Genomic DNA, 115,343 nt, shown 5'->3' on the forward strand with positions numbered 1-115,343 from the left:
GTGGGGGCCCACCAAAACCCCGTGGGGGGGGGCCCCCCCCCCCCGCCCCCCCCCCCCCCCCCCCCCCGCCCCCGGGGGGGGGGCCCCCCCCCCCCCCCCGGGCCCCCCCCCCACGGCTGTCCGAGGCCGGAGGCGGCGGAGCGACCGACCGGTGCTCTCCTCGAGTCGTGCGGCTAGCGAGGGCGGCGGAACAGGGCCGTCCACAGGAACCCCTGGCCGAACAGCGGGGAGTCGGCCGGCTCCTGCCGCATGGCGCGCAGTTCGATCTCCTCCAGATCGGAGAAGATCCGACGCAGTGACTCGGGGGTGTAGGCAAGGCCGCCGTGCAGCCCGGGCTCGCGGTAGAAGGCCGCGTCGGGGAGCTCGGAGCCCATGCGTCCCGCGGCGAAGCAGGTGAGCGCGAAGTACCCGCCGGGCGCCAGTACACGCTCCAGCAGTGCGAGGTGACTGACGCGGCGGTGCGGTGGCAGGTGGTGGAAGCAGCCGGAGTCGTGGACCAGGTCGTACGGGCCACCCAGCCCGCTCGTGCCGTCGGCCGTCAGGGTGAAGGCGTCCCCGCAGTGGAACCGGACGCCTCCCGCCCGGGCGCCGGCTGCCTCGGGATCCGATCCCGCATCCCGCGCGCGCTCCTCGGCCCAGGCGATCGCGGCGGGCGAGAGATCGACGGCGTCCACGTCGAAGCCGTGCGCGGCGAGGTACAACGCGTTACGGCCGGGCCCGCACCCCAGGTCGAGGGCCCGCCCCGGCGCGATCAGACCGCGCTGCAGGTAGGACGCCAGGTTCTCGTCCGGCTTCGCAGTGAAGAACGGCACCGGTCTGTCCCGTTCGGCATAGAAGCCGTCCCACCAGGCGGCCGCGCCTTCCGTCCATCGGTCGGCCGCCGGCGTGAACAGCCCGTCCAGGAGTCGTAGCACGTCTTCCACCGTGCGGATGCCCCGGTCCATCCGGCCCCCTTTCCCGATGCCCGGAACCTAGCGGCGGGGGCCGCTGGACACCAGGCCGCAGGGGCCGCTGCGAGGGCACCGGCGGGCGGCTGAGCGGGCGACGGAGGGGAGGTGCGGGCACCTCCCCGACGGCCGGCCGGCAGCCCTTCGGATCCCCACAGCGCACCGGCAGGCAGCCTTCCGCGACCGAGCCGGGGGCACTTTTTCGACTTTCCCCCGCTCGTCCGAGAGCCTCCGAGCGGCCGAGGGACCGGTTCAGTCCGGTGTCGCGGCCGGTGCCTCGCGACCGGCCTGGGCCGCATCCGGCTGCGCGGCCGGGCGGCGGCGCCGGCGCAGCAGCAGGCGTCTCGCCGGGCGCTCCACCGTCTCGTACAGGAGCCAGGACAGCCCGAGCGACACCGCGAAGGCGGTCGTGGTGACGGCGATCCCGGCCAGCAGTCCGAAGTGCGGCTTGGTCCCGAGCAACTGGGTGGCGGACCGCAGCACCAGCAGATGGATCATGTAGAAGGCGAACGACAACTCGCCGAGCCGCACCAGCCGCCGGCGCCGCCACAGCGAGGGAAACCCCTGCACGTCCGCGACGGCTGCGGCCGGGATCAGTAGCGTGAACCCGGTGATGGTGCACACGTTGGCGGAGTATCCGGGCGCGACCTGCGGGACGAGGAAGTAGCCGATGATCGCGAGGGCGAGTGAGGCCTCCAGACCGGGCCCGCGCCACCGGCCGAGCAGCACCAGCCGCGCGGTGACCGCGCCGAGGACGAACTCGGGCAGCCGGGCCGCGGGGAACGAGTACAGCGCGTACGTCCACCAGTGGTGGGCGTCCGCCCGGGCCAGCACCAGGACCGCCACTACCGACAGACCGCCCAGCACGGTCGAGCCGCGCGCGCCGAGCCGGCGCAGCAGCAGGATCAGCAGCGGGAAGGAGGCGTAGAAGAACGCCTCGCAGGCGAGGGACCAGCTGACCGGGTTCAGCGTCTGCCACCAGGGGCGCCACCAGGAGTGGAGCAGCAGCACATTGGACAGCGCCTGTTTCGGTGTCGGTCTCGGCTGGTTCGCCAGCGTGTACGCCATGCCCAGGGCGAGGACCGCGGTGACCAGGTGCACCGGGTAGACGCGCGCGATGCGCCGTCTCCAGAAGGCGAGCGCGCGGTCGCCGGGCCGGGCCGACCAGGTCAGTACAAAGCCGGACAGCACGAAGAAGAACGACACACCGGTGGCACCGGCACTGAATCCCCAGGAAACGAGGCGGCCACCGGTGCCTCCGAAGTAGCCGAAGTTGTTCACGTGGAGTCCGAACACCAGCAGTGCCGCCATCCAGCGCAGCCCCGTGAGGGACGGGAGCGAGGGCATGGCGGCGGCTGGGGAGTCCCTGGCGGTCATGTCGCCGGGACGGGTCGGCGTCGTCCGGAACGTCCGGGTCGTCGCCGTTGTCATCGAATCACCTGCCGCAGAGGGTTGGCGTGGAGCATGAAGGGGTACCTTGCCCGTTTACCCCAAGTCCATCACGCCACATGGCAAACATCACACTCGCTGCCGAACGACAGAGCTCTGCGTATGCCACGGACGCCTGGGCCGGGTGCACCCGCACGAGTGACGCCCCACGTACCGCCTTGATCAGCCCGCGGCCAGTTCCTTCGTGATCCGCTCCAGCATGAACGCCGAGGACTCCCGGGCCCGCTCCTCCCAGGCGAACACACAGGCCGTGGCCACGCCGTCGAACCTCAGCTCCCGCAGGGTGCCGAAGAACGCCTCCCCTTCCACCTCGCCCTGGCCGATGTCCAGGTGCTGGTGGATCCGGGCCGGGGTGCCGGGCGGACCCATCTGATGCCGATCGGCCTGACGACCGTGCGCCAGGACGCCCGCCTGATGGCCGAGCACGCGGTCCGCTTCGCCGTACAGCGCCTGGAGGACCCGGAACTGGAGCCCAGGGAGGCTGAGTTGGGCCCGAAGCTGGTCGTGCGGGGGACAAGCGGCCCGCCACCGGCCTGAATCCGGTGACTTGGGCGGTCAAGCCGCCTGCGCGGCAAGGGCCTCGACGAGCTGATCCCGCGTCATCTTCGACCGGCCCGGTACGCCCGCGGCGCTCGCCCGCTCGTACAGCTCCGCCTTGGACAGGGCACCCAGGTCCTCCTTCTTGCCGACGGCCTGCTTCTTGCCGGTGGCCGGTTTTCCGCCGCCCGTGCGGCCCCGGGACCGGCCCTGCTCGACGCTCCGGCTGAGCACCTCCATCAGGTCGATGACGTTGGTGGCCTCCGGCGGCTCCGGTTCGCCGACGACCTCCTCGCCCTTGCGCTTCGCGGCGACGAGCTTCTTGACGCGTTCCTCGTAGGTGTCGTGATAGTCGGTGGGGTCCCAGTCGATGGTGAGGGCGTCGATCAGCTGCTGGGCCGTCCGCAGCTCCTTGCTGTCGCTCTTCGTGCGCCGCTGAGGCAGTTCGGGCACCACGTCGGCGGGATCACGCACCTCGTCGGCCCAGTGCAGGGTGTGCAGCACGAGAACGCCGGGCTGCGCGCGCAACGCGGTCAGATACTCCTTGCCGCGCATGGTGAGCGTGGCGATCCCGGCCTTGTCCGCGCGATCCAGCGCCGCCCGCCTCAGCTCGTACACCTTCACGTACTCCTTGCCACGCGGGCCGACGTAGTACGTGCGGGCGAAGTACACCGGCTCGACCTGGCGCAGGTCGACGAACCCGGCCAGGTCGATCACCTTCGACCGCCTGGGCGCGATCTCCTCCAGCTCCTCCGGTTCCACGACGACGTACTCGCCCTCGTCGATCTCGTAGCCCTTGACGATCTTGTCGGTGTCGACCTCCTTGCCGGTGCGCTCGTTGACCCGCTTGTTGCGGATCCGGTCCGCGGTGCCGCGCTGAAGCTGGTGGAAGTGCACGGTGTGGTCCTCGGTGGCGGTGTACAGCCCCACGGGCAGGGTGACCAGCCCGAAGGTCAGGACACCGGTCCAGATGGGTCTCGCCATGGCCCTTCGCCTCCTCTGATGGGTGGGCCGTCCGTTCCGTCGTGGTGCTGTCCGGTCACCGCCGGTGCGCCCCGCCCGGGGACGCTCGCTCGACCCGGCCGTCAGCCAGTCGCTCGGCCCGGGCCGCGGTCGTCTCGGCGTGGCGCCGGGCCTCCCGTACGGCGCGGTCGGCCTCCCGGACCCGGTCCCGCGCCTCCTGCTCGCCGGCACGGGAACGGCGCTGCTCCTCCTCGGCGTCGCGCAGCCGCACGCGCAGCTCACGCGCCCGCTCCTCCGCCGCGGCCACCCGGTCGCGGGCCTTCTCCGCCTCCCGTCCGGCGGCCTCGGCCTCCGTCTCGCGGGCACGCAGGTCCCGCTCCGCGTCCCGGGCGGCTCTACGGGCCTCGTTGAGACGGCGGCGGTGTGCCAGTTCGTCCTCGGGCTCCTTCGCCCTGCCCCGCTTCCTCTCCGCTCCGCGTCCGCCGGGCTCCCCGCCCTGAGCACGCTTCTTCGCCCTGGTCGCCGCGGGGGCGGCAGGACGGCGGTCGAGGACGCCCTCGTCCGCCTCGGGAAACCCGAACGTGGCGCTGAGCGGCTTCACGAGCCGCCCCGCGGCCCACTCGCGGGCGGCCTCCGGATCGGCGAGAGCGGCGTGCAGGGTCTCCTTGACCTCTCGTTGGACCCCCTCGCCCACGGGACGCCCGGCCTCCGGATCGGCGAGAGCGGCGTGCAGGGTCTCCTCGACCTCTCGTTGGACCCCCTCGCCCACGGGACGCCCGGCCTCCGCCGCCAGCCGCCGCGCCTGCCGCCCGAGCCCGCCGATCACCTCGCCCTGCCGGCGGACGAGCCTGCGCAGCTGCGGACCGTCCAGTTCGCGGTGTGCCCGGCGCAGTTCCTCGCCGAGCTCCAGCAGCGGCTGGACCTCCTCCGGCTGTCGGCGCACGAGCAGATTGCCGACCCATGCGGCCAGACTCGGGCGCCGCAACGCGCCGATCTCCTTGGCGAGGGCCTGATCACCGGCCTTGCGGGCGTCCAGGGCGCGGCGGTCACGGGCGGCGACGAACTCCTCCGGCCGCAGCCCGTAGAGCTCGTCGGCGACGGTGTCCAGGTCCACCGGCGTCCCTCTCGACGGCAACTGGTGACGTGGTTCGAGTTTCTCGGTCCAGGGTGCTTATGTGCTATATAGGGGGTTTCATCCGGGTTAGTGATCATTTCAAACTCTTCGGCCTCGCTGCGTAGACCGGCGGCGGGCTGCGCCACCACGGGGTCGTGTACACCGTGGGCGCGGGGGAGACCCCGGGTACGGCGTTCAGCGCGACGCGGATGCCATCTGGCCGAGACCGGCCGGTTCGCGGAGCGGCTGCGCCGGCGCGGGGCGGCCGTGGAGCTCGTGTGGGCTGCGAGTTCCGGCTGCCCGTGCCCGGGATCCGCCATCGGTGGTGGGGCAGGCCGCCGGCCGTCGCGAGCTACGCCATCACCAAGACCATCAGGGACCGCCCGGACGACCCCGGCTCCGGCCGGCACTGGGAGCCCAAGGAGGCCCTTCCACGCCGGCGGATGTACGGCGCGGCTTGCGCGGATTCCGGCTCACCCGTTCGGAGGACCGTCCGGCTTGGCGCGCCGTCGTCGCTGATTCCGGGCCACATGATGCGGGCATGCTCCCGACCTGCCCCACGCCCCGCCCAACGGCGCGCCCGCCGCGCAGGGCGGCGTCGGGTGCGTGTGGGGCGGGGTCATGCGAAGGCAAAGGTGAGCGCAGATGCCCGGGCGGGCGCCGAGGCGGACGCGGAGGTGAACGGCGGCCGCCGGGACGCGACCAAAATTGCATCGCTCGTTTTCTTGAATCACTCGTGTTTATGAGGGTAGGTTCGCCCTCATGACCGCCTCCCCGACCCCGACCACCGCCGAGGAGCTCCGCGGTGCCGGCCTGCGCGTGACGGCAGCCCGCGTCGCGCTGCTGGAGACCGTCCGGGCGGGCGACCACCTCGGCGTCGAGGCGATCGCCTCCGGGGTACGCGACCGCGTGGGCCATATCTCCCTGCAGGCCGTCTACGAGGCCCTTCACGCCCTCACCACGGCGGGTCTGGTCCGCCGTATCGAGCCGGCCGGTCACCCGGCCCGGTACGAGGGACGCGTGGGGGACAACCACCACCACATCGTGTGCCGGTCCTGCGGTGCCGTCGTCGACGTCGACTGCGCGGTCGGCGACGCGCCCTGCCTGACCGCATCCGACGACCGCGGCTTCGCCATCGACGAGGCCGAGGTCGTCTACTGGGGCATCTGCCCCGACTGCTCCACCGGCCGCAGTTCCTGAGCACCGAGTTCCGCACAGTTCGGAAGGATTGCCATGACTGAGAACCACGACGCGATCGTCACAGACGCGAAGGCGGAGGGGGCGAGCGGCGGCTGCCCCGTCGCCCATGACCGGGCCCTGCATCCCACCCAGGGCGGTGGCAACCGCCAGTGGTGGCCGGAGCGGCTCAACCTGAAGATCCTTGCCAAGAACCCGCCGGTGACGAACCCGCTGGGCGAGGAGTTCGATTACGCCGAGGCGTTCAAGAGCCTCGACCTTCCCGCCGTGAAGCGGGACATCGCCGAGGTGCTCACCACCTCCCAGGACTGGTGGCCCGCCGACTTCGGCCACTACGGCCCGCTGATCATCCGTATGGCCTGGCACAGCGCGGGCACCTACCGCGTCAGCGACGGCCGCGGCGGCGCCGGCGCCGGCCAGCAGCGGTTCGCCCCGCTGAACAGCTGGCCGGACAACGTCAACCTGGACAAGGCCCGCCGCCTGCTGTGGCCGGTGAAGAAGAAGTACGGCCAGAAGATCTCCTGGGCCGACCTGATGATCCTCGCCGGCAACGTGGCGCTGGAGACCATGGGCTTCGACACCTTCGGCTTCGGCGGCGGTCGCGCGGACGTCTGGGAGCCGGAGGAGGACGTCTACTGGGGTCCCGAGACCACCTGGCTGGACGACAAGCGCTACACCGGCGACCGTGAGCTGGAGAACCCGCTCGGCGCCGTACAGATGGGCCTCATCTACGTCAACCCCGAGGGCCCGAACGGCAACCCGGACCCGCTGGCCGCGGCCCGCGACATCCGTGAGACCTTCCGCCGCATGGCCATGAACGACGAGGAGACCGTCGCCCTCATCGCCGGTGGCCACACCTTCGGCAAGACCCACGGCGCCGGCCCCGCCGACGCGGTCGGTGCCGACCCCGAGGCCGCCGGCTTCGAGGAGCAGGGACTCGGCTGGAAGAGCACCTACGGCACCGGCAAGGGCGCGGACGCCATCACCTCCGGCCTCGAAGTGACCTGGACCGCCACGCCGACCCAGTGGGACAACGGCTTCTTCGACATCCTCTTCGGCTACGAGTGGGAACTGACCGAGTCCCCGGCCGGCGCCAAGCAGTGGGTGGCCAAGGACGCCGAGGCGATCGTCCCCGACCCGCAGGACCCGTCGAAGAAGCGCCTGCCCACCATGCTCACCACCGACCTGTCGCTGCGCTTCGACCCGATCTACGAGCCGATCTCCCGCCGGTTCCACGAGAACCCGCAGGAGTTCGCCGACGCCTTCGCCCGCGCCTGGTACAAGCTCACCCACCGTGACATGGGCCCGAAGTCGCTGTACCTCGGCCCGGAGGTCCCGGAGGAGACCCTGATCTGGCAGGACCCGCTGCCGCAGCGCGAGGGCGAGCTGATCGACGACGCCGACATCGCGGCCCTGAAGACCAAGCTGCTCGATTCCGGTCTGTCCGTCGCGCAGCTGGTCACCACCGCCTGGGCGTCCGCCTCCACCTTCCGTGGCAGCGACAAGCGCGGCGGTGCCAACGGCGCCCGCATCCGGCTGCAGCCGCAGCGCGGCTGGGAGGTCAACGAGCCCGACGAGCTGGCCCAGGTGCTGCGCACCCTCGAGGGCGTCCAGCAGAACTTCAACGCCTCCTCCGGCGCCAAGAAGGTCTCCCTGGCCGACCTGATCGTCCTCGGTGGTGTCGCCGCGGTCGAGAAGGCTGCCAAGGAAGGCGGCTTCGAGGTGCGGGTGCCCTTCACCCCGGGCCGTGTGGACGCGACCGAGGAGCACACCGACGCCGAGTCCTTCGAGGCGCTGGAGCCGACCGCGGACGGCTTCCGCAACTACCTCGGCAAGGGCAACCGCCTGCCGGCCGAGTACCTGCTGCTCGACAGGGCGAACCTGCTGACCCTCAGCGCCCCCGAGATGACGGTGCTCGTCGGTGGTCTGCGCGTCCTCGGCGCCAACCACCAGCAGTCCCAGCTCGGCGTCCTCACCAAGACGCCCGGCGTCCTCACCAACGACTTCTTCGTCAACCTGCTCGACATGGGCACGACCTGGAAGTCGACCTCCGAGGACCAGACCACGTTCGAGGGCCGTGACGCCGTCACGGGCGAGCTGAAGTGGGCCGGCAGCCGTGCCGACCTGGTCTTCGGCTCCAACTCCGAGCTGCGCGCCCTCGCCGAGGTCTACGCCTCCGACGACGCGAAGGAGAAGTTCGTGACGGACTTCGTCGCCGCGTGGGACAAGGTCATGAACCTGGACCGGTTCGACCTGGTCTGAGTACGACTGTGAGGGCGTCCGGCCCGGTCCGCGCGGGCCGGGCCGGACGCCCTCGTCGTGCGAGCGGAGGCCGGTCCCGCTGCCACCGGAAAGTCACAGGAGATCCACAACCGTCACAGACGGGCCACAGCGGAAACCCGGAGCCTCCCGGCTCTGTCTCCCCCGGCGAGCACCGGCACGGAGCCGGTCGAACCAGGCACACCGGAATCGGGGGACCTCATGCACCACCGCAACACCATCCGCCTCGCCGCGTCGGCGACGGCCGTGATCGCCGCCGCACTGACACTGACGGCCTGCGGGCCGGGCGACGGCGACGGGTCGGCGAAGGCCTCCTCCCCGACCCCGGCCTCCGCCAGCCCCTCCCGCACCACCCCCGCCACCGCGAGCCCCGCCGGCACGGCGCCGTCGGCCTCGGGTGCCTCCGGCGGCGGCACGACGACGGCCTCGGGCACCCCGGCCTCTCCGGCGTCCGCCACCTCGGCCGGTACGGCGCCGGCGTGCTCGGTGTCGGCCGTGCAGGCGAAGGCCTACCAGGCGGCCAACCGTCCGGACGGCACCGGCACGGGCGCGGCGATAGTCGAGTTCACCAACGTCTCCGGGCACGCGTGCGTCCTGCGGGGGCACCCGTCGGTGGCCGGAGCGGGCAACGGTTCCCCCGAGCACAACCTCCCCCTGAAGGTGACCCCCACGGGCACCGCCTTCCCCGTACGCCTTGCGCCGGGCGGCAGGGCGTGGGTGAAGCTGACCTTCCACCAGGTCCAGGGCGAGGGCGACGGCTACTGCAAGTCCGGAGCGAAGCCCGCCGTCTTCCCGACACTCGTGGTCGGTCTGCCCGGCGCCGGCGCGCACCAAGTCGCCCTGACCGACGGCGAGTTCGCCGAGTGCGACAACACCGTCACCGCGACCGCGGTCTCGGCGGCGAAGCCTTCCTGACCGGCGGGTGACGAGTGGGGCGGCCGGGGCGCAGACGCCGGCCCGGACCGCCCACCGTCAGGCACCGAGGAGGGGCAGCGCCCCGCACGGGGCGCGGGGAACTGCGCGGGCAACCACGACGTACCCGCGGACGCCCGACGACCGAAGGCGCTGCCGCGAACGGCCCCTTCACCCCCGCAGCGCTTCGAAAGCCTCCCGCCCCGCAACCCCGATCGCAAGGTCGATGTCCGGAGCGAGCCCCGCCCGACGTCCGGCAATCGTGAGCGCCGCCATGGCCACCCGGTGGCCGGACTCCGCCTCCACCACACCTATCTCGTGCCGCAGATGCAGAAACGTCCCGGTCTTGCCGCTCCACCGCAGCGAGTCCGCCCGCAGTTCGCTCGCCAGCCGGTGCGTGAAGACCTGCAGGCCCATCAGCCGGCGCAGCTCCGCCGTAGCCGCCGACGTGGAGACCTCGTCGCACCACACCCGTTGCAGCAGCTCGACGAGCGCCGCGGCCGACCCGGAGTTGGCGTACGCCGGATCCAGGGTCGCGATGGTGTGCCGGCCGGACCGCTCGTCCCGGAGGGCCAGTTCCAGCGCGAGCGAGAAGTCGTTGCCGGCGGCACCGGCGGCGCACTCGTACATGTGGTTCATCCGGTGCCGCATCCGGATCTCCCCGCACCCCCAGGCGCGCAGCCGCTCGTCCACCTCCGCCACCGGCACCAGGTCGAGCAGGGCGTCCGCCGCGGCGTTGTCGCTCACCGACAGCATGAGCAGGAGCAGATCGCCGACGGCCACGCCGGCCGGGTACCGGAACGCCGCGAGCCCGGTGGGACCGACGCTGCTGCGCGCCGGATCGACCGTCACCGGTTGCGCCGGATCGAGCTCGCCGTTCGCGATCCGGTCCAGCACGACGAGTGCGACGGGGACCTTCACGACCGACGCGAGCGGCATCGACTCATCGACGCCGAAGCCGAGTTGCTCACCGGTGTCGAGGTTCCGGGCGAGGAAGGAACCGTGCACGCCGAGGGCGGCCCAGTCCGCGGCAATCGCCTCGGCGACGTCCAACAGGGCGCCGTCGTCCCCGACGTATACCGGGCGGTGCACCGGCAGCGCGCTCATCCGCGGGCCGCCAGCCGTGCCGATGCCTCCGCGGCGCCGCTCCCGGAGGGTGCCGAGCCGGAAGCGCGGGTGACGGCCCCCACGGCCGACGCCAGCAGCGGGGCCAGCCAGTCCGGCACATCCGCCGAGCCGTTCCGGACATGGCCCGCGTTCACGTCGTACCCCCGGTGCAGTGACCGGTCGCCCAGCGGCGTCCAGCGTGCCCCGTGCTGCCGGGCCAAGGGCTCGGCGCACAGCAGCAACGCCCGCCCGGCCAGGGTCTCGGCCAGTGCGGTGGCCGCGGGCCCGGCCGGCCGGAACCGGTCCGGAGGCAGCCCGGCCCGGGCCACGGCGCGCTCCAGACGGTCCTCGTAGGACGGCACCTGGTCCTCCGGCAGGGTCAACACCGGCAGGCGAGCGGCGCGTTCGGCGCCACGACCGCGGCGGGGCCGCAGATCCTCCAGGTGGACGGCGCGCCGCCCGCCTCCGTACTCCGGGCCCCCTCCGTCCGCCACCCCCGGCTCCGGCGCCGACGCCAGGCCCAGCGGCACCCGGAAGGTGCCCCGCTCCGGCGGAACCCGCACGAGCGCGTAGGAGAGCGAGCCGTCGGCCAGTCCGGAAGCCCTTTCCCCGGGCGGCAGTTCCCGCATGCCGAAGGTGATCCCGCGCCCGGCGCCGGCGCGGATCACGCGTGCCAGCGCCGCCGGGGCGCAGTGCGCGGGCACCCCGACGGCTCGCACGCGTGCCCGTCCGGCCGTACCGGCGACCTGCCGCAGCCGCTGGGCCCGGTCCAGCACGTCACGCGCGTACGGCAGGAGCAGCGCGCCCAGCTCCGTGATCGTGATCTGGCGCCGTGAACGGTCGAACAGCGGCCCGCCGAAGTGCTCCTCCAGTGTCTTGATACGGCGGCTGAGCAGCGGCTGGGCGATGTCCAGCCGGTCCGCAGCGCGGGAGAAGCTCCGCTCGTCGGCCGTCGCGACATACGCCTCGAGATGCGCGAGGAGATCCACCCTGCACTCATATCAATAAGGCATCCGAGGCGTCCACGCTGATCGCCGAGCCGGGGCGCGCAAGCAGCGGTGTCTGGGGATTCCGGCCGTGGCCGTCGGGTGGTGCAGGCGTCCTCGAAGCTGGTGCCGGAGCCGGGCTTCAAGGCGGTCTTGCACTGTGCGCGTTCTTGAAGGCCTCTTGTCCTCATGGCGGGCGGTGATGTGACCGCAGGCCCGTGTCGCGGGCGCATGATGACCTATTTGATCGCATCCTTCGGAATCTTGCCCGTGTGTGATCAAGGCTCTTACGCTGGCTGTCAATACGTTTACCTCGACCACGCACGGAGAGGTTGCGCCACGGGGATGTCTCTCGAACCGGCCAGGGAAGCAATCGGAATCGACGCTCGCTACTCGTGGAAAATTCCACTCGACAGATCACGTGCTTCTCGGCTGCCCTTCCAGTCGGTGTGGTACATCGCGCTTCCGCTGACTTCGGCGCATCGCGGAAGTCATTCCGGGGGAGGTGCGCAGATTGCCGGGGCGGGCGGTCAGGAGAAATATCTCAACGAGGGAACCGTCTATCCTCATTCCTCGCTCGTGGAAATGGTCACGTATCATGAACTTTGCTTCCCCGATGTGCCGTGGCGCTATATCGACATGAGCCACATCGGATGGGAGGTGATACGTGAGCAGATCCGCGAGAACCCGCCGGACGTGGCGGCCTTCTCCGTCTACACTGCCACCGCTCCCTGGGCGTTCATCGTCGCGGCCGAGATCAAGCGGGTGAATCCCGACGCGGTCATCGTCTTCGGGAACGACCATGCGGCCATCCTGTACGAGGAGGTGCTCACCGGCCGGTACGGGAGCCGTCTCGTCGACTTCGTGGGCACCGGGAACAACGGGCCGTTCACGATGATGGGCCTGCTGTACGCGCTGAGCGGGGAACTGGAGGAGGAACGGGTACCGTCCTTGGCCTATCGGCGGGGCGGGGCCGTAGTCCATCAGAGCGCCCCCACCTATCCACTGAACCGTCGTCGGCTGCCGGACTACTCCCTGATCGCCGATCAACTGGTGGAGCACTACGACAAGGCGTTCAAAACCTGGTACGCGGGCCACTACGACCTCCAGCGCATGATCACGATGGCCATCGACGGCGGTTGTCACTGGGGGGAGTCGCCGCGGCGTCGGTGCAAGCACTGCTCGATCCAGGGGTTGACGCCGAAGACGGCCGCGATCGGGACAATCGTTTCCGCCCTGGAGCACGCTGTCGGATCCCTCGGGGCCAACGTGTATGCCGCCGGCGACTCCACCCTGGGATTCTCTCGAGGCCAGTGGCAGGGCCAATTCTCCCTGCTCGACGACCTGGCAGAGGCCTGCGCCGCCTCCCCGGTGCTGAGGGACCGGCGATTCATGCTCGCCTACGGTCTTGTCTACGAGTTCCTGCAGTCGGCGAAGCTCTGCCAGGGATTCGTCCGTACCTGGAACGTCGGACTCGAGGCGTTCGACCCGAAATTGCTCAAGGAGAACTCGAAGGGCATCAACAAGGGGCCCGATCGCATCTACGAGGCACTGGAGCTCGCTCGTGACCTCGACTACCGGCTGTATGTGTCCGGAATCCTCGGACTGCCGGGGACGGACACCGCCAAACTGCGTTCCGAAGTCGACAACTGGCTGGCTCTGGCCGAGCAGTACCAGGACATCATCACCACCGTGTCCGTCGCCGCTCCGGCCGTCGTTCCCGGTTCCCGGATGTACTGGGAGGCCTACAACTCCCGTCCTGAGGTGCGTTCCTGGCACGGAGAGATCCTGCCGTCCAGGAAGCTGACCGATCTGTATCTGCGCAGCAACACGGAGGTACGGCTCCCTGACGTCGAAGCGGCGCTGACGGACCTGGGCCGAGGCGTCATCCGGATGGGTGAGGCGGGCAGTGGGATGAAGTTCGGCGGCTACATGCTCGGCGGCACGGATCAGGAAGAGCGACAGGAACAGGATCTCCTCGACGCCCTGTGCCGACAGTTGTGAGCCGAATCGTGGCCTTAGAAGTCGTCTCATTTGGTGAGTCTGCGGTAGCAGATGAGGCTGCAGGCGATGGCGGTGAAGGCGAGGAAGTGTTCGGCCTTGCGCTCGTAGCGGCGGTGCAGGCGGCGGCAGCCGGCGAGCCAGGACATCGTGCGCTCGATCGTCCAGCGGTGCCGGCCCAGTCGGGTGGAGGACTCGATGCCTCTGCGGGCGATGCGGTGCCGGATGCCTCGCCCGCGGAGCCATCGACGCAGGTCGTCGTAGTCGTACCCCTTGTCCGCATGCAGCTTGGCGGGCCGTCGTCGGCGTGGCCCACGGCGGGAGCGGATCGGCGGGATGCCGCGAACGAGTGGCTTGAGTGCCTGGCTGTCGTGCAGGTTCGCGCCGGAGATGCCGATGGAGAGGGGTAAACCGGTCCGTTCGGCGATCAAGTGGATCTTCGAGCCGTACTTGCCCCGGTCCACAGGATTCGGACCTGTCAGATCCCCCTTTTCAGGGCCCGCATGTTCACCGAGTCGATCGCACACCGGGACCAGTCCAACTCGCCACGGGAGCCGAGCTCGTCGAGGACCAGGCGGTGGAGCTTGGCCCACACCCTGGCTTTCGTCCACTCGGAGAAACGCCGGTGGCCGGTCGCCCCCGACGGCCCGAACGACGCTGACGGCAACTGCTGCCACGTGCAGCCTGACGTGGCCACGAACACGATCGCAGCCAACACCTCCCGGTCACCATGCCGACGCCGTCCATCACCCTGAGGTCGCGAGGGAGCCTCAGGCACCACTCGCTGGAACAGCTCCCACAACTCGTCCGGCACCAGCCGCTCAACGATCCCCACCACGACCGACAGCCTACCGAGCCAGCCAAATGAGATGACGTCTTGAGAGAGGTGGCCCATGCAGTTACCCGATGGCGGCATTCAGCACGCCGTCTGCCTTCTCCGACCGACCCTGCTCATAGCCGCCACGGGCGCGACCTGCAGCCCTCGTCCCTCCCTGCGCCGCAGTCTGCTGGAACTGCTGGCCATCTCGGCTCGGCAGCCGGTGGCGACCGGCGTCATCGTCGAGGAACTCTGGGGAGGTGCGTCACCGCTCCAACCGGAACAGGCGGTGCAGGCGCACGTTGGCCGGCTGCGCAAGACCCTCACGCGTCTCGGATGGAGTCCGACGGAGCTGCAGGTGTGCACAGTGGGGGGTGGATACATGCTGGACGTCTCGCCTTCGTGGGTGGACGCCCTGCACTTCGAGCGGCTGGTGCGCGAGGCCACGGCGCTGTGCTCCACCCGCATCGAACCGGCGATCCGGGTCCTGGACCAGGCCCTGGCGATCTGGCAGGGGCAGCCGTTCGGCGGCGCCGTAGACGGTGAGTGCCATCGCCTGGCTGCACAGTCCTGGGAGGAACTGCGCACGCTGGCCCTGCGCACCTGGGCGGAGGCCCAGCTGCGCGGGGACCGTCCGCAGGCCGTCGTGGCCCGGCTGCACCCCGAGGTGCTGGCCGGTTCGGCGGACGAGGGGCTGAACATGATCCTGATCACGGCCCTGTGCCGGATGGGCCGCAGGGTGGACGCCATGGAGATCTACCGGTCCCTGAGGAACCGGCTCGTGCGCGACTACGGCATCGAACCCTCCCCTGAACTGCAGTCCCTGTACCAGCGCATCCTTCTCGACGAGGCGGATACCCGCCTCCGGCTCGAGCTGCCCTACACGACTACTGCGCGCTGATCCGCTCGCAGATCTCGGCCACCATCTCCGACACGGTGGCGTAGAGGTCGAACTCGGCGGCCCTGATCTCCACTCCGAGTTCGCGGCGCAGCATCTGGCTGAAGTCCACGACGCTCAGCGAGTCGACGCCCAGATCCAGCAGCAGTGCTTCGGGGTCGACCGGTCCCTCGACCTCCAGCTCACGCAGCCATGCGTCGACGAGTTCCTCGATGCTTTTCCTGGTGCGCGTGTTCGCGTCCATGACCCTCCTTGACCCTCCCTGTCGTCAACTCCGTGGGGCGGAGGCCCGACGGACCGCCCTCACCATTCCCGTCAGCGTGGTGCCACCGCCGATCTCGCGGAAGCGCGGCTCGGGCATGTCCAGCAGTGCCCGCAATGTGCTGTGCCAGAGCACCGGCTGCGTCAGATGCCGTACCAGCAACTCTGGCAGCCCCTGCCGGTCGTGGGGGCGAGTCGTCACATTGGACGGCACCACGATCGCCGGCTCGGCCCAGGGCAGACCGGCCGCGGCGGGTGTGAACTCCCGTGCCGCCGGGGCCATGAGGGGGGTATGGAACGCACCGCTCACACGCAGCGGCCGTGCCCCACACACCCGGCTCGTGGTCAAAGTGCCAGCCAGGCCTCGCAGTTGAGGCACGGGACCGCCCACCACCAACTGCCGCGGTCCGTTGACCACCGCCAGAGTCACGTCCCGATGGCGTTCCGGATCCAGCAGCGCGCGCAGACCGTCCCAGCCGAGCCCCAGGACCGCCAGCATGCCGCCTCCGGTGACCGCGGCCATGGCCTCGGCACGGCGGCGCACCAGTCGTGGCCCCTCGGTGAACTCCATCGCTCCGGCGCGTTCCAGGGCGTTGTTCTCACCGAGGCTGTGGCCGCAGACCACATCGGGCGGTGGTGCCCCGGCGGCCAGCGTCGCCCGCCAGGCCACGGAGCCCACGACGTACAGGGCCGGCTGCGCGTAGCGGGTGTCGTCCAGCTGCTCGCGCGGTCCGTTCGCGCACAGGTCACGCACGGAACAGCCGAGGACGGTGTCGGCTGCGGCCACCAGTTCCGGCGCGGCGTCCCACCAGTCCGCACCCATGCCGACGCGCTGGCTTCCCTGCCCGGGGAACATCCAGATCTCGGTCATGCGTCCTCCGGTGACGGGCGCACCAGATCCATCAGCCGGCGCACGTCCGGGCTGGCCAACCGCTCCATGAGAACGGCCTGTGCCCGCTCTGCCAGTCCGGGTGGCCAGGGGAACGCCTCGCGCCGATAGGCCTTCAGCGCGCGCACGGCTTCGGGCCGGCACCCCCGCAGGGAGCGCAGGGCGTCCGGCAGCAGCCCGGCGGCGTCGGTGCCCACCAGATCGGCCAGCCCCCACTCGGCACCGCGGGCCGAGTCGACCTGAAGGGTGGTGAGCGCCATGGCGCAGGCACGGTGCTCGCCGATCCGCCGTGCGATGAACGGCAGGGCCATCGCCGGGACGAGCCCCAGCAGCGCCTCGGTGCAGCGCCAGCAGGCCCGGGGGCCGGCGAGGACCAGATCGCAGGCCGAGGCCAGGGCCACGCCGCCGCCGACGGCGGGCCCGTCGAGCACCGCGCATGTCACTACGGCGCAGCCGGTGAGGCGCTCGAAGAGGTACCACGGGGAGGTCACCCGACGGCTCAGCCACCGCTCGTCGGCGGCGGTGCCGAGCGGCAGTCCCGAACAGAAGGTGTCCGAGGCCGAGCTGAGCACCAGGGCCCGGCATCCAGGCGTCGCCTCGGCGCGGTTGACGGCCCGGTGCAGCAGGCGGACCAGCTGCGCGTCCAGAACGTTGGGATCGCGGCCGTGGCGGCCGATGCGTGCTTCGAGATAGCCGGGGCGCTCCGTGATCCGCAGCCCCGAGGCCTCTGTCGTCACGCCGGTCACCGGGGAAATCCGTCCGTCCACGTGTACTGCCGGCGGTAGTTGTGCACCGCGGTCAGCACCAGCCGGGGCGCACCCGCCTTCTCCACGTGTCGCAGGACCGGTTCCGCGGCCTCCAGATCGACGTCCGCGTCGCGGACACCGGCCGGCACATCGGTGCCGGCGAGTCGCGCGTACTGGGCGAAGGTCAGCGGGCAGCGGCTGTCCAGAGCCTCCCGGACGCGCCCCTCGGCCACGCGGTCCACGGCGCCGGGTGCGAGGTCGCAGCCGTAGAACTCGGCGGAGCATCCGGACCCGTAGGAGAACACCCCTGCGGTGGCCGCCTCGCGGCTGCCGCTGTGTGCCACGGCGCTGATCAGGCACAGCAGGGACGTACCGGTGTACATGTTGCCGGTGCGGCGCACATACACGAGCGACGGTTCGACCCGGCGCTCGAAGTCGGCCTGGATCTGCGCCGGTGTCTGTCCCACGACGTCGCGGCTCAGGGTGCGGTGCGCACCCTTGACCATGGCCGCGAACGGAGTGTGCATGGCCAGCAGGTCGAAATCCCGCACGAAGTCCGCGCCCGGCACCCTGGCCGAGTAGTCCTGCCAGCAGCAGCGCAGGCACTCGAGGTAGCTCAGCAGGGACAGGTCCGGGTCGATCACCTCCTGCGCGTACGAGGGCCGGAGCGTGTCGGACACGTCGTCGCTGTGCAGCCCGCTCAGCCCGGGGCGCAAGGCAGCGATGCGAGGCTCGGCCGACACCAGCACCGCCACACCGCCGACACCCGTGACGGCCTCCGGCAGACTGTGCAGGGGATGGTGGCCGACGTCCCCGGTGACGACCAGGGCACGGGCGTCAGGCCGGGGACTCGTCGCCACCACGGCGGCGGCCAACTGAACGGCGGCGGTTCCCGAGTAGCAGGCCTGTTTGACCTCCAGGGTGCGACAGGCGCTGGGCAGGCCCAGCAGGCGGTGCACGGCTCCGGCGAGCGACTTGCTCAGGTCGAGGCCGCACTCGGTGGCGAACACCAGGAGCTCGATGGTGTCCCGCTCGCTCGGCGTCAGCTGTTCCAGGACCCGGCGTCCGGCGGTCGCGCCGAACACCACGGGGTCGTCACATGGAAGTGCCACCCCCCGCGCCTCCATGCCCAATGCGCGCACCCGGCGATCGTGTGCCGCGTCGCCCCGGCACAACTCGTCCACCGCGACCACGGCCGCACCGCAGTCGACGCCGATCGCGTCGATGCCGACCGTCCGGATCCCCTCCGCGCGCCTCACCATGGCGAGCCGACCTCTCCTGCCGCGGCCCGGGCGCGGGCCAGCACGAGCGAGCAGCTGATGCCGCAGAACGCATAGCTGGAGCTGACGGCCACCGCGAGGTCGGCCTGGACGGTGTCCCGGGGGGCGAAGGTGAGTCCTTCCGTGCAGGGCCGGGTGAGGTGGGGGTTGCCGTGGCAGAAGCCGTCCCGCAACTGGATCGCCGTGGCGATGAGTTCCAGCAGACCCGAGGCACCGAAACAGTGGCCCGTGAGCGCCTTCGTGGAGTTGACCAGCGGGCGAGTGCCGAAGAGCTCGGCGAGGGAGCGCCCTTCTATTTCGTCGCCGAGGCGGGTACCTGCAGCGTGAGCGTTGACGTAGTCGACGTCGCACGCGTCGACACCGGCTCGTTCCAGGGCCCTGCGCAGCGCGCTCGTCTGCCCCTCGGACAGCGGGTCGGCGGCCCGCCTGCCGTCCAGCGCCTGGCCGTGGCCGAGGAGCAGCGCAAGAGGGTCGCATCCGCGCCGTGTTGCGTCCTCGACGGGTTCCAGCAGCACGGCCGCAGCGCCCTGACCGGGGACGAAACCACTGCGGTCGAGGTCGAACGGGCGGCACAGGGTTCGAGGATCGCGGTGCGGCACGGCCCCCGCGAGTGCCCCGGCCTGCCGCAGCGCTGCCAGCTCCACGGCCGAGTGATCCGTGGCGGGCGCCACCACCAAGCAGCGCGCCACCTCCCCGGAGGCCACCAGACGGGCCGCCTGGAGCACGGCCAGCGCGCCGCCGGCCGCCGACGCACCCAGCACCCAGCCTTCGCCCACGGCGCCCGTGACCTGGCTGACGGTACCCACGACGTCGACGTCCATGTGAGTCAGCGCGTACGACGGCGCCACATGGCCTCGCTCGGCGAACCGCGCCGCGGTCTCCGCCTGATGCCGTGGGGAGAGGTTGCCGCCGGCCACGATCACCGCGCAGCCCTGCAGGTCCTCGCGGGTCAGGCCCGCGTCGTTCACGGCTGCGGCGGCGACGCACGCCGCGGTGACGGCGGGCAGCGTCCCACGTGCCGTGACGGCGGGCAGTCGCTCCCGCAATCCAGGTGCCCCGTCGAGGTGGTCGCGTGCCCACGCGGACGGTTCGAAGCCATGGAGCGCGGCGACGGCTCCGGCGCCGGCCTGCCGGTACGCGGATCCCTCCGGGGGAGCGGTGATGGCCGACTGAGTGTCGGTGAGCACCTTGGTGTAGTCGTCGAGACTGCCCGCCTGACCGGTCAGGACGGCGCCCGAGGTCAGGGACAGCGGTATGGCGGTCCGCGCGTGGTGTGCCGTCATGCGCGTTCCCTGCACTGCTCCAGTAGGGTCGCGAGGGCACCCAGGTTCTGCGCGGCGGCCAGCCTCTCCGCGGGGGCCCGCACGCCCAGCTGGTGCATCGCCTGGGCCACGATGTCGGCCCGATCCAGCGAGGAGGCACCCAGCTGGCGCAGTGAGGTCTGCGGCGTCACCGTGTCCCTCGACGTCTCCGGCAGCACCTCCAGGACGGCCTTCCGCAGGACCGCGAACGCCTCCGCGGGCGGTTGTCCGGCCTCCCCGTCCGTCTGGCTCGCCAGGTAGGCGGCGAAGCGGGCCGGGGTCGAGTGTTCGCGCAGGAGTGCCTCGTCGTCGGACCTGTCCAGCCGGCTGTTGAGCACGGCGATGAACTCCACCCGGAGGATCGAGTCCATGCCGAGGTCGGCGAACGTGGTGTGGTCCGTCGCCGGCTCGACCTCGGCCATCAGCACCTCGGCGAGGCATTCACGGACGACGGAGAGGTACGGGGACGTCGCCCCCGCCTCGTCCGCATCGGTAGTCAACTGCACGTAATGGGCCGCCAGTCGGCGGGGCGTGGGGTGCTCGTTCAGCTCGGCGGCCCGGACCTGCTGGTCGAACACACCGTTGAGCGATTCCAGCAGTTCGACGGCGAGGATGCTGTCGAGGCCCTGGTCGACGAGCGGGACGTCGGGGTCGACCTCCTCCGGAGCGACGAAGAGCACCTTGGCCGCGCTGTCCACAACCGTGTGGAGCGCCTTCCGGTCGTCAGCGTCGCCGTTGTTTGGCAGGGACACGATGTTTCCTCTCATTGGGAGCCGTCGTCCGGCGGAGGGGCATCCTTGAGCTCGGGTTCGCCGGGTATCCAGAAGCGGTGGCGATCGAAGGGGCACGTCACCAGGGCGGCACGGGTCCGCGCCGGCGGATGGTCCGACGGCCATGCCGACGTGGCGCCGGAGAGCCATTCCGCCATGGCCGGGGACGGCGCGGGGTGCGGTTGCGCAGGGCCGAGCAGCGCCGGGTGCGGTCGGCTCTCGGCGAGGGCTTCGAAGGCCTCCCGTGCCTCCTTCACGTTCTGCGCGAGCACCACGGCGCGTCGGTCCAGATGGCGCCGGCCGGCCCCGAGCGCCGCTGCGACCTCGGGCAGTGTCGCCCCGCGGTCGGGCAGTTGGCGCGCCAGCAGGGCAGCCGTTCGGCGCAGGGTACGGTCGCCGGTCGCGGACAGCGGAAGAGCCACCGGGGCCACCTCGACGGCTTCCCGGCCCGTCTCCACGCCGTCCGGTTCCCACGACTCGACCACGACGTGGGCGACGGAGCCGCTGATACCGAAGGCGTTCACACCGGCCAGCCGCCGTCGACCGGTGGCCGGCCATTCCACCGGGCGGTCCGCCAGTGCCACGTTCGACTCGGCGAGCTCGATCCCGGGATTGATCTCCCGCAGTCCGGGGATGGGGAACACCCGGCCACCGCGCAAGGTCAGCACCGCCTTGATCAGGCCGATACAGCCCGCCGCCGCTTCCAGATGGCCGACGTTGGCCTTCGCTGAACCGACCCACACCCGGTCCTGCGCATCGTCGCCGGCCGAGGACGAAGCACCGCGCTCTGCGCCGGTCACCCGGCACAAGGCGGCGATCTCCAGCGGATCCCCGGAAGGTGTCGCGGTGCCATGGGCCTCCAGGTACCCCATCGCGCGGGGGCTGAGCCCGCTGTCGCGCCACGCGCGGGAGATGACCGCCGTCTGCGCGGACAGGCTGGGCGAGGTCATGGTCCTGGCGCGTCCTCCGTGCCGTACCGCGGCGCCCCGGATCACCGCCAGGACCGGGTCGCCGTCGCGTCGGGCGTCCGCCAGGCGCCGCAGGACGACCACCGCCCCGCCCTCGCCGCGGACATAGCCGTCCGCGTCGGCGCTGAACGGAACGCAGCGACCGCGAGGCGAGAGCATGCCCGACTGGAGGTAGGCGGCCTCGTTCAGCGCGGCACAGAGGATGTTGGCCGAGCCCGCGATCGCGGTGTCACAGGCCCCGGCGCGCAGTTCGGACACCGCGAGCGCGACCGCCGTCAGACCGCCGGCGCACGCCGTGTCCACCGTGATGCTCGGGCCGCGCAGATCGAAGTGCTGCGAGATGCGGTTCGCGTTGAACGAGAGCAGGTTGCCCACGCCGGTGTACCCGTCCCGTATGCCGGCCGCCGCGACCCGCTCCCGGAAGTCGTACCCGCCCGCCGCGACATAGACGCCGGTGTCGCCGCCGGCCAGCCGGTCCGGCGCGATCGCCGCGTGTTCCAGCGCCTGCCAGGTCAGTTCGAGCAGCAGGCGCTGGGCCGGATCCATGGCCATCGCCATACGGTTGCGGATGCCGAAGAACGCCGCGTCGAACTCGTCGATCCGGTGCAGCAGGGCGGCCCGCAGAAGGGGCTTGTCGGTCATCTTCAGCGCCGAGACGTCCAGCTCGGGAAACCGGTCCGCGGGGACCGGCCCGAACCGGACCTCGCCCCGGTCGAGCAGGGCGGCGAACTCGAGGAGGTCGTCGGCTCCGGAGACCCGGCACGCCATCCCCACCAGGGCAATGGGCTCACCGGCCTGGCGGTCGGCCTCCTCGGCGGGCCCGTCTGGCTCGCGGAACGTGGTCAACACACAGTCCCTTCCCGATCGTCGAGGGGCCGGACCGGCCGCTCTGCTCCCGGCAGGCGGCTCGGCAACGAGTATCGGGGCGGGCCACCGACACCTTGCCGACACAACGCCGACGCCGTACCGGGCGCCCGTGTCCGCAGTCGATCTTGTCGTCACTGTGTCGGCGCTCTCCGCAAGACTGTGATCGGACCGGGTGATCCGGATGCCCGGCGGTCCGGCGCGGTGAAGGGGGAAGCCGTATGTCCGTCGCTCCGACCAGCAGCGACTCTCCCGTCCGTGTGACGGTGGGCTGGCCCGTCGCGCGCGTGCGCATCTGCGACCGGGCCGAGCGGAACCGCATCACCCCCCGGCTGTGCGCCGAGCTCCCGGCGGCCCTGCGTGAGGCGGCGGCACATCCCGCCACGCGGGCCGTCCTGTTGAGCGGAGAACCCGAGGTGTTCTGCGCCGGCGGCACGCAGGACGAACTGCTGGGCTTCCACCAGGGGCGGTCCGTCCTCGAGGCGGAGGAGTGCATCACCGCGCCGCTGAACTGCCCCGTCCCCGTCGTGGCGGCGATCCGCGGCCACGCGATCGGCGGCGGGCTGCTGCTCGGGCTCTACGCGGACCTCGCGGTGCTGTCGGAGCGGTCCGTGTACGCCGCCAACTTCATGGCCTACGGCTTCACTCCCGGAGTGGGAGCCACGGCTCTGCTCCCGGCACGGTTCGGTGCGGTGCTCGGCACCGAGATGCTGCTCACCGGCCGCTCCTTCCGCGGGGCGGAGCTGCGCCGACGGGGCGTGCCCTACCAGGTCGTGGCGCACGACCTCGTGGAGAGTGCGGCGCGCGAGCTGGCCGTGCGCACCGCCCGGGCGCCGCTGCCGAGCCTGCGCCTGCTCAAGCAGCATCTGAGCACGCGGCTCCGCAGTGCGACGGACGAGGTGCTCGGCCCCGAACTGCGGATGCAGGCGGTCACCTTCGCGCTACCGGAGGTCGCCGCCCGCATCACACAGGCCTACCGGCCACCTGACTGAGCCGTCACCGGCCCGGCCGGCCTCCCCGGCAATGGCCGACCCCATGCCCGGCCCCCAGCCGCACAGGAGCTGCCCATGAAGGCGGTCTACGCCGAGCGACCCCGCCCCGACGACCCGCTGGCCGCGCTGCGCTTCGGCGAGCGCCCCGAGCCCGAACTGCCCGACGGGGACTGGGCGGTGGTCGAGGTCCGGGCGGCCGGCCTCAACCACCACGACCTGTGGACCCTGCGCGGATCGGGTCTGCCGTCCCACAAGTACCCGCTGACCCTCGGGGTGGAGTGCGCCGGAACGGACGACACCGGCCGTGACGTCATCGTGCACGGCATGGTCTACGGCCGTGAGTTCCTGGAGTGCCCTGTGCGCGATCCGGCCTGGACGATGCTCGGCGAGGGCCGGCCGGGGACCTTCGCGGAGCGGGTCGCCGTGCCCCGGCACACGCTGATCGCCAAGCCGCCCCAGCTGAGCTTCGCCGAGGCGGGCGCGATCACCGGCACCTGGCTGACGGCGTACCGGATGCTGTTCACCCGAGGCGCGCTGCTCCCCGGCCAGACGGTGCTGGTGCAGGGCAGCGGGGGAGGCCTGTCCACCGCTCTGATCCAGCTGGGACGGGCGGCCGGACTCCGCATGTGGGCCACGTCCCGTACCCGGTGGAAGCGTGATCTCGCGCGGGAACTGGGCGCGGACCGGGTGTTCGTCCCGGGCGCGCCGCTGCCCGAGCCGGTGGACGCGGTGATGGAGAGTGTGGGCCAGGACACCTGGGCGCACAGCCTGCGTTCGGTGCGGGCAGGTGGCTGCGTCGTGGTGGCGGGGGCGACGACCGGGGCCCTGCCGCCGGCGCACCTGACCCGGATCTTCTGGAACGAACTGCGGGTGCTCGGCGTCATGTGCGGAACCATGGCGGAATTGCGCAGCCTGCTGTCGTTCATGGTGGCCCACGACCTGCGGCCCCACATATACCGGGAATTTCCCGCCGAGTGCGGCGCCGAAGGATTCCGCCTGCTGGCCGAGGGCGACGTCGGCGGAAAGATCGTTCTGAATTGGTGAAATCGACTGGAGTCGTGTACGGAGGATCGCACGTGAGTACAGGGGCGCCCCCGAAGGGCATTTCGGAGATCACGCTGAGCCTGGTGATCAGCGAGTTGGAGGACCCGTCCCGTGAGGAGGTGTCCGCCACGGATGTCGCGCAGAGCACGGGGATGAGCACCGTCACGGCCCGCCGCTATCTGCGCTTCCTCGCGTCCGTCGGCAGGGCCGAGGTGTCCTGCCGCTACGGCAAGGTCGGGGCGCCCGAGCGGTTGTACCGCCGGTGTGGCGCCTGAACGGGGGGCGCGAGGTGGTCGCGGTGGTCAGTGGTGTCGGTGCCGCACGGCCGGCCCGGGTGATCCGCAACTCCCACTTCGCGCATCTCGGCATCTCCGACCAGTGGATCACGAGCCGGACGGGAATCGAGGAACGGCGCTGGCTCGGGCCGGGCGAAGGACTGACCGGGCTGGCGGTCGAGGCGAGCACCCTCGCGCTCGTCGACGCGGACTGCGCGCCGGAGGACATCGATCTGGTCATCGCGGCGACCGCCACCTCCGACCGGGTGTCGCCCGGCCTGGCACCCGAGCTGGCGTGCGGTCTCGGTCTGCGGGACGTGCCCGCAGTCGATCTCAACGCCGCGTGCACCGGCTTCCTGTACGCGCTGGACCAGGCGGTGGCGCAGATCGACTCCGGCCGGCGACGGTGCGTGCTGGTGTGCGGTGCCGACGCGGCCTCGCGGATCATCGACCCGGACGACCGGTTCACCGCCCCGCTGTTCGGGGACGCGGCCGGTGCGGTGGTCGTCAGGGCGGCTGATGCCGAGCGCTGCTGTGCCACTTGCGCTCCCGCCGTCGTGCTCGGCGCCGACGGCTCGCTGGGCGACATCCTGTACGTCGACAGGGAGCGGCACACCGTGCACATGGAGGGCGCCGAAGTCTACGAGCGGGCCGTCGACGCCATGGCCGACAGCGCGCGCCGGGTCTGCGCGCTCCGGGGAGCGGCGCTGGAGGACATCGACCTGTTCGTGCCGCACCAGGCCAACGCGCGCATCATCAAGTCCGTGCTCCGCCAGCTGGAGTTCCCCGCGGAGCGCACCGTGGTGTACGTCGGAGCGTTCGGCAACACGTCGGCGTCCTCCATCCCGCTGTCGCTGCACCGTGCGCAGCTGGACGGGCGGCTGCCGCGGGGCACCCGGGTGGGCATGGCCGCCTTCGGGGCCGGGCTGACCTGGGCCGCCGCCCTGCTCGACTGGAAAGGGTGCCGGCACACGCCGCCGGGTCAGGCGCCGTAACGCCGTTGGCGCGCCGCGTAGGCCCGAAGGGCGCGCAGAAAGTCGACGCGCCGGAACGCCGGCCAGTAGACGTCGCAGAAGTACAGCTCCGCGTACGCCGTCTGCCACAGCAGGAACCCGGACAGTCGCTGCTCGCCGCTCGTACGGATGACCAGGTCCGGGTCGGGCTGGCCGCTCGTGTACAGATGCGCGGCGATGCCGTCGGCGGTGAGCTTGTCGGACAGCTCCGCAACAGGAGTGCCAGCCGTGACCTCGGCGTCGATCCAGGCACGGAAGGCGTCGATCAGTTCCTGCCTGCCGCCGTAGCCGATGGCGACCGTGAGATGGTGGTCGGTGTCGTAGCCGCTGGTGGTCTCCTCGGCCGACTTGAGGGTGCGCGCCGTGGAGTCGCGGATCAGGTCCAGGTTGCCCGCGATGTGCATGCGCCACAGGCTGGACGGCTGTGTGAGGTGTTCCTCGACGACCCGCTCGATCACGCCCATGAGGAAGTCCATTTCGGACGACGAGCGGTTGCTGAGGTTCTCGGTCGAGGCGGCGAAGATGGTCACATGCTTGATTCCCGCCGCGGCGCACCAGCTGAGGACCTCTTCGACGTGCTCGGCGCCGTGCTGATGGCCGAGGCTCGTGTTCCCCAGGCCCGCCCGGCGCGCCCATCGTCGGTTTCCGTCCATGATGATGGCGACATGGCGGGGCATTGACCTTTTCATCAACTGGTGCTGAAGTCGGCTTTCGTAGAGCCGATAGAGCAGTCGACGCATGAGCTTCACCTTACACCGTCAGTTTCCGTGGAATTCCGGCCAGTTTCCCGAGTTCCGCGCGTTCAGTCCGCGTTGCACATCTTCGGTCATGAGTCCCCGGACGAAATAGTCGTGTTCCAGTCGCAGATGATCCGCCAGCGACAGCGAGCCCTGACCCACCAGGCGCTTGGCGGTGCGCACGGAGTGTGGAGCCGACCGCGCCAGGGCCCGCGCCCGGCGCAGTGCCACGGACATCAGGTCGTCGGGTGGGACCACGGCTGAGACCAGGCCGAGCCGGAGCGCGGCGGCGGCGCGCAGCACCGGCTGCTCCAGCAGCAGGGGCAGCGCGTGCGACGGGCCGACGACGCGTGGCAGAAACCAGGACATCGCACCGTCCGTAGAACATCCCAGCATGCCGTACGCGAAATGGAAGACGGTCTTCTCCGAGGCGATTCGCATGTCGCAGGCCAGCGCCAGGGAGAACCCGGCGCCGGCCGCCTGACCGTTCACCGCCGCGATCACCGGACATTCCAGCGTGGCCAGGCCGAGGACGACCTCGGCCAGGGCCCGTACGGGTGCGAGTGCCGGCTCGTCGGGCCGGCCGTCACCAGCACGGACGTCTCCGGCCAGTCGCTCCAGTTCGTCGAGCGAGCCGCCGAGGCAGAAGTCTCGTCCGGCGCCGGTGAGCACCACCACGCGCACCCCGGGGTCGTCGCGCAGCCCGGACACGGCGGTCGCCAGCTCGTGCAGCACGGCGTGGGTCAGCGCGTTCCCGGACTCCGGCCGGTCCAGCGAGAGCAGGGCGACTCCCTCGGACACCTCCACACGGACCGCGGGGCCGTCCCCCGCCGTCCCGTCCGGTTGCGAGGCACCCGCCGTGGGATCCGGAAGCCCCACGCGGGTCATGCGGTCTCTGAGCCGGTCATCGCCTCGACCAGGCTCCTGGGCCGCAGATCCGTCCAGTGCCGCTCCACATAGTCCAGACAGTCCTGCCGGGAGGCCTCCGGGTGGGCGACGCGCCACCCGTCCGGCACCGCTGTGAAGGAGGGCCACAGGGAGTGCTGTCCCTCGTCGTTGACGAGGACGAGGTAGCTGCCGTCGGGGTCGTCGAAGGGATTGGTCATGTCTGTCCTTCCGTCGTGCGCGAGCCGTTCGCGGGTGTCAGCGAGACGGGCAGGGACTCCAGTCCGCCGATGAGGTTGGACCTCATCCGGCGGACCGGACCGGCCAGTTCCGCTCGTTCGACCCGGCGTGTCAGCTCGTCGAACATGATGGTGAGCTCGGTGGCGGCCAAGGTGGCGCCGATGCAGTGGTGCGGCCCGTGGGCGAACGTCAGATGCCTGTTGGGCGAGCGGGTGATGTCGAAGGTGTCGGGGTCGGCGAAGACGCGTTCGTCCCGATTGGCCGAGGCCAGCCACAGGGTGATGCGGTCACCGGCACGGATGTGTTCGCCGCCGATCTCCGTGTCCTGCGTCGCCGTGCGCAGCAGGTGCATCGCCGGCGAGGTGTGGCGCAGCACTTCCTGCACGGCACCGGGCAGCAGCTCCGGCCGTTCCCGCAGCAGCGTCCACTGGTCCGGGTTCTGGATGAAGGCGAGGAGACCACCCAGCGTGGCGTGTCTGGTCGTCTCGTTGCCCCCGGAGATCAGGCCGTTGCAGTTCAGGACCACTTCCGTGCTGGTCAGCGGCTCACCGTCGATCGTCCCGTGCACCAGGGCGCTGATGATGTCGTCCTTGGGGGAGCGGCGCCGCTCGCGCATCAACTCGTCGTAGTACTGGAACAGTTCCGTGTGCGCCACTGCGGCGGCGGCCGCGTCGGTGGCACCGGCACGGTCGCCCACGCCGAAGGCGGTCATCGTCCGGCTCAGCATGAAGTCCCAGTCCGCGCGCGGCACGCCCAGCAGATCGCAGATGACCGACAGCGGCAGCCGCGCCGCGACCTCGGTGAACTCGCAGACCTCGCTCGCCAGCGCGTCCCGAAGAAGGCCGGTCACCGTGGTGCGCATGTTCCGCTCCAGCCTGCGGACCGTGCGCGGGGTGAACGCGCTGCTCATGATGCGCCGGATCTTGCCGTGCCGCGGCGGGTCGGAGATCACCATCATCTTGCCCGCACCGGCGGCCGTCGCCGTCTCGTCCGCGTCGAGGCGCATGCCGCCCGTGGAGGAGAAGACGGCCGGCTGGGACAGCACCCGCGCAACGAGTTCGTACGAGAGCACCGCCCAGAACGGTGCGTCCCCGGCACGGACGACCCGGCACACCGGACGCTCGGCGCGCAGGCGGCGCCACACTGCGAATGCCTCTCCGCTCTCGTACAGCAAGGGGTCGGAGAGATCGGGGACTTCGGCCGCCGTGGCGGCATCGGACCGCATCAGCGCACCCTCCCTCGTCCATGTCGGTCCACGACGGTCTCGGCGCCCGCACCCGGCCCGGTCCGTTCCCGGTCGGCGCCCGGTGCCCGCCCGCCTGCCGGGCGGACGGCGGACTCGATCAGGTCCATGACGGTCGGCAGCTGGTCGAAGAGGTAGAAGTGCCCGCCGGGGAGGACCCGGACGTCGCAGGCACCGCCGGTCAGATCGCCCCAGCGGTCGAGCAGCCCGGGCTCGACACCCGGGTCGTCCGCGCCGCCGAGGACGGTGACGTCGGCCGTGAGAGGGGGCATCTCCTCGTATCCGTAGCTCTCGCACAGGGCGAAGTCGGCACGCAGCACGGGCAGCAGCAGCTCCAGGAGGGACGGATTGGCGAGCACGTCCTCCGGCGTGCCCTGCAGCCTGCTGATGTGGTCGACCAGCCCCTCGTCGGACAGTGCGTGCACCCGCGTGGGCCGGTACAGGTGCGGGGCCGTCTGCCCCGACACCAGCAGCCGCACGGGCGGCTGCCCCAGACGGGTCAGCAGGCAGGCAACTTCGTAGGCCACGAGCGCGCCCATGCTGTGCCCGAAGAGTGCGTACGGCCCCTCGCCGGCCCGTTCCGCGACCGGGCCGGCCAGCCGCTGCGCCAGCCGCTTCAGGGATGTCTCCGGGGGCTCGGACAGCCGCGGTGGCCGTCCGGGGTACTGCACCGGAACCACGTCGATGCGCGGATCGAGCAGCGTGCTCCATTCCCGGAAGACGATGGGGCCCGCCCCCGCGTGCGGCAGACAGAACAGTGACACGTCCGCGGTGCCGGCGGACCCGTCCCGGCAGGGGGTGGCGAACCACCAGGCGGAGCCGCCGGCCACCGGCGAGCCGTGGGCCTCCGGACCGTTCATCAGCGCCGCGCCACGAAGAGACGGCCGGTGGGGAACCCGAGTTCCACGGTCTCCACCTGGGAGAAACCCGCGTCCCGCAGCTTCGCCTCCCACTCGGCCACGGACAGCAGCCTTCGACCCATGAACTGCCGGTGGTAGTAGGTGACGATCGCGCTGAACCGTCGCTCGCGGTCGTTGCGCAGGTACGGCACCGCGTCCGTGATCGCCATGATGCCGCCCGGCTGCAGCGCCTCCCGGCAGTTGGCGAGCACCTTGTCGGCCACCGCCTCCTCCTCGGGCATCATGTCGTGGAAGACGAAGCCCGCGTGGATCACGTCGGCTCCCTCCACCGGTCCGGGATCCTCGGCGATCGACTGGATGGACCGTTCGACCACCGTGATCCGCTCGGCCATGCCGGCGATGCGGACCGCCTCACGGGCCGCCTCGCAGGCGTCGCCGCTGAGGTCCAGACCGACGCCGGTGGCGTCCGGGAACCTCTCCAGCGTCTCTATCAGCAGCCGGCAGGTACCGGCTCCGAGGTCCGCGATCCGCTGGGGTTTGGCATTGAAGATCACTTCGAGTGCCGCGGGATAGAAGGCGAGCGACCCCATCCACTGCGAGCTGACGGCGACCTGCCGGCCGTCACGCGCGTAGGTCTCGCCGGCCGCGACCGGATCCGTGAGGAACTCCCGGGCGTGCTCGATGAACGGACGGTTGGCGTTCATGGTCCAGGAGACGTATCCCGCCCGGTGCAGGGTGACGTCGAAGTCCGGCACCACCCGGAAGACCGAACCGCCGGCCGGGGCCGGCTCGATGAGACCGGCGGACTCCAGGGCTTCCAGGTACCGTCCGGCTCCGTCCTCGGGGAGGTCCGCCCGCGCGGCCACCTCGGCGCTGTCGAACGTCCGCCCGGGTGCGATCACGTCCAGCACGCCGAGCCGGTCGCCCATCTCCAGCAGCGCCGCGGCGGCGGCTATGTCCGGGGCGGCTCCGCTGTGTTCGACCTCGGTCGAGAGCCGGCGTCCTGCCTCGTGGGTGTCGTGGGTGACGGTCATGCGTGGGCTCCTTTCTGCCGTACCGGCCGGAAGCGCCACCAGGTGGGCAGCTCGGCTTCCCCGGACAGTACGTTCAGGGTGATTTCGGGTTCGGTGAGGATCCGCCGCAGCAGGGCCTGGCAGATCTCGCCCAGGGCGTGCACGTCCTCGGTGCTCAGGACATCGGGCCGGTGCACGAACCTCAGCGTCAGGTTGCGATCTCGTTCCTGGAGGAACACGGTCATCGCCCGCTTGGAGATCACTGCCCGGCGGTCGATCCGCTCCACGCGGACGCCGGGCAGGTCCCAGCGCACCGCCGCGGAGTTGTCCGTGCAGAACAGCACGTCCGGATAAAGGTCCTCGTCGCCGTCCGGTCCGCGGTCACCGGCCAGGGCACGCACCACGTGGTCGAACGGCAGGGCCTGATGGTCGTACGCGGACAGCACATGGGCACGGATCCCGGCGAGCAGCTGCGTGAACGGCCGATCCTCGTGCACGGTCTCGCGCAGCACGATGATGTTCCGCAGATACCCGACCATGTCCTCGTACTCGGTGCGACCGCGGTTGGCCATGGCCGATCCGAGGGCGATGTCGCTCTCCCCCGTGTAGAGGTGCACGAGGAGGTACATCACGGCCAGCAGCACGAGGTAGGGCGTGCAGCCGTGCTCCAGGGCGAACTGCCGTGTCCCATCGGACAGCGGTTGCGGGAGGGTGAGGTTGTAGGCGTCCCCGCACGGTCCGTCGGCGGGCACGGCCCGGGCGGACGGAGTCAGCCGCAGAGGCCGGTGGCCGCGCAGGTCGCCCAGCCAGTACGACAGATCCTGCCGGGCCTGCTCGCCCGTGAACCAGGCGTACTGGCGGTCCACGAACTCGCCGTACTGGGCCACGGGCGCAGGCAGTTCGACCGGCCCGCCGGCGACGCGCCCGCGGTAGAGCGCGCCGATCTCCCGCAGGACGACGCCGCTGGAGTAGCCGTCGGTGACGATGTGGTGCATCGTCAGGGCCAACAGCCGCTCCGTGTCACCGTACCGGGCCAGCGCGGCGCGCAGGAGCGGTGGGTCCGTGAGGTCGAAGGGCCGCTGGCAGTGCTCCTCGGCCAGGTCCAGGGCCTGCTCGTACGGGGACGCCGCCCGGCGCACGTCGAACAGGCCGAGCACACGGCGAGGCGGGTCCACGACGAAACGGCGCGGACCCTCGGCGGTGGAGCGGAATCCGGTGCGGAGGGACTCGTGGCGGGCCACCACGGTCTCCACCGCGTCCTGCAGGGCGGCCTCGTCCACGTCGCCGGTCAGCCGTAAGAGCCCGGCCACCAGGAAGTCCTGCCGGCCCGGCTGCTGTTGTTCCAGGCGCCACAGCCGCTCCTGCGTGGGATACGGCAGCCCGTTGCCGGCCATCACGCCTCGTCCCGGGCATGGGCGGTGAGCAGCAGACCTATCTCGCGTGCCAGCCCCGCGACCGTCGGATGTTCGAACAGGACCCGGAGCGGGATGCTGACGTCGAACTCGTCGCGGAGCCGGTTGACGACCTTGCCGGCGAGCAGGGAGTGCCCCCCGAGCCTGAAGAAGTCGTCCGTGGGGACGATCTCGTCCACCCCGAGCACCTCGCCCCACACCTGGGCGACGGCCAGTTCCAGCGGTGAACCCTCGGCCGGGGACCGGGGCGTGCCCCGCTCTGGCGCCGGCAGCGCGGCACGGTCCAGCTTCCCGTTGGGATTGAGCGGGAACCGGTCGAGCACGACCACCCGCGCCGGGACCATGTAGCCGGGCAGGACCTCGGCGACCCGACGCCGGACGTCCGTACCGGCACAGTCGCCGCCCGGCTCGGGGACGACGTAGCCGACCAGCCGTCGTTCACCCGGAACGTCCTCCCGGACCACCGCCGCCGCACCGGACACCCCGGGCACGGCGGCCAGCGCGGCTTCCACCTCGGCGAGCTCGATCCGGAAACCGCGGAGTTTCACCTGGTGGTCGACCCGGCCCACGAAGTCCAGCTGCCCGTCGGGACGCCAGGACACCAGGTCGCCGGTGCGGTACATCCGGGCCCCGCGCGTGGCCGTGAACGGATCGGCGACGAAGCGCTCCGCGGTCAGTGCCGGCCGGTTGGCGTATCCCCGGGCGACGCCGTCCCCGGCAAGGTACAGCTCGCCGGGAACGCCGGGAGGCACCGGACACAGCCAGGCGTCCAGGACGTACAGACCGATGCCGGGGCGGGGCGAGCCGATCGGCGGGGCGGTGGTGCCGGCGAGCGGCCCCGCCCAACTCGTGATGACCGATCCCTCGGTCGGCCCGTAGAGGTTGACCATGCGGCGGCCGGCGGACCAGTCCCGTACGAGGGACCCGGGCACGCGTTCACCGGCGACCACCAGGGTCAGGCCGCTCGGCAGGTCCCCGGCGGGCACGGCGGCGAGCACCGACGGCGGCATGGTGACATGGGTGATGCCGAACCGTCGCACGGTGTCGCCCAGCGTCTGGTCGGGTACCAGGTCGCGGGGCTCGGCGAGCACGAGGCGGCAGCCCGAGAGCAGGGACATGCAGATCTCCAGCAGGAACGCGTCGAAGCTGGTGGATCCGAACTGCAGCACCCGGCTGTCCTCGGTCAGGTCGAAGAGCGCGCGTTGGGCGCTCACGAGATCGGCCGTCCCCTGGTGCGTGAGCAGCACACCCTTGGGCCTGCCGGTGGATCCGGAGGTGAACAGCAGGCACGCGGCGCCGAGCAGGTCCAGCGTTCCGCCGCGCTCCGCGTCGTCCAGGCCGTGGGGCGCGGCACGCGCCACTTCGGCGGCTACCGGCGCCGCGTCCAGGCAGAGGACCTCGGCGGCGGAGGCGTCGAGCAGGCTCCGGTGCGCCTCGGTGGTGACGGCGACGGTCGGCTCGCCGTCCTGGAGCATGGCGCGGATGCGTGCCGCCGGGTAGTCCACGTCGACGGGCAGATACGCGGCCCCGGTCTTCAGGACGGCCAGCACCGCGGTGACCAGCTGCCGGGAGCGGGGCAGGGCGAGGGCCACCCGCCGCTCCGGGCCGACTCCCCGGGAGAGCAGCACCCGGGCCAGGCGGTTGGCGTCCGCGTCCAGTTCGGCGAAGGTCCGCAGCTCTCCGTGGCCCTGCACCGCCACCGTGTCCGGGTGACGCAGCACCTCGCGCTCGAAGAGGACGGGCAGCGGGCTCCGGTCGAGGGTGACCGGATCACGACGGCCCAGCGTCTGCAACGTGTGCCGGCGCTCGGCATCGGTGAGCAGGTCGATCTCGCCCACGGGACGGCCGGGATCGGCGGTGACCGCGTCCAGCACGACGAGGTACAGCCGCACCAGGCGCTCGGCCGACGCGGCGTCGAACAGGTCGGCCGCGTATTCGACGAATCCCTCGACGCCGTCGCAGACGCCGTCCTCGGACACGGATTCGCGCAGGCTCACGGTGAGGTCGAACTTCGCGAAGCCTATGGGGATCTCGTCGCCCTCGGCCTCCCGCCCGTCCAGGCGCAGCCGCAGATCCGACCGAGGGGTGTTGCGCAGCATCAGCAACACCTGGAACAGCGGATGCCGGGCCGGCGACCGGGGCGGGTTGAGGACCTCCACGAGCCGGTCGAAGGGCAGGTCCTGGTGATCGAGTGCCGCCAGATCGGTCTCCCTGACCCGCGCCAGCAGCTCGCGGAAGTCCGGGTTGCCCGCCACGTCGGTGCGCAGGACGAGCGTGTTGATGAAGAACCCGACCAGATCGTCCCAGGCGTCGTCGGTCCGGCCCGCCACCCCGGTGCCCACCGGGATGTCCTCGCCGGCCCCGAGCTTCATCAGCAGGACGGCCAGCGCGGCCTGCAGGGCCATGAACAGCGTTGCGCCGGCCTCGGTGGCCGTGGCCCGCAGACGGCCGTGCAAATCCGGCGGAATGCGCACCGGCACGGTGCCGCCGAGATGACTCGCCACGGCGGGCCTGGGCCGGTCGGTGGGCAGTGGCAACTCGACGGGCAGACCGGCGAGCTGCTCGGTCCAGTACGCCGTCTGACGGGACAACAGGGCATTGCCCTGTGCTCCGCCGGCGAGGAACCGCTGCTGCCACAGCGCGTAGTCGCGGTACTGGACGGGCAGCGGCGCCCAGCGCGGAGCCCTGCCGGCGCGCCGCGCGGCGTAGGCCCGTTCGAGATCACGTCCGAAGGGGGCGAAGGACCAGCCGTCGCCCGCGATGTGATGCAGCACGACCAGCAGCCGGTAGCCGCTCGGCGTGCGCAGCAGCCGGGCCCGCAGGGGGGTGTCCTGCGTGAGGTCGAAGGGCCGGCGCGCGGCCTGCACCAGCACCCTGCCCGCGTCCTCGTCCCGCACGTCCAGGACCGGCACGTCGGGACGGGAGCTGTCCGGGTCGAGAACGACCTGGTGCACGCCGTCGGGCGTCTGCGGGAAGACCGTCCGGAGGATCTCGTGACGTTCGACCACGTCGCCCAGCGCGGCGGTCAGGGCCGCCACGTCGGTCGTGGGGTCGAGGGCGACGACGTAGGGGATGTTGTACACGGACCGGGGGATGTCCGACTGGTTCAGGAACCACAGCCGGCGCTGGGGCAGGGACAGTGGGACACCGCCGGTACCGGTGCCCGCGGAGGGGCCGGCCCCGGTGCGGTCGGCCGCGGCCAGCCGTTCGGCCAGCAGTTCCGGGGTGGCGAGGTCGAAGACTTCCCGGACGGACACCTCGGCGCCGGTGGCGGCACGGATGCGGGCCGCGAGCTTGACCGCGGACAGGGAGTGCCCCCCGAGGGCGAAGAAGTCGTCCGTCGCACCGACTTGCGCCACCCCGAGGACGTCGCCGAACAGCCGGCACAGCGTGGCCTCCTGCGGGGAGCGCGGAGCCCGGCCGCCGCCCAGCGCGGGCAGCCGCTCGGGCACCGTCAGCGCTGCCCGGTCGATCTTCCCGTTCGGTGTGGTGGGGAGCCTGTCGAGCAGCACGAACAGGGAGGGGACCATGAAGCGGGGCAACACCCGCGACACATGGTCGCGCAGCACCGCTGCCGTGGGGCGCCGCTCCGGCACCGTCTCCACGTACGCCACCAGCTGACGGTCGCCCGGTTCGTCCTCCCGCACCACGACGATCACCTGCCGTACGCCCAGATGAGCGGCGATCGCCGCCTGGACCTCGCCCAGCTCGACCCGGAAGCCCCGCAGTTTGACCTGGTGGTCGATGCGGCCGATGAACTCCAGTGCGCCGTCGGCCCGTTGACGCACCAAATCACCGGTGCGGTACATACGCTCGCCCGGGCCGCCGAACGGGTCGGCGACGAACCGTTCCGCGGTGAGTCGCGGTTGCCCCAGATAGCCGCGTGCCAGGTTCTCTCCCGCGATGTACAGCTCGCCCACCACACCGCGTGGCACCGGCCGCAGACCGGAGTCGAGCACGCGCAGCCTCGCACCGGCGAACGGGGTGCCGATCGGCACCGGGCCGGGCGCCGTCGCGGCCGCGGGAGGGATGCGGTGGTCCACACAGCCGCAGGTGGCCTCGGAGGGCCCGTAGTGGTTGATGACGGTGACTCCGGGATGCCGCAGGCGCCATTCCCGCAGCAGTTCCCCCACGAGCGGCTCGCCCGCGACGATGAATTCCTGGGTCGGGGAACACAGATCGGGCAGGGTGTCCAGCAGCGCCAGGTGCGTGGGGGTCGCCTTCAGGAAGGAGTAGCTCCCGCCGGCGCCGCTGCGGTCGGCGTACTCCTCCACACTGGAGATGATGAGTTCCCCGCCCGCGGCCAGCGTGCCGAACAGGGCGGTGAGCGTGATGTCGAAGGACAGCGACGAATACAGGAGCACGCGGTCGGCCAGGCTCGGATAGGCGATCGTGGCGCGGCTCACGTAGTTCGCCGCCGACCGGTGCTCCACCGCGACGCCCTTGGGCCGCCCGGTGGACCCGGAAGTGTAGATGACGTAGGCCAGGTTGCGCGCCCGGAGAGGACCGGTGCGCTCCTCAGGTCGGATCTCCTCGTCCGGCAGGCCTGCCAGGTGTGCCCGGACCTCGGGGCTGTCGAGCACGAGCCGAGGCGCCGACGAGGCGTCCAGCGCCCCGGTGGTGTCACCACCGGCCGTGGTGAGCAGCAGGGGCACGTCGGAGTCGCGCAGCATGTACGACACCCGGTCCGGCGGGTAGTCGAGGTCCACGGGCAGGTAGGCCGCGCCCGCCGTGAGGACTCCGAGCACCGCGACCACCATGTCGAGGGACCTGGGCATGGCGACCGCGACCACGTCGTCGACCCCGATGCCCTTGCGGAGCAGCAGCCGGGCCAACCGGTACGCACGCCCGAGGAGTTCACCGTAGGTGAGCCGCTCGCTGCCCGCCGCGACCGCCGGCGCCTGGGGTGCCTTGCGGGCCTGCTCGGCCACGAGATCCAGCACGGTCGTGGTGTGCGCGCCGGGCCGGGCGGGGGACGACTCCCAGCCGGTGTCGACCAGTTGGGACCTTTCGTCGGCGTCGGCCGCGTCGAGCGTGCCGACCGGGACGTCGAGGGTGCCCGCGTCGATGATGTCGGCGAGCAGCCGCAGCAGGCGTGCCCGGTGGCGGTCGAGTTCCCCGGCGGTGTAGCGGCCGGGGTTGGCGAAGAAGTCCAGCCGCAGTCCCTCGCCGCCGAATCCGCTGTAGACGTAGATGTAGAGGTCGTCCACGGGCCCCAGGGTGAGGGTGTTCAGCTCGGCCCGGCTGCCCGCGAAGGACAGCCCGTAGTCGAAGGGAACGAGGTTGAGGTGCCAGCCGAACAGCCGCTCGTCGCCGCGCGGACCAAGCTCGCGCCTGAGCTCCTCGCTGCGGAAACGCTGCGCCTGCAGAGCCTCCATCAGACCGCTCGATGCCCGGCGGGCCAGGGCGGAGAGGGATTCCCGGGGCGAGACGTCCAGCCGCAGGGGCACGACGTTGGACGCCTGGCAGGGTGTCGTCCTGGTGGCCGTCCCGGTCCTGCCGGTCACGGTGAGCCCCAGGCTCACGTCGTCGGTGGCCATCACCTTGCCGAGATAGACGGTCACCGCCGCGGACACAGTTGCGGTCCAGCGGACCCGGGCCTGTTTGGACAGGGCGACGAGGCGCTCGAACCGGTCCCGGTCGAGGTGTCCGGTGGTGCGCAGGAAGCGGGCGGATGTGTCGGCGACGCGCACGGCCGGGGTCACGATGTCCGGGCGCTCGGTGAACCGGGCGCACCAGTGGGCCCGGTCACCCTCGTACTCCGGGGACTGCCGGTAGGCCTCGTCCTCGGCGACCACCTCGCTCAACGGACGGAACGACGCCTCCCGTAGGCTGCGGCGGCCCTCGACGTCGCGGGTGTACAGCTCGGCGACCCGCTGCCCCAGCAGGAACAGGCCGTAGCCGTCCATCACGGAGTGGTGCGCGCGTACGTACCAGAGGTGTTCGTCGGGCCCGGTCCTCAGCAACGCGTGGCCGAACATGTCACCCCGGGCCGGGTCGACCGGCCGCGCGAGGTCCTCGTGCATCCAGGCCTCGGCGCGCTCCCGGGCTCCGGGCTCCGCGCCGAGGTCGAGGATGGGCAGGGGCCAGTCGTCCCGGACCTCCACGGTCTGCCGGAGTCCGCCCTCGGCATCCTCGTCGATGCGGACGTGGAGGCACTCCGCTTCCGAGACCGCCCGCCGCAGTGCCGCCTCGAAGGCATGCCGGTCCAGGGAGCCGCGAATATGAAAGTAACTGCCGATGCTGAAAACGGGATTGTCGGGGTCGAGTTTCTGGGCCAGCCAGACCTCGCGCTGCGCTGCCGACAGGGAAAGCGATGTCCGATCGGGGCCAGGCATGCCGTGAACTCCCGGAGCATTTCGAGAAGCGGATGGAATGTCGGCGGCAGATCGGGCATGGACTGCCGCGCCGGACTTCGGCTCGGATATCGGGACCACGCACGATGCTATCCGCGCGGGAACCGTGAACCCAGATCGTGACCGTACTGCTCGTTAGGGTTGTTGTGGTCGATTGCGCTCACGGCGGCGGCTCACGACAGCGGCCACTCGTCGAAATTCCCCTGGATGACCCGGCGGATGTCGGAGGCGGCCACCTCGGCGGCGGTTCTGCCGCTCTGGACGCGGTCCTTGGAAAGGCGTTCCTGGATCCGGTCGCGGTGGAATGCCCGTATGTCCGCAGGCAGCGGAAGCCGTCCCGGGGCGAGCAGCCGTACCGCACCGCCGGAGTCCCGGATTCCGAGTACCTCGCCGCGATTGTGCACGCTCGGCGCGAACGGTATGTCGAGCAGGCCCAGCCGGAATGCCCGGACGACGCCCCGGGTGACGCTGCCGCCCCCGCATTCCAGCACCGCGTTCAGCAGATGCTCGCACTCGGCACGCAGCAGCCGCTTCTCCTCGTCGACGGCCTTGTGGTCCAGGTCGGCCGGCGTGGCGGAGGCGATCGCGCGCTGAGCCTCGCGAATGGCTTCGGCGTTCTCCTCGACGGTCGGGATTCCCCATGCCTCGGCGGTGGTCTTGAGCAGGACCCGGCCGCATCCGGAGAGACCCGCCGTGCGTGCCGATCCGCGGAGCAGTAGGAGCGCCTTGCGCCTGGTCTCCGGGAACGCGGCCATGTACTGGTGGAAGACGGTCGTGATCAGTACCCCGTGCCGTGCGTGGCCGACCAGCTCGTGGGCCATCTCGTCCATGACCTGGATGGCGGCGACGTCCTGGGACCGGCAGCCCTGCTCGGCATAGCCGAGACTCACCGAGTGGACCCCTTGCGCGACGGCCATCAGCATTTCGAGCAGGCAGGTGACGATCGCCAGGCACGGCGGCAGCAGCGTCGCGGTCAGAACGCCGAAGAACTCCCGGTCCAGGATGATGCCGTAGCGTTCCGCGTACAGTCCGGTGAGCCGGTCGACGTACTGCCAGGCGGGGATCGACTCCTCCAGCGGATAGTCCTTGTAGTAGGGCAGGTTGTAGGTGATGGCGCCGCCCTCGAAGGCGGTGACGCCTCCGGCGTAGGAGATCTCGCCGAGCAGCCGGGGGTCCCGGGTGCTGTGCCGGGTCTGCAGCGGAGTGGGGAGCCGGGCCCCCAACTGCCGCAGGGCGTGGACGCCATGGTTCACGACCGGGAAGCCGTTGAGCACGGACCGGGCCGGGGAGCTGGCACGCAGGCCCTCCTCGGCGCCGGGATAGTCGTTGTTCCGGGACAGGGAGTCCACCTGGTACGACAGCACGTGCGCGCCGGCCCGGTGCAGTGCGGTGAACAGGCGTGCCTGACCGACCGCGTCGGCCACGCCGCACCGGGGTTGCAGCAGGGGTCGCCCGGTGTGCCGGGCCCGTAACTGAGCGGCCGCGAGCGACGGCCGGCCCGCGACGAACTCGGCGTTGGCGTCGAGTTCGGCGGCGGCCCGTCCGGTGCGCCAGTGCTGCAGCACCTCCTTCCGGACGACCCGGAAGTGCTCGTCCTCCATCCGCTGGTCCTCGGGCATGACCAGAGTGCGGGGCCGTCCCGCCGGGGCCGTCTCGTCGTGGGCGGCGGACAGGGCGGGCCGCCGCCCCGCGAGGTCCTGTGCCAGGTACCGCAGTACCTGGCGCAGGTCGGCATAGCCGGGAAACACCCGGCGGAAGCCCAGTTCGAGGAAGTGGCGCACGACGTCGTCCCGGGAGGACGACACGGACAGGTTGCCGCCGATGTACCAGTGGGCGTCGAGCGCGCCGTACTCCTTGCAGAGCTCGCGGAACTCACGCGTGTAGAAGCGGCTGTGCCCGTCCATGCTGGAGATCATCACCACGTCGGCGGTGCGCGCCGCCTCGAAGAAGTCGCGCAGTTCGTTCTGGGTGCGCAGGTCGATCACCTGGTAGCCGCTCTCCGCCAGGGCGTGCCGGAGAACGAACAGTCCTACGGAGTGGGCGTCGGCCCCGATGCCGCCCAGCACTATTCGGTGCACAGGGTTCTCCTGGTTCGTGCTCGGTCGGACGAGCCTGTCTCACAGCGTCTCCGGTTGCGCGGTGCCGCCGGGTGGGGCGTCGAGCGAGCCGGACAGGGCGCGGGCCAGATGGGTGACGGTCCGCCCCTCGTACAGCGCCCGTGCCGGGACGCTGACGTTCAGCCGGCGTTCCAGCGCGTTGAGGAGCCGTGCCGCGAGCAGAGAGTGGCCGCCGAGGTCGAAGAAGTCGTCCTCCACGCCCACCGGTTCCACGTCCAGCACCTCGGACCAGGTGGCGGCGAGCTGTGCCTCAAGAGCGGTGCGCGGCAGCACGAGGTCCGTGGCGAGGGCCCGCGGCGATCGGACGAGCGCGGGCAGTGCCCGGCGGTCCACCTTGCCGTTGCGGTTCAGCGGCAGGTCGTCGCGGACCATGATGGCCCACGGCACCATGTGTGGCGGAAGTTCCGCCGCCAGCGCCTCGCGCAGCCGGGCACCGAGACCGGCCGCACCGTCATGTCCGGTGGACGCGGTGTCGGCCCCATCGTGGCGTGGGACGACGTAGGCGAGCAGCCGTTGGCTGCCCGAGCCGTCCCGCTGGGCGACGACCGTGGCCTCCTTGACCTGGGGCCGGCCGATCAGGTGGGCCTCGACATGTGCCGGTTCCACCCGGAAGCCGTGCACCTTGACCTGGTGGTCCGCCCGCCCGACGAATTCCAGCGTGCCGTCGGGAAGCCGGCGCACCAGATCGCCCGTGCGGTACAGGCGCCGACCGGGCAGCGTGGCGAAGGGGTCGGCCACGAAGCGCTCGGCGGTGGCGGTCGGCTGCCCGAGGTAGCCGTGCGCCAGCCCTTCCCCACCGGCGTAGAGTTCGCCGACGACCCCGGGTGGTACGGGACGCAGCGCCGGGTCGAGAACGACGACCCGAGTACCTCGCACCGGGCTTCCGATCGGTACCCGCGGGCCCTCCGGGAGAACTCCCGTGGTCGTCCAGCAGGTGGTGAACGACGTGTTCTCCGTCGGGCCGTATCCGTTGGTGAAGGTGAGGGCGGGAAACTCGGTCAACAGGCGCCGGACATGGGCCGGGGAGGCCGTCTCACCGCCGGTCAGGACGTGTCGCACGGCGCCGAACAGGCCGGGTTCCTCCGTCACCAGATGGTTGAACAGTCCTGTCGTCAGCAGCAGGACCGTGACGCCCTCGCGTTCCACGACGGGCCGGATCCGTTCGACGACGGTTGGCGGTCCCGGCAGCACCACCAGACGGGCACCGTTCATCAGCGGCGCCCAGATCTCGATGGTCGAGGCGTCGAACGCCACCGGTGAGAGTTCCAGGAACACGTCGTCCGGCCTGATCTCCATCCAGTTCGGGCCGCGCAGCAAGCGGGACACGGCCCGGTGCGGCACGCCCACCCCCTTGGGCCGGCCGGTGGATCCCGACGTGAAGCTGACGTAGGCGAGCGCGTCCGGCGGCAGCGTCGCGTCCTGGTGCGGGGTCGGGGCGTCCGCCCGGCCATCGGCGCCGCGCGGGCGGCAGGAGGCCATCTCGATCGCCGACTGCTCCGGGGGCAGCAGGTCGCCCAGCCCGGCCTGTACGACCACATGACGGCTGCGGGCCGCGGCGAGGAGTTCGGCGTGCCGGGCCGGCGGGTCCTCCGGGTCGAGCGCCAGGTAGGCCGCGCCGGCGCGCAGGATGCCGAGCAGGGCGACGATCAGATCGGTGGAACGCCGGTGCAGGACACCGACCACCGCGTGCGGGACCACGCCCTGGGCCCGGAGGGTGTCGGCCACCGCGCCCGCCCGGCTCCACAGGTCGCCGTAGGTCAGCGTCTCGTCCCCGCAGGTGACGGCGGGTGCTCCCGGGCGGGCGGCGGCCTGGTCGGCGACGTATGCGTGGACGGCGCGTGCCGGTTCCGCCGGAACCTCCGTCCCCTGTACCGGCGTTGCGTGGGACGCCGGGCCGGGCGGCAGAAGGTCCAGCACGGACAGCGCCACCGCTGGATCGCGGACACCGGCGGTGAGAGCGGCACGCAGCAGTTCCGCCCATCCGGGCTCGTCCGGGGCGGTGCGGACTTCGGCGGACAGCAGGCCGTCGTCCGCCGTCTCGGTGAGCACGACTTCCAGGGCGGGTGAGTCGGATCCGGCGTGGCCGGTGCCGTCCCGGCGCTGCGGCCGGGCCGGCCCGCCGCGTGCCGCCCGCTGCCCGACGGCCGGACCTGCCTGCGGAGCACGGGAGTTCAGCGCCTCGATCTCCGCCGCCGCCCACTTGACCAGTGCGCCGAAGGAGGGATCACCGGACAGCCCGGCGCACAGGACGCCGTGCCGGGTGCCGGACGCCCCGGTGATCCGGCAGCGGATCCGGACGCTGTCGTCGGTGGTCATGCGGTGCGCCACCGTGACGGCTGCGGCCACGAGGGCCGCGGGGTCGTGGGGCCCGAGGTCCGCGCAGTCGATGACCGTCTCGTTCATCGGGCACTTCCTTCCGGGCGCGGACGCCGTGTCGTTCCGTGCTCCGCCGCGGGAGCGTCGAGCGAGCTCAACAGCGAGGGCAGGGCGGGAATCACCCGGGGCCGGGGCATCAGTGCGGGCAGCCCGCCGGGCAGGCCGCGCACCGCGTAGCACCGGCGCAGCCAGCGGTCCCGGCCGTCATAGCGGGGGGTGAACGCGGTTCGGCCGTGGACGACGACACGGTTGTCCAGAACGGCGAGCTGGCCGGGGCGAAGCCGTATCCGCCGGGCGACCTGCTCCAGCGCCGTGCGCAAGGCGGCCAGCGCGTCGGAGGCCCGTTCCGTCGCCCCGGTGGTGTTGTGGGTGTTGTAGCGGATGGTGGGTGCGGCCCGTGGGCCGGCCAGCACTGCGTGCGGGGCGGAGACCGGCCGCCTGCCCTGGGTGTCCAGCCCGAACGACGTGGGGTACAGGCTGTGGAACAGCGGCTCGCGCAGGACGTCGAGCGTCCCGGGCGGCAGGTGACGTACGGCTTCACGCACGGACGAGAGCCGCAGTGCGGCCACGTCCTCGTGGTCCTGGCGCAGGCACAGCAGGCTGACGAAGTCCGGCCGGAGCGGGTGGTGGACGTTCTCGGTGTGCAGGCCCAGGGACGAGGAACCGACGTTCTGGATGTACTCCTCCATGCCGGGCTCCGGAGCGACTTCATGGATCAGGGCGCCGTCGTTCTCGTCCGCATACCCGACGAGGTCGCCGAGGATCTCGGCGACCAGGAGCAGCAGACCCGCGGACCAGTGGCCCCCCGGTGCGGGGCGGTCGGCCGTCGGCGTGGGCGGCAGGGTGGAGAGCGGTTCCGGTGCGGCCACGTCGACGAGACAGTAGGGCCGTGTGCTGTCGGGTCGGGTGAGGGCGGTCAGGGTCCGGCGCAGTGCGGCCGGTACCTCGTCCAGTGCGTCCCCGGCCCGATCCGGGTCCCCGGGCGGGAGTTCGGCGACCCTGCCCGCCAGTTCGTGCAGTGCCGCGGTTTCCCGGCAGTCAAGAGTGCACTGGTATTCGGGCCCCACTTGACTCCTCCAACGGTGCGGCTTCGGATACGAGTCGAATGACACGCCGAACGTACGTTCAGGGACAAGGCGGGTCAATATTTCGAAGGTTATGTGCGTTGCGTGCAATGAAATCAACACCGCAAAGCCTTGGTAATGCCCTGTGGTGTTCCGGAGTCCGGGCGCGTATCAAGGATGTCGGGGAACGACGAGGACTGCTTGTGATGCTGACCGAAGACCAGAAGTCTCTTTTCGACGTCAATGGTTGTCTGACAGTGGAGCTGATGCTCGAACTCATCGGAGACGGCTTTCGCTTCGACACCCTGAAGGGCACGATCATGACGCGCGGAACGGAGGGGTTCCGGCTGCACGGCGGGGATTCGGCGGATGGAGGCCCACGGCGAGTACGTGCCCTGCCCTGGACCGGCACGTCGGAGCGCCGCACGGTGTTCGCCCGCCACTCCCCGGGCGCCCTGATGTTCCGGCCCATCGCACCGCCGGCCGGGTACGAGGACTTCGCCGACGAGCTGACGCCGCTTCAGCGCCCCGTATTCGAACCGCCCTACCACCTCAACCGCCCCAAGGTCTCCCAGCTCCTCGCGGAGGAGCTGAGGGGCGGGGCACTGGACTCCGACGGGGTAACCTGACTCGGACCTCATCCCGCCAGCCGGCCGAGCAGCGCGCGGAGGACCATCCGTCGGCCTGTCGCCCGGAGAGACCCTCGGACGGAACGGTTCCATGCACGAAACTGAGTCGGCCGGCTCCCTCTGGCGTCACCGGGACTTCATGCTCCTGTGGGGCGGCCAGTCCGTCAGTCTGATCGGTGCTCAGGTCACCGTGCTGGCCCTGCCGTTGCTCGCCACCCTCACCTTGCACGCCTCGACGCTTCAAGTCGCGTTGCTGACTTCTTTCAGCACCCTGCCATGGCTGCTCTTCTCCCTGCCGGCGGGAGTGATCGTCGACCGCTCCCGCAAGAGAGAGGTGATGCTCTGGTGCGATGTGGCCCGGTTCGCCGTTCTGTGCACGGTGCCGGTGGCGGGCGCACTGGGCGCCCTCTCGCTGGTCCAGCTCTACGCGGTGGCGCTGGTGTCCGGAACTCTGGCGGTGCTGTTCAATAGTGCGTACCTGAGTTTTCCCGGAATTCTCCTGACGAAGGCACAACTCGTCGACGCCAACGGAAAGGTCAGCACCGCGTCGGCGGCGGCCGGCGTGATCGGACCGAGCTCCGCGGGCTTCCTGGTGGCTCTCGTGGGCGCGGCCACCGCTGTGACCGCCGACGCGGCGTCCTATCTGGTGAGCGCGGGCGGTCTGCTGCTGGTCCGGTTCCGGGAGCCGCGGCCCGCGCCGAAACCCGCGAGCGACCGAGGGTTCCGGCGGGAACTGTCCGCCGGGCTCCGGATCATCGTGGCCGACAGGATTCTGACCTTCGTAACGATCTCGAACAGCCTGGGCAACTTCCTGCTCGCGGCCATCAGTTCCGTCTGGGTGCTGTACGCGGTCCGTGATCTCGGCTGGTCCGCGCAGACCGTCGGTCTTGTCGGAGGAATCAGCGCGGTCGGGGGTGTGATCGGCAGTCTGATCGCCAAACCGCTGATCAGGCGGTACGGACTCGTCCGGGTGCTGCTCTTCAGCCCGGTGCCCTTCGCCCCGGGGCAGATCGTCGCCGGGTACGTGCTCCCGGGTGTCCACGGACAGATCACGGTGACCATCGGATTCACCGTGACGCTCGCCTCAGCTCTCACGTACAACATCGCCCAGCGGTCCTACCGCATGGCGTCGTGTCCGCCGGGCATGCTGGGCCGGCTGAACGCCACGGCCAGTTGGCTGCAATGGGGGCTGCGTCCGCTCGCGGGTGTCGCGGGTGGGGCTCTGGGCACAGCGCTGGGTCTGCGTCCTACTGTCCTCCTGTTCGCCTGGCTTCTGCCGTCGGTCGCCGTGATTCTGTGGTTGTCGCCTCTGCGGAAGGACCGTGGAACCGAAGGGAGGGAGTCTGCCCCACCGGCACCGGCGATGAGCGGTGCGACGGGTGGTGGACGAGGGTCGGCAGTCTTTGGCGAGCGAGAGCTTCCCGCAGCCGATACAGCCGCTCAGGCGCCCCGACTCGACCGTAGCGGTGGGCAACCTCGGCCACACCGACCCGGGCAAGGAACCTGAGATACCGCCGAGCGGTCACGGTGCTCATTCCCGTGTCCTTCGACACGTCGGCTGCGGAAACGTCTTCCGGTTCTGCTGCTCTGAGGGCCTTGACTACATTTCGGAGGGTTATTTCAGATATGCCTTTTGGTAAGGAAATTGGAGCCACCTCCGGCATTTGTGATGCTCAGTCCGGACATCTGGTGTCAGGCATGGCTCACAGCAGCTTCCGCTGTCGGTGAGCGTCGTGTCAACAGGGTGAAAGAGACGTGCTTGCATCTTGAACCTTTCTTGGTGCTTCTACGGCGCACCATTTATTTCGGACGACTCGTCGGCGGTGGTGAATATTGGCCGAATCCTTGTCGCTGATGTCTGAAAACAGCTGACCGGTGGCCTGAAAAAGAGAGCCGGAATCTTTTGGACCGGGAGATGTAGAGGGCTTGTGAAAGTTGGGGCGCGGGGCGAGATGCGTCGGGCGCCTGGTTACTCCCGGGGAATGCCGAGCTTCCCGGTCAGGACGTCGAGTACGGCCTCGAGCTGGTCCAGGAGGTAGAAGTGCCCGCCGGGGAAGACTTCGATTCCGGCCGGCCCGCTGGTGAGCTCCGCCCACCGCTCCAGCATCGGCACACTCACGCCCGGATCGCTGTCGCCGCCGAACGCGGTCAGCGGGACGCCGAGCCGACCGCGTTCGGCGTACGCGTAGCTGTCGCAGGCCGCGAAGTCCACCCGGAGCACGGGCAGCAGCAACTCCAGCAGTTCGGGACTTTCCAGTACGGCGGGAACGGTGCCCTCCAGACCGGCGACGTGATCCAGGAACTCCTGGTCGGAGAGCGTGTGGACGTGGGTGGGCACGCGGATGTGCGGGGGAGCGTAGGCCGACACCGCCAGATGGGCGGGGGGCCTGCCGGCCCGGGTCAGCCGGTGGCTCAGTTCGTACGCCAGCACCGCACCCATGCTGTGCCCGAACAGGGCGAACGGGGTGCGCCCGGCCCTTTGGAGCAGCGGCTCCTGCAGCCACTCGGCCAGCCTTGTGATCGACGGCTCCGCAGGCTCCGTGAACCGTCCTTCGCGTCCCGGCAACTGTACCGGTACGACCTCGATGCGCCTTCCGATGAGCTTCTGCCAGTTCCGGTAGGCTGAAGCTCCCGCACCCGCGTGGTGCAGACAGAACAGAAGCAGTTCGGGAGTGCCGTTCATGGCTTCTGCCGGAAACCAAGGGGACTCTGTGGACGGTTGCATACGGATTCCTCCAGCCATGATCCGAGCCGGGGTCCAGCGCATTCGTCGGCGAAGCGAGAAGTGATTTTCGTTTGCCGCTTGCCGGGTGTGACGCTGTATTTCGTCTGACGGTCGTCGATCCGGCCGATACGCGGCTCCGGGTCGCGGCCGCCTGGGAGCGTAACTCACAGCCGCCGTCCGGGAAACCCTGTTCCTGACGGCTCGGCGGGGCATAGAGTGCTGTGTTGACACAGGGAAGTCGGCGGAGTTCCGCAGCGCCGGTGCGGCAGGAGGGTGATGTCAGGCACAAGGCACGTGAACTCTGCGGAACCAGGAGCCCGCATCGATGCCGCGAGCGCCCTCGCGGCATCGCTCGGTGAGATTCTCGCGCACACCTCGCGGCCGGGCGTGATCTCCTTCGCCGGTGGCATGCCCGCGCCCGATCTGTTCGACGCGCAGGGTATTTCGGCGGCCTACGCCAAAGTGCTCGCAACTCCCCAGCGGACGTTGCAGTATTCGACAACCGAAGGCGATCCGCAGCTGCGCGCGGTGTTGGCCGAGCGCATCTCGCGGCAGGGACTGGCCACCGAGGCGGACGCGCTGCTGATCACCACCGGCGCCCAGCAGGCACTGTCGCTTGCCTGCGCGGCGCTGCTGGCCCAGGGCGATACGGTGCTGGTCGAAGAGCCCACCTATCTGGTCGCCTTGCAGTGCTTCACCCTCGCCGGCGCACGGGTGGTCGCCGTCGGCTGCGACGGGGACGGGGTCGAGCCGTCCGCGCTGGAGGAGGCCGTCCGGCTCCACCGGCCCAGGCTGGTCTATCTCGCGCCGACCTTCCACAACCCGACCGGCCGGACGATGCCGGTCGGCCGCCGTCGTGCGGTCGCCTCGCTCGCGGCACGGTACGGATTCTGGATCGCCGAGGACGACCCGTACCGGGAATTGCGGTACGAGGGCGGGGCCGAGCCGTGGATCGCCTCGCTGCCCGAGGCCGCCGATCGGACGGTGCTCCTGGGCAGCCTGTCCAAGAGCGTGGCCCCAGGGCTCAGGCTCGGATGGCTGCGCGCACCCGCCGCCCTGCGCCGGGCCTGTGTCACCGTCAAGGGGGCCACCGATGTCCACTCCTCGACCATCGATCAGGCCGCCGCAGCCGCCTACCTGACCGACGGCGACCTCGACGGCCACCTCAAGCTGGTGCGCAGCGCCTATCAAGAACGACGCGACGCCCTGCTGGACGGGCTGGCACAGTGCCTGCCGCCCGGCAGCCAGTACGTCCGGCCCTGCGGTGGCATGTTCGTCTGGGCCCGGCTGCCGGCCGGGTACGATGCAACCGCCCTGCTGGGACGGGCAGTTGACCAAGGGGTCGCTTTCGTGCCGGGCGAGCCCTTCTTCTCCGGCTCTCCCGATCGAAGAACCCTGCGCCTGTCCTTCCCGACCCATCGGCCCAGCGAGATCGAGGAAGGCCTGAGAAGGCTGAGACGTGCCTTCGCGCAGGAATCGATGTGACACCGAGTGACCGTGGAGATGCGCCCGAAGAGCCTGATCGCGGCCATGGAGTCCGACTGACCAGAGCGTCGAGGTCGTCGAGCGGCGTACACCGGGTGCGGGACGGGTCACCAGGGCCTCGGCGAGGGGTGAGAATGCGACTGCGTACCCTCCTCACGGCCGCGGCGGCAGCGTGTGGGGTCTTCTACCTGATCACCACGTTTCCCGGCACCGGGATCGACCTCGCCCAGGTGAACGGAGGCTGGCTGTCGCTGGCGTTCGTGGTCGCGGTCCTCAGCCATGGAGCGGCCGCGATGTGTCTGATCGGCTTCGTACCGGAGCGGCTGCCGTTCGGCAGGGTCGTGGTGGCGCAGCTCGCGGGATCGTTCGTGAAGGCGGTCACTCCGACGGCGCTTGGGGGCGTGGCGCTGACAACCCGCTTTCTGCAGAAGGCGGGTGTGCCGTCCGCCCAGGCCCTGGCGAGCGTCGCCGTCTCCCAACTGGCCGGGGCCATCTGCCGCGTACTGCTCCTGGTCACCTTCGGCTCGCTGAGCGGCTTCGCCTGGCTTCGGAGTCTCGGGCAGTCCCCCGTGCTCCGCATCGGGCTGCCGGCCGCCGTGCTCCTGGTGCTGGGGGTGACCGCCGTCCCGCTGTCGAGGCGGTGGGTGGTGAGGCGGGCGCGTGAGTTCCTGGCGGGAGTGGGACCCCGGCTGCTGGAGCTGCTGCGGCGGCCGCTCGGACCGGCCCTCGGCTTCGCCGGATATCTGCTGGTCACCGCCGGATTCGTGGGATGCCTCGACGCGTCCTTACGGGCCTTCGGTGCCGGCGTCGGCATCGTCACGGTGACGGTGGTCTACCTGACGGCGCATGCGGTGGGCTCCGCGGTGCCCACACCGGGGGGTGTCGGGGCGATGGAGGCGGCGCTGCTCGGAGCTCTCCTGACCCTCACCCATGTGTCCGTGGCGGTGGCCACCCCGGCCGTGCTGCTCTACCGACTCCTGATGTTCTGGCTTCCGGTACTGCCCGGGTGGCTGTCCTTCGGCTACCTGCAGCGCAAAGGCGCCGTGTAGAGGCGCATCCGCAGGAAGACGTCAGCGGTGGCCTACCCGTGCCGCCTGTCGTCGCGGTACTCCTGGGCCTGCTCCCGCACGGGCGAGGGGAGCTCGCCGATCGCCAGGTCCGCGAGGGTCACGCGTTCCAGAACCTGCCGCAGGCTGACCCGCACCGCTCGCCAGACGTCCGGCAGCGAGGCGGCCGCGCCCGGGTAGCTGAGATCGCTGAGCCTGAGATCCCGGAAGCTGGCCAGTGACCCGTCGATGGCCCGGATCACATCGGCGATGGAGATCTCCTGCGGCGGTCTGGCGAGCCGATAACCCCCTTCTGGGCCACGGCTGCTGAGCACCAGCCGATGCTGCCGCAGCTCGCGCAGGATCGACAGCAGGAAGCGGAGGGGGATGTCCTGGGAGCCGGAGAGCTGTTCCGCCTTCTGCGCGGCGTCCGGAGTGCGCGCGAGCTCGGCCATGGCCCGAATCGCGTAGTCCGTCCGCGCTGAGATCCGCATGGAAAGAAGCCTCTCATGTCCGGCCGGTCATGGGTGACGCAACGTCAACTTTGTTTCAACTGAACACCGTTGCTCTCACTGGCAGCAAGGGTCCGACCATATAATCCACCGGATTGGTGGAGAATCCCTGTGGAGGTCCAGATGGTCGGCGCAAGCGGTCGTGTTCCTCTGAAGCTGGTGATAGTGGGGGCGGGAGCCGCCGGGAGCATGGTCGCCATCCAGGTCGCCGAGGAGTCCCGCAGGCGACGCGCGCCGGTGGAGCTCACCCTGGTCGATCCGGGCCCGCCCGCCGGAGTGGGGAAGGCGTTCACCACGAAGGATCCCCGGCACCTGCTCAACGTGCCCGCGGGCGCCATGAGTTGTCTGCCCGACCGGCCCGATCACTTCGTTCACTGGCTGGCCCGGAACCGATGTCCCTTAGCGACCCAGCGGTCGTTCGTGCCCAGACGTCACTACGGCGACTATCTCTCAGCCACCCTGGCCGCCTTCGTCGAGCGGGCCGGCGGCCCGCTGACCTTCCGGCGCCTGCCCACCCGAGCCGTGGCCTGCTCGGTGCAGGGCGACCACACACGGGTGCGGCTGGCCGACGGTATGTGCCTCACGGCCGACAGCGTGGTGATCGCCACCGGTCCGCCGGCCGGGACGGCGCAGTGGGCACCTGCCGAACTGAGGAAGTCCGAACGGTTCGTCCCCGACCCCTGGCAGCCCGACGCACTGGCCGGCCCGCTCATGGACGGCGATGACGTGCTGCTGGTCGGCACCGGCCTGACCGCGGTGGACGTCGCGCTGGCGGTCGACCGCCCGGGTCGTACCGTGCACGCCCTGTCCCGGCACGGACTGCTGCCCCGGGCCCATGCCGTGGTCCCACTGCCGCCCGTGGCCCCGGAGGAGCCTCTGGACGGACTCCCGCTGCGCCAGCTGCGGTCCGCCGTCCAGCGCCACATCCGGCGGGTGCAGCGTGCCCAGGGTGACTGGCGTCCGGCCGTCGACGGCCTGCGCCGCCTGACCTCGGGGCTGTGGAGCCGGCTGGACGAGGCGGACCGGGCCGAGTTCCTCCGGCACGACCGGCACCTGTGGGACGTCCACCGGCACCGGATGCCGCCCGAGACGGCTGAGACCGTCGCCCGGCTCAGGACCGCCGGGCGGCTGCGTCTGCGTACCGGTGGAGTCACGGCCGCCCGGGACAACGGCGATGCGCTCATGGTGACGGTGACGGGATCCCGGGAGATCCGGGTCGGCTGGGTGGTGGACTGCACCGGGCCGGACCTGCGGCCGGCCGGCTCCGGTGATCCGCTGCTGAGGTCCCTGGTGAACTCGGGGCTGGCCCGTCCTGGGCCACTGGGCATCGGCCTCGCGACGACCGCCGAGGGACGGCTGCGGGGCCGTGACGGAGTCGTCCGCTCGGTGTGGACCCTGGGTGCCCACCGACGTGGCGAACTGTGGGAGACCACGGCCGTCCCGGAGATCCGGCAGCAGGCCGCGGATCTGGCACGGGCACTGCTGCGTTCCTCGTCGCCTGCCGCACGGCCGACCCGGCGCGCCCAGGACGAAAGGCCGGCGCCCCCGCCCGCCCCCCAGGGCGCCACGGTGTGGCTGACCGGGCTGCCCAGCGCGGGCAAGAGCAGCATCGCGGCAGAGCTGGCCGCCCGGCTGCGGGCCGAGGGCCGTCGGGTGGAGGTCCTGGACGGCGATGCGGTCCGTACCACCCTCTCGGCAGGCCTCGGCTTCTCCCGCGAGGACCGCGACACCCATGTGCGGCGGGTCGGCATGGTCGCCGAGGTGCTCGCGCGCAACGGCGTCATCGTGCTCGTGCCGGTCATCGCGCCCTACCGGAGCAGCCGCGAGACCATCCGGCTCCGCCATGACCTCGCCCGCGTACCGTACCTGGAGATCCACGTGGCCGCGCCCGCGGAGGTCTGCGCCGCACGCGACGTCAAGGGACTCTACGCCCGGCAGGCCGCCGGCGCGCTGTCCGGCCTCACCGGCGTGGACGACCCCTACGAACCCCCGGAATGCCCCGAGTTACGCCTGGAGACACACCGTCAGACACTCGCCGAGTCCGCAGACGTCGTCCAAGCCCTGCTCGCCGAGAGGGGACTGGTGTGAGCGCTCCCGTGTCCGGCACCGCGCCAACGGACCCGAGCGGCGGATACGCGCTGACGCACCTGGACGTGCTGGAGGCCGAGTCGGTGCACATCCTGCGTGAGGTGGCCGGGGAGTTCGAGCGTCCGGTGCTCCTCTTCTCGGGCGGCAAGGACTCCCTCGTCATGGTGCACCTGGCCGTCAAGGCCTTCTGGCCCGCGCCGGTCCCCTTCGCCCTGCTGCACGTCGACACCGGCCACAACTTTCCCGAGGTGATCGACCACCGGGACCGGGTGGCGGCCAGGCACGGGCTGCGCCTGCACATCGCCCGTGTACAGGAATACATCGACGACGGCCGGCTGCGGGAGCGCCCCGACGGCACCCGCAACCCGCTGCAGACCGTGCCGCTGCTCGACGCCATCGAGGCGCATCGTTTCGACGCCGTCCTGGGCGGTGGCCGCCGCGACGAGGAGAAGGCCCGGGCCAAGGAGCGCATCTTCTCGCTGCGCGACGAGTTCGGCGGCTGGGACCCGCGCCGCCAGCGCCCCGAGCTGTGGTCGCTCTACAACGGCCGGCACGCGCCCGGAGAGCACATGCGGGTCTTTCCGCTCTCCAACTGGACCGAGCTCGACGTCTGGCAGTACATCGAGCGGGAGAAGATCGAGCTGCCGGAGATCTACTTCGCCCATGAGCGCGAGGTGTTCTCCCGCGACGGCATGTGGTTGACCGCCGGGGCGTGGGGCGGCCCCGCGGACCACGAACCCGTGCAACGACGGCTGATCCGCTACCGCACCGTCGGCGACATGTCCTGCACCGGTGCCGTCGACTCCGACGCCGCCACCACCGAGGCCGTCGTCGCCGAGATCGCCGCCAGCCGGCTGACCGAGCGCGGCGCGACCCGGGCCGACGACAAACTATCCGAAGCCGCCATGGAAGACCGCAAGCGCGAGGGGTACTTCTGACCATGACCACCGCACCTGCCGCCTCGCTGCTGCGCTTTGCCACCGCGGGCTCGGTGGACGACGGCAAGTCCACCCTCGTCGGACGGCTGCTGCACGACTCCAAGGCGGTGCTGGCCGACCAGTGGGAGGCCGTCGAGAACGCCTCCCGGAACCGGGGACACTCCACCGTGGACCTCGCGCTGCTCACCGACGGGCTGCGGGCCGAGCGCGAGCAGGGCATCACCATCGACGTCGCCCACCGCTACTTCGCCACCCCGCGCAGGCGGTTCATCCTGGCCGACACACCAGGGCATGTGCAGTACACCCGCAACATGGTCACCGGCGCCTCCACCGCCGAACTGGCCGTGGTACTGGTGGACGCCCGCAACGGAGTGGTCGAGCAGACCCGGCGCCATGCCGCGGTGGCCGCCCTGCTGCGGGTGCCGCACCTGGTGCTGGCCGTCAACAAGATGGACCTGGTCGGCTACGCCGAGCCGGTCTTCGCCGCCACGGTCGAGGAGTTCAGCGCCTACGCCGCCTCGCTCGGCATCGCCGACCTCACCGCGTTTCCCGTCTCGGCACTGGCCGGGGACAACGTGGTGGAGCCCTCGGCACACATGGACTGGTACAGCGGGCCGACCCTGCTGGACCACCTGGAGACCGTCCCGGTGGGCGGTGACCCGGGCCGGGAGCCGGTGCGTTTCCCGGTGCAGTACGTGATCCGGCCACAGGGACCCGAACACCCCGACTACCGCGGCTACGGCGGACAGCTGGCATCCGGCGTGCTGCGCACGGGCGACACCGTCACCGTTCTGCCGTCGGGTCGGACCGCCACCGTGGCGGGCATCGACGCGCTCGGCCGGGCCACGGACATCGCCTGGGCGCCGCAGTCCGTCACCGTCCGGCTCGCCGAGGAGCTCGACGTCTCGCGTGGCGACCTGCTCGCGACAGGCCCGGCTCCCGCACCCGCCACGGAGGTGACGGCCACCGTCTGCCACCTCCATGAGCGTTCGCTGCGCCGTGGGGACAGGGTGCTGCTCAAGCACACCACCCGCACCGTGCGGGCGGTGGTCAAGGAGATCTCCCACCGGATCGACATCGACACCCTCGAACGGCGCGGCGCCCCCGAGGTGCTGGGCGTCAACGACATCGGCCATGTGGTGCTGCGCACCGCGGAGCCGCTGGTCCTGGACGACTACGGCGACAACCGGCGCACCGGATCGTTCCTGCTGGTCGACCCGGCCGACGGGGCCACCCTCACCGCCGGCATGGCCGAGGTGGCGTAGGACCGGCGGCGCGAGACCGTCCGCCGGCCCGCCCGGTGGACGGAGAGTGCCCGGGGTTCACAGGTCCAGGGCACGGGTGCCCGGGGCGCAGCCCTCCTCGAACCGGGCGGGGCCGACCGCAACCGCATTCTCAGTTTCGGGAAGCCCTGTCGGCGCCGGCGGTGGCGAGGAACTGGGTGGCCGCGAGCTCGGCATAGAGCGGGTCAGCGGCGACGAGTTCCTCATGGGTGCCGATCGCGCGCACTCGGCCGGCGTCCATGACCACGATCCGGTCAGCCATGGCCACAGTGGACAGCCGGTGTGCGACCACGAGAACCGTGGTCGTACGGGCGACGTCCGCGACGGTGTCACGCAGCGCGGCCTCGTTGACCGCGTCGAGCTGCGACGTCGCCTCGTCGAGCAGGAGCAGCCGCGGTCGGCGCAGCAGGGCCCGGGCGATCGCCACCCGCTGGCGTTCGCCGCCGGAGAGCTTCGTGCCGCGGTGGCCGACGAGGGTGTCCAGACCCACCGGAAGCCGGTCGACGAGGCGATCGAGGCGGGTGATGCGCAGGACGTGGCGCAGCTCCGTCTCGGTGGCGTCCGGATTGCCGAGCAGGAGATTGTCGCGCACCGAGCCGGACAGTACGGGAGCGTCCTGCTCCACGTAGCCGATGGTGGCGCGCAGCTCGGGGACAGCCCAGGTCGCCAGGTCACGGCCCACGAGGGTGATCCGGCCGGCGCTCGGCTCGTAGAACCGCTCGATGAGGGAGAAGACGGTGGTCTTGCCGGCACCGGACGGCCCGACGAAGGCGGTCAGGCCCTGCGCCGGTATTGCGAAGCTCACGCCGTGGTGGATTTCCGGCTGATCGTCGGCGTACCGGAAGCGCACGTCCTGGAAGGCGAGCGCGACCGGTTCGGCGTCGTCGGCAGGCAGCGGCACGGGCTCGGCGGGCGGCTCCGCGGGCAGCGCGAGGGCCTCCTGGATACGGGCGATCGCCCCAGCCCCGATCTGGTACTGGGTAACCGCCCCGACCACCTGCTGCACCGGCGCCACCAGATAGAAGACATACATCAGGAAGGCGATCAGCGAGGCAACGTCGATCGCGCCGGTGGCGACCCGCGCGCCCCCCACCGCCAGCACGGTGAGGAACGCGATCTGGGTGGCCAGCCCGGCCGTGTTCCCGACCACCGCCGACCACTTGGCGACTTGGACGCTCTGCCGCCATGAGTCCTGCGCCGCCGCGTGCACCGCCGCCTCTTCGCGGTATTCCGCACCTGAGGCCTTCACCGTGCGCAGCGCGCCGAGAACGCGCTCCAGGGTCGACCCGATCAGGCCCACCGCGTCCTGCGCCTTGTGGCTGGCCCGGTTCACACGCGGGATGATCACACTGATCAGGAGGGCAGCGCCGCCCTTCACGACAATGGTGACGCCGAGCAGCACCGGGTCGATGACACCCATCATCACCAGCGTGGCGATCAGCGTGAGGCCGCCTGTGACCAGTCCCACCAGGCCGTCGGTGGTCACCTCGCGCAGTAGCGTGGTGTCAGAGGTCACCCGGGACATCAAGTCGCCCGGCTCGCTGCTGTCCACCACCGCGATACGCAGCCGCAGCAGATGCGAGGTGAGCTGCAGGCGGGCACCGAGGACCACCGACTCGGCGGCGCGCCGCAGCACGTACGTGCCCAGCGCGCCGATCGCCGCATTGGCACAGACCAGCAGGCACATGCCGACCACCTCGGCGGTCAGCGAACGGTCGTGGGCGAGGTCGCTGATGAGCGACCGCGCCACCAGCGGCAGCGCCAGTCCGGAGGCGCCGGCGGCGAGCGTCAGGACCGTACCCCCGAGCAGTTGCCAGCGGTGTCGGCGGGCATAGCCGAGCAACACCCGCCACGCCGGCGATCCGGGGGTGACAGGGCCCCTGCCACCGGCCTGCTCGGGTGCTGCGACGTCGTCCGGTACGTCCACGATGGTCTCCCTCATCGGTGCAGGCATGCTCGTCGTAGGGGAACCGCCGGAACGAGCCTCGCCCGGGCCGTCACGACAGCAGCACCTCGCCCGTCGTCTCCCTGCCGGGCCCGCTGCTGATGGGGCGGAAACCCAGCCGCAGGTAGAAGCCCTCGGGGCCAGATCCGCCCGGCGTCCACTGCACCAGCACGCGTCGCATCCCCCGGGCGCGCGCCTCGGCGCAGAACGCCCCGACCGCGGCACTCCCGTAGCCGCGGCCCTGGTACCCCGCACCGATTGCCAGACGCCAGATGCCGCAGGTCCGCGGGTCCGCCTGGGTCGGCCCCGGGAACGCGCCCATCAGGAATCCGATCAGTACGGAACCGTCCATGACGACGCGCGGCCAGGCCGTCTCCGGGTGAACATAGGCATCTGCCAGGGACCTGGCCACCGAAGCGACGTACTTCTCCTGCCCGGGCAGCACCTCGAGTCCGCAGGCATCGTCCACGTTATCGGGGCCGATCTGCTCCAACCGCACTCCGGTGCTCACCGAGCGTCCGCTCCCGTCGACATCCCGAGGGCGCGCATGCCCGGAGCGCAGCTTTCCTGGAGGGCCGCCAGTTCCTCAGGGGGCAGGGCGAGCGAGGCGTGCCGCCGCGTGGGATCCAACTCGGCCTTGCCGGCATCGAGCCACGCGGGCATGGGTGCCACGCCCAGGAAGCCGGCGAGGCGGGTCAGTTCGGACTCCGGACGGTCGAGCAGGTCCTCGAAGGCGAATGAGGCCAGCCGTTCGGGCGGAAGGCCCGCGAGGTGGTGCAGCCCATCGAGTACGGAGTCGGACCACATCTTTCCGAACGCGGACGTGGGTACGTCAGCGTTGAGGATCGGCCGGACGTCCACCTCGCCGTCGCGGAACATGTCGGCCATCTCCTCGGAGACCCCCTCCTGCCCGCGCCCCTTGGCGATCGCGCGCTCCAGCAGTACGCGCAGCACCTGGAACACCGGGTACTGGCTCATGGACAGCGCCGTATCGGGGCCGTTCCGGTACAGATGGACGAAGCGCGCCTCGGGGAACAGCTGCCTGAGGCGGGGGACCGTCCGGAGCGAATACCCCGACCGCTCCGCCACCACCCGAGTGCCGAACCGCTGACCCAGGATGCGGAACAGCGCCCGGTAGTGATCGGCGACAGGTGCGGTCGGCAGGTTGGGCAACTCCTTGCGGAGCTGGGACAGCAGGTCCTGCGGATCGTCCGTCAAGTGCGGCAGGACCGTGACGGACAGGGCGCCGAGGACCGGCATCTCGTTGTCCGGGCCGGTGTCGGGCGGCTGTTGCCCGGTCTCCACCACGGTGGGCCAGAACCCGTGGCGCATCACCGATGTGGTGAAGGCGCGCGGTTCCTCCAGGAAGCGGAGGAACTGCTCGCCGGTCAACAGGCCGTCGGGGAACGGGTCGGGCTCCATCGAGGCGACGAACTCGCTCAGGCTGAGGATGTGCGGATGTAGCCGCAGGACGTTCGAGAGGGCGGTCGAACCACATCGGCCGGTCCCGACAACGAAGATCAACGGCTGGTCCGCCGACTGCTGGTCCGTCACTGAAGCCTCCCTGAGCTGGGCGTGGGCGTGCGGTGGAGCTGGACGAGGGCTGCGGCGTCACAGGCGGCGCGGACCAATGCGGCCTTGTGCTCCTGCAGGTAGAAGTGGTCGCCCGGGTAGACCTGGTGGGCGAAAGCGCCAACCGTGGCCGAACGCCAGGCAAGGATCTCGTCCACGGTCACCGAGGGATCCCGGTCGCCGACACACGCCAGGATGGGGGCGTTGATGGGGCGGTCCGGGTCCGGCGAGTAGGCGTCGCTCAGCCGGCAGTCCGCACGAAGGGCCGGCAGGACGATCTCCAGTAGTTGCCGGTTGCCGAGGATCTGCGGACTGAGCCCGCCGAGCCTTGCGAGCCGGTCGAGGAAGTCGGCGTCGTTCAGGTCGCTCAGCGCCTCTTCGTTGGCACGTCCCGGACCGCGGCGGGCCGAGAGGATGACCAGGGCGGGGGAGTCGGGCAGTCGCCGGGCGCACTCGTAGGCGACGGCGGCGCCCAGGCTGTGACCGAACAACACGGTGGGCAGGCGAGGAGCTTGGTCGAACGTCGGCAGCACGTCGTCGACCAACTCCGACACGCTCGTCGGACACGCCTCCGCCAGTCGATCGTGGCGCCCCGGATACTGCACGGCCCACAGCTCGACATCGAGGGGAACCGCGTCCTTCCAGGGCTGGAAGGACGAGGCGGTTCCCCCCGCGTGCGGGAAGCAGACGAGGCGGGCGAGCGGCTGCTCCGGCTCGGTGAGTCGGTGGATGGAATTCATTGTTCCGTGCCGGATTCCCCTCGGCTTGATGTCGGATTCCTGACGCGCTCCAGCCAGCCCTGCTGGTAGACGGTATTGGTGTAGGCGATGCCGCGGTCCGCGCAGAGGAAGAGCACGGACAGGCGTGGCCCCCGGTACGACGCGAAGTACCGCTCGATCGCGGCGTACACGCTGCCGGTGGAGCCACCGCAGAAGAGCCCGAATCGCGTCAGGAGGCGGCGGCAGGCCACCACCGATTCGTGTTCCTCGACGATGACAACATCGTCGATCTCCGCCTGATCGAGCAGCGGCGGCCGGATGCTGGAGCCGATGCCGGGGATGTGACGCGTTCGGGCCTGCTGACCGAAGATGGCCGATCCTGCGGAATCGACGGCGATGACCTTGGTCTGCGGCAGGTACTCGTGGATCCGGCGGGAAACTCCCGCGATCGTCGCGGCGGTCCCCACGCCGACGAATATGTAGTCAAGACGGTCGAAGGTGCGGCAGATCTCGGCCCCGGTGAGGAGATAGTGCGCGTCCGCCGCGTCGGGATTGCTGTACTGGTTCGGCCAGAAAGTGTTCTCCAGCGTCTCGGTGAGCGTCGTGACACGGTCCAGCCTGGTGCGCAGATACCCGCCCGTCCCGTCCCTTTCGGTAACTTTTTCCACGCGGTCGCAAGTCGCCCGTAGCAGCATCTCGGTCGGCGCGTTGACGTTCTGGTCGATGACCGGGACGAAGGGAATGCCGAGTAGCCGGCACAAGGCTGCCAGCGAGATCGCCAGATTCCCGGACGACGACTCGACGACCGTGCTGTCCGCGGTCAGCTCGCCGCGTTGGACAGCCCGTTGCAGCATGACGTAGGCGGACCGGTCCTTGACGCTTCCGTTGAGATTGCAGTACTCCGTCTTCGCGAACAGGTCGAGCCGTTCGTGGTCGAGCGGAATAACGGGGGTATCGATGAATCCGGACCTGATTCGTTCCAGTTGGTCGGCGAGGGCGGATTCACCCATAGCGCACACCAATCCTCTCTGCTCGTTCGCTGCGGGGGCCGTGAGAAGGGCCCGCGCGGCCCCTGGGCCACCGTGCCCGGCCGCTGGCCGGGCACGGTGGACGACGTCAGCTGCTCACGAGCTCGGACTCGGCGACGGGCACCAGGCGGCCGGTTCCCGTGAGGGTCGCCAGATCGATGTCCGCGACGCACCGGACGGGATCGTCATTGAGGATCAGCGTGCCCTCCAGGTGCACCGATCCGGTGCCGGCGTCGAAGTCGGCCGCACTGCTGTCGGTGGCCGTCCGGTCCAGGCGCACTCCCAGGTCGGTGCCGCCAGTGGTCTCCGTGAACTTCACGAAGACGAAGCCGAGTTCCTCGACCCTGCGGCGCAGGTCTTCCAGCGAAGCCTGCGGCCCGCCCGCGGCGACCGGGTGGGACCCCTTCGACAGGCGTTGGGTCAGCTCATCCATGCTGTGGCTCCTCACTCGCTCGGCCCTCGGCCGGAGCGGACTCGTCGTCGGCACCCGGCCGCAGGTAGGTCAGGTCGTCGGGAATGGCGAACCCGAGGTCGACGGCGCAGAACTCCCGCCACTCCGCCGTGGTCTGATCGAAGAGCAGCCCCTCCTCGCGGATGGGGTCTGCCAGCACGACGAGATCGTCCGCCAGGTAGACGATGTCCTCGTCGGCGTACTCGCGCTCCTCGGCCGCCGCGGACTTCGACCAGCCGGGGAACCGCCTCAGGTCCCCGAGGACGTATGCCTTGCTGTAGCTCCTCATGACGCCTCCTGCTCCATCTGCCGGCGCAGGCTCAGCGGTCGCATGTCGGTCCACACCTTGTCTATGTGGCTGAGGCACTCCTCCTTGCTTCCCGACATGCCCTCGTCCCGCCAGCCGTTGGGATTCTCCCTGTCAATCGGCCAGATGGAATATTGTTCCTCGTGGTTGAGTACGACCTTGTAGACAATGCCGTCCTCGATGTCGTCATGCGCCATGAAGATCACCCCTTCTTTCTGTCCAGCTGGCGGTAATGCTGTCGCGGATGTCCCAGAGGAATGGGAAGAACTTGATGTCGATCCGCTTCTGCAGGTATGCGGAAGAACCCCCGCCCGTACCGGTTGAGCCGGCCCCGATGGTCTTGGCCACCAACAGCAGGTGCTCCTGGCGCCACATGACCCAGTGTCGGTCGTACTCCAGGAGGGCCTCACCGATCAGAAAGAGCGGGCCGTGCCGTTCCGGATCCGAATAGACCTCGGACCAACCGCCCACTTCTGCGGCGCCTGCGGCTCGGCTGGCGGTTTCGGCGAGGCTCGGCTTCGACAGGATGTCGTGGAGAGGCTCGGGCAGGCGCCCGTGCTGATCGCGGCTCAGCCGGGCAATGTACGAGGGATCACGGAGGCCGCTCAGCAGCTCCAGGGCCCGGAACTGCACCGACTGGAAACCGCTGGCAGAGCCGAGGAACTGGCGGAACTCCTGAAACGCCCGTGGATCGAGGGAGCAAAGGGTGCCCATCTGTGCAGTCTGCGTCTGCAGGATAAGGTTGACGCGGCTCAATTTGGCCAGTGCCTGCGTCCAGATCTGTTTCTCCAAATACTCCTGAACCCGGGACAGTTCGTGCAGCATGACCTTGAACCAGAGCTCCATCGCCTGGTGGGTGACGATGAAGTGAAGTTCATCCGGATGCTCCGGGCTGCTCCGTGGGGTCTGTAGCCCCAGGAGCTCATCGATCTGCAGATAGCTTGAGTACGTCGGTGAGTCGCAGGTGCCGGCCGGATACGCCGCCATCTCTGCCTTGGTCTCGTACAGTTCGGGCCCAGAGTTCCTGTCGGTCATCGCTCCCGCTTTCCGCTGCTTCCCAGGTCCGCGACGTACTTGCTGATGTGGGCTGCCACGGTCGTGAGGTTCGGGGGGTCGAGCATGGTCATATGGGTGCCCGGCACGTCCTGGATGATCAGGCTCTCCCCGATGAGGTCGCTCCAGTTGTCGCGTGGGTCCGGACCCGCGTCCGGGCCGAGGTCGTCGCATCGCAGCAGGAGCACCGGGCCGGAGTACGGGAGCGGTCGATAGGTCAGTGCGGCGCGGGTGTGCGCGCGGACGATGTCCACGTAGCGCGTCATGGACTTGAGGTCCATGTGCTCGCTCTCCAGCCCTGCCTCGGCAGCGAGGTCGAGGAGATGGAGCATGCTCGCATCGGGGGTCAGCGAACGCAGGTGCTCCTCGTTCACCGGCAGCGCTCCGCCGAATTGATGGACGAGGAAGGCGGCGTCGTCCATGGCCTCGAACTCGGCGAGTGTGGGCGAGTCGTCGCCCAGAACCGGATAGCTGTCGAGCATGATCAAGCTGGCGACCTCGCGGCCCTGCGCGGCGAGCTGCCGGGCGAGCTCGTAGGCGATGGTCCCGCCCAGCGAGTATCCCGACAGGAGGTAAGGCCCCTGTGGTTGGGCCTTGACGATGTCCCGCAGGTAGGCGGCAGCAAGTTCCTCGATCGAGTCCAGGGGGCGGACCTCGGGATCCAGACCGTGCGCCTGCACGCCGTAGACGGGTCGCTCCACCTCCAGCGTCTGCGCGAGTCCGGCGAAGCAGAAGACGGTGCCGTTCTTCGGGTGGATGCAGAAGAGCGGGGTACGGCTGCCGGTCGCCCGCAGGGGCACGATGGAGGACGGCCAGTCATGGCGCCCGGCGCCCGCACTGTCGATGCGAGCCGCCATCGCGGCGGGGGTGGGGTGCTGGTAGAGGTCGGCGAGGGGGAGCCGGCCTCCGAACGCCTCCTTGATCCGGTCCGCGAGCCGCATCGCCAGGAGGGAGTGTCCGCCGAGGGAGAAGAAGTTGTCGTGGATGCCGATGTGGGGGTGGTTGAGGGTGTTTTGCCAGAGGTGGGTGAGGGTGGCTTGGGTGGGGGTTTGGGGGGGTGTGGGGGTGTGGGTGTGGGTGGTGTCGGGTTGGGGGAGGGCTTTGCGGTCGATTTTGCCGTGGGGGGTGAGGGGGAGGGTTTCGAGGATGGTGTAGGTGGCGGGGGTCATGTAGTGGGGGCGGGTTCGGGTGAGGTGGGTGGTGAGTTCTTCGGGTGTGGGGTGGGGGTGGGGGGGGCGGAGGGTGAGGTAGGCGATGAGGCGTTGGTCGGTGGGTGTGGGTTGGTGGAGTTGGATGTGGGCTTGGTCGATGGCGGGGTGGGTGCGCAGGGTGTGTTCGATTTCGCCGGGTTCGATGCGGTAGCCGCGGAGTTTGATCTGGTGGTCGGTGCGGCCGAGGAAGGTGAGGGTGCCGTCGGGGTGTTGGCGGGCGAGGTCGCCGGTGGCGTAGAGGCGGGCGCCGGGGGTGGGTGAGTAGGGGTCGGGGATGAAGTGCCGTGCGGTCAGGGCGGGGCGGTGCAGGTAGCCGCGGCCGACGGGGGTGCCGCCGATGTGGAGGTGTCCGGGGGTGCCGAGGGGGACGGGGTGTCCGGTGGTGTCGAGGAGGTAGAGGCGGGTGTTGGGCAGGGCGGTGCCGATGGGGGTGTGGGTGGTGTCGGGGTGGGGTGGTGTGGTGAGGGTGTGGTGGGTGACGTCGTCGGAGCACTCGGTGGGGCCGTAGGCGTTGAGTGCGGGGATGTGGGGGTAGCGGGTGAGCCAGGCGGCGGCGAGGTCGGGTGGGAGGGCTTCGCCGGTGAGGATGAGGTGGCGCAGGGTGGTCAGGGGTGGCGGGGGTGTGGTGCGGGTGTCGAGGTGGGTGAGGAGTGCGGACAGCAGGGAGGGCACGATCTGCAGGACGGTGAGGTGGTGGGTGTCGGTGGCGGTGATGAGCTGGTGGGGGTCGTGGGCGGTGGTGTCGGGCAGGAGGTGGGTGGTGGCTCCGGTGATCAGGGGGGCCAGGAGTTGCCAGACGTGGATGTCGAAGGTGGGGGAGGCGGTGGCGGCGAGGTTGTCGCCGGGAGCCAGACGCAGATCACGGATCTTGGCGTGCAGGTGGTTGATCATGCCGCGGTGTTCGACCTGGGCGGCCTTGGGAGTCCCGGTGGAGCCTGAGGTGTAGATGAGATAGGCGAGATGACGTGACGTCAGGCCACGGCCGACAGGATCCGTGCTGTTCCCACCAGCCCAGGCCGGCTGATCGAGGGCGATGACCGGCAGCGAGACCGGACCCGGCCGTCCGCTCTCTCCCTTCTCACTGTTCTCGCCATTCTGGCTGTTCTGGTTGTTCCTGCTTTTCCATGCGTTGAGGTGGGTGGTGTGGGTGAGGAGGCAGAGGGGGGTGGCGTCGGTGAGTTGGCCGGTGAGGCGTTCGGTGGTGTGGTGGGGGTTGAGGGGGAGGTAGGCGGCGCCGGTCTTGAAGGTGGCCAGGATGGCGGTGACGAGGTCGGTGGTGCGGTCCAGGGCGAGGGCGATGCGGTCCTCGGGGCGGGGGTCGAGGGTGTCGATGAGGTGGTGGGCGAGCCGGTTGGCGCGGGTGTTGAGCTGGCGGTAGGTCAGCTGGAGTTCACCCTCGCGGACCGCGATCGCGTCCGGGGTGCGGGCGGCCTGCTCCTCGAACAGCTCCGGCAGGGTCCGCTCCAGCGGCAGCACCACCGCCGTGTCGTTGAATCGGGTGGTGAGGTCGTGTTGTTCGGTGTCGGTGAGCAGGGGGAGGTCGTGCAGGCGGGTGTCGGGGTGGGTGGTGGCGTGGCGGGTGAGGGTTTCCAGGCGGGTCAGGAGGTGTTCGATGGTGTCGGGGGTGAACAGGTCGGTGTTGTATTCGAGGCTGAGGACGAGGCCGTCGTTTTCCTCGTAGGCGGTGAGGGTCAGGTCGAATTTGGCGGTGGTCTGGGGTGTGTCGTCGAAGGGGGTGAGGGTGAGGCCCGGCCAGGCCTGGGGGTCGGCGGAGTGGGGGGTGTTCTGCAGGACGAGGAGGGTTTGTATGAGGGGGTTGTGGCTGAGGGAGCGGTCGGGTTCGAGGGCTTCGACGAGTTTTTCGAAGGGGAGGTCCTGGTGGGCGTAGCTGCGGAGGGTGGATTCGCGGACGCGGTCCAGGAGTTGGCGGAAGGTGGGGTTGCCGTGTAGTTCGGTGCGCAGGGTGAGGGTGTTGGCGAAGAAGCCGATGAGGTTTTCCAGCTCGGGGCGGGTGCGGCTGGCGGTGGGGGTGCCGATGAGGATGTCGTCCTGGCCGCTCCAGCGGTAGAGGAGGGTGGTGTAGGCGGCCAGCAGGGTCATGAAGAAGGTGGCGCCTGCTTCGTGGCCGAGTTGGCGCAGGTCCTCAGCGAGTTCGGCGGGCCAGCGGGTGATGTGGTGGGCGCCGCGGTAGGTCTGGACGGCGGGGCGGGGGTGGTCGGTGGGCAGTTCCAGCACGGTGGGGGCGCCGGCCAGTTCGGCGCGCCAGTGCTGGAGTTCGGTCTCGAGGGTGTCGCCGGAGAGCAGGGTGCGCTGCCAGACGGCGAAGTCGGGGTATTGCAGGGGCAGCTCGGGAAGGTTCGGGCGGGTGTTGCCGGCGTGGGCGCGGTAGAGCTCGCCCAGTTCCCGCAGCAGGATGTCGTTGGACCAGCCGTCGCTGGCGATGTGGTGCACGGTCAGCAGCAGCACGTGCTGGTCGGGGGCGGTGCGCAGCAGGCTCATGCGCAGCAGCGGGCCCCGGGCCAGGTCGAAGGGGCGCTGGGCTTCGGCGGCGGCCAGGCGGCGGGCGGTGGCGTGGCGGGCGTCGGCGGGCAGTGCGCTCAGGTCGATGACCGGCAGGGCGGTGCGGGCGACGGTGGTGATGTGCTGGTGGGGTTCGCCGCGGTGGCTGGTGATGGTGGTGCGCAGTGTTTCGTGGCGCTGGGTCAGCGCGTGCAGGCTGTGGTGCAGGGCGGCGACGTCGAGGGGGCCGCTCAGGCGGGCGGCCATGGGCAGGTTGTAGACGCTGCCGCCGGGTTCGAGCTGGTCCAGGAACCACAGGCGCTGCTGGGCGAAGGACAGCGGGAGTTCGCTGTCGCGTCCCACCGGCCGCAGCGGCGGGGTAGGGGCCGGGGTGTCGCTGTCGGCCCTGGCCTGCTCGACGCGAGCGGCGAAGCCGGCCACGGTGGGTGCCTCGAAGAGGGCGCGCAGGGGCAGTTCGACGCCCAGTTCCTCGGGAAGGCGGGCGATGACCTGCATCGCCAGGAGGGAGTGTCCGCCGAGGGAGAAGAAGTTGTCGTGGATGCCGATGTGGGGGTGGTTGAGGGTGTTTTGCCAGAGGTGGGTGAGGGTGGCTTGGGTGGGGGTTTGGGGGGGTGTGGGGGTGTGGGTGTGGGTGGTGTCGGGTTGGGGGAGGGCTTTGCGGTCGATTTTGCCGTGGGGGGTGAGGGGGAGGGTTTCGAGGATGGTGTAGGTGGCGGGGGTCATGTAGTGGGGGCGGGTTCGGGTGAGGTGGGTGGTGAGTTCTTCGGGTGTGGGGTGGGGGTGGTGGGGGCGGAGGGTGAGGTAGGCGATGAGGCGTTGGTCGGTGGGTGTGGGTTGGTGGAGTTGGATGTGGGCTTGGTCGATGGCGGGGTGGGTGCGCAGGGTGTGTTCGATTTCGCCGGGTTCGATGCGGTAGCCGCGGAGTTTGATCTGGTGGTCGGTGCGGCCGAGGAAGGTGAGGGTGCCGTCGGGGTGTTGGCGGGCGAGGTCGCCGGTGGCGTAGAGGCGGGCGCCGGGGGTGGGTGAGTAGGGGTCGGGGATGAAGTGCCGTGCGGTCAGGGCGGGGCGGTGCAGGTAGCCGCGGCCGACGGGGGTGCCGCCGATGTGGAGGTGTCCGGGGGTGCCGAGGGGGACGGGGTGTCCGGTGGTGTCGAGGAGGTAGAGGCGGGTGTTGGGCAGGGCGGTGCCGATGGGGGTGTGGGTGGTGTCGGGGTGGGGTGGTGTGGTGAGGGTGTGGTGGGTGACGTCGTCGGAGCACTCGGTGGGGCCGTAGGCGTTGAGTGCGGGGATGTGGGGGTAGCGGGTGAGCCAGGCGGCGGCGAGGTCGGGTGGGAGGGCTTCGCCGGTGAGGATGAGGTGGCGCAGGGTGGTCAGGGGTGGCGGGGGTGTGGTGCGGGTGTCGAGGTGGGTGAGGAGTGCGGACAGCAGGGAGGGCACGATCTGCAGGACGGTGAGGTGGTGGGTGTCGGTGGCGGTGATGAGCTGGTGGGGGTCGTGGGCGGTGGTGTCGGGCAGGAGGTGGGTGGTGGCTCCGGTGATCAGGGGGGCCAGGAGTTGCCAGACGTGGATGTCGAAGGTGGGGGAGGCGGTGGCGGCGAGGTTGTCGCCGGGAGCCAGACGCAGATCACGGATCTTGGCGTGCAGGTGGTTGATCATGCCGCGGTGTTCGACCTGGGCGGCCTTGGGAGTCCCGGTGGAGCCTGAGGTGTAGATGAGATAGGCGAGATGACGTGACGTCAGGCCACGGCCGACAGGATCCGTGCTGTTCCCACCAGCCCAGGCCGGCTGATCGAGGGCGATGACCGGCAGCGAGACCGGACCCGGCCGTCCGCTCTCTCCCTTCTCACTGTTCTCGCCATTCTGGCTGTTCTGGTTGTTCCTGCTTTTCCATGCGTTGAGGTGGGTGGTGTGGGTGAGGAGGCAGAGGGGGGTGGCGTCGGTGAGTTGGCCGGTGAGGCGTTCGGTGGTGTGGTGGGGGTTGAGGGGGAGGTAGGCGGCGCCGGTCTTGAAGGTGGCCAGGATGGCGGTGACGAGGTCGGTGGTGCGGTCCAGGGCGAGGGCGATGCGGTCCTCGGGGCGGGGGTCGAGGGTGTCGATGAGGTGGTGGGCGAGCCGGTTGGCGCGGGTGTTGAGCTGGCGGTAGGTCAGCTGGAGTTCACCCTCGCGGACCGCGATCGCGTCCGGGGTGCGGGCGGCCTGCTCCTCGAACAGCTCCGGCAGGGTCCGCTCCAGCGGCAGCACCACCGCCGTGTCGTTGAACGAGTCGAGGACCAAGGACAGCTCGGACTCGGGAAGCACCGGCAGCTCGCCGAGTGGAAGGTCGTACCTCGACGGCAGGCCCTCCAGGAAGGTGCGCAGCCGCTCGTTGAAGCGCCATGCGCTCTCCTGTGAGTAGCGTCCCGCGTCGTACATGAGCTGCAGCCGCAGGCGGGTGCCTGGCGCGACGATCAAGGTGAGCGGATAGTTGGTCTGCTCCAGGCCGCGGAACTGTTCGATGACGAGACCGTCGAGATCGGTATCGCTCTCGTCAATGCCGGCGATGCGCTCGGCGAGGTAGTTCTCGAACACCACCACGGTTTCGAAGAGCTGGGTGCCGCGCGGCACGTCGGTCCAACCCTGGATGCTCAGCAGTGGCGTGAACTCGTACTGGCGGCCATCGGCCAGGATGTCCTGCACCTGATGCAGCCAGGCCAGCGTCGGCTTGCCCGGGGGCACCGGCACCCGGACCGGCTGGGTGTTGATGAACTGCCCGACGATCTCCTCGGAGCCCGGCAGATCCGCCGGTCGGCCGGCCACGACCGTTCCGAACACGACCTCCGTCTCGTTGGAGTGCCGCTGGAGGAACAGCGCCCAAGCCGCCTGGACCAGCGTTCCCACCGTCAGGTGATGACGCTGGGCGAAGTCGCCCAGAGCCTTGGTGGCGGCGGCCGACAACTCCAGGACCTCCGTGGCCATCCCGCCGACGGTCCGCTCCGGCTCGGACGCGGCCGGGAGAGGAGTGGGGGTGTCGAAGCCCGCCATGGTGCGGCGCCAGTAGTCCTCGGCCGTGGTGAGGTCCTGCCGGTCGAGCCAGCTGATGTAGTCGCGGTACGGACGCACCGGTGGCAGCTGCGGCGCACGCCGCTCAAGCCGGGCCCGGTACGCGGCGACGACCTCCTGGAGCACCCGGGACAGCGACCAGCCGTCGAGCAGCAGATGGTGGTGGGACCACACGAGTTGCACCACGTCCGGGCCGCGGCGGATGAGGACTATGCGCATCAGCGGGGCCTGGCCCGGCTCGAATCCCCGGGTGCGGTCCTGGCGGAGGAAGTCGGCGAGTCTGTCGTCCTGTTCGACCGTCGTCAGGTCCGTCCAGTCCAGCTCCTGCCATGGCACGGCCACCTGTGCGTGTACCGCCTGCAGAGACTCGCCGTGCTCGCGCCAGTAGAAGGAAGTGCGCAGGACCGCATGCCGTGCCACCACGTCCTGCCAGGCTTGCCGGAAGGCGGCGACGTCCAGGCGTCCCTTCAGCTGGCAGGTCACCTGCTCCAGATTGACGCCGCCATCGGGATCGTAGAGCAGGTGGAAGAGCATGCCCTGCTGCAGCGGTGAGAGGGGATACAGGTCCTCGGGCTCGCCCATCGACGCGACCAGCCGGTCGATGCCGGCTTGCCGAATCCCTTTGACCAGCGGGAAGTCCACCGGGGTGAGGAGCGCCGCCGGCTCCTGGCGGACCCGGTCGAGCAGCAGGCCGATCTGGTCCGCGAACGCGTCGGCGAGACGGCCGATGGTCGCCTCGTGGTGGAGCCTGGGGCTGTACGTCCAGCGGACCTGGAGGCGCCCATCGGTGACCAGGGCGCTCACCTCCAGGGCGTGTCGGCGCGGCGCCGAGGGCTCCTGGGCGATGCCGGTGGACTCGGCCGCGGCCTGCCAGCCGCCGTCCGGGCCGAGGCCGCCGTGGAACCGTCCGAGGTAGTTGAACAGCACGCTGCGTTCGGGAAGTTCCCGGAGCCGGCCGGTGATCTCATCAGCGTCCCGGACGTAGCGCAGCAGACCGTAGCCGAGGCCGCCGCCCGGAATGGTGCGGTAGCGGTTCTTGAGTTCGCGCAGGACATGGAGGGGTTCGCCGGAGTCGATCACGAGCGGATGGATGCTGGTGAACCAGCCGACCGTGCGGGTGGGGTCCAGCCCGGCGGCGAAGGGGTCGCGGCCATGACCCTCGATGTCGATCGCGACCCTTTCCGCGCCCGACCACTCGGCCAGGGTCCGGCCCAGGGCGGCCAGCATGATCTCGACGGGCCGGATCCGCGCGTCCGACGCCGAACGCAGCAGCGCGGCGGTCTGCTCGCGGTCGAGCACACGCGAGACGGACAGTGCCTCACCGGCCGTGCCCGCGTCGTCGGCCGGGACGTCCCCGGCGATACGGGGCAGGGCGGTGGTTGCGCCGTCCATCATCTCCAGCCAGAACGTCAGCTCGTCCGCCACTTCCCCGGAGTTCGCCCGGGCGGCGAGGGCGCGGGCCCAGCCGTCGAACGAAGTCGGCGGGTCCGGCTGTTCCGACGGCGACTCGCCGCGCAGCAGCTGCCCGTGGATCGTGCCGAGGTCCTCCAGGAGAAGGCGCCAGGAGACGCCGTCGACCGCGAGGTGATGGAGGACCAACAGCAGTCGGTCGCCCTCTTCGCCCAGCTTGAAGTAGGCGGCCTTGAGCAGCAGGCCCGCGCCCAGATCGATGCTCGACTGGACCTCGTCCGCCGCGGCCGCGAACGCGGCGGCCCGCTCGTCGGCCGGAACGGCGCGGAGGTCCACCTCGCGGAGCAGCCCGCGGGAGGCCGGGTCCCCGCCTGCGATCTCCTGCTGCCACTCGGAACCGTTCCGGGTGAAGCGCAGCCGCATCGCGGGATGACGCAGGACGAGCAGTCGCAGCGCGGAGCGCAGGAGTTCCGGATCCGCCGCTTCGGCGGGCCTCAGGAGCAGCGACTGGTTGAAGTGGTGTGGTGCGGGGCGTTCCTTCTCGAAGAACCAGTGCTGGACGGGAGTGAGCGGGATGGGCTCGCCGTCCCTGCCCACCGAGGCAGCGGGGGCGTCGTCGGCCTGGTCGTCGGGCGTCGCGGCCACCGCGGCGAGTTCGGCGATCGTCTGGTGTGCGAAGAGATCCCGGGGTGTGAAGCGCAGGCCGAGGCGGCCCGCCTGTGCGGCGACCTGCATGCTGATGATGGAGTCGCCGCCGAGGGTGAAGAAGTTGTCGTGTCGGCCGATCGGGTCCACGTGCAGGAGCGAGGACCAGAGTTCGGCGAGCCGTGACTCCACTGGCCCCTGCGGCGGTTGGTAGGCGGTCGGCACGTACTGCCGCATCGTGCTCGGCGCCGGCAGCGCTCGGGAGTCGATCTTCCCGTTCGGCGTCAATGGCAGCCCGGGCAGCACCACGTGCGTGGCCGGCAGCATGTACGAGGGCAGCGCGGCCGAGGCCGCCTGCCTGGCCCGCTCCACCAGCTCCTCGGCGTCCGTGTGCGGGTCGGCGGCCACCAGATAGGCCACCAGGCGCCGGGCCCCCGGGTCGTCCTCACGCACCTGCACGTGAGCATCCCCGATCTCCGCCACAGCGCGCAGCGTCTGCTCGATCTCGCCGGGCTCGATGCGGTAGCCGCGCAGCTTCACCTGCTGGTCGGCGCGCCCGAGATAGTGCAGGACGCCCTCCTCGTCTGCGCGGGCCAGGTCGCCGGAGCGGTACATGCGGGCGCCGGGCTGCTCGGCGTAGGGGTCGGGTCGGTAGCGGTCGGCGGTGAGCCCGGGCCGGCCGTGGTAGCCGCGGGTCACCGCCGGGCCGGCCACGCAGATCTCGCCCGTCACGCCCGGCGGGACCTGCCGGCCGCGGGCATCGAGCAGGTAGACCGCCAGGTCGGGCAGGGCGCGTCCGACGCGTCCCGACCCGCCAACGGCCAGATCCCGTTCGGCGAGCCGATGGTAAGTTGTGTGCACCGTGGTCTCGGTGATCCCGTACATGTTGATGAGGTCCGGGCACCGCGATCCCCAGGACGAGGCCCAGCGCGCGAGCCGGTCCCCGGCCAGCGCCTCCCCGGCGAAGACGACGGCCCTCAGCCCGGTGGGGCGCATGCGCTCCAACTCGGCGGCGAGCGGGGTGAAGGCGGACGGTGTCTGGCTGAGGATCGTCACGGACTGCTCGCGCAGCAGCGTGGCCATCCGGCCGGGCTGCCGCCGGGTCTCGTCATCGACCAGCACCAGCCGCGCGCCGTGCGTCAGCGCGCCGAACAGTTCCCACACCGACACGTCGAAAGCCATCGAGTGGAACAGGCTCCAGACGTCGTCCGAGGTGAAGCCGAAGTGCCGGTCGGCCGCCGAGAAAAGGCGCGCGACCTGATGGTGTTCGACGAGGACACCCTTCGGCGTGCCGGTCGAGCCGGAGGTGTAGATGACGTAGGCGAGCTGCCGCGGCCGGACCCGGCGGGCGAGCGCCACCGGCTGCCCGATCCCGTCGTCAGGACCCGCGGTCTCCGGCTCGTCGAGCAGGATCGGCCGCATGCGTTGCCGGACCGGCTCCGCAAGGCTCTCCCAGAGCCGCCGGACGGTCACCACCGTACGGCAGCCGCCGTCACCGAGAATCCGCTCCACCCGATTCACCGGCAGAGCCGCGTCCAGTGGCACGTAGGCGCCGCCCGCCACCTGAACGGCGAGCGCCGCCACCACCTGCTGCGCCGACCGCTCCAGCCAGACCCCGCAGCAGTCCTCCGGGCCGGCGCCCTCCGCGCGCAGCCGGCCGGCCAGTTGCCCGGCCCACGCCAGCAGTCGCCGGTAGGTCCATTGCCGATCCCCCGATACCAGTGCCACCGCGTCGGCACGCACCCCGGCCTGTTCCGCGAATCCCGCCACCGGCATCACCGCCTCGGGCAGCGCGGTCCGATGCGCGTTCAGCTCCTGCGCCACCCGGACCTCACCGGCGGCGTCCAGCAGCCCCACGTTCCCCAGGGGCTTCTCGACCCCATTCACCAGGCCCGTGAACACGCACTCCAGTTGTTCCAGCAGCGCTGCCGCCTCGTCCCGGGTACAGCACCCGCGGCGAAACAGCAGCCGCAGCTCAAGACGGCGCCCCGGCGCCGCCACGAGCGTCAGGGGCACATCGGTTTCGTCCGCCACCCGTATCCCGGACACCACTTGGCCCCGGTCCGACGCGGCCGCATGGCCCGCATCGCCGCCCGCCGAGCCTGAGACGGGATGGTTCTCCACGACCACCAGGCTCGCGAACAACCTGCGCCCGCGTCCCACACCACTCCATGACTGCACCTGCGCCAGCGGAGTGTGCTCGAACTCCCGTAGTGCCACGAGATGGTCCTGCACCCCCTCGAGCCATGCGCCCGCTTCGGTCCCGTCGGAGACATTCACCCGCACCGGGAGGGTGTTGATGAACAGACCCACCATCTGCTCGACGCCCGACAGCTCCGCGGGACGGCCCGAGACGGTCGTGCCGAACACCACCTCTGACTGCCCGCTGTGCCGCGCCAGCAGCACTGCCCAGGCCGCCTGCACCGCGGTCGCCATCGTGGTGCCACGGGCCGTGCACAAGCGCTGCAGCCGAGACGTCAGACCTTCGTCCAGCTCCCGGACCACGCTCTCCGCCCCGCCGCCCGCGTCCGGCTCCCGCCGGTCGGCCTCGAACGGCAGCGGGGTGGGCGCCGTGATCGCCCCCACTTCGTGCCGCCACATCCGCTCGGCCGCCGCACCGTCCTGCTCCTGCAGCCACGCCACGAAGTCCCGGTACGGACGCACCCGCGGCAGCACCGCGGGCTGCCCCGACCGCAGGCCCTCGTACAGGGCCAGCACCTCGCGGAAGAGGGTGGCGCGGGACCAGCCGTCGAAGATGAGGTGGTGGTTGCTGCACACCACCTCGAAGGTCTCGTCGCCCAACTGGATGGCCGTCATGCGCATCAGCGGCGCCTGCGTCACGTCGAAGCCGCGCCTGCGGTCCTCGGCCAGAAACGCCTCCAGGCGCTGCTCCATCTCGTCGTCAGGGGTATCGCGCCAGTCGAGTTCGGTCCAGGGCAGGGTGACCCGTCGCCGCACTGCCTGGATCGGCTGGGGCAGGTTCTCCCAGAGAAACAAGGTGCGTAGCGCGGTGTGCCGCTCGATCGCCTGTTCCCAGGCCGAGCGGAAGGCCTCCAGGTCGAAGTCGCCCTCGACGCGGAAGGCGAGCTGCTCCACATAGACGCTTCCGCCGTCGGCGACCGCATGGAACAGCATGCCCTGCTGAAGCGGCGTCAAGGGGTAAATGTCATCAACATTCTTCAACATCGGTTCCCTGGGATCCTCGGACTCGACGGGGAATACCTGGAGCGATCGGTTGGCGCAGCGACGTGAACACGAAAAGAAATGCGGGGCGGGAAAACAGCTGAATGCCATATGGCGTCAATGCAGTGAAAAAGACCGGCCCTGCCTGCGAATGATCTCGTGCTTGTGAAACCACGAGCCCTCAATAGCCCAACCGGTGTACGGGTGGCTGGTGAAGCCTGCTTACCCCCTTAGTCCTCCGCTCCCGTGAATCGGGCTACGGCCCGATCGGTGGACTGCTGCAGCATGTGCCGGCCGGCCTCCGGGAGTCCGGCCTTGTGAGAGTAACGGGAAGGTTTGTTCGTGTCAGGGCGTCGCCGGTAAACCTTTGGCCTTCCCGTGGCATAAGTGCTGGTGGCACTGACTTTACAGAGGCTACGGGTGTTCGACTGCGAAGTAGTTTCGGCCGACATACTCGTACGAACGCGCCACCTGCTCGCTCGACCAGGCCCAACGGGGTCCAGGCGTGTCCTGCTCGTCGCGTCCGCAGACGCGTCCGTGTGTCAGTACGACCAATCTGACCAGCGGATATTCCATCTGGGCGGGTCTGAACGAACCGCTGGAACCATGCCGTCCGACGCCGCCCCGCGGTGCCTGTCACGCGAAGGAGCCGGTTCCGAATGCCGTCCGCAACGGCGCGGGCGGCACAAAGAAACACGCTAGCCATGATCTTGGTTGTGGGTTAGGATCGCCGATCAGAATGCCGCCCGTGGCTTAGATAGGCCGGATGCAACCACACCCGCAGGTGATATCGCATGTGTTGGAGTGGGTTGCGCTTCTATGGGGGAGCCGATTTCGTGATTTCACAGTTTCAGCAGGATGTTCAGGCGCCAAGAACGCTGTTTGACGTCTTGCGTCATCGAGCTCTTCACCAGCCCGACCAAATCGGTTGGACATTCCTTGCTGACGGTGAACAGGAGACGGGTCGACTCTCCTACTCCCAACTCGATGCCCGTGCCCGTGGAGTCGCCGGCTGGCTGCAGTCGCGCTTTTCTCCAGGGGACCGCATCCTCCTGCTCTGTCCCTCTGGCCTGGATTTCCTGGCCGGGTTTCTCGGTTGCTTTTACGCGGGAATGATTGCCGTTCCGGTGAATCTTCCCCTCGGTAACGCGGCCCGGCAACTCGCGCGTATTCCCGCGATTCTCTCGAGTGCCGGCGCACGATGTGCCCTGACGACCGCCGAGGGCCTGGCCATGGCCGGCGACCTGGCGGCCCAGTTCCCCGAGACGGAGGCGCTCGTCTGGCTCGGCCTTGATCAGTTCGATCAGGATGAGTGGGCGGAGCGCTGGAGCCCCGCGGACGTCGGGACCGACGACATCGCCTTCCTGCAGTACACCTCCGGATCAACCGCCCAGCCCAAGGGCGTGATGGTCAGCCATGCCAACCTCATGCACAACTGCCGGGTGATGGAGGACCTCTGGGGGGTCACCGAGGGCGATCGCATCGTCAGCTGGCTGCCGCTCTTCCACGACCTGGGCCTGATCGGGAACATCCTGCTCTCGCTGTACAAGGGAATCCCGGCCGTCTTCATGCCGCCCGCCGCGTTCGTCAGGTCACCCGTGAGGTGGCTCGACGCGATCTCCCGCTATCGCGGCACCATCAGCATGGCGCCCAACTTCGCTTTCGACATGTGCGTGGAGAAGGTGCCCGCGCGGCTCCGCGAGCGGCTCGATCTGAGCAGCTGGCGGCTGGCGGTCAACGGGGCGGAGCCGGTGCGGGCGGCCACGCTCGACCGGTTCACCGAGGCGTTCGCCGACAGCGGCTGGCGAGCCGAGGTCATGGCGCCGTCCTACGGACTGGCCGAGGCGACCTTGCTCGTGGCGGGCCACGGCGGCCATGGGGCACCGCAGTCGGCCCGTTTCGCCAAGGAGGGCCTGCAGGCCGACCGCGCGGAGCCCCAGGACGACCCGGCCGTTCCCGGCCGGACGCTGGTGAACTGCTCGGTTCCGTCTCCGCTGCAGCGGCTGGCCGTCGTCGACCCGGAGTCGCGCACCGAGCTGCCCGAGGGCCGTATCGGTGAGATCTGGGTGTCCGGCTCCAGTGTGGCGATGGGCTATTGGGGCCTGGAGGACGAGACGCGGAAGGTGTTTCGGGCCACTCTGGACGGCGAACCCAGCGAAAGCTTCCTTCGAACGGGCGATCTGGGTTTCCTGCACCAGGGTGCGCTGTACATAGCGGGACGGCTCAAGGACTTGATGATTGTCCGGGGGCAGAACTACTACCCTCAGGATGTCGAACTGGCCGCCGAGCGCAGCTGTCCCGAGGTGCGCCCCAACTGCTCCGCCGCCTTCACCGTGACCTCGGCGGACGAAGAGCGCGTGGTCCTGGTGGCGGAGGTCCGCAGGGACGCCGACCGCGGGCGGATCGACGCGGCCGTCGAGGCGATCCGTGCCGGTGTGCTGGAGGAGACTGAACTGCGCCTGGACGCGGTCGTGTTGATCCCGAACGGCCGGATCACCAAGACGACCAGCGGCAAGATCCAGCGCGGCGCCGCCCGCGACGCGTTCCTCAAGGGCGAGCTGCCCGTGATCGCCGGCGACGTGCCCGAGCGGCTGAAGCGGGAGCCGGCGGCCGACCCCGGCCAAGCGCCCGCGCCCACGGACGCGGTCGTGCGGGCCCGGGCAGCCGACGCCGGCTCCCGCGATGCGGAGCCTATGCAGTTCAGTCTCCTGTACTTCTCCAGCAACGCCGCGGACTTCGCCGAGGACAAGTACCGGCTGCTGCTGGAGGGCGCGAAGTTCGCCGACGAGCACGACTTCACCGCGGTCTGGCTCCCCGAACGCCACTTCCATGCCTTCGGGGGCCTCTATCCCAACCCCTCGGTTCTGGCCTCGGCGCTGGCGGTAGCGACCCGGCGGATCAGGCTGAGGGCGGGAAGCGTGGTCCTGCCCATGCACCATCCGGTGCGGGTGGCGGAGGAGTGGGCGGTTGTGGACAACCTCTCCGGGGGCCGCGTCGATCTGGCCTTCGCCGCCGGGTGGAACCCCAACGACTTCGTACTCGCCCCCGACAAGTTCCACGACCGGTACGGGCACCTGTTCTCCGGCATCGAGACCGTCAAGAGCCTGTGGGGCGGAGGCTCCGTCGAGCTGCCCAACGGCAAGGCCGAGCAGACCTCGGTCAGGATCCACCCCGCGCCCCGGCAGCCCGAACTGCGGACCTGGCTGACCTGCTCGGGATCGCCGGAGCGCTTCGCCGAGGCGGGCGAACACGGCCACCATGTGCTGACCGGCCTGCTGTTCCAGACCGTGGAGGAACTGGCCGAGAAGATCGCCGTGTACCGCGCGGCGCGCGCCCGGGCCGGCCACGACCCGGCTGCCGGACACGTCACGCTGATGCTGCACACATTCGTGGGCGACGACCTCGATGAGGTGCGGGAATCCGTGCGCGGCCCGTTCATCTCCTACCTGGAGTCCTCCGTGGACCTGTGGCGCCACGGATTCCAGCGGCTGGACGAGATGGCGGCCGTTGAGCGCGAGCAGGTCCTGTCGTACGCGTTCGAACGCTACTTCCAGTCCGCGGCGCTGTTCGGTACGCCGCGCACCTGCCTGCCGTTCGTGCAGAGCCTGCGGGCCGCGGGTGTGGACGAGATCGCGAGTCTGATCGACTTCGGCGTCGACGTCACCGCCACCCTCGACGGCCTGGACTCGCTGAACGTGCTGCGCAAGCGGGCTCAGCGGCTGCCCGCCCGGAGCGACGGACCGGCGGGATCGTCCGCGGCGTCCCCGCCTGCCGCAGCTCTCATCGCGGCCCCGACGGTCACACCCGCTCCGCCTTCCCCGTATGCCACCCCGCGGGACAGGCGGGACAGGCAGGAGCAGCAGGACCCGCAGGACCCCCCGGAACCGGCAGAGATCTTCCGTCGGCTGAATGAGGCGGTGCCCGGCGCCCGGGCGGCCCTTCTGCAGCAGTATCTGCGGGAACGGGTGGCGCAAGTCCTGGAGCGCGGCATCGATGAGATCAGCCGGGTACACAGTTTGCGGGGACTCGGTCTCGACTCCCTGATGGTGGTCGGCGTGATGAACGCCTGCCAGCGCGACCTCCGCCTCGTGCTGGCCCCGGCGGACTTCCACCGGTTCACCGACTTCGCCGAGCTGGCCGAGCATCTGGCCGGCGCCTTCTCCCGCGCGCACTCCGGCGCCGGGCCGGAGGCCGGCGCCGGGCGCGGGGCCCTGGAACTCCGCCGCAGAGTGCGGACGGAGACCTTCCCGCTCTCCCTGCCTCAGCAACGGCTGTGGTTCCTGGAGCAGTTGGCCCCCGACACGCCCGCCTACTGCACGCCGATGGCCCTGCGTCTGTCCGGGCCGCTGGAAGTGGCGGCCCTGGAACGGTCGCTGAACCACGTGGTCACGCGGCATGAAGCACTCCGCACGGCGTTCATCGACCGCGACGGGGAGCCCTGCCAGGTCGTCACCGAGTCCCAGCGCATCACCGTCTCGGTCACCGACCTCCGCGACCGGCCCGCCGAACTACGGGCGGACGCCGCCTTGGAGCTCGCCGCAGAGCAGGCCCGTACCCCATTCGACCTCGCCCGCAGCCCGCTGTTGCGAGCCGCTGTGTATCGCATCGCGGAGGATGACCACCTGCTGGTCATGGTCGGACACCACATCGTCATCGACGGCTGGGCGATCAAAGTGCTGTTCGGCGAACTGGCGGCGGGCTACGCGGCCGCGCTGCAGGGCGCCGAGCCCGAGCTGCCCGAACTTCCCTTGCAGTACCCCGACTTCACGCTCTGGCAACGCGAGTGGGCAGAGAGCCAGGACGTGGCCGGGCAACTCGGCTACTGGAAACGGCAACTTGCCGGCGCCCCCGCCATGCTGGAGCTGCCGACGGACCACCCACGCCCGGCGGTCCAGCGCTTCCGTGGCCGCACCCGGGGAGGGCTGCTCCCGGCGGAGCTGGTACGGGCTGTGCACGGCCTTGGCAAGGAAGAGGGGGCGACCCTCTTCATGGTGCTGCTGGCGGCATTCGACGTGCTGCTCGCCCGCTACAGCGGCCAGCAGGACGTCGTCGTCGGCACCCCCGTGGCGAGCCGGACCCGCCCCGAGCTGGAGAACCTGATCGGGTTCTTCGCCAACACCCTGGCGCTGCGTGCTGACCTCACCGGAAACCCCACCTTCCGCGAGTTGCTGGGGCGGATCCGGCGCACCTGTCTGGACGCCTACTCCCACCAGGAAGTCCCGCTCGAGCTGGTCGTCGATGCGCTGCGGCCCGAGCGGGACCTCAGCCACCAGATGCTCTTCCAGACGCTGTTCGTGCTCCAGGAGACCGGCCTGCCCGACCTGCCGCTGCCTGGGATCGACGCCAAGCCCGTTGCACTCGATCCGGGCACCTCGCGGTTCGACCTCGCCTTCTCGCTGAACGAGGCGGAGGACGGGCTGCATTGCGCCGTCGAGTACAACACGGACCTGTTCGACGACTCCACTGTTGCCGACATGCTGGAGCACTACCGGGTGCTCCTGGAGTCCGCGGTTGCCGACCCCGAATGCCCGGTGGAGCTGCTGGAGATGCGCACCGGATCCGAGCGGGCACGGCAGGAGGAGTGGAACGCCACCGATCTCCCGCTCCCGGCCGCGGGCGACGGTCTGCTCCATCGCCGCTTCGAGCGGCAGGCGGCCCTGACCCCCGACACGGTCGCGTTGTGCTGCGGGCACCGCCAGCTGACGTATGCCGCCCTCAACCGGCGGGCCAACCGACTGGCCCGGCTGTTGCGGGAGCTCGGGGTGCGGGCCGAGACGCTGGTCGGAGTCTTCCTGGAGCGCTCCGCGGACTCCGTCGCGGGGCTGCTGGCGGTGCTCAAGGCCGGCGGCGTCCATGTGCCGCTGGACCCCTCGTATCCGCCCGATCGGCTGGACCACATGATCGGCGACAGCGCGGTGTGCACCCTGGTGACCACGGCGGACCTCGCCGAACGTCTCCAGTCCCGTCCCACCGCGGTGATCCGCCTCGACCAGGAGGCAGACGCCGCGCGCCTCGCCGGGCACAGCCCGGACGACCTGCCCGAAGACCCCGCGCCGGACCAACTCGCTTACATCGTCTTCACCTCGGGTTCCACCGGGCGGCCCAAGGGCGCGATGATGGCCCATCGAGGCCTGGTCAACCTGGTCGAGGTCGAGAGGGCGGAGCTGCAGTCCGGACACGGCAGTCGGGTGCTTCAACTCGCCTCGCTGGCCTTCGACGCCTCTCTCTGGGACATCGTGATGGCCCTGCCCTTTGGCGGGACGCTGTGCGTGGCGACCGGCGCCGAACGGGTGCCCGGCGACGAGCTCACCCGGCTGCTGACCGAGCAGGCGATCACCCACGCCACCCTCGCCCCCTCCGTGCTGGCCGTGCTCCCCCCGTCGTCCGCCCCCGATCTGCGCGTGCTCACCTCCACCGGTGAGGCGCTGCGGGCCGAGGTGGCCGACCGCTGGGCCGCCGGATGCCGGCTGATCAACGGATACGGGCCGACCGAGTCCACCGTCGGGGCGACCATCGGTGACTGCCGTCCGGGCAACCGAGAACCGGACCTGGGGCGCCCCTTCGCCAACACCCGGGTCAGCGTGCTGGACCCGCACTTCCGGCCCGCCCCGACGGGAGTGCCGGGCGAGATCTGCATCGGCGGCGCGGGACTGTCCCGGGGCTACCTGGGACGCCCGGGCCTGACCGCCGAGCGCTTTGTCCCCGACCCCGCCGGCGACGGGGCCCGCCTGTACCGGACCGGGGACCGTGCCCGGTTCCTCCCGGACGGTCGCCTGGTGTTCCTGGGGCGGTCGGACCACCAGATCGAGCTGCGCGGGTTCCGGATCGAACTGGGGGAGATCGAGGCCGTGCTGCGCGAGCACCGGGCCGTACGGGAGAGCTCCGTGATCGTGACGGAGCACACGGGGGACGGCCGGGCAGCGGACGACAGCGACGGCGCGGGCGTCGCGGTGACCCGGTTGGTCGCCTACGTGGCCGCCGAGCCCGGCACGTCGGCAGCGCAGCTACGGGCACACTGTGCCGAGCGCCTGCCCGACTACATGCTGCCGAGCGCCTTCGTCGTTCTGGATGCTCTGCCGCTCACTCCGAACGGAAAGCTCGACCGGCGTGCCCTGCCCGCGCCGGACGCGACCCCGCAGGGCTCTGCGGGCGGGTACGAGCCGCCGAGATCCGACGAAGAGAGGAAGATCGCCGAGATCTGGGAGGGCCTGCTCGGCCTGGCCCGGGTGGGCCGGTCCGACAACTTCTTCGAGCTCGGCGGGGACTCCATCCTCAGCCTGCGGATGGTGGCACGAGCCGTGGAGGCCGGCCTTGCCCTGACCACCCGCATGGTCTTCCGGCACCGTACCGTGGCCGAGCTGGCAGCCGCGGTCGGCGGTGACGCGAGGGTCGCGGGAACCGTGGGGGCCACCCATGCCGCGCTGCTGGAGCAAAAAGAGGTGGACCGGCTGGCCGAGCGCATAGCCGACCTGGAAGAGGTCTACCCGGCGACCCCGCTGCAGCAGGGCATGCTCTTCCACTCCCTCGCGGACCCGGAGAGTGCCGTCTACCGGGTGCAGCTGGCGCTGCGCCTCGAGGGCGCGCTGGACCCGGGTGCCCTGCGTACGGCCTGGGAGCGGACTGCGCAGCGGCACGCCGTGCTCCGCACGTCCTTCCACCGCAGCTCGCAGGGGGAACCGGTGCAGGTGGTGCACCGCAGCGCGGTACCAGCCTGGACGGATCTCGACTGGCGCGACGAAAAGCCGGGAAACACCGAACCGGCCGACCGGCTGGCGGAACTGGCGGAGCGGGAGCGGGCCACGCCGCTCGGTCTTGACACGCCGCCGCTGCGCATCACCCTCGTGCGGCTCGAGGACGAGGCCTGGCACCTGGTGTGGACGGTGCACCACGCATTGCTCGACGGCTGGTCCCTGCCGATCGTGCTCTCCGACATGCTGGCACTGTACGAGGCGATCGTCGGCGGAAGTGCCGCCGCCCTACCGCGGGTGCGTCCGTACCGGGACTTTGTGGAATGGCTGGGCCGCCAGGAGCCAGGTGCCGCGGAGCAGGTGTGGCGCCGGGTGCTGGGCGACTTTGTGGAGCCCACGCCGCTGCCGTGGCATGCGCCGGTGAGGCTCGGATCCGGCGTGGGCAGCGTGGTGCGTGAGGCGCCGGCCGGGCTGGCGGGCCGGCTGCGGGAGCTGTCCGAGCGGTCCGGGGTGACCGTGGGGACGGTGCTTCAGGCGGCCTGGGGCGTGCTGATGGCCCGGCACAGCGGCAGCCAGGACGTGGTGTTCGGCGTCACGGTATCGGGGCGTCCCCCGGAACTCAGAGGCGTGGAAGGGATGGTGGGGCTGTTCATCAACACCCTGCCTGTGCGGCTGCGTCTGGCACCGGGTACCGAGGTGGAGACCTGGTTGCGGGAGGTGCAGGAGCTGCTCCTGGAGCTGCGGGAGCACGAGCATGTGCCGCTGACGCAGGTCAAGGGATGGAGCGGAGTGCCGCAAGGCCGGCCGCTGTTCGAAACTCTGGTGGTGGTGGAGAACCATCCGGTCTCGCTGCCGGGTGCCGATCCCGCAGGTCCGGATCGGGTGCTGGTCCGTGACGTGAGCGTGGCGGACGAGACGGATGTGGCGCTGACCCTGGTCGCGGTGCCGGACGGCGATCGGATCGGGCTGCGCCTGCAGTTCGATGCCATGCGCTACGACGAGGCGTCCGCGGAGCGTCTGCTGGCTCAGCTGGAGACGGTGCTCGAGGGGTTGTGCCGGGCACCTGCACAGTCGCTCGGGTCGATCGGACTCATGGACGGCTCCGGCGAGCAGCGGCAGCGGGCGGTACTGAACCCGCGGCGACGCACCTTCGGGTCGGTGGTGGCGCCGGTGGTCGGCTTCGCGAAGCAGGCCAGGGTGCGCCCGGATGCGGTGGCGCTGGTGTCCGGGGACCGGCAGTGGACCTACCGGATGCTGCTGGGGCGGGCCCACGCGGTCGCCGAACGGCTGCGCGAGGCCGGAGTGACGGCGGAGTCGCTGTGCGCGGTGCTGCTGGAACGCTCGGTTCACCAGGTGGCGGCAGTAGTGGGAGTACAGCTGGCGGGCGGAGCCTATGTGCCGCTGGACACCGCCCAGCCCGCGGAACGGCTGGCCTATGTGGTGCGCGACAGCGGCTGCCGGGTGTTGGTCGCGACCCGTGCGCTGGCCCGGCGGATTCCAGCGGAGGCGCTGCACGACGTCCGGGTGGTGCTTCTCGACGAGGACGGCGCGGTCAGCGACCGGTACGAGCCGGCGCCCGCCGAAATCGAGGTGCACGAGCACCAACTGGCGTACGCCATCTACACCTCCGGCTCCACCGGTGCCCCCAAGGGAGTACTGGTCGAGCACGCACAGGTGGCCCGGCTGTTCGCCGCTGCGCAGGAGCGGCGCGCATTCGGCAGCGACGAGGTGTGGAGCCTCTTCCACTCCATGGCGTTCGACTTCTCGGTGTGGGAGTTGTGGGGCGCGCTGCTGCACGGCGCCCGGTTGGTGCTGGTGGGCGAGGACGAGCGGCGGGACCCGGACCGGACGGCGCGCTTGCTGCGGGCACAGGGGGTGACGGTGCTCAGCCAGACGCCGTCGGCCTTCGCCCCCCTCACCGAGGCACTCGGAGACCGGCCGACGAGCCTGCGCACGGTGGTCTTCGGCGGCGAAGCCCTCGTGGGCGACCGATTCGCGCAGTGGGCGGCGAGCCTCGGCGGCCGCTGCCCGGAACTCGTGAACATGTATGGCATCACCGAGACTACCGTTCACGTCACCCACCACGCCCTGACCGGCGACGATCTGGCCCCCCGGGCCCCCAGCGCCATCGGCCGGCCCCTGGGCGACCTGAGCGTTTACCTCCTGGACGACAACGACCACCAGGTCCCGGCCGGCGTCGCCGCCGAAATCCACGTGGCCGGCCCCGGCGTGACGCGCGGTTACCTCAACCGTCCTGGGCAGACGGCGGATCGCTTCCGCCCCGACCCCTTCTCCAGTGCCCCTGGAGCCCGCCTCTACCGCACGGGCGACCTGGCTCGCGCCAACCCGGACGGCACCCTCGTCTACCTGGGCCGCACCGACCAGCAGATAAAGCTGCGCGGCTACCGCATCGAACCCGGCGAGATCGAGCACGCCTTGCGCACCTGCCCCGCGATCGCCGACGCGCACGTCCGTCTGCGTGAAGACTCCCCCGGCGACCGCAAGCTGACCGCCTACCTGGTCCCGGCTCCCGGCGCGGACGGCTCCGGAACGAAGCTGATCACCGAGGCGCGCGCCCACCTGGCCGCCGCCCTGCCGCCCTACATGATCCCGGCCGCCTTCGTCGTGCTGCCGGCCATCCCGCTCACCTCCAATGGCAAAATCGACACTCACGAACTGCCCGCGCCGGCGGGCGACCGCCTGGGCGTGGAAGCCGCCTACGAGGAGCCCCGGGGCACGATCGAGACCCGCCTGGCCCAGCTGTGGAGCGACATGCTGCACGTCAGCCCGATCGGGCGCGGCGACAGCTTCTTCCGACTGGGCGGCGATTCCCTGCTGGTGACGGTGCTTCAGAGCCGTATCCAGTCCGAGTTCGGTGCCGACGTGCCTCTGCGCACCGTCTTCACCGCCCCCGACCTCGCCGCGCTGGCCGCCGAGATCGGCGGCGACCGCTCCGGGTCGGCCAGTGCCGGACAGTCCCAGGAGTCTGAAGGCGCCGGGGAGCGTGCGGCAGCCATTCCGGCGCTTGCACCGCACCTCCGGCAGGGCGGGCTGCCGCTCTCCTCCGGCCAGCGGCGATTCTGGTTCCTGGAGCAGTGGGCGACCGGCACCCCGCTGTATCACATCTCCGGCGCACTCAGGTTGACCGGCGAGCTCGACGTGGCCGCGCTGCGAGGCAGCCTGGACGGACTGGTACGGCGCCATGAGAGCCTGCGGACGCATCTGGTCGAGGCCGATGGCGAGGGGCGCCAGGTCGTCCTGCCCCCGTACCCCGCGCCGCTGCCCGTGCTCGACCTGTCCGGCTTGGCGCCGGAGCAGCGAGCGGGCCAGGCCGAACGCGCGGTCCGCACGGCGGCCGAGGCGCTCTTCCGGATCAATGGCGGACGGCTGTGGCGGTTCGCCCTGGTGCGGACGGGCGTCGAAGAGCACCGGCTGGTGGTCTGCCTGCACCACCTGATAGCCGACGGCCAGTCGCTGTCGCTGCTGCTGACGGAGCTGGGAGAGGACTACGGCACTCTGCGCTCCGGCAAGGAGGTGAGCCGCAGCGCGCCCCGGATCCAGTACGGCGACTATACGGAATGGCAGCGGGAACGGCTCGCATGCGACGCGCTGCGCCCTGAGCTGGAGTACTGGCGGGAGCGGCTGGCGGACGTGGCCGACCCGAACCTGCCCACCGAGCTGCCCCGCCCCGAGGAGCAGAGCCACGACAGTGCGGTGCACGAGATCGGGCTGCCGGAAGAGACGGCCCGGGGTGTGGAGGAACTCGGCCGCCGGGCCAACGCCACCCCGTTCATGGTGCTGTTCGCGGCCGCCGCGGTCGCCGTCGGCCAGCACCGCGAACTGACCGAGGTGGTGATGGGCACCCCCGTCGCGGGTCGCAGCCGACCCGAACTGGCGGGAATGATCGGCTACCTGTCCAACACCCTGGTGCTACGCCTGCGGGTGGCAGGCTGCGCCAAGTTCGGCGACCTGCTGTCCCGCGCGCGGGAGGTGTGCCTGGGCGCGTACGAGCACGCCGAGGTCCCCTTCGACCAGGTGGTCCACGAGCTGAGGCCGAACCGGGTCGAGACGCATCTGCCGCTGTTCCAGACCTGGTTCGTGGTCCAGGAGGACCTGGGGGTAGAGACCGCCTTCGAGGGGCTGCGTGTCGAAGCTGTCGGGGTCACGCCAAGCCTCGCCCGCTACGACCTGCGGGTGGAGTTCCGCCGGTCGCCGAGGGGCCTTCGGCTGGTCTGCGAGTACAAGACGGCTCTGTTCTCCGCGGCCGGGATCGGCAGGCTGACCCACCGCCTGGCTGGGGTGCTGGCGGCCGCGGTGGACCGCCCGGACATCCCGCTCGACGAGTTGGCCGAACGGCTCGACTCCGCCGAGGAAGCGAGACAAACCCGGGCGGAGGCCGGTGCCGCGGCCTACAGCGCCACTGCCCTGCAGCGGCGCCGCCGACGCGGTTGCGGTGGAAGGTGACGAAACCGCTCGGCGCTCCTCCGGCGGAACCACAGCGAAAGGCAGGGAAGACAGACATGACACATCGCCTCGACGGGCCGGCAGCGTTCGGCCGCAGGCGTCGGGAGGCCGTGAGCCTGTCGTCGGGCTCGCTGGTCACGGCGACGCCGTTGCTGGACGGCCCGGCCGGACCGATATGGCTGCGCCCCGCCGTCGACGGCGTCAATCTGCTGGCTTGGGCCGACAGCAACAGGGAGGCGATCCGCGGCCATCTGCGCACGCAGGGGGCAGTGCTGTTCCGCGGATTCGCGCCCCTTCGCACCGTGGCCGAGTTCGAGCAGCTGATCGGCGGCATCGCCGGGAGCGAGCTGCTGAGCTATTCCTACGCATCCACCCCGCGCACCAAGGTGTCGGGTGGTGTCTACACCTCGACCGAGTACCCGGCGCATCAGGAGATCCCGCTCCACAACGAGATGGCCTACGCCCGGCAGTGGCCGATGAAGCTCGGCTTCTACAGCATCAAGGCCGCGGAGCGCGGCGGCGAGACGCCGCTCGCGGACAGCCGACGGGTGCTGCGCGCCATCCCGGCAAAGGTCCGGGACCGATTCACCGAGCTCGGCGTGATGTACGTCCGGAACTATGGCGAGGGCGTGGACCTGTCCTGGCAGGACGTGTTCGGTACCGGGGACCGCGCGGAGGTGGAGGCGTTCTGCCGCCGCGCCGGCATCGAGTTCGAGTGGAAGCCGGGGGACGGGCTGCGCACCCGGCAGGTGTGTCACGCCACGCTGAAGCACCCGGAGACCGGCGAAGAGGTGTGGTTCAACCAGGCGCACCTCTTCCACGTGTCGAACCTCCCCGCCCAGGTGCGCAGCTCGCTTCTGGAGACCACTGCCGAGGAGGACCTGCCGCGCAACGCCTACTACGGCGACGGATCACCCATCGACCCAGCAGACCTGACGGAGGTCCGGGAGGCGCTGCGCCGCGAGGAGATCGCGTTTCCGTGGCAGGACGGTGACGTCACGGTGGTGGAGAACATGCTCGTGGCGCACGGAAGACGTCCCTTCGCAGGTGCGCGCCGCCTGGTGGTGGGCATGGCCGAGTCGTACGCCGCCGACGCGGCCGCCTAGAGGAGGACTGAAGAACCGATGGATGGCTACCGGCTGTCGCCGCAGCAGAAGCGCCTCTGGCTGCTCCAGGAGACTCACCCGGACGACCGCTACTTCTCGCTGGCCGAGGTGGACCTCGCGCCCGGAAGTGGCGAGTCGGACCCGTCGGGGCTGAAGGCCGCGCTGGAGGGCCTCGTGCAGCGGCACGAGGTGCTGCGAACCGTGCTCAGGAGCCTGCCGGGGGTCGAGGTACCCCTGCAGGTGATCGAGGAAGGATCGCCGGTGGACCTTGTCGTGCACGACTTGGCCGAGCACGGGACGGACGGTGCTGACGCGGCCTGGGCGCAGGTGCGCGACGCGCGGTCGCGGGAGCCCTTCGACCCCGCGTCGGGGCCCCGGCTGCGGGCGGACCTGGCTGTGATGCCCGGTGGCGGCTCCCGGCTCCTGCTCGTGCTGCCCGCTGCCGCGGCGGACACGGCCACCCTGCATGTACTGCTGAGTGACCTTCAGCGTCTGTGGCACGGCGGCGTCGGTGGACCGCCGCAGGACGTCTCCGACGCCGAGGAAGTGCTGCAGTACGCCGACGCCGCGGAGTGGCAGTGGGATCTCCTCGAGGCCGAGGAGACGGCGGTGGGGCGCGCCTTCTGGAACGCCAGGACCCCTGCGCTTCCGGTGACGGAGCCGCTGCCCTTCGAACGTCCGGTGGCCGCGACGGGGTTCCGCCCGGCCGCATACGCGCTGTCGGTCGAAGCGGCGGTCGCGGACCGCGTGCGCGAATTCTCCGCTCTCGCGCAGGTCCCGGTACGGACGGTGCTGCTGACGGCCTGGCAGCTGCTATTTCAGCGGATCAACGGGGACGAGGTGCTGTTCGCGCTGATGGGGGAAGGCCGGCCGCACGCGGAGATGAGCGGCGCGGCGGGGCCGTATGCCCAGGCGCTTGCGTACGTGGCCCGGCGGGCGGAGGGCGAGACGTTCCTCGAGGCGGTCGCGCACACCGAGCGGCTGGTGGCTGAGCTGCTGGCCCAGCAGGAATACCACGACGCTGCGGCGGCGGAGGGCAGGCCGGTGGCCCGGCTCGCCTTCGAATGGAGCGAGCCCCAGGTTTTCGGCGAGACGGACGGCGGCTGGCGCGTGCGGACGGCGGCCGCTTACCCGGAGCCGTTTACCCTGCGCCTCGCCGCAGCGGTGGCCGGCGGGCGTCTCAAGGCTGTCGTGCACTACAACGCCTCGTACCTGACGGAGGACCAGGTCGGGCGCCTGGCCGAGATGTACATGACGCTGCTGGAGTCCGCGCTGGCGAAGCCCGGGGCGGACTGCGCGGCGCTGGCGATGACAGGCCCGCAGGAGCGCAGGCGCGTGCTCGCCGCGGCCGAGCCGAGGCGGTCGCCTGGTGAGCCGGCTGGGTTTGTGCATGAGCGGTTTGCTGGGTGGGCGGGGCGGGTGCCGGGTGCGGTGGCGGTGGTGGCGGGGGATGGGGTGTTGTCGTATGGGGAGTTGGAGGGTTGGTCGAATCGGTTGGCGTGGTGTTTGCGGGGGTTGGGTGTGGGGGCTGAGGTGCGGGTGGGTGTGGTGGCGGGGCGGTCGGTTGGGTTTGTGGTGGGTTTGTTGGGTGTGTTGAAGGCGGGTGGTGTGTTTGTGCCGTTGGATCCGGGGGTGCCGGTGGGGCGGCGGAGGGTGATGGTGGAGGAGGCTGGTCTGGGGTTTGTGGTGGGTGGTTTGGGTGATGTGGCTGGTTTGGGTGAGGGTGTTGTGGGGGTGGATGTGTGGGGTGAGGGGGTGGCTGGGTGTTCGTCGGATCCGGTGGGTTCTTCGGGTTCGGTGGGTTCTTCGGGTTCGGTGGGTTCTTCGGGTTCGGGGGTTTCGTCGTCGGGTGCGGTGGGTGTGTTGGGGGGTGAGCAGTTGGCGTATGTGGTGTTCACGTCGGGGTCGACGGGGGTGCCGAAGGGTGCGTGTGTGACGCATGGGGGGTTGGCTGAGTATGTGGGGGGTGTGGGGTGGGTGGGGGGGCGGGGGTCGGGTGCGGTGTTCGGGGTGGTGTCGTCGTTGGGGGCGGATCTGGGGTTCACGGCGGTGTTTTCTGCGTTGTGTTCGGGGGGTGTGCTGCATGTGCTGCCGGAGGAGTGTGTGGGGGATCCGGTGGAGTTCGGGGGGTATTTGGCCCGGCATGGGGTGGATTGTGTGAAGGTGACGCCGTCGTTGGTGCGGGCGTTGGTCGAGGGTGGTCGTGGGTTGGGTGTGGAGGGTGTGGGTGTGTGGGTGGTGGGGGGTGAGGCGCTGGACTGGGCTGTGGTGCGGGGGCTGCGTGAGGTGGCGCCGGGGTGCCGGGTGGTGAATCACTATGGGCCGACGGAGACGACGGTGGGGGTGTTGGCGTTCGAGGTGGGGGACTCGCTTGATGAGGTTGATGGGTCCGTTACGGGCTCTGATGGTGTGGTGGGTTCGGTGCCGTTGGGGTGGGGTCTGGGTGGTGCGCGGGTGGTGGTGCTGGATGAGTGGTTGAGGCCGGTTCCGGTGTGGGTCGAGGGTGAGGTGTATGTGGGGGGTGCTGGTGTGGCGCGGGGTTATGTGGGTGGTGGTGGTGTGTCGGGGGAGCGGTTTGTGGCGGATCCGGTGGGTGGTGGGGGTGGTCGGTTGTATCGGACGGGGGATCGGGCGCGGCGTTTGGGTGGGGGGGAGTTGGTGTTTGTCGGGCGTGGCGATGATCAGGTGAAGGTGCGGGGTTTCCGGGTGGAGCCGGGTGAGGTGGCGTCGGTGTTGGGCGCGCATCCCCTGGTGGGTGGGGTTGTGGTGGTGGGGGTTGGTGCGGGTGTGGGGGTGCGGTTGGTGGCTTATGGGGTGTGGGAGGGGGTGGGTGAGGAGGAGTTGCGGGAGTGGTGTGGGCGGTTTTTGCCGGGCTATATGGTGCCGTCGGTGTTTGTGGGGTTGGAGCGGTTGCCGGTGACGTCGAATGGAAAGGTGGATCGGTCGGCGTTGCCGGCGGTTTCGGTGACGGCTTCTCAGGGTGTCGGTGGCGGTGGGGTGTTCGAGGCTCCGGCGGGTGTGGTGGAGGAGTTGTTGGCGGGGGTGTGGTGTGAGGTGTTGGGGGTGGAGCGGGTTGGGCGTTGGGATGATTTTTTTGTGTTGGGCGGGGATTCGATTATGTCGATTCAGGTGGTGGCGCGGGCGGCGCGTTTGGGGTTGGGGTTGTCGACGCGGTTGTTGTTCCGTCATCGGTCGGTGGGGGCGTTGGCGCCGTTTGTGGGTGGGGGATCGGGTGGGGTGTTGGGTGAGCAGGGGGTGGTGTCGGGTTCGGTGGTGCTGACGCCGGTGGTGCGGTGGTTTGTGGAGGGGGGTGGTCCGGTCGGTTTTTACAACCAGGCGGTGTGGTTGCGGGTGTCTGGTGGGGTTGATGTGGGTGTGTTGGGGCGGGTGTTGGTGGGGTTGGTGGGGCATCACGATGCGTTGCGGTTGCGGTTGGTGAGGGATGGGGTGGGTGGCTGGGCTCTGGAGGGTGTGGGTGTGGGGGGTGTGGTGGAGCGGCTGGTGTTGGGGGTGGTGGATCTGTCGGGGGTGCCGGAGGGGTTGAGGGGGGATGTGCCGGGGGTGTTGGAGGGGTTTGCGGGTGCTGTGGGTGAGGGTGTGGAGGTGGGATCGGGGTGTTTGTTGCGGGGGTTGGTGGTGAGGTTGGGGGGTGAGGATCGGGTGTTGTTGGTGGTGCATCATTTGGGGGTGGACGGGGTTTCGTGGCGGGTGTTGCTGGAGGATCTGGGGCTGGGGTACGGGCAGTTGATGTCGGGGGATGTGCTGCGGTTCCCGGTGAAGACCACGTCGTTCCAAACCTGGGCCCAACACCTCGACGAGCTGGCCCAGTCGCCTGAATTACTCAAGCAGCTTCCGCATTGGGAAGACACGCTTTCCGAAATACAGGGAGAGTTGCCACGGGGCGCCGACTACGGTGAATTCGGTGATGCCCGCCTCGTCGGCGCTGAGCTGGATTCCGACAAGACCGCGGCGTTGTTGCGCGCATCCCATGGCATCACCGCGCTCGATCTGATCGCTACCGCCCTCGCCGACACGATCGCGGAATGGACCGGTATACCGGACACCGCAATCGACCTGGAGGGCCACGGCCGCGACAGCGACGACGCAGACCTCGACGTCTCGCGCACGGTGGGGTGGTTCACCACCATCTACCCGGTGCGGCTGTCGTCCGTCGCCGGTGACACGCCTCTCCAGGCGGCCCGGCGGACGGCGGGGCGGCTCGACGAGCCGAACCGGCTGGCGGACGGCCCCGTCGGCTACGGGCTGCTGCGCTACGGCCGGAGCGACGCATCGACGGACGGGCTGCGCGCCCTCCCGGCACCGGCCCTGCGCCTGAACTATCTGGGCCGGCCGACCGACGGAGCCGCCTGTGCCCCCTTCGAACTACTCACTGGCAGCACGGGTCCCGGCCAGCACCCCCGAGGCCGGCGACGGTACCTCCTGGACATCATCGCCGTGGTCCTGGATGGCCGGCTGCGCTTCAGCTGGTCGCACCACCCGGGCCGACACGAACCGGGAGAGGTTCAGCAGTTGGCCGATCGCGTGCTGGACCGGCTGTCGGCGTTGGTCGCTGCGTGCCGGGCGGAGGCACCCGACATGGACGGCCTGAGCGCCGACTTCGCCGAGGCCGGTCTCAGCGACGAAGAACTCGACGGGCTACTGGACCAATTGGATGACGTCTTCACGGAGGACAGCGGGGAATGACAAGTCAGACCGGTGCGGCAGGCCGACGTGTCGAGCGGATCCACACTCTCTCCCCGCTGCAGCAGGGACTGCTTTTCCACAGCATGCTCGGGTCGGGCGCGGACTCCTACCTCGAACAGGTCTCCTGCCGGCTCGACGGACCGCTGGACTCGACGGCGTTCCGGGAGGCGTGGACACGGGTGATGGCCCGGCACGGCATCCTGAGGACCTCGATCCACTGGACCGACCAGGCGCAGGCCCGCCAGGTGGTCCACCGGAAAGTGGCGCTGCCGTGGACCGAACATGACTGGCGCCGGCTTCCCGCGGCCGAGCAGGAGGGCAGGCTTGAGGCCCTGGCGCACGAGGACTGGATCCGGGGGTTCGACCTCGCACGCCCGCCGCTGATGCGTCTGACGCTCGTCCGGCTCGCCGACGACGTCCATCAACTGGTGTGGAGCAACCACCATTTGATCCTCGACGGCTGGTCGCGCGCGCAGGTCTACCAGGAGGTGCTCACCTACTACCGTGCCGCGCTCTCCGGCCGTCCGGTCTCCCTGCCCACGGCCCCCGATACCGGTGACTACCTGGCCTGGCTGCGCGCGCAGGACGCGGCGGAGGCGGAGTCCTTCTGGCGCACCGAGCTGGCGGGGATCGAGGCTGCCACGCCGCTGCCCGCCGCTTCCCCGGCGGCGGATGCGACCGGGGCCGGTCGCGAGGTGGTCGACCTGAGCCTGCCTCAGGAGGTCGGCGCCGCACTGCGAGAGACGGGACGTCGGCACGGGCTGACGATGAGTACCCTCGTGCACGCGGCCTGGGCCCTGCTCCTGGGCCGCTACTCGGGCGAGTCGGACGTCCTGTTCGGAAGCACGGTCGCCGGCAGGCCCTACGACCTTCCCGGGGCCGAGCGGATGGTCGGCCTGTTCATCAACACCCTGCCGGTGCGCCTGGGCCTGCCCCGAGGGGCCTCGACCGTCGCCTGGCTGCGCGATTGCCAGGATCGTATGGCCGCCGTCGGGCAGTACGCCTACAGCGCGCTTTCCGATATCCAGGGCTGGAGCGGTATACCCCGCGGCGCGCCGCTGTTCGAGAACATCGTCGTCGTCGAGAACTTCCCCTTGCGAGCCCAGGACACGTCGCCCGACGACGGGCCGGTGCTCGGGGACGTGCAGGCCCGCGTCCAGACCCATTACCCCCTCACCCTAGTGGCGGCCCCGGGCGATCGGCTGGAGCTGCGGCTCGCCTATGACGTCGCCCGCTATGACGCCACTGTCGCCGAGCGGCTGCTGACCCAGCTGGGCCGGCTGCTTGCCGGGATCGCGGCCGACCCGGAGGGCCCCGTCGACGCTCTGCGGATGCTCACCGCCGAGGACGAAGAGCTCCTCGCCGCGCTGGCGGATGGCGGCCCCGCGGCCCGGTCAGGGTATCGGCCCCTCCCAGCGCTGATCGCGGAGCGACTTGCCTCCCGTCCGGACGCCGTCGCCGTGGTGGCCGGGGAGCGGCACATGACCAACGGCGCGCTGTTGGCAGAGGCCGGTCGGCTGGCCCACCTGCTCCGCAGCCGCGGGACCGGCCCCGAGGTCCCGGTAGCGGTGAACCTGGAGCGCTCCGCCGACCTCGTCGTCGTACTCCTCGCAATCTGGCTGGCCGGTGCGCCGTACCTGCCCATCGACCCGGATTACCCCGCGGAGCGGCTGGCCTACCTGCTGGCCGACAGCGGGGCACGCATCTTGATCACCCGCCGCGGCCTGGCCCCGGCCGGCCTGCCGGACGAGGCACTGCTGTGCCTGGACGACCCGCGGGTGGTTGCCGAGCTGGCCGGGCAGCCCGTCGCACCGCCGGCCGTCCGCGGTCCCGCGCCGCAGTCACCCGCCTACCTCGTGTACACCTCCGGCTCCACCGGCCGGCCCAAGGGCGTCACCGTCACCCACGCCGGCCTGAGCAACCTGGTCGCCTGGCAGGAGGACGAATTCGGACTGGGCCCGGACGACCGGGTCAGCCAGGCCATCGGACCGGCCTTCGACCCCTACGGCCTGGAGGTCTGGCCCGCGCTGAGCGCGGGGGCACGCCTGCACGTGCTGGACGAGGCCGAGCGGGTCCGGCCGGACCTCTTGCCGGCCTGGCTGCACGAGCAGGGCTGCACCGTGACGATTCTGCCGGTCGCGCTGGCCGAGCAGGCGCTCGCCGCCGACTGGCCGCAAGGTTCGGCCCTGCGCCACATGGTGAGCGGTGGGGACCGCCTGCACGCCCGGCCCGCGCCGGGATTGCCGTTCCGACTGGTGAACAACTACGGCCCCACCGAGGCGACGGTGGTGGGGACCTGGTGCACCGTCACGCCGGCCCCGGCCTCGTCCGGGCTACCGCCGATCGGCCGGCCCATCGCCGGAGTCCGCGCGCATGTGCTTGACGGCCTGCAGCGCCCCGTGCCGCAGGGCGCCGTCGGCGAACTCTTCCTCGGCGGTGCCGGGGTGGCCCGGGGCTACCACGGCCGCCCGGGTCAGACCGCCGCCTCGTTCGTCCCGGACCCGTTCTCCCCGGTCCCTGGGGCACGGCTGTACCGCACAGGTGACCGGGTGCGCCTGCTGCCCGATGGCCAACTGGAGTTTCTCGGCCGCGGGGACCGGCAGGTGAGCGTGCGCGGCCACCGCATCGAGCCCGCGGAGATCGAGGCGGTGCTGCTGTCCCACGAGGAAGTCCGAGCGGCCGCGGTGGTGGTCCGGCCCGATGCCTCGGGTGGCGGGTCCCTGATCGCCTTCGCGGTGCCCGTGCCCGGAAGCAGGCCGGCCGGGCTGCGCGAGTACTGCGGCGCCCACATGCCCAGGCATCAGGTTCCGGCCGCGGTCGTCCTTTTGGACGAGCTTCCGCTGACGCCGAACGGCAAGCTCGACGAGGCCCGGCTGCCGGCCCCTGACGACGGTGCCCGGCGGGCGGCCCCGAGCACACCCACCGAGGAGCTCATCGCCGGGGTGTGGGAGAAGATCCTGGGCATCCGCGAACCCGGCGTGCACGAGGACTTCTTTGCCCTCGGCGGGCACTCCCTGCTGGCCGCGCAGATCCACAACCGGGTGTGCTCGATCTTCCGGGTCGAGCTCCCCTTGCGCACGCTCTTCTCCGCGTCGACCATCGCCGGGCTGGCCCGCGAAGTCGACGCCCGCAGAGCGATGGCCCGCTCGGAGCCGCGGCCGCTGGTGGCCGGTCCGCGTCCGGAGGTGCTGCCGCTGTCCTCCGCACAGAAACGGGTCTGGTTCTTCGAGGAGTTCGAGCCGGGCAATCCGCTGTACAGCATCAGCAACGCGGCCCGCCTCGTCGGCCGCCTGGACGTCGCGGCGCTGGCCGCGAGCGTGACGGCCGTGGTGGCCCGGCACGAGACGCTGCGCACCACCTTCGTCACCGTCGACGGCGAACCGCGCCAGGTGGTCGCCTCCCCCAAGCCCGTCCCACTGCCCGTCGTCGACCTGCGCGGAGTGGACGAGAACCGACGAGACGGCGTGTTGCGGGAACTGGCCGCGGCCGAAGCCGCGCTGCCGTTCGATCTGGCCCGTGGCCCCATGCTGAGGCTGGTGCTGGTATCGCTGTCGGCAGCGGAGCATGTCCTGCTGCTGACCTTCCACCACATCGTGGCGGACGGCTGGTCGATGAAGGTGCTGCTGGACGAGCTGACGGCCGGTTACTCCGCGGCGTTGCAGGACTCGGACGAGAGCGGCCCCCGGCGACACGAGCTGCCGGACCTGAGCGTTCAGTACGCCGACTACGCACTGTGGCAACGCGACGCCCTGAACGAGGCCGGCCTGCGCCAGCACCTGGACTACTGGCACGAGAAGCTGCGCGGTATCCCGCCGCTGCTCGCGCTGCCCACGGATCGCCCGCGCCCGCAGACCCTGCGGTACGAGGGCGCCGCCCATGCCTTCACCGTCCCGGAGCCCGTCAGCCGGGCGGTGGACGCGCTGGCGCGGCGGTTGGGCGCCACTCCCTTCATGGTGCTGCTGGCTGCCTTCCAGGTGGTTCTGGCCCGCTACAGCGGGAGTGACGACATCGTGGTGGGCACCCCGGTGGCCAACCGCCCTCTGCCCGAGACCGAGCCGATGATCGGGCTGTTCGCCAACACCCTCGCCCTGCGCACCGATTTGAGCGGTGACCCGGACTTCGCCCGGCTCGTCGGCCGCGTGCGCGACGTGTGCCTGGAGGCCTACACCCACCAGGAGGCACCGTTCGAGCAGTTGGTGGAGGAGCTGAGCCCGACCCGGGATCTGAGCTATTCGCCACTGGTCCAGGTCATGTGCAACTACCAGCGAGTGGACGAGACCGTGCGGCGATGGCCCGGTCTGGAGGTGCGTCCCTGGGAGTCGGCACCAGGCCGCGGCAAGACCAAGTTCGACCTCACCATGAACCTCAATGAGGCACCGGGCGTGTTGTCCGGCAGCCTGGAGTACAACACCGACCTCTTCGAACCCGCCACCATTGCGCGGATGACCCGCCACTTCCTCACCGTGCTGGAGACCCTGGCGGCGCGCCCGGACACGAGGCTGAGCGCGCTGAGCATGCTCGGCGCGGACGAGCAGCGGCAGATCCTTCAGGAGTGGAGCCGGACGCCCGCCCCGGGCGCGCCGGTGCTCGACCTGGTCCAGCTGATCGCGGACCAGGCCGCGCGCACCCCCGACGCCGTGGCGCTGGTCCTCGGCGCCTATCAGCTCACCTACGCCGCCTTGCTGGCCCGGGTCGATCGGCTGGCGCGGCGGCTGCGCGCACGGGGTGTCGGCCCTGACGTCGCCGTCGGCGTGGCTCTTGAGCGGTCGTCGGAGAGCGTGCTGAGCATGCTCGCCGTGATGCGCGCGGGCGGCGCCTACGTGCCGCTCGACCCTGGCTACCCCGTGGACCGCCTTGCGTTCATGGTGCGCGACAGCGGGCTGCGTCTCGTGCTCACCCGCGGTGAACTGGCTGCGCGCCTCCCGCTCGACGGTGTTCCCGTCCTCCTGCTGGAGGACCGGCACGAGGCAGTGGACGGGGCCGCGACCGACCCCGCGCCGCCCGGCTGCACCGCCCTGGACCGGCTCGCCTACCTCATCTACACCTCGGGTTCCACCGGCACCCCGAAGGGCGCCATGGTCTCCCACCGCGGCATCGCCGCGTTCGCCCTCGCCCTGCGTGGCGCCCTGGAACTCGGATCCCGCAGCAGGGTGCTGCAGTTCGCCTCCACCAGCTTCGACGCGTCGATATTGGAGATGGTGGCGGCGCTGACCTCCGGCGGCTGCCTCGTGGTCGCCGACGCCGAGCACCGGATGCCCGGCCCCGGCCTGATCGAGCTGCTGAACGAGCAGGCCGTCACCGCCACGCTGCTGCCTCCCTCCGTCCTCGCGGCGCTGTCCGGGAGCGAGCTGCCCGCCCTGCGGACCCTGGCAGTGGGCGGCGAGGCCTGTCCCCAGGAGGTGGTGGATCGCTGGGCGCCCGGCCGGCGCCTGGTCAATCTGTACGGTCCCACCGAGGCGACCGTCTGGTCCACCTTCACCGAGTGCCGCGCCGGAGAGCCGGTCACCATCGGCCGTCCGATCGCGGGAACGCGCGTCTACGTCCTGGACCGGCGGATGCGGCCGGTGCCCGTCGGCGTGCCCGGCGAGCTCTATCTGGGCGGTGGCGGACTCGCCCGCGGCTACCTGGGCCGCCCCGGTCTCAGCGCGGACCGGTTCGTGCCCGACCCCTTCGACCCGGCGCCCGGCGCCCGGCTCTACCGCACCGGTGACCTGGTGCGGTTCCTCCCCGGCGGCTTACTGGCCTACCTGGGCAGGACCGACGAGCAGGTGAAGATCCGCGGTTTCCGGATCGAACCGGGCGAGATCGAGACCGTCCTGAACCGCCACCCTGCGATCCAGGAGTCCGTGGTCACCGCCCGGCGGGAGGCGAGCGGCGGCGCCCGGCTGGTCGCCCACGTGGTGCCCCGGGAGCAGGTGGGGGAGGCGGAGCTGCGCGACTTCTGTGCCCGCAAGCTCCCCAATCACATGGTTCCGGCGGCCTTCGTCCTGCTCGACGCCCTGCCGACGACCCCCAGCGGCAAGGTGGACCGCAACCGGCTGCCGGCGCCAACGGCGGCCGCCGGCGCACCGTCCACCGACACGGACGACGGTGGCGACGCCACGCCGCGAACTCCCGCCGAGCAGACCCTGGTCGCGATCTGGGCCGAAGTACTCGGCGTCGAACGGATCGCCCCCGACCAGAACTTCTTCGCCCTGGGCGGCGACTCCATCCTGAGTATCCAAGTGGTCTCGAAGGCAACCCGGGCCGGACTCCCCGTAACCCCGAAGCTGCTCTTCGAACACCCCACCGTCGCCGAACTGGCGGAGGCAGTGACGGCCTCGGCCGCCCCGGACGGGCCGGGGACGCCCCGGACGCAGACTGCCGGCGGGGCCGAGCGGGCCGCCGCCATCGGCCCGATCCGGCCCACACCCGTGCAGCGATGGTTCCTCGACCGCGCTGCGGCCGTGCCCCACCACTTCAACCAGTCGCTGATGCTGCGGCTGCGCAAGCCCGTGCCGCCCAGCGTCCTGAAGGGAGCCCTGCAGGAGCTGGTCGGGCACCACGACGCCCTCCGGCTGCGGGTGCTGCCCGGCACGGACGGCCCCGCGCTGGAGGTGGCAGGACGGCAGGTGCTGCCGGACAGCCTGCTGACGACGGTGGACCTCAGCACGCTGCCGGTCGCCGAGCAGTCTGCTGCCCTCGCTCGGCTGACCGACCGCGTGCAGGCCGGGCTCGACCTGTCCGCCGGCTGCCTGATACGCGCCCTTTACGTCCGGCTCGGCACGCGGCTGGGCGACCGCCTGCTGCTGGTGGCCCATCACCTCGCCGTGGACAGCGTCTCGTGGCGGATCCTGGCGGACGATCTCGCGCTTGCGCTGCGCTCGGCCGCCGACGGGCGCGAGATCAGCCTGCCCGCGAAGACCGCCTCGTTCCGCGAGTGGAGCGAGCAACTGGCGGAAAGGGCGCGGTCGGACGAGCTGGACCGCCAGATCCCGTACTGGGTGGACACACTCACCTCCGGTGCCACCGCCCTTCCGGGCCGCCCTGTCGTGGACGGGGATACGGCGGCCGACACGTACGCCGATGCCGCGAGCGAAGAGATCGTCCTCGGCGAGCGGGAGACCCGCGCGCTGATCCGCTCCGGCGGACAGGCGGCCGACGCCACGATCCAGGAGATGCTGCTGACCGCGCTGGGCCGCGCGCTCTCCGCCTGGACGGGCGCGCCGCGCGTCACAGTCGACGTGGAGGGCCACGGACGCGGCGACGGAGACCTCGATGTCTCCCGCACCGTCGGGTGGTTCACCGCCATTCACCCGCTCCTGCTGGACACCGGCGGCGATGCCCGCACCGCTCTCGCCCGGGTCCGCCAGCGGCTGCGCGACGCACCGGACCGGGGTCACGGCTACGGTCTGCTGCGCTACCACCGCTCCGACGCGGCCACCGAGCGGCTGCGCTCCCTGGCCGTCCCGGACGTCGTCTTCAACTACCTCGGCCACGTGGTCGACGCCCCGGCCGGCAGCGAGACTCCGTGGGACGCCGCCCCTGAGTCCGCCGGAGACAACCAGTCCGCGGACGAACAGCGGCCCTACCGCCTCGCGGTCGGCGCGATCGTCTCCGGCGGCCGGCTGCGCCTGCGACTGGACTACAACGTGCGGCTGCACACCAGCGCCGGGATGCGCCGACTGGCCGGACTGCTGCGCGAGGAAGTCGCGGCCGTGACGGAGGCCCGAGAAGCGGCGGACACCTACCCGCTCTCCCCGCTCCAGGAAGGCATGCTGTTCCACTGTGCCGAGGAGCCCGGCAGCGGCGTGTACATCGTCCAGCTCGCCTGCCGGCTGAGCGGCGACCTCGATCCGGAGCTGTTGCGCACCGCATGGGCCGAACTCGTCGACCACCACGAGGTGCTGCGCACCTCCTTCCTGTTCGACGGCCTGGAACGCCCGCTGCAGGTGGCGCACCGCCGTGTGCCGCCGTCCTGGAGTGAACTCGACTGGCGGGACCGGACCGACGCCGAACAGCTGTCGGCGCTGGAGGCGCTGCGGCGGGAGATCCGCTTCAACCGCTTCGACCTGTCCTCCGCCCCCCTGATCAACCTGACGCTCGTCCGGGTCGAGGACGGCGCCTGGCACATGGTCTGGACGCACCACCACATCCTGCTCGACGGCTGGTCGATGCCCCTGCTGACGAAGGAGCTGTTCGACCGCTACCAGGCGGCGCGCGATCAGCGGTTCTTCGTGCCGCCGCCGTCCCCGCCCTTCCGCGAGTACGTCGCCTGGGTGGAGCGCCAGGACCCGGCCGAGGCCGAGGAATTCTGGCGCGGCGCGCTGCGCGGCCGCAGCGGGCCCACGCCCCTGCCCGCGGGGGACCCCGCCAAGACGGAGGGCGGACCGAGCTGTGCCCAGGAGGAGATCCGGCTGTCCGAGGCGGAGACCGAGCGGGTGTACCAACTTGCCCGCGGGCTCGGACTGACGCCCAGCACGCTGGTGAACGCCGCCTGGGCGCTGCTCCTGGGCATGCACAGCGGCGACGAGGACGTCGTGTTCGGCGTCACGGTGGCCAACCGGCCCCCCGAGCTGCCCGGCGTCGAGAACATGATCGGCCTCCTGATCAACACCGTGCCGCTGCGCGTCGACGCGGGCGCCGACCAGACCGTCGGGGCCTGGCTGCGCGACCTGCACGCCCGGAGCCTGGACGTCCAGCGCTACTGCCACCACTCGCTGCTCCGGATCGCCGACTGGAGCGGGATGCCCCGCGGCCGGAGCCTGTTCGAGAGCATCGTGGTGTTCGAGAACTATCCGCCGGGCGAGGCGGCCGGCGGAGTGCCGGCCGGGCTGCGGATCGAGGACGTCCAAGGCGTCGAGCAGACAAGCTATCCGCTGACCCTGGGTTCGGCTCCAGGCCCGCAGATGCCGCTCACCCTGCTGTACGACACCGGCCGCTACCGCGCGCAGGACTGCCTGCGTCTGCTCGGGCAACTGCGCGGGCTGCTGGCCGGGATGGCGGCGGATCCCGACCGTCCGCTGCGCGAACTGCCGCTGGCCGATGAGCCCGAGCCGCGGCCGCTGCTGGACGGCCCGATCCCGTCGCGGGCCACCGAGGACACCGCGTCGGAGGACCTGCACACGCTGGTCGAACGGCAGGCCGGGCGGGCCCCCGACCGGGTCGCCGTCGTCTGGGGGGAACGACAGCTCGGCTACGGTGCGCTCAACGCGCGGGCGAACCGGCTCGCGCGGCTGCTGCGCCGGCACGGCGTGGGCCCCGAGACCCGGGTCGGACTGCTGCTCGACCGGAGCCCGGACCTGGTCGTCGCCGTCCTCGCGGTGCTCAAGGCCGGCGGGGCCTATGTGCCCGTCGATCCCGACCACCCGGCCGACCGGCGCGCACTCATCCTTGCCGACGCCGGAATCCGCGTGCTGCTGAGCGATACGGCGGACGGGCACGAGGCCGCTCCGCCGGGAGCGGTGAGCCTCGCCTTGAACGAGCTGACCCAGGAGCTGGCCGCCCAGTCGGCCGACGACCTGAGCGACGCCGTGGACCAGGGCTGCCTCGCCTATCTCATCTACACCTCAGGCTCGACAGGGCGTCCCAAGGGCGTCGGGATCACCCGCGCCGCCCTGGCCCGCGGCGTGGCGGCCTGGCTGGAGGCAGCGGGGCTGGGCGCGGCCGACCGCACTCTGCAGACCGCCAGCGCCGCCTTCGACGTCTTCACCGAGGACCTCGCACGGGCGCTCGGCTCCGCGGGCACGCTCGTGCTGTGCCCGCGCAGCCTGCTCCTCGAGCCGGCCGGCCTGCTCGCCCGGATGGACGAACAGCGGATCACCGCGGCCGAGTTCGTCCCCGTCGTGCTCCGCCACCTGACCGGGGAGGCACGCCGCGCCGGCCGGGTGCTGGACGCGCTGCGGCTGCTGGTGAGCGGCGCGGACGCGCTGCCGATGCGGGACCTGGAGCGGGCCCGCACGCTCGGCGGCCCCGGGCTGCGGCTGGTCAACTCGTACGGCGTCACCGAGGCCACCGTCGACAACACCTGGTACGTGGACCTCGCGGCCCGGGAGGAGCGGACCGACGACGCCCTCACGCCGATCGGCAGGCCCCTGCGCCACACCCGGGCGTACGTTCTCGACCACCGCGGCCGGCTACTGCCGGACGGCGTCGCCGGCGAGTTGTATCTGGGCGGCGCCGCGGTGGGCCGCGGCTACTTCGAGCGGCCGGGACTGACCGCCGGGCGCTTCCTGCCCGATCCGTTCGGCCCGCCCGGCAGCCGGCTGTATCGCACCGGCGACCGGGTGCGCCGTCGCGACGACGGCAACCTGGAGTTCCTCGGCCGTTTCGACGACCAGATCAAGCTGCGCGGTCTGCGCATAGAACCCGGCGAGGTGGAGGCCGCGCTGACGGCACATCCCGACGTCTCGGCCGCAGCCGTCGTCGTGGTGCCCGACCGGGCGGAGGCCGAATCCCGTCTGGTCGCCTTCGTGGTCGCGCCGCCGCCCACCGACGCGGACAGCGGCCGGGACACCCTGACCGCCGAGCTACGGGCAGGCGCGGCACAGCGGCTGCCCGCGGCGCTCGTCCCGACGGCCTTCGTCCGCCTGGACGCGCTGCCGGTCAGCCCGAACGGCAAGGTGGACCGCGCGGCCCTGGCCGCGCTGCCCGTGCCGCTCCCGGGCGCGGAAAGGGAGGCGGATGACGAGGAGCCGAAGACGCCCGCCGAGCGGGCGCTGGCCGCGATCTGGGCCGACGTGCTGGGTCTGGAACGCGTGGGTGTCCACGACAACTTCTTCGTCCTCGGCGGGGATTCCATCGTCAGCCTCCAGGTCGTCACCCGGGCCCGCGCCGCGGGCTGGCTGGTGCAGACCAAGCAGGTGTTCCGGCACCAGACGCTCGGTGAGCTCGCCGCAGTCGCGGTGGAGGCGGACGATGCCGCGCTCACCGGGACGGTGCAGCGCGCCGAACAGGGCGTCGTCACCGGGCGGTTCCCGGCGACCCCGATCCAGGCGGAGTTCCTCGCCGAACGCACGGGGGCGCCGGAGCACGCCAACCAGGCCGTGCTGCTCCGTGCCCGCGGACCGGTGGACCCGACGGCGCTGAACGCCGCCCTGACGGCGCTCACCCGTCACCACGACGCACTGCGCCTGCGGTTGCCGCGAACGGCGAACGGCCCGTCCTCGGACGACGGGATGACCGGGCTCATCGAACAGGCCGGTCTCGACGGCATCCCCGACCGACTGCTGCAGGTGGTGAACCTCGCCACGCTCCCGGAAAAGGACCGGTCCGCGGAGCTGGAGCGGATGGCCGCACGTGCCCAGACCGCCCTGGACCTGGCCGCCGGATGCCTGCTCGGAGCCTGGTACTTCGATCTCGGGCCGGACATTCCCGGCAGACTGCTGCTGATCGGCCATCACCTCGCGGTGGACGGGGTGTCCTGGCGGATTCTGCTGGAGGATCTGCACGAGGCCTACCGGCAGGCACTCGCCGACGGCCCGGACGTGCAGGTCGCGCTGCCGGCGAAGACCACCGCCTTCCGCGACTGGGCCCGGCACCTGCACGAGCGCGCCCAGTCCGAGGAGGTCGGCGCGGAGGCCGACCACTGGGTCTCGACGGTGCAAGCCGGAGCGCAGACCGCAGTGCCGCTCGACCTGCTGCCGCACGAGGACGAATCCCTGGAGGACGTCAACACCCGGGCCGATGCGGACTCCGTGCGGGTGAGCCTCGACGGTGAGCGGACCGCGGCGTTGCTGCGGGACGTGCCGCGGGCCTACGGGGCCCGGGTCGACGAGGTCCTGCTGACCGCGGCCACCCTGGCGTTGACCGAGGCGACGGGCGAACCGGGCGTCCTGGTCGAGCTGGAGGGCCATGGGCGCGAACAGGTGCCGGACGGGATGGACATCTCCCGCACGGTCGGCTGGTTCACCAGCGTCCACCCCGTCCATCTGGAGATAACGCCGGGGGTCTCGCCCCCCCGCGCCCTGCAGCAGGTCCGCGAGCGGCTCGCCGCGGTGCCCGGACAGGGCCTCGGCTACGGGCTGCTGCGCCATCTGCGCTCCGAGGACCCGGCGACCCGGAAGCTCGCGGAGCTGCCGACGGCCTCGATCGTCTTCAACTACCTGGGCCGTCTCGACAGCAGCTTCCGGCCCGGCGGGCTGTGGGAGCCGGCGCCGGAAGACCCCGGGCTGGCCAGGGACCCGCACGCCGTGCGTCTCCACCTGCTCGAGATCAACGCCTTCGTGCTGGGCGGGGAGCTGACTTTCACCTGGATCTACAGCCGCCGCTTGAATCACCGCAGGACCGTCGTCGACCTGGCGGAGCGCTGCCTGGAGACACTGCGCGGCCTCGCCGACGAGGCTCGCGAAGTGTCCGCCGCATCCCCGCCCGGCACCCTGTCCGCCCGCCAACTGGCCAAGCTGAACGAGCGGTTCGACGACTGACGGCAACCTACGGACCGAAAGGGCGACTGCCATGAGCGATGCCACCCCGGCACCCCGGCCCACACCGGTCGGGGGTGCCTACCCGCTGACCCCCATGCAGGAGGGCATGTGGTTCCACTCGCTCCTCACCCCTGAGGACGACGCCTACGTCGAACAGGTCGGCGTTCTCATCGAGGGCCGGCTCGACCCGGCGGCTTTCCGCCGCGCCTGGATGGCGGCCGTGTCGCGGCACACGGCACTGCGTACCTCCTTCCACGCGGTGGAAGGAAAGCCACCGGTCCAGCTGGTCCACCGCACCGTCGAGGTGCCCTGGAAGGAGGAGGACTGGCGTGACGTCCCGGAGCCGGAGCGGGACGAGCGACTGGCGCAGCTGTTGCGCCGCGACCGGGAGGCCGGTTTCGACGCGGCCCGTCCTCCGCTGTTGCGCTTCATGCTGCTGCGGCTGGACGAGGCAGTCCACCAGTTCGTCTGGACGCACCACCACCTGCTGCTCGACGGCTGGTCGGTGCCGCTGGTGCTGCGGGACGTGGCCGCCGGCTATGCGGCCGCCTGCGGCGGCGGTGCACCACAGCTGCCCGCTGCTCGCCCGTTCGAGGACTACGTCAACTGGCTGGCGCGTCAGGACCTGGAGGCCACGGAGCGGTTCTGGCGTTCCGAACTGGCCGGCTTCACCGAGGCCACCCCGCTGCCGTTGGACCGCGGCACAACCCCCGCCCCCGAGGAGGGCGAGGGCGGTGCGCACCGGGTCGAGCTGCCCGAGAGGGTGGCCGAGGACCTGGACGCCCTGGCGCGGCGCGGGCTCACCGTGAGCACCGTCGTTCAGGGCGCCTGGGCGCTGCTGCTCGGCCGCTACAGCGGCGAGCACTCCGTGCTGTTCGGCACCACCACGGCCGTGCGGCCCCCGGAACTGCCCGGCATCGAGGACCTGGTCGGTCTCTGCATCAACACCGTGCCCGTCCGGGTGCCCATCGAGCCCGGCACACCGGCCGTTCAGTGGCTGCAGACCCTGCAGCACCGCTTGGTGGAGGGGCGTCAGCACGCGCACCTTCCGCTCTCCCGGGTACAGGGCCTGGCCGACCTGCGCCCCGGCGCCCCCCTGTTCGAGTCGCTGGTGGTCTACGAGAACTACCCATCCGACCCTGGCGGAGTCCGGCTCGACGACACCGGCCTGACCTTCCGCCGCAACGCCGGACAGGAACGGACGACCTTCCCGCTGACGCTGGTGGCGCTGCCCGGCCGGGCCCGGGGTCCGGCCCTCCAGCTGATCTACGACGGCCACCGGATCGGCTCGCGGGAGGCAGCCACCCTGCTGCGCCGGCTCGTTCACCTGCTCTCCGCACTCGCCGCCGCACCCGACACCCCCATCGGCAGGCTGCCGCTGCTGCCACCGGAGGAGGCGCTGCGGCTGGCCGCACAGGGCAACGCCACCAGCACCGCATACCCGCGCGAGCGCGGGCTGTTCGAGCAGTTCGAGGAGCAGTGCTCGGCCCGGGCCGATGCCATCGCCCTGAGCGAGGGCCCCCGACAGTGGACGTATGGCTACTTGGCAGACCGGGCGGCGCACGTCGCCGGCCGGTTGGCCGACCGAGGCCTGCGGCCGGGCGGCCGCGTCGGCGTCTTCCTACCGCGTTCGACCGCCTTCGTACAGGCCGTGGTCGGCATCGTGCAGGCGGGTGGTGCCTATGTACCGCTCGACCCCGGATACCCCGCGGCACGGCTGGCGCGCATGATCGCGGACAGCGGGCTCGACCTCATCGTCACCGACGCCGAGCACAAACCTGGCATGCCCGAGGCTTCCGGCGTGCCGACGCTCCGCATCGACGCGCCTGCCGACCCGGTCGGCTCCCCGCGGCCCGCGCGGCACAAGGACTGCGGGGAGTGGCCCGCGTACGTGATGTACACGTCGGGATCGACCGGGGTTCCCAAGGGCATCGTCATTCCGCAGCGTGCCGTCAGCCGCCTCGTGCTCAACACCGACTACGTCGACCTCGGCCCGGGCGATCGGATCTGCCACACGTCCAACGTCGCCTTCGACGCAGCAACGTTCGAGATCTGGGGCGCGCTGCTGAACGGTGCCGCCCTCATCGTGATGGACGGGGACGACGTTCTGCCCACAGGAGGCTATGCCCGTACGACCCGCGAACTGGGCGCCACCACCGCCTTCCTGACCACCGCGCTCTACCAGCAGATCGCCGCGGCCGACGCCACGGCCTTCGCCCCGCTGCGCACTCTGATGTTCGGCGGCGAGCAGCTCGATCCGACGCTCGCCGCGGCTGTGCTGCGCGAGGGTCCTCCGGAGCGGCTGCTGCACGTCTACGGCCCGACCGAGAGCACCACCTTCGCCCTGTGGCACCGGATCCGCGACGTCCCCGACGGCGCCCGTTCCGTGCCGATCGGCCGGCCCCTGGCGAACACCATCGCCTACGTCCTCGACGAGGACGGCAACCTGGTGCCCCCCGGTGCGGTCGGCGAGCTGTACGTCGGCGGCGACGGGCTCGCCCACGGCTACGCGCGCCACCCCGCGTTGACGGCAGAGCGCTTCCTGCCCGACCCGTTCGGTGCCCTCGGCGGCCGCATCTACCGCACCGGCGACCTGGTCCGGACCGACGGGGACGGCGCGGTCACCTTCCTGGGCCGGACCGACCAGCAGGTGAAGCTGCGGGGCTTTCGCATCGAACCCGGCGAGATCGAGCAGGCCCTGCAGCGCCACCCGGCCCTACGTGCCGCCGCGGTGCGGCTGCGCGACGACGGTCCTGGCGGGGACCGGCAGCTGGCCGCCTATGTTGTCGCCGAGGGGGCTGCCCCCACCGCCGCGGAGCTGCGCGCGCACTGTGAGCGGCTGCTGCCGGAGTTCATGGTCCCCGCCACATTCACCCTGCTGGACGGCCTGCCGCTGACTCCGAACGGCAAGACCGACTACCGCGCCCTGCCCGTCCCCGAGCGGACGGCCGCCGGCCCCGACAGCCCGGGGCGGCGCGAACCGCGTGGTGCGATCGAGGCGGTCGTGTGCGGCATCTGGCAGGACGTCCTCGGCCTTGAACGGGTCGACCCGGGCGACGACTTCTTCGTCCTGGGTGGGCACTCGCTGACGGCGGCCCGGGTGCACAACCGTCTCCGCGAGGTGTTCGACGTCGACCTGCCGTTGCGGCTGGTGTTCACCGAGACGACGGCTGCCCGGCTTGCCGCCGCTGTCGAGAAGGCCCGCGACGAGCGGGACGGTGGGCCTGCGGAACCGGTTCCCGAGCTGCGACACACGCCGGAGGCCGGTCCGGCCCCGCTCTCGTCCGCACAGCAGCGGCTGTGGTTCCTGGAGACCTGGGAGCCCGGCACGGCCCTCTACCACATCACCGGCGCGGTCCGATTTCACGGCAGCCTGAATGTTGCCGCGCTGAGGAGCGCCTGGCAGCGGCTCGTGGGCCGCCATGACGCGCTGCGGATCCGCATCGACGACAGCTGCCCCCAGGAACCGCGCCAAGTGGTGACCCGGCGAATCCGTGCTGATGTGCCGCTGTTCGACCTGAGCGGGGTGGCCGAGCCCGACCGGCACAACCTCACCACACAGCTGGTAGGTACGGCCACCGGTACCCCGTTCGCGCTGACCGAGGGTCCGCTGTGGCGGCTTGCGCTGCTGCGGCTGGGACCGCAGGAGCACGTGTTGGTCCTGGCCCTGCACCACCTGATCGCCGACGGCCGTTCGCTGGAGGTGCTGCTCGAGGAGTTGGGCACGGGGTACCGGGCCATGCAGGACGACGGCGCGGACGGACTCGCACTGGCGCCGCTACCGGTCTCCTTCACCGACTACGCCCGCTGGCAGCGCTCGTGGCTCGGCGGTGAGCGGCTGGCGCGGCAGCTCGCCTACTGGCGTGGGCAGCTCGCCGGCGTGTCGGACGCCCCGCTGCCCACCGACCGGCCTCGCGGGGAGGCCGGAGTGACCGGTGATGCCGCGGTGGTGGCCGCGGAGTTGCCCGGCCGGGTGGTGGCCCGCCTGCAGGAATTCGGCAACGAAGCGGCAGTCACCCCGTTCATGGCGTACCTGACGGTGTTCGCGATGGCTCTGGGACACAACCGGCACCTGGGGGATGTGGTGGTCGGCACCCCGATCGCCGGCCGCGGTCGTGCGGAGCTGGAGAACACCGTGGGCTTCTTCGCCAACACGCTGGTGTTACGGATGAGTCTGGAGGGGGACCCCACCTTCCGCGAGCTGTTGGAGCGCACCCGCGACGTCTGCCTGGATGCCTATGCCCACCAGGACGTCCCCTTCGAACGAGTGGTCCAGGAGCTCAGACCGGAGCGCAGCGAGGGCCATCTTCCGCTGTTCCAGACCTGGTTCGTGGTGCAGGACACCCCGGAGCTGGCCGAGACCTTCCCCGGGATACGGGTCGAGCCGCTGCGCGGCGGCGCCCAGCAGGCCCGGTACGACCTGCGGCTCGACATCCAGCGGCAGGGCGGGCGGCTGCGCGCCACATTCGAGTACAAGACCGCACTGTTCGAGAACGCGACCGTCTCCCGGCTCGCCCGGCACTTCGAGCGCCTGGTCGAGTTGGCGGTCCTTGAACCGGATGCTCGGCTGTCGGACCTCACCCGGCGCATCGAGGCCGTGGACGAGCGTGCACGCCGCGAGCGAAGCGGCGCCGTCAGCCTGGCCAGTTTGAACCGTCTGAAGAACGCTCGTCGGGAGCGCACGCGGGACGCGGGCGAGCCCGAGCCTACGCAAGGAGGATGTGCATGAAGTCGGCCATCGAGGGATTCCGGCTGTCGAGCCAGCAGCGCCGTGTCTGGAGTCTGTTGAGGACAGGAGGCGCGGCCGGCTACGCGGTCCGCTGCTCCGTCCGCCTGCCGGAGCCCTGCGACGCCGAGGCGCTGCGCGGTGCGCTCGGGCGGCTGGTGGCCACGCATGAGATTCTGCGGACCGGTTTTCGCCGCCCTGAGGGTGCGGATGTGCCGCTCCAGGTGATCGACGAGGAGGGCGGAGAGGTCGCCCTCACGGTTCATGACCTGCGGGGAAGTGCGCCTGAGGAGCAGCGCAAGAGGTGTGCCGCGCTGTGGGAAGAACTGCGCACGGCCCCGTTCGACCTGGAGAGCGGCCCGGTCATCCAGGCCCTGCTGGTCCGGACGGACGCGGCGGAAGCGGGATCGGGCACCCGCCTGCTGCTGCGGGTGTCGGCGATGTGCGCGGACGTGGCCTCGATGCGTGTCCTGGTCGCCGAGCTGGGGCAGGAGCTGGCCGGAGAGAAGGATCAGGCCGATGACGAGGTGCTGCAGTACGCGGACCTGGCCCAGTGGCAGCAGAGCCTTCTGGACGAGGCGGAGTTCGAGCTCGAGCGAGAGTACTGGCTCGGCCGGGACCCGGCCGTCCTGGCACGTCCCGAGCTGCCTTTCGTGCAGCGCGGCCCGCACACCGCGCCGTACCGGCCCGGCTCGACGGTCAAGTACCTGACGGAAGGGACGAACGCGCGGCTGCGCGCGCTGGCCGAGACATGGGGCGTCCCCCTCTCCACCGTGGTGCTGGCCGGCTGGCGCCTGTTGCTTGACCGGATCACCGACGGTGGGCGGTTCGCCGTCGACGTCCGCTTCGGCAACCGGCGTGCCGAAGAGCTGCGGTCGGCCGTCGGACCGATCGCCAAGTACCTGCCCGCCTCCGAGAAGCCGGAGGGCGGCGAGCAGTTGGCGGCGTTCGTGCTGCGGCTCCAGGCGGAGCTGGAGCGGATGGCGGAGATCCAAGAGTACTTCGGCCGGGAGCAGCTCGACTCCCGTCTGCGCCAAGGGGAGTCGGGCGGCGCCGGGGAGCTGGGTGACGGCGGCTTCGGGGCGGGCTTCGACTGGGAGAACGGGGAAGCGCCAGGGGCTTTCGATACGGCTGCGGACCGCCCCGCCATCGATGTCCTGGAAGCGGTGACCGAACGGTTCGAGGTGCGGATCTCGGGCTGGGAGGAGCAGGGCGGCGTGCGGCTCGAGCTGTGGCATGACCTTGGCTCGATGTCGGCGGCCGATGCGCGGCTGCTGCTGGGCCAGCTGTGCGCGGTGCTGGGCCGGGTCGCGGAGGACCCCGAGGTCACGGTGCGGGAGCTGGCCGTCGTGGAGGCGAAGCCGGAGGACGGGGCTCCGTCGTCCGTGTTCGCCGTCCGCCCCGACGGCGGCACAGATGTGTCCGGGGCTGGGTTTGTGCATGAGCGGTTTGCTGGGTGGGCGGGGCGGGTGCCGGGTGCGGTGGCGGTGGTGGCGGGGGATGGGGTGTTGTCGTATGGGGAGTTGGAGGGTTGGTCGAATCGGTTGGCGTGGTGTTTGCGGGGGTTGGGTGTGGGGGCTGAGGTGCGGGTGGGTGTGGTGGCGGGGCGGTCGGTTGGGTTTGTGGTGGGTTTGTTGGGTGTGTTGAAGGCGGGTGGTGTGTTTGTGCCGTTGGATCCGGGGGTGCCGGTGGGGCGGCGGAGGGTGATGGTGGAGGAGGCTGGTCTGGGGTTTGTGGTGGGTGGTTTGGGTGATGTGGCTGGTTTGGGTGAGGGTGTTGTGGGGGTGGATGTGTGGGGTGAGGGGGTGGCTGGGTGTTCGTCGGATCCGGTGGGTTCTTCGGGTTCGGTGGGTTCTTCGGGTTCGGTGGGTTCTTCGGGTTCGGGGGTTTCGTCGTCGGGTGCGGTGGGTGTGTTGGGGGGTGAGCAGTTGGCGTATGTGGTGTTCACGTCGGGGTCGACGGGGGTGCCGAAGGGTGTGTGTGTGACGCATGGGGGGTTGGCTGAGTATGTGGCGGGTGTGGGGTCGGTGTTGGGGCTGGGGTCGGGTGCGGTGTTCGGGGTGGTGTCGTCGTTGGGGGCGGATCTGGGGTTCACGGCGGTGTTTTCTGCGTTGTGTTCGGGGGGTGTGCTGCATGTGCTGCCGGAGGAGTGTGTGGGGGATCCGGTGGAGTTCGGGGGGTATTTGGCCCGGCATGGGGTGGATTGTGTGAAGGTGACGCCGTCGTTGGTGCGGGCGTTGGTCGAGGGTGGTCGTGGGTTGGGTGTGGAGGGTGTGGGTGTGTGGGTGGTGGGGGGTGAGGCGCTGGACTGGGCTGTGGTGCGGGGGCTGCGTGAGGTGGCGCCGGGGTGCCGGGTGGTGAATCACTATGGGCCGACGGAGACGACGGTGGGGGTGTTGGCGTTCGAGGTGGGGGACTCGCTTGATGAGGTTGATGGGTCCGTTACGGGCTCTGATGGTGTGGTGGGTTCGGTGCCGTTGGGGTGGGGTCTGGGTGGTGCGCGGGTGGTGGTGCTGGATGAGTGGTTGAGGCCGGTTCCGGTGTGGGTCGAGGGTGAGGTGTATGTGGGGGGTGCTGGTGTGGCGCGGGGTTATGTGGGTGGTGGTGGTGTGTCGGGGGAGCGGTTTGTGGCGGATCCGGTGGGTGGTGGGGGTGGTCGGTTGTATCGGACGGGGGATCGGGCGCGGCGTTTGGGTGGGGGGGAGTTGGTGTTTGTCGGGCGTGGCGATGATCAGGTGAAGGTGCGGGGTTTCCGGGTGGAGCCGGGTGAGGTGGCGTCGGTGTTGGGCGCGCATCCCCTGGTGGGTGGGGTTGTGGTGGTGGGGGTTGGTGCGGGTGTGGGGGTGCGGTTGGTGGCTTATGGGGTGTGGGAGGGGGTGGGTGAGGAGGAGTTGCGGGAGTGGTGTGGGCGGTTTTTGCCGGGCTATATGGTGCCGTCGGTGTTTGTGGGGTTGGAGCGGTTGCCGGTGACGTCGAATGGAAAGGTGGATCGGTCGGCGTTGCCGGCGGTTTCGGTGACGGCTTCTCAGGGTGTCGGTGGCGGTGGGGTGTTCGAGGCTCCGGCGGGTGTGGTGGAGGAGTTGTTGGCGGGGGTGTGGTGTGAGGTGTTGGGGGTGGAGCGGGTTGGGCGTTGGGATGATTTTTTTGTGTTGGGCGGGGATTCGATTATGTCGATTCAGGTGGTGGCGCGGGCGGCGCGTTTGGGGTTGGGGTTGTCGACGCGGTTGTTGTTCCGTCATCGGTCGGTGGGGGCGTTGGCGCCGTTTGTGGGTGGGGGATCGGGTGGGGTGTTGGGTGAGCAGGGGGTGGTGTCGGGTTCGGTGGTGCTGACGCCGGTGGTGCGGTGGTTTGTGGAGGGGGGTGGTCCGGTCGGTTTTTACAACCAGGCGGTGTGGTTGCGGGTGTCTGGTGGGGTTGATGTGGGTGTGTTGGGGCGGGTGTTGGTGGGGTTGGTGGGGCATCACGATGCGTTGCGGTTGCGGTTGGTGAGGGATGGGGTGGGTGGCTGGGCTCTGGAGGGTGTGGGTGTGGGGGGTGTGGTGGAGCGGCTGGTGTTGGGGGTGGTGGATCTGTCGGGGGTGCCGGAGGGGTTGAGGGGGGATGTGCCGGGGGTGTTGGAGGGGTTTGCGGGTGCTGTGGGTGAGGGTGTGGAGGTGGGATCGGGGTGTTTGTTGCGGGGGTTGGTGGTGAGGTTGGGGGGTGAGGATCGGGTGTTGTTGGTGGTGCATCATTTGGGGGTGGACGGGGTTTCGTGGCGGGTGTTGCTGGAGGATCTGGGGCTGGGGTACGGGCAGTTGATGTCGGGGGATGTGCTGCGGTTCCCGGTGAAGACCACGTCGTTCCAAACCTGGGCCCAACACCTCGACGAGCTGGCCCAGTCGGACGAGTTGCTGCCCGAACTCGGCCACTGGACCTCGGTGCTCTCCGGAAAGGGTCTGGCAGTGCCGCGGGACACCGATGCCGATCCTGCGGAGGTCAATACGTATGCCGCCGCCGCCACGGCGGCCGGCCGGCTGGACCGGGCGGAGACCGAAGGACTGCTGCGCCCGGGCACGGCCGATGTCGGTGCACTCGACCTGCTGCTCGCCGCGTTGGGCCGGACCCTGGCCGAGTGGACCGGCGATACCCGAGTGGTCGTGGAGATGGAGGGGCATGGCCGCGAGTCTCGCTGGGACGACGCGGATGTCTCGCGGACGGTGGGATGGTTCACCACCATGTACCCCCTGGCCCTGGACTTCCCTCCGGCGGCCGACGGGGCGGGTGACGACGTGTCCCGGGTGCACCAGTCTCTGGCCGCGGTTCCGGGCGGCGGACTCGGCTACGGGCTGCTGAGGCACAACCGGAGTGATGCCGCGGCTGACGCGCTGCGCGCGCTGCCCCACCCCGAGGTGCGCTTCAACTACCTCGGTCAGCTCGCGACGGGCGGCCCCGGCGAGGACGGCGTCTTCACCATGAGCCCGGACAGCACCGGACCCACGGCCGCCCCGGACGGCATACGCCGCTACCTCCTGGACATCACCGCGGTGGTGGCCGAGGGGCGGCTGCATGTGAATTGGATCCACTGCCCGCACATCCATGACACCGCCACCGTCGAGCGGTTGGCGGCCGCCTTCCTGGACCGGATCCGGGAACTGTGTGCCGCCCACGCCGGGACGGGATCCACGAGTCCCCGCGACTTCCCGCTGGCCCAGCTTGACCAGGACCAGTTGGATGCCCTCGCGGCTATGTTGGGGGACGAGGAGGACTGACAGCCGGCAAGCCGGGCCGGAACTCACCGCTGCGCACCCGCGCGACCTCGCGCATGTAGCGCCACCGGTCCGGTAGGACGCTGTGGCCGGCCCGGACCGCCGCCGCCAAGGCGTTGAACTCCCACTGCTCGGTCCGTGTCCACCGCTCGCCGAGCAGTTCCCGGACCTCGGGCGGAATCGTGCCGACCGCCAGCAGGCGGGCCGTCCGGCCCAGCGCCTCCCGGACCGCCGGCCAGGCGGCGTCGAGGCCGGCCGGCAGTCCGGGCGGGCGCGGCGGTCGCCGCATTTCCTCGAGCAACGTGCGGGCCGCGGGAGTGTTCGTCAGGCCGTGCAGGATCATGTCCCGGAAATAGCGGCGAAACTCCTCCACCGTGGGTGGCATCTCCCGCTCGGGAACTTGCAGGACGCGGCCCAGCTGCCGCGACTCCGCGTAGAGGCGTCGCAGCTGGGCTGGGCGTAACGGGCGGCCGAACAGCCGCCGGGTGGTGGCATAGCGCTCGAACAAGGTGGCATTGACCCAGGCGTACGCCGCTCCGTTGAGAGCATGGTAGGTGCGCCCGTGCTCGTCGACGCCCCGGAACGAGCGGTGCAGCGCACGGAGCCGCTCCCCTTCCGCCACCGCCAGCGGGCCGCCGTAGATGTAGCGGAGCATCGAGGATCCGGTTCGCATCGCACGTCCCCACGAGTCGGAGCCCAACACCGAATGGCGGGAGACCGCAGCGCCCACCATCGGATGCGCCACCTGAAGCAGGAGCGCGGAGGGGACGATCAGCAACGCGCGGTACTCGCCGGCGATGTCCCACATCAGCGAACCAGGGCCCAGTGGCTCGGGAGGCATCCGGCCTTCGGCCGGCGGGTTCGTCGTCACCGTGGCAAGGCTAGTCGGTCCGCGTCCCGCTGGCGGCTGCCGGCGGCGAGAAGCGCCTCCGGCCGCCGACCACACGAGTGTGGTCGGCGGCCGCAAAGGGGTACGGGTCGAAAGTGGGCGTCAGCCCACCAGGTGGGGCTGCTGCCGCGTGGTCTCCAGCACCTGGTTGCCGATCCGGTACCGGAAGACGATCTGGCGCCTACCGGCGTGGGACTCGATGGCGAAGGTCTGCTCCTCGGTCCAGCACAGCGGCCGGAAAGCCCCGTTGCCAAGATGGGCCAGCTTCGTCTCGTGCTCACCCAGCTTCACCACGAGGTGGCCGTCGCGAACGGACAACTCCGCTTCGACGTCGTCCTTCTCGAACGCGTTCCACTCCTTGGCGGTGGGAAACTCGGGGTACGGCCTGAGGAAGGACGAGGGCAAGGTGATTGCGCCACCGAGGTCCTTCAGATCGTCAGGCAGTGATTGGCCTCCGTTGAAGTACATGATGTCCTCGGTCTCGATCTCCTTCCGCAGCTGCTCCGGAAAGAGTTCGAAGAGCCGTTCGCTGATGTAGCAGTCCAGGATGAGATGGACCCGCGCTGCCTCCCCCTTGTTGTAGAGGGAATGTGGCGTTCCGAAGTTCGCGTACCAGAACTCGCCGGGCTGCCAGCAGTAGTCCTTTCCGTTGAGGACCAGGACGGCGTGGTCGTTTGTCACGACCGGGATATGAAGGCGCACCCAGCCCGCGGAGAGCCCATAGGGTCGGTCGGAGTGCTCGAGTACCGATTTTCCGGCGGCGAGCGAGCTGAACCGCGCCGCGCGCAGCGGCAGGTCGATGGCCTCCAGGAGCTCCCGAACATACGGGGTGTGCTTCATGTACTGCGTATCGGCGACCTCGTCCCGCCCGGAGCCCTCCGCGTCTCCGCCCGAGATGCGCAGTGGGAGGTAGG

The 115,343-nt window shown here is 70.7% G+C and carries 61 protein-coding genes and 4 pseudogenes (1 of these 65 only partly in view); 25 read left to right on the forward strand and 40 right to left on the reverse strand.

The genetic code is table 11. From position 1 onward, the window contains the following. Positions 1-173: 173 nt before the first annotated feature. From ACFYOH_RS15245 to ACFYOH_RS15255, 3 genes and pseudogenes are all read right to left on the reverse strand, one after another. Positions 174-944 carry a class I SAM-dependent methyltransferase gene (locus ACFYOH_RS15245; protein WP_388625730.1) on the reverse strand — a complete coding sequence of 257 codons (771 nt, stop codon included), beginning with the start codon at positions 942-944 and terminating at the stop codon, positions 174-176. A 255-nt stretch (positions 945-1,199) separates the two neighbouring features. Further along, a complete protein-coding gene (locus ACFYOH_RS15250) occupies positions 1,200-2,378 on the reverse strand; it encodes an acyltransferase family protein (RefSeq protein ID WP_388625733.1) in 1,179 nt (392 codons plus the stop codon). Between the two features lie 180 nt (positions 2,379-2,558). Further along, positions 2,559-2,765 (reverse strand): annotated as a pseudogene (locus ACFYOH_RS15255) (sugar phosphate isomerase/epimerase); the annotation flags it as partial. On the opposite strand from ACFYOH_RS15255, the pseudogene ACFYOH_RS15260 reads away from it, so the two are divergent. Continuing rightward, a pseudogene (locus ACFYOH_RS15260) lies at positions 2,760-2,933 on the forward strand (substrate-binding domain-containing protein); the annotation flags it as partial. The pseudogenes ACFYOH_RS15255 and ACFYOH_RS15260 sit on opposite strands and share 6 nt — an antisense overlap. Positions 2,934-2,951: 18 nt before the next feature. Here the strand turns inward: ACFYOH_RS15260 and ACFYOH_RS15265 are convergent. Beyond that, positions 2,952-3,917 (reverse strand): Ku protein, encoded by a 966-nt coding sequence (locus ACFYOH_RS15265; RefSeq protein WP_388625735.1) that lies wholly within the window; start codon positions 3,915-3,917, stop codon positions 2,952-2,954. Positions 3,918-3,972: 55 nt separating this feature from the next. Then, positions 3,973-5,010 carry a hypothetical protein gene (locus ACFYOH_RS15270; protein WP_388625738.1) on the reverse strand — a complete coding sequence of 346 codons (1,038 nt, stop codon included), beginning with the start codon at positions 5,008-5,010 and terminating at the stop codon, positions 3,973-3,975. A 134-nt stretch (positions 5,011-5,144) separates the two neighbouring features. Here ACFYOH_RS15270 and ACFYOH_RS15275 point away from each other — a divergent pair. The 4 genes and pseudogenes from ACFYOH_RS15275 to ACFYOH_RS15290 all read left to right on the forward strand — a co-directional run. Continuing rightward, a pseudogene (locus ACFYOH_RS15275) lies at positions 5,145-5,324 on the forward strand (abortive phage infection protein); the annotation flags it as partial. 448 nt (positions 5,325-5,772) lie between these two features. Further along, a complete protein-coding gene (locus ACFYOH_RS15280; protein WP_388625740.1) occupies positions 5,773-6,210 on the forward strand; it encodes a Fur family transcriptional regulator in 438 nt (145 codons plus the stop codon). A gap of 33 nt (positions 6,211-6,243) precedes the next feature. Then, a complete protein-coding gene (gene katG / locus ACFYOH_RS15285; protein ID WP_388625743.1) occupies positions 6,244-8,469 on the forward strand; it encodes a catalase/peroxidase HPI in 2,226 nt (741 codons plus the stop codon). Positions 8,470-8,688: 219 nt separating this feature from the next. Next, entirely contained in the window at positions 8,689-9,402 is a 714-nt protein-coding gene (locus tag ACFYOH_RS15290) for a DUF4232 domain-containing protein (protein WP_388625746.1), read from the forward strand. 168 nt (positions 9,403-9,570) lie between these two features. On the opposite strand, the gene ACFYOH_RS15295 is transcribed toward ACFYOH_RS15290, so the two are convergent. Next, positions 9,571-10,506: a serine hydrolase gene (locus tag ACFYOH_RS15295; protein ID WP_388625749.1), complete on the reverse strand. Its 936-nt coding sequence runs from the start codon at positions 10,504-10,506 to the stop codon at positions 9,571-9,573. Next, positions 10,503-11,495 carry a LysR family transcriptional regulator gene (locus tag ACFYOH_RS15300; RefSeq protein WP_388625751.1) on the reverse strand — a complete coding sequence of 331 codons (993 nt, stop codon included), beginning with the start codon at positions 11,493-11,495 and terminating at the stop codon, positions 10,503-10,505. The genes ACFYOH_RS15295 and ACFYOH_RS15300 overlap by 4 nt, the downstream gene beginning before the upstream one ends. Positions 11,496-11,837: 342 nt before the next feature. Between ACFYOH_RS15300 and ACFYOH_RS15305 the strand changes: the two genes are divergently transcribed. Continuing rightward, on the forward strand, positions 11,838-13,496 hold the full coding sequence (locus ACFYOH_RS15305; protein ID WP_388625754.1) for a B12-binding domain-containing radical SAM protein: 1,659 nt from the start codon (positions 11,838-11,840) through the stop codon (positions 13,494-13,496). Positions 13,497-13,522: 26 nt separating this feature from the next. On the opposite strand, the gene ACFYOH_RS15310 is transcribed toward ACFYOH_RS15305, so the two are convergent. Further along, positions 13,523-14,322, reverse strand: a protein-coding gene (locus tag ACFYOH_RS15310; protein WP_388625978.1) for an IS5 family transposase whose coding sequence is annotated in 2 segments (ribosomal slippage) — positions 13,523-13,984 and positions 13,987-14,322 — 798 coding nt in all. Because the reading frame shifts where the segments join, the coding sequence is not laid out codon by codon here. 64 nt (positions 14,323-14,386) lie between these two features. On the opposite strand from ACFYOH_RS15310, the gene ACFYOH_RS15315 reads away from it, so the two are divergent. Next, entirely contained in the window at positions 14,387-15,211 is an 825-nt protein-coding gene (locus ACFYOH_RS15315) for a BTAD domain-containing putative transcriptional regulator (RefSeq protein WP_388625757.1), read from the forward strand. On the opposite strand, the gene ACFYOH_RS15320 is transcribed toward ACFYOH_RS15315, so the two are convergent. Genes ACFYOH_RS15320 through ACFYOH_RS15350 form a run of 7 tightly spaced genes read right to left on the reverse strand, consistent with a single transcriptional unit; the run spans position 15,198 to position 22,272 of the window. Continuing rightward, positions 15,198-15,452, reverse strand: a complete 255-nt coding sequence (locus tag ACFYOH_RS15320) for an acyl carrier protein (RefSeq protein WP_388625760.1) — start codon at positions 15,450-15,452, stop codon at positions 15,198-15,200. The genes ACFYOH_RS15315 and ACFYOH_RS15320 overlap by 14 nt on opposite strands. A 24-nt stretch (positions 15,453-15,476) precedes the next feature. Continuing rightward, complete coding sequence (locus ACFYOH_RS15325) at positions 15,477-16,340, reverse strand: ACP S-malonyltransferase (protein ID WP_388625762.1); 864 nt, start codon at positions 16,338-16,340, stop codon at positions 15,477-15,479. Then, positions 16,337-17,095, reverse strand: coding sequence for an enoyl-CoA hydratase/isomerase family protein (locus ACFYOH_RS15330; protein WP_388625765.1), 759 nt, complete (start codon positions 17,093-17,095; stop codon positions 16,337-16,339). Before ACFYOH_RS15330 ends, ACFYOH_RS15325 begins: the two co-directional genes overlap by 4 nt. A gap of 5 nt (positions 17,096-17,100) precedes the next feature. Next, the gene (locus ACFYOH_RS15335) at positions 17,101-18,366 is read right to left on the reverse strand and encodes a hydroxymethylglutaryl-CoA synthase family protein (protein ID WP_388625767.1); all 1,266 of its coding nucleotides are present in this window, start codon (positions 18,364-18,366) and stop codon (positions 17,101-17,103) included. Then, the gene (locus tag ACFYOH_RS15340) at positions 18,360-19,667 is read right to left on the reverse strand and encodes a beta-ketoacyl synthase N-terminal-like domain-containing protein (protein WP_388625770.1); all 1,308 of its coding nucleotides are present in this window, start codon (positions 19,665-19,667) and stop codon (positions 18,360-18,362) included. Before ACFYOH_RS15340 ends, ACFYOH_RS15335 begins: the two co-directional genes overlap by 7 nt. Further along, positions 19,664-20,437, reverse strand: a complete 774-nt coding sequence (locus ACFYOH_RS15345) for a phosphopantetheine-binding protein (RefSeq protein ID WP_388625772.1) — start codon at positions 20,435-20,437, stop codon at positions 19,664-19,666. Before ACFYOH_RS15345 ends, ACFYOH_RS15340 begins: the two co-directional genes overlap by 4 nt. A gap of 11 nt (positions 20,438-20,448) precedes the next feature. Then, the gene (locus ACFYOH_RS15350) at positions 20,449-22,272 is read right to left on the reverse strand and encodes a beta-ketoacyl synthase N-terminal-like domain-containing protein (protein ID WP_388625775.1); all 1,824 of its coding nucleotides are present in this window, start codon (positions 22,270-22,272) and stop codon (positions 20,449-20,451) included. 236 nt (positions 22,273-22,508) lie between these two features. Between ACFYOH_RS15350 and ACFYOH_RS15355 the strand changes: the two genes are divergently transcribed. The 4 genes from ACFYOH_RS15355 (at position 22,509) to ACFYOH_RS15370 (ending at position 25,593) form a co-directional block, all read left to right on the forward strand. Continuing rightward, complete coding sequence (locus tag ACFYOH_RS15355; RefSeq protein ID WP_388625778.1) at positions 22,509-23,279, forward strand: polyketide synthase; 771 nt, start codon at positions 22,509-22,511, stop codon at positions 23,277-23,279. 75 nt (positions 23,280-23,354) lie between these two features. After that, on the forward strand, positions 23,355-24,323 hold the full coding sequence (locus ACFYOH_RS15360; RefSeq protein WP_388625781.1) for a zinc-binding dehydrogenase: 969 nt from the start codon (positions 23,355-23,357) through the stop codon (positions 24,321-24,323). 32 nt (positions 24,324-24,355) lie between these two features. Beyond that, positions 24,356-24,598: a hypothetical protein gene (locus tag ACFYOH_RS15365; RefSeq protein ID WP_388625783.1), complete on the forward strand. Its 243-nt coding sequence runs from the start codon at positions 24,356-24,358 to the stop codon at positions 24,596-24,598. Positions 24,599-24,621: 23 nt separating this feature from the next. Next, complete coding sequence (locus ACFYOH_RS15370; RefSeq protein ID WP_388625786.1) at positions 24,622-25,593, forward strand: 3-oxoacyl-ACP synthase III family protein; 972 nt, start codon at positions 24,622-24,624, stop codon at positions 25,591-25,593. On the opposite strand, the gene uppS is transcribed toward ACFYOH_RS15370, so the two are convergent. From uppS to ACFYOH_RS15425, 11 genes are all read right to left on the reverse strand, one after another. Beyond that, a complete protein-coding gene (gene uppS, locus ACFYOH_RS15375) occupies positions 25,581-26,288 on the reverse strand; it encodes a polyprenyl diphosphate synthase (protein WP_388625789.1) in 708 nt (235 codons plus the stop codon). The genes ACFYOH_RS15370 and uppS overlap by 13 nt on opposite strands. Positions 26,289-26,369: 81 nt before the next feature. Then, a complete protein-coding gene (locus tag ACFYOH_RS15380; RefSeq protein WP_388625792.1) occupies positions 26,370-27,149 on the reverse strand; it encodes an enoyl-CoA hydratase/isomerase family protein in 780 nt (259 codons plus the stop codon). Positions 27,150-27,232: 83 nt separating this feature from the next. Next, entirely contained in the window at positions 27,233-27,454 is a 222-nt protein-coding gene (locus tag ACFYOH_RS15385) for an MbtH family protein (protein ID WP_388625795.1), read from the reverse strand. Beyond that, positions 27,451-28,698, reverse strand: coding sequence for a cytochrome P450 (locus tag ACFYOH_RS15390; protein WP_388625797.1), 1,248 nt, complete (start codon positions 28,696-28,698; stop codon positions 27,451-27,453). The genes ACFYOH_RS15385 and ACFYOH_RS15390 overlap by 4 nt, the downstream gene beginning before the upstream one ends. Beyond that, positions 28,698-29,576, reverse strand: coding sequence for a thioesterase II family protein (locus tag ACFYOH_RS15395; RefSeq protein WP_388625799.1), 879 nt, complete (start codon positions 29,574-29,576; stop codon positions 28,698-28,700). Before ACFYOH_RS15395 ends, ACFYOH_RS15390 begins: the two co-directional genes overlap by 1 nt. Then, the gene (locus ACFYOH_RS15400; protein ID WP_388625800.1) at positions 29,576-30,610 is read right to left on the reverse strand and encodes a class I SAM-dependent methyltransferase; all 1,035 of its coding nucleotides are present in this window, start codon (positions 30,608-30,610) and stop codon (positions 29,576-29,578) included. Before ACFYOH_RS15400 ends, ACFYOH_RS15395 begins: the two co-directional genes overlap by 1 nt. Further along, positions 30,607-31,983 carry a condensation domain-containing protein gene (locus ACFYOH_RS15405; RefSeq protein WP_388625801.1) on the reverse strand — a complete coding sequence of 459 codons (1,377 nt, stop codon included), beginning with the start codon at positions 31,981-31,983 and terminating at the stop codon, positions 30,607-30,609. Before ACFYOH_RS15405 ends, ACFYOH_RS15400 begins: the two co-directional genes overlap by 4 nt. Continuing rightward, positions 31,983-38,339 (reverse strand): amino acid adenylation domain-containing protein, encoded by a 6,357-nt coding sequence (locus ACFYOH_RS15410; protein WP_388625803.1) that lies wholly within the window; start codon positions 38,337-38,339, stop codon positions 31,983-31,985. The genes ACFYOH_RS15405 and ACFYOH_RS15410 overlap by 1 nt, the downstream gene beginning before the upstream one ends. 191 nt (positions 38,340-38,530) lie before the next feature. Next, on the reverse strand, positions 38,531-40,435 hold the full coding sequence (locus tag ACFYOH_RS15415) for a methylaspartate mutase subunit E (RefSeq protein ID WP_388625805.1): 1,905 nt from the start codon (positions 40,433-40,435) through the stop codon (positions 38,531-38,533). Positions 40,436-40,474: 39 nt separating this feature from the next. Further along, a complete protein-coding gene (locus tag ACFYOH_RS15420) occupies positions 40,475-42,877 on the reverse strand; it encodes an amino acid adenylation domain-containing protein (protein WP_388625807.1) in 2,403 nt (800 codons plus the stop codon). Beyond that, positions 42,874-43,917, reverse strand: coding sequence for a TauD/TfdA family dioxygenase (locus ACFYOH_RS15425; RefSeq protein ID WP_388625809.1), 1,044 nt, complete (start codon positions 43,915-43,917; stop codon positions 42,874-42,876). The genes ACFYOH_RS15420 and ACFYOH_RS15425 overlap by 4 nt, the downstream gene beginning before the upstream one ends. Positions 43,918-44,120: 203 nt before the next feature. On the opposite strand from ACFYOH_RS15425, the gene ACFYOH_RS15430 reads away from it, so the two are divergent. Together ACFYOH_RS15430 and ACFYOH_RS15435 are read left to right on the forward strand one after the other, a co-directional pair. Next, positions 44,121-44,543 (forward strand): hypothetical protein, encoded by a 423-nt coding sequence (locus ACFYOH_RS15430; protein WP_388625811.1) that lies wholly within the window; start codon positions 44,121-44,123, stop codon positions 44,541-44,543. 91 nt (positions 44,544-44,634) lie between these two features. After that, positions 44,635-46,050 carry an MFS transporter gene (locus tag ACFYOH_RS15435; RefSeq protein ID WP_388625813.1) on the forward strand — a complete coding sequence of 472 codons (1,416 nt, stop codon included), beginning with the start codon at positions 44,635-44,637 and terminating at the stop codon, positions 46,048-46,050. A gap of 462 nt (positions 46,051-46,512) precedes the next feature. Here ACFYOH_RS15435 and ACFYOH_RS15440 read toward each other — a convergent pair whose 3' ends face one another. After that, entirely contained in the window at positions 46,513-47,226 is a 714-nt protein-coding gene (locus tag ACFYOH_RS15440) for a thioesterase II family protein (protein ID WP_388625814.1), read from the reverse strand. Positions 47,227-47,544: 318 nt separating this feature from the next. Between ACFYOH_RS15440 and ACFYOH_RS15445 the strand changes: the two genes are divergently transcribed. Together ACFYOH_RS15445 and ACFYOH_RS15450 are read left to right on the forward strand one after the other, a co-directional pair. Continuing rightward, a complete protein-coding gene (locus tag ACFYOH_RS15445; protein ID WP_388625816.1) occupies positions 47,545-48,753 on the forward strand; it encodes a PLP-dependent aminotransferase family protein in 1,209 nt (402 codons plus the stop codon). Positions 48,754-48,887: 134 nt separating this feature from the next. Further along, on the forward strand, positions 48,888-49,802 hold the full coding sequence (locus tag ACFYOH_RS15450; protein ID WP_388625818.1) for a YbhN family protein: 915 nt from the start codon (positions 48,888-48,890) through the stop codon (positions 49,800-49,802). 32 nt (positions 49,803-49,834) lie between these two features. Here the strand turns inward: ACFYOH_RS15450 and ACFYOH_RS15455 are convergent, their stop codons facing one another. Beyond that, on the reverse strand, positions 49,835-50,293 hold the full coding sequence (locus ACFYOH_RS15455) for an RrF2 family transcriptional regulator (RefSeq protein WP_388625820.1): 459 nt from the start codon (positions 50,291-50,293) through the stop codon (positions 49,835-49,837). Positions 50,294-50,434: 141 nt separating this feature from the next. On the opposite strand from ACFYOH_RS15455, the pseudogene ACFYOH_RS15460 reads away from it, so the two are divergent. From ACFYOH_RS15460 to ACFYOH_RS15475, 4 genes and pseudogenes are all read left to right on the forward strand, one after another. Further along, positions 50,435-50,914 (forward strand): annotated as a pseudogene (locus tag ACFYOH_RS15460) (FAD/NAD(P)-binding protein); the annotation flags it as partial. A gap of 966 nt (positions 50,915-51,880) precedes the next feature. After that, on the forward strand, positions 51,881-52,399 hold the full coding sequence (gene cysC, locus ACFYOH_RS15465; RefSeq protein WP_388625979.1) for an adenylyl-sulfate kinase: 519 nt from the start codon (positions 51,881-51,883) through the stop codon (positions 52,397-52,399). Positions 52,400-52,407: 8 nt separating this feature from the next. Further along, positions 52,408-53,337, forward strand: a complete 930-nt coding sequence (gene cysD, locus ACFYOH_RS15470; RefSeq protein ID WP_388625981.1) for a sulfate adenylyltransferase subunit CysD — start codon at positions 52,408-52,410, stop codon at positions 53,335-53,337. A gap of 2 nt (positions 53,338-53,339) precedes the next feature. Further along, positions 53,340-54,602 (forward strand): sulfate adenylyltransferase subunit 1, encoded by a 1,263-nt coding sequence (locus tag ACFYOH_RS15475; protein ID WP_388625822.1) that lies wholly within the window; start codon positions 53,340-53,342, stop codon positions 54,600-54,602. 130 nt (positions 54,603-54,732) lie between these two features. On the opposite strand, the gene ACFYOH_RS15480 is transcribed toward ACFYOH_RS15475, so the two are convergent. The 10 genes from ACFYOH_RS15480 to ACFYOH_RS15525 all read right to left on the reverse strand — a co-directional run bounded on the left by ACFYOH_RS15480 (position 54,733) and on the right by ACFYOH_RS15525 (position 73,814). Continuing rightward, on the reverse strand, positions 54,733-56,562 hold the full coding sequence (locus tag ACFYOH_RS15480; protein WP_388625824.1) for an ABC transporter ATP-binding protein: 1,830 nt from the start codon (positions 56,560-56,562) through the stop codon (positions 54,733-54,735). Positions 56,563-56,617: 55 nt separating this feature from the next. After that, complete coding sequence (locus ACFYOH_RS15485) at positions 56,618-57,076, reverse strand: GNAT family N-acetyltransferase (RefSeq protein WP_388625826.1); 459 nt, start codon at positions 57,074-57,076, stop codon at positions 56,618-56,620. After that, positions 57,073-58,119, reverse strand: a complete 1,047-nt coding sequence (locus ACFYOH_RS15490) for a sulfotransferase (RefSeq protein ID WP_388625828.1) — start codon at positions 58,117-58,119, stop codon at positions 57,073-57,075. Before ACFYOH_RS15490 ends, ACFYOH_RS15485 begins: the two co-directional genes overlap by 4 nt. After that, positions 58,116-58,877: a thioesterase II family protein gene (locus ACFYOH_RS15495; RefSeq protein WP_388625830.1), complete on the reverse strand. Its 762-nt coding sequence runs from the start codon at positions 58,875-58,877 to the stop codon at positions 58,116-58,118. The genes ACFYOH_RS15490 and ACFYOH_RS15495 overlap by 4 nt, the downstream gene beginning before the upstream one ends. Continuing rightward, positions 58,874-59,866, reverse strand: coding sequence for a 2,3-diaminopropionate biosynthesis protein SbnA (gene sbnA / locus ACFYOH_RS15500; RefSeq protein ID WP_388625832.1), 993 nt, complete (start codon positions 59,864-59,866; stop codon positions 58,874-58,876). The genes ACFYOH_RS15495 and sbnA overlap by 4 nt, the downstream gene beginning before the upstream one ends. Before the next feature lie 106 nt (positions 59,867-59,972). Then, on the reverse strand, positions 59,973-60,317 hold the full coding sequence (locus ACFYOH_RS15505; RefSeq protein ID WP_388625833.1) for a hypothetical protein: 345 nt from the start codon (positions 60,315-60,317) through the stop codon (positions 59,973-59,975). After that, entirely contained in the window at positions 60,310-60,624 is a 315-nt protein-coding gene (locus tag ACFYOH_RS15510; protein WP_388625835.1) for a hypothetical protein, read from the reverse strand. The genes ACFYOH_RS15505 and ACFYOH_RS15510 overlap by 8 nt, the downstream gene beginning before the upstream one ends. Next, a complete protein-coding gene (locus ACFYOH_RS15515; RefSeq protein WP_388625836.1) occupies positions 60,621-60,839 on the reverse strand; it encodes an MbtH family protein in 219 nt (72 codons plus the stop codon). The genes ACFYOH_RS15510 and ACFYOH_RS15515 overlap by 4 nt, the downstream gene beginning before the upstream one ends. After that, positions 60,829-61,677, reverse strand: a complete 849-nt coding sequence (locus ACFYOH_RS15520; RefSeq protein ID WP_388625838.1) for a tryptophan 2,3-dioxygenase family protein — start codon at positions 61,675-61,677, stop codon at positions 60,829-60,831. Before ACFYOH_RS15520 ends, ACFYOH_RS15515 begins: the two co-directional genes overlap by 11 nt. Then, positions 61,674-73,814: an amino acid adenylation domain-containing protein gene (locus ACFYOH_RS15525; protein WP_388625840.1), complete on the reverse strand. Its 12,141-nt coding sequence runs from the start codon at positions 73,812-73,814 to the stop codon at positions 61,674-61,676. Before ACFYOH_RS15525 ends, ACFYOH_RS15520 begins: the two co-directional genes overlap by 4 nt. A 683-nt stretch (positions 73,815-74,497) precedes the next feature. Here ACFYOH_RS15525 and ACFYOH_RS15530 point away from each other — a divergent pair. Genes ACFYOH_RS15530 through ACFYOH_RS15555 form a run of 6 tightly spaced genes read left to right on the forward strand, consistent with a single transcriptional unit; the run spans position 74,498 to position 113,543 of the window. After that, positions 74,498-85,855: an amino acid adenylation domain-containing protein gene (locus ACFYOH_RS15530; protein ID WP_388625842.1), complete on the forward strand. Its 11,358-nt coding sequence runs from the start codon at positions 74,498-74,500 to the stop codon at positions 85,853-85,855. A gap of 56 nt (positions 85,856-85,911) precedes the next feature. Further along, positions 85,912-86,961 (forward strand): TauD/TfdA family dioxygenase, encoded by a 1,050-nt coding sequence (locus ACFYOH_RS15535; protein ID WP_388625844.1) that lies wholly within the window; start codon positions 85,912-85,914, stop codon positions 86,959-86,961. A gap of 18 nt (positions 86,962-86,979) precedes the next feature. Then, positions 86,980-91,665 (forward strand): amino acid adenylation domain-containing protein, encoded by a 4,686-nt coding sequence (locus tag ACFYOH_RS15540; RefSeq protein WP_388625846.1) that lies wholly within the window; start codon positions 86,980-86,982, stop codon positions 91,663-91,665. After that, the gene (locus ACFYOH_RS15545; RefSeq protein WP_388625848.1) at positions 91,662-104,069 is read left to right on the forward strand and encodes an amino acid adenylation domain-containing protein; all 12,408 of its coding nucleotides are present in this window, start codon (positions 91,662-91,664) and stop codon (positions 104,067-104,069) included. The genes ACFYOH_RS15540 and ACFYOH_RS15545 overlap by 4 nt, the downstream gene beginning before the upstream one ends. 31 nt (positions 104,070-104,100) lie before the next feature. Beyond that, on the forward strand, positions 104,101-108,798 hold the full coding sequence (locus tag ACFYOH_RS15550; RefSeq protein ID WP_388625849.1) for an amino acid adenylation domain-containing protein: 4,698 nt from the start codon (positions 104,101-104,103) through the stop codon (positions 108,796-108,798). Then, a complete protein-coding gene (locus tag ACFYOH_RS15555) occupies positions 108,795-113,543 on the forward strand; it encodes an amino acid adenylation domain-containing protein (RefSeq protein WP_388625851.1) in 4,749 nt (1,582 codons plus the stop codon). Before ACFYOH_RS15550 ends, ACFYOH_RS15555 begins: the two co-directional genes overlap by 4 nt. On the opposite strand, the gene ACFYOH_RS15560 is transcribed toward ACFYOH_RS15555, so the two are convergent. Further along, a complete protein-coding gene (locus tag ACFYOH_RS15560; protein WP_388625853.1) occupies positions 113,518-114,411 on the reverse strand; it encodes an oxygenase MpaB family protein in 894 nt (297 codons plus the stop codon). The genes ACFYOH_RS15555 and ACFYOH_RS15560 overlap by 26 nt on opposite strands. 120 nt (positions 114,412-114,531) lie before the next feature. Then, positions 114,532-115,343: the 3' portion of an aspartyl/asparaginyl beta-hydroxylase domain-containing protein gene (locus ACFYOH_RS15565; protein ID WP_388625855.1), read on the reverse strand. 142 nt of this gene lie beyond the right edge of the window; the window shows 812 of its 954 coding nt (coding positions 143-954); the start codon falls outside the window, past its right edge — the gene reads right to left on this strand; it ends in the stop codon at positions 114,532-114,534.

Origin of the sequence: Streptomyces sp. NPDC007856, from assembly GCF_042868225.1 — a bacterium.
Lineage (GTDB): Bacteria > Actinomycetota > Actinomycetes > Streptomycetales > Streptomycetaceae > Streptomyces.

Bases quoted from the DNA above. Each gene is read 5' to 3' on its own strand.
- ACFYOH_RS15245 (WP_388625730.1), bottom strand. From the start codon at position 944: ATGGACCGGGGCATCCGCACGGTGGAAGACGTGCTACGACTCCTGGAC.
- ACFYOH_RS15250 (WP_388625733.1), bottom strand. From the start codon at position 2,378: ATGACAACGGCGACGACCCGGACGTTCCGGACGACGCCGACCCGTCCC.
- ACFYOH_RS15265 (WP_388625735.1), bottom strand. From the start codon at position 3,917: ATGGCGAGACCCATCTGGACCGGTGTCCTGACCTTCGGGCTGGTCACC.
- ACFYOH_RS15280 (WP_388625740.1), top strand. From the start codon at position 5,773: ATGACCGCCTCCCCGACCCCGACCACCGCCGAGGAGCTCCGCGGTGCC.
- katG (WP_388625743.1), top strand. From the start codon at position 6,244: ATGACTGAGAACCACGACGCGATCGTCACAGACGCGAAGGCGGAGGGG.
- ACFYOH_RS15290 (WP_388625746.1), top strand. From the start codon at position 8,689: ATGCACCACCGCAACACCATCCGCCTCGCCGCGTCGGCGACGGCCGTG.
- ACFYOH_RS15295 (WP_388625749.1), bottom strand. From the start codon at position 10,506: ATGAGCGCGCTGCCGGTGCACCGCCCGGTATACGTCGGGGACGACGGC.
- ACFYOH_RS15305 (WP_388625754.1), top strand. From the start codon at position 11,838: ATGTCTCTCGAACCGGCCAGGGAAGCAATCGGAATCGACGCTCGCTAC.
- ACFYOH_RS15315 (WP_388625757.1), top strand. From the start codon at position 14,387: ATGCAGTTACCCGATGGCGGCATTCAGCACGCCGTCTGCCTTCTCCGA.
- ACFYOH_RS15320 (WP_388625760.1), bottom strand. From the start codon at position 15,452: ATGGACGCGAACACGCGCACCAGGAAAAGCATCGAGGAACTCGTCGAC.
- ACFYOH_RS15325 (WP_388625762.1), bottom strand. From the start codon at position 16,340: ATGACCGAGATCTGGATGTTCCCCGGGCAGGGAAGCCAGCGCGTCGGC.
- ACFYOH_RS15335 (WP_388625767.1), bottom strand. From the start codon at position 18,366: ATGGTGAGGCGCGCGGAGGGGATCCGGACGGTCGGCATCGACGCGATC.
- ACFYOH_RS15340 (WP_388625770.1), bottom strand. From the start codon at position 19,667: ATGACGGCACACCACGCGCGGACCGCCATACCGCTGTCCCTGACCTCG.
- ACFYOH_RS15355 (WP_388625778.1), top strand. From the start codon at position 22,509: ATGTCCGTCGCTCCGACCAGCAGCGACTCTCCCGTCCGTGTGACGGTG.
- ACFYOH_RS15360 (WP_388625781.1), top strand. From the start codon at position 23,355: ATGAAGGCGGTCTACGCCGAGCGACCCCGCCCCGACGACCCGCTGGCC.
- uppS (WP_388625789.1), bottom strand. From the start codon at position 26,288: ATGCCCCGCCATGTCGCCATCATCATGGACGGAAACCGACGATGGGCG.
- ACFYOH_RS15385 (WP_388625795.1), bottom strand. From the start codon at position 27,454: ATGACCAATCCCTTCGACGACCCCGACGGCAGCTACCTCGTCCTCGTC.
- ACFYOH_RS15390 (WP_388625797.1), bottom strand. From the start codon at position 28,698: ATGCGGTCCGATGCCGCCACGGCGGCCGAAGTCCCCGATCTCTCCGAC.
- ACFYOH_RS15395 (WP_388625799.1), bottom strand. From the start codon at position 29,576: ATGAACGGTCCGGAGGCCCACGGCTCGCCGGTGGCCGGCGGCTCCGCC.
- ACFYOH_RS15400 (WP_388625800.1), bottom strand. From the start codon at position 30,610: ATGACCGTCACCCACGACACCCACGAGGCAGGACGCCGGCTCTCGACC.
- ACFYOH_RS15405 (WP_388625801.1), bottom strand. From the start codon at position 31,983: ATGGCCGGCAACGGGCTGCCGTATCCCACGCAGGAGCGGCTGTGGCGC.
- ACFYOH_RS15410 (WP_388625803.1), bottom strand. From the start codon at position 38,339: ATGCCTGGCCCCGATCGGACATCGCTTTCCCTGTCGGCAGCGCAGCGC.
- ACFYOH_RS15420 (WP_388625807.1), bottom strand. From the start codon at position 42,877: ATGAACGAGACGGTCATCGACTGCGCGGACCTCGGGCCCCACGACCCC.
- ACFYOH_RS15430 (WP_388625811.1), top strand. From the start codon at position 44,121: ATGCTGACCGAAGACCAGAAGTCTCTTTTCGACGTCAATGGTTGTCTG.
- ACFYOH_RS15435 (WP_388625813.1), top strand. From the start codon at position 44,635: ATGCACGAAACTGAGTCGGCCGGCTCCCTCTGGCGTCACCGGGACTTC.
- ACFYOH_RS15440 (WP_388625814.1), bottom strand. From the start codon at position 47,226: ATGAACGGCACTCCCGAACTGCTTCTGTTCTGTCTGCACCACGCGGGT.
- ACFYOH_RS15445 (WP_388625816.1), top strand. From the start codon at position 47,545: ATGTCAGGCACAAGGCACGTGAACTCTGCGGAACCAGGAGCCCGCATC.
- ACFYOH_RS15450 (WP_388625818.1), top strand. From the start codon at position 48,888: ATGCGACTGCGTACCCTCCTCACGGCCGCGGCGGCAGCGTGTGGGGTC.
- ACFYOH_RS15455 (WP_388625820.1), bottom strand. From the start codon at position 50,293: ATGCGGATCTCAGCGCGGACGGACTACGCGATTCGGGCCATGGCCGAG.
- ACFYOH_RS15475 (WP_388625822.1), top strand. From the start codon at position 53,340: ATGACCACCGCACCTGCCGCCTCGCTGCTGCGCTTTGCCACCGCGGGC.
- ACFYOH_RS15480 (WP_388625824.1), bottom strand. From the start codon at position 56,562: ATGAGGGAGACCATCGTGGACGTACCGGACGACGTCGCAGCACCCGAG.
- ACFYOH_RS15495 (WP_388625830.1), bottom strand. From the start codon at position 58,877: ATGAATTCCATCCACCGACTCACCGAGCCGGAGCAGCCGCTCGCCCGC.
- sbnA (WP_388625832.1), bottom strand. From the start codon at position 59,866: ATGGGTGAATCCGCCCTCGCCGACCAACTGGAACGAATCAGGTCCGGA.
- ACFYOH_RS15505 (WP_388625833.1), bottom strand. From the start codon at position 60,317: ATGGATGAGCTGACCCAACGCCTGTCGAAGGGGTCCCACCCGGTCGCC.
- ACFYOH_RS15510 (WP_388625835.1), bottom strand. From the start codon at position 60,624: ATGAGGAGCTACAGCAAGGCATACGTCCTCGGGGACCTGAGGCGGTTC.
- ACFYOH_RS15515 (WP_388625836.1), bottom strand. From the start codon at position 60,839: ATGGCGCATGACGACATCGAGGACGGCATTGTCTACAAGGTCGTACTC.
- ACFYOH_RS15520 (WP_388625838.1), bottom strand. From the start codon at position 61,677: ATGACCGACAGGAACTCTGGGCCCGAACTGTACGAGACCAAGGCAGAG.
- ACFYOH_RS15525 (WP_388625840.1), bottom strand. From the start codon at position 73,814: ATGGCATTCAGCTGTTTTCCCGCCCCGCATTTCTTTTCGTGTTCACGT.
- ACFYOH_RS15530 (WP_388625842.1), top strand. From the start codon at position 74,498: ATGTGTTGGAGTGGGTTGCGCTTCTATGGGGGAGCCGATTTCGTGATT.
- ACFYOH_RS15535 (WP_388625844.1), top strand. From the start codon at position 85,912: ATGACACATCGCCTCGACGGGCCGGCAGCGTTCGGCCGCAGGCGTCGG.
- ACFYOH_RS15540 (WP_388625846.1), top strand. From the start codon at position 86,980: ATGGATGGCTACCGGCTGTCGCCGCAGCAGAAGCGCCTCTGGCTGCTC.
- ACFYOH_RS15545 (WP_388625848.1), top strand. From the start codon at position 91,662: ATGACAAGTCAGACCGGTGCGGCAGGCCGACGTGTCGAGCGGATCCAC.
- ACFYOH_RS15550 (WP_388625849.1), top strand. From the start codon at position 104,101: ATGAGCGATGCCACCCCGGCACCCCGGCCCACACCGGTCGGGGGTGCC.
- ACFYOH_RS15555 (WP_388625851.1), top strand. From the start codon at position 108,795: ATGAAGTCGGCCATCGAGGGATTCCGGCTGTCGAGCCAGCAGCGCCGT.